General features: G+C 73.3%; 96 protein-coding genes and 1 pseudogene (1 of these 97 running past the window's edge). 33 read left to right on the top strand and 64 right to left on the bottom strand.

The window, feature by feature from the left end; all coding sequences use genetic code 11:
• On the bottom strand, positions 1-1,025 hold the 5' end (the start) of the coding sequence (locus ACIGZJ_RS07385; protein WP_396456364.1) for an ATP-dependent DNA helicase UvrD2. The gene continues 1,210 nt to the left of window position 1, outside the view; only the first 1,025 of its 2,235 coding nucleotides appear in the window; it begins with the start codon at positions 1,023-1,025; the stop codon falls past the left edge of the window.
• Between the two features lie 230 nt (positions 1,026-1,255).
• Between ACIGZJ_RS07385 and ACIGZJ_RS07380 the strand changes: the two genes are divergently transcribed.
• A complete protein-coding gene (locus ACIGZJ_RS07380) occupies positions 1,256-1,513 on the top strand; it encodes a mycoredoxin (RefSeq protein WP_392929061.1) in 258 nt (85 codons plus the stop codon).
• 26 nt (positions 1,514-1,539) lie between these two features.
• Here the strand turns inward: ACIGZJ_RS07380 and ACIGZJ_RS07375 are convergent, their stop codons facing one another.
• From ACIGZJ_RS07375 to ACIGZJ_RS07350, 6 genes are all read right to left on the bottom strand, one after another.
• Positions 1,540-2,379: a GntR family transcriptional regulator gene (locus tag ACIGZJ_RS07375; protein WP_396456363.1), complete on the bottom strand. Its 840-nt coding sequence runs from the start codon at positions 2,377-2,379 to the stop codon at positions 1,540-1,542.
• A gap of 188 nt (positions 2,380-2,567) precedes the next feature.
• Entirely contained in the window at positions 2,568-3,509 is a 942-nt protein-coding gene (gene nudC, locus ACIGZJ_RS07370; RefSeq protein WP_396456362.1) for an NAD(+) diphosphatase, read from the bottom strand.
• Positions 3,510-3,632: 123 nt separating this feature from the next.
• A complete protein-coding gene (locus ACIGZJ_RS07365) occupies positions 3,633-5,045 on the bottom strand; it encodes a dipeptidase (RefSeq protein ID WP_396456361.1) in 1,413 nt (470 codons plus the stop codon).
• Between the two features lie 210 nt (positions 5,046-5,255).
• Positions 5,256-8,144 (bottom strand): ABC transporter permease, encoded by a 2,889-nt coding sequence (locus ACIGZJ_RS07360; protein ID WP_396456360.1) that lies wholly within the window; start codon positions 8,142-8,144, stop codon positions 5,256-5,258.
• Positions 8,141-8,917 (bottom strand): ABC transporter ATP-binding protein, encoded by a 777-nt coding sequence (locus ACIGZJ_RS07355; RefSeq protein WP_396456359.1) that lies wholly within the window; start codon positions 8,915-8,917, stop codon positions 8,141-8,143. Before ACIGZJ_RS07355 ends, ACIGZJ_RS07360 begins: the two co-directional genes overlap by 4 nt.
• 73 nt (positions 8,918-8,990) lie before the next feature.
• Complete coding sequence (locus ACIGZJ_RS07350; protein ID WP_396456358.1) at positions 8,991-9,632, bottom strand: PadR family transcriptional regulator; 642 nt, start codon at positions 9,630-9,632, stop codon at positions 8,991-8,993.
• 78 nt (positions 9,633-9,710) lie between these two features.
• Between ACIGZJ_RS07350 and ACIGZJ_RS07345 the strand changes: the two genes are divergently transcribed.
• On the top strand, positions 9,711-10,682 hold the full coding sequence (locus ACIGZJ_RS07345; RefSeq protein ID WP_396456357.1) for an endonuclease/exonuclease/phosphatase family protein: 972 nt from the start codon (positions 9,711-9,713) through the stop codon (positions 10,680-10,682).
• A 93-nt stretch (positions 10,683-10,775) separates the two neighbouring features.
• On the opposite strand, the gene ACIGZJ_RS07340 is transcribed toward ACIGZJ_RS07345, so the two are convergent.
• From ACIGZJ_RS07340 to ACIGZJ_RS07325, 4 genes are all read right to left on the bottom strand, one after another.
• Positions 10,776-11,993, bottom strand: a complete 1,218-nt coding sequence (locus ACIGZJ_RS07340) for a PP2C family protein-serine/threonine phosphatase (RefSeq protein WP_396456356.1) — start codon at positions 11,991-11,993, stop codon at positions 10,776-10,778.
• 191 nt (positions 11,994-12,184) lie between these two features.
• Positions 12,185-15,448, bottom strand: a complete 3,264-nt coding sequence (locus tag ACIGZJ_RS07335) for a UvrD-helicase domain-containing protein (RefSeq protein ID WP_396456355.1) — start codon at positions 15,446-15,448, stop codon at positions 12,185-12,187.
• A 32-nt stretch (positions 15,449-15,480) separates the two neighbouring features.
• Entirely contained in the window at positions 15,481-18,834 is a 3,354-nt protein-coding gene (locus ACIGZJ_RS07330; protein WP_396456354.1) for an ATP-dependent helicase, read from the bottom strand.
• A 132-nt stretch (positions 18,835-18,966) separates the two neighbouring features.
• On the bottom strand, positions 18,967-19,302 hold the full coding sequence (locus ACIGZJ_RS07325; protein WP_396456353.1) for an MGMT family protein: 336 nt from the start codon (positions 19,300-19,302) through the stop codon (positions 18,967-18,969).
• Between the two features lie 134 nt (positions 19,303-19,436).
• Between ACIGZJ_RS07325 and ACIGZJ_RS07320 the strand changes: the two genes are divergently transcribed.
• Complete coding sequence (locus ACIGZJ_RS07320; RefSeq protein ID WP_396456352.1) at positions 19,437-22,184, top strand: flippase-like domain-containing protein; 2,748 nt, start codon at positions 19,437-19,439, stop codon at positions 22,182-22,184.
• A gap of 102 nt (positions 22,185-22,286) precedes the next feature.
• Here the strand turns inward: ACIGZJ_RS07320 and moeZ are convergent, their stop codons facing one another.
• The 5 genes from moeZ to ACIGZJ_RS07295 all read right to left on the bottom strand — a co-directional run bounded on the left by moeZ (position 22,287) and on the right by ACIGZJ_RS07295 (position 28,939).
• Positions 22,287-23,465: an adenylyltransferase/sulfurtransferase MoeZ gene (gene moeZ / locus ACIGZJ_RS07315; protein ID WP_396456351.1), complete on the bottom strand. Its 1,179-nt coding sequence runs from the start codon at positions 23,463-23,465 to the stop codon at positions 22,287-22,289.
• Between the two features lie 257 nt (positions 23,466-23,722).
• Positions 23,723-24,712 carry an NAD-dependent epimerase/dehydratase family protein gene (locus ACIGZJ_RS07310; protein ID WP_396456350.1) on the bottom strand — a complete coding sequence of 330 codons (990 nt, stop codon included), beginning with the start codon at positions 24,710-24,712 and terminating at the stop codon, positions 23,723-23,725.
• A 67-nt stretch (positions 24,713-24,779) separates the two neighbouring features.
• A complete protein-coding gene (locus ACIGZJ_RS07305; protein ID WP_396456349.1) occupies positions 24,780-25,955 on the bottom strand; it encodes a hypothetical protein in 1,176 nt (391 codons plus the stop codon).
• Positions 25,955-27,631, bottom strand: coding sequence for a DUF3492 domain-containing protein (locus ACIGZJ_RS07300; protein WP_396456348.1), 1,677 nt, complete (start codon positions 27,629-27,631; stop codon positions 25,955-25,957). Before ACIGZJ_RS07300 ends, ACIGZJ_RS07305 begins: the two co-directional genes overlap by 1 nt.
• A 360-nt stretch (positions 27,632-27,991) precedes the next feature.
• Complete coding sequence (locus tag ACIGZJ_RS07295) at positions 27,992-28,939, bottom strand: alpha/beta fold hydrolase (protein WP_396456347.1); 948 nt, start codon at positions 28,937-28,939, stop codon at positions 27,992-27,994.
• Between the two features lie 233 nt (positions 28,940-29,172).
• On the opposite strand from ACIGZJ_RS07295, the gene ACIGZJ_RS07290 reads away from it, so the two are divergent.
• The 3 genes from ACIGZJ_RS07290 to ACIGZJ_RS07280 all read left to right on the top strand — a co-directional run bounded on the left by ACIGZJ_RS07290 (position 29,173) and on the right by ACIGZJ_RS07280 (position 30,661).
• The gene (locus ACIGZJ_RS07290; protein WP_392929028.1) at positions 29,173-29,853 is read left to right on the top strand and encodes a TetR/AcrR family transcriptional regulator; all 681 of its coding nucleotides are present in this window, start codon (positions 29,173-29,175) and stop codon (positions 29,851-29,853) included.
• A 134-nt stretch (positions 29,854-29,987) separates the two neighbouring features.
• The gene (locus ACIGZJ_RS07285) at positions 29,988-30,215 is read left to right on the top strand and encodes a DUF3107 domain-containing protein (protein WP_396456346.1); all 228 of its coding nucleotides are present in this window, start codon (positions 29,988-29,990) and stop codon (positions 30,213-30,215) included.
• A gap of 128 nt (positions 30,216-30,343) precedes the next feature.
• Positions 30,344-30,661 carry a hypothetical protein gene (locus ACIGZJ_RS07280; protein ID WP_396456345.1) on the top strand — a complete coding sequence of 106 codons (318 nt, stop codon included), beginning with the start codon at positions 30,344-30,346 and terminating at the stop codon, positions 30,659-30,661.
• 22 nt (positions 30,662-30,683) lie between these two features.
• On the opposite strand, the gene ACIGZJ_RS07275 is transcribed toward ACIGZJ_RS07280, so the two are convergent.
• On the bottom strand, positions 30,684-31,409 hold the full coding sequence (locus ACIGZJ_RS07275) for a ferritin-like fold-containing protein (RefSeq protein ID WP_396456344.1): 726 nt from the start codon (positions 31,407-31,409) through the stop codon (positions 30,684-30,686).
• A gap of 757 nt (positions 31,410-32,166) precedes the next feature.
• Between ACIGZJ_RS07275 and ACIGZJ_RS07270 the strand changes: the two genes are divergently transcribed.
• The 5 genes from ACIGZJ_RS07270 (at position 32,167) to ACIGZJ_RS07250 (ending at position 37,363) form a co-directional block, all read left to right on the top strand.
• Positions 32,167-33,891: a DEAD/DEAH box helicase gene (locus ACIGZJ_RS07270; RefSeq protein ID WP_396456343.1), complete on the top strand. Its 1,725-nt coding sequence runs from the start codon at positions 32,167-32,169 to the stop codon at positions 33,889-33,891.
• A gap of 145 nt (positions 33,892-34,036) precedes the next feature.
• Positions 34,037-34,924 (top strand): alpha/beta fold hydrolase, encoded by an 888-nt coding sequence (locus tag ACIGZJ_RS07265; protein WP_396456342.1) that lies wholly within the window; start codon positions 34,037-34,039, stop codon positions 34,922-34,924.
• 336 nt (positions 34,925-35,260) lie between these two features.
• Positions 35,261-35,407: a hypothetical protein gene (locus tag ACIGZJ_RS07260; RefSeq protein WP_387944399.1), complete on the top strand. Its 147-nt coding sequence runs from the start codon at positions 35,261-35,263 to the stop codon at positions 35,405-35,407.
• Positions 35,408-35,725: 318 nt separating this feature from the next.
• Entirely contained in the window at positions 35,726-36,364 is a 639-nt protein-coding gene (locus tag ACIGZJ_RS07255) for a DUF6758 family protein (RefSeq protein WP_396456341.1), read from the top strand.
• Positions 36,365-36,502: 138 nt separating this feature from the next.
• Positions 36,503-37,363, top strand: a complete 861-nt coding sequence (locus tag ACIGZJ_RS07250; RefSeq protein WP_396456340.1) for a PHP domain-containing protein — start codon at positions 36,503-36,505, stop codon at positions 37,361-37,363.
• A 77-nt stretch (positions 37,364-37,440) separates the two neighbouring features.
• On the opposite strand, the gene ACIGZJ_RS07245 is transcribed toward ACIGZJ_RS07250, so the two are convergent.
• Complete coding sequence (locus ACIGZJ_RS07245) at positions 37,441-38,079, bottom strand: suppressor of fused domain protein (protein WP_396456339.1); 639 nt, start codon at positions 38,077-38,079, stop codon at positions 37,441-37,443.
• Between the two features lie 442 nt (positions 38,080-38,521).
• Between ACIGZJ_RS07245 and corA the strand changes: the two genes are divergently transcribed.
• Positions 38,522-39,646 (top strand): magnesium/cobalt transporter CorA, encoded by a 1,125-nt coding sequence (gene corA, locus ACIGZJ_RS07240; protein WP_392929008.1) that lies wholly within the window; start codon positions 38,522-38,524, stop codon positions 39,644-39,646.
• Between the two features lie 85 nt (positions 39,647-39,731).
• Here corA and ACIGZJ_RS07235 read toward each other — a convergent pair whose 3' ends face one another.
• Positions 39,732-40,682 carry a DMT family transporter gene (locus ACIGZJ_RS07235; RefSeq protein ID WP_396456338.1) on the bottom strand — a complete coding sequence of 317 codons (951 nt, stop codon included), beginning with the start codon at positions 40,680-40,682 and terminating at the stop codon, positions 39,732-39,734.
• Between the two features lie 191 nt (positions 40,683-40,873).
• Here ACIGZJ_RS07235 and ACIGZJ_RS07230 point away from each other — a divergent pair, with 191 nt between their 5' ends.
• The 4 genes from ACIGZJ_RS07230 to ACIGZJ_RS07215 all read left to right on the top strand — a co-directional run bounded on the left by ACIGZJ_RS07230 (position 40,874) and on the right by ACIGZJ_RS07215 (position 44,830).
• Positions 40,874-41,443, top strand: a complete 570-nt coding sequence (locus ACIGZJ_RS07230) for a hypothetical protein (protein ID WP_396456337.1) — start codon at positions 40,874-40,876, stop codon at positions 41,441-41,443.
• A 213-nt stretch (positions 41,444-41,656) separates the two neighbouring features.
• Complete coding sequence (locus tag ACIGZJ_RS07225) at positions 41,657-42,961, top strand: magnesium transporter MgtE N-terminal domain-containing protein (protein ID WP_396456336.1); 1,305 nt, start codon at positions 41,657-41,659, stop codon at positions 42,959-42,961.
• An 85-nt stretch (positions 42,962-43,046) separates the two neighbouring features.
• On the top strand, positions 43,047-43,613 hold the full coding sequence (locus tag ACIGZJ_RS07220; RefSeq protein ID WP_396456545.1) for a DUF1003 domain-containing protein: 567 nt from the start codon (positions 43,047-43,049) through the stop codon (positions 43,611-43,613).
• 56 nt (positions 43,614-43,669) lie between these two features.
• Positions 43,670-44,830: an Mrp/NBP35 family ATP-binding protein gene (locus ACIGZJ_RS07215; RefSeq protein WP_392929001.1), complete on the top strand. Its 1,161-nt coding sequence runs from the start codon at positions 43,670-43,672 to the stop codon at positions 44,828-44,830.
• Between the two features lie 95 nt (positions 44,831-44,925).
• On the opposite strand, the gene ACIGZJ_RS07210 is transcribed toward ACIGZJ_RS07215, so the two are convergent.
• The 4 genes from ACIGZJ_RS07210 to sigE all read right to left on the bottom strand — a co-directional run bounded on the left by ACIGZJ_RS07210 (position 44,926) and on the right by sigE (position 48,151).
• Complete coding sequence (locus ACIGZJ_RS07210) at positions 44,926-45,600, bottom strand: hypothetical protein (protein WP_396456335.1); 675 nt, start codon at positions 45,598-45,600, stop codon at positions 44,926-44,928.
• A gap of 211 nt (positions 45,601-45,811) precedes the next feature.
• Positions 45,812-46,255, bottom strand: a complete 444-nt coding sequence (locus ACIGZJ_RS07205; RefSeq protein ID WP_396456334.1) for a sec-independent translocase — start codon at positions 46,253-46,255, stop codon at positions 45,812-45,814.
• Between the two features lie 148 nt (positions 46,256-46,403).
• Positions 46,404-47,417: an anti-sigma factor family protein gene (locus tag ACIGZJ_RS07200; protein WP_396456333.1), complete on the bottom strand. Its 1,014-nt coding sequence runs from the start codon at positions 47,415-47,417 to the stop codon at positions 46,404-46,406.
• On the bottom strand, positions 47,414-48,151 hold the full coding sequence (gene sigE / locus ACIGZJ_RS07195; RefSeq protein WP_387944642.1) for an RNA polymerase sigma factor SigE: 738 nt from the start codon (positions 48,149-48,151) through the stop codon (positions 47,414-47,416). Before sigE ends, ACIGZJ_RS07200 begins: the two co-directional genes overlap by 4 nt.
• A gap of 326 nt (positions 48,152-48,477) precedes the next feature.
• On the opposite strand from sigE, the gene ACIGZJ_RS07190 reads away from it, so the two are divergent.
• Positions 48,478-49,086, top strand: a complete 609-nt coding sequence (locus ACIGZJ_RS07190) for an O-methyltransferase (protein ID WP_392928993.1) — start codon at positions 48,478-48,480, stop codon at positions 49,084-49,086.
• Between the two features lie 152 nt (positions 49,087-49,238).
• On the opposite strand, the gene ACIGZJ_RS07185 is transcribed toward ACIGZJ_RS07190, so the two are convergent.
• Positions 49,239-49,406: a DUF3117 domain-containing protein gene (locus ACIGZJ_RS07185; RefSeq protein WP_014137929.1), complete on the bottom strand. Its 168-nt coding sequence runs from the start codon at positions 49,404-49,406 to the stop codon at positions 49,239-49,241.
• Positions 49,407-49,703: 297 nt separating this feature from the next.
• Here ACIGZJ_RS07185 and ACIGZJ_RS07180 point away from each other — a divergent pair, with 297 nt between their 5' ends.
• Positions 49,704-50,504, top strand: a complete 801-nt coding sequence (locus ACIGZJ_RS07180; RefSeq protein ID WP_396456332.1) for an enoyl-CoA hydratase-related protein — start codon at positions 49,704-49,706, stop codon at positions 50,502-50,504.
• A gap of 50 nt (positions 50,505-50,554) precedes the next feature.
• Here the strand turns inward: ACIGZJ_RS07180 and ACIGZJ_RS07175 are convergent, their stop codons facing one another.
• Together ACIGZJ_RS07175 and ACIGZJ_RS07170 are read right to left on the bottom strand one after the other, a co-directional pair.
• On the bottom strand, positions 50,555-51,148 hold the full coding sequence (locus tag ACIGZJ_RS07175) for a DNA-3-methyladenine glycosylase I (protein WP_396456544.1): 594 nt from the start codon (positions 51,146-51,148) through the stop codon (positions 50,555-50,557).
• Positions 51,149-51,219: 71 nt separating this feature from the next.
• Positions 51,220-51,639 (bottom strand): DivIVA domain-containing protein, encoded by a 420-nt coding sequence (locus ACIGZJ_RS07170; protein ID WP_396456331.1) that lies wholly within the window; start codon positions 51,637-51,639, stop codon positions 51,220-51,222.
• A 157-nt stretch (positions 51,640-51,796) separates the two neighbouring features.
• Between ACIGZJ_RS07170 and folP the strand changes: the two genes are divergently transcribed.
• Entirely contained in the window at positions 51,797-52,609 is an 813-nt protein-coding gene (folP, locus tag ACIGZJ_RS07165; RefSeq protein WP_392929656.1) for a dihydropteroate synthase, read from the top strand.
• 56 nt (positions 52,610-52,665) lie between these two features.
• Here folP and ACIGZJ_RS07160 read toward each other — a convergent pair whose 3' ends face one another.
• Both ACIGZJ_RS07160 and dapE read right to left on the bottom strand, forming a co-directional pair.
• The gene (locus ACIGZJ_RS07160; protein ID WP_396456330.1) at positions 52,666-53,475 is read right to left on the bottom strand and encodes a TIGR00730 family Rossman fold protein; all 810 of its coding nucleotides are present in this window, start codon (positions 53,473-53,475) and stop codon (positions 52,666-52,668) included.
• A 98-nt stretch (positions 53,476-53,573) separates the two neighbouring features.
• Entirely contained in the window at positions 53,574-54,647 is a 1,074-nt protein-coding gene (gene dapE, locus ACIGZJ_RS07155) for a succinyl-diaminopimelate desuccinylase (RefSeq protein WP_396456329.1), read from the bottom strand.
• Positions 54,648-54,790: 143 nt separating this feature from the next.
• Here dapE and ACIGZJ_RS07150 point away from each other — a divergent pair, with 143 nt between their 5' ends.
• The gene (locus tag ACIGZJ_RS07150; protein WP_396456328.1) at positions 54,791-55,819 is read left to right on the top strand and encodes a hypothetical protein; all 1,029 of its coding nucleotides are present in this window, start codon (positions 54,791-54,793) and stop codon (positions 55,817-55,819) included.
• A 293-nt stretch (positions 55,820-56,112) separates the two neighbouring features.
• A complete protein-coding gene (locus ACIGZJ_RS07145) occupies positions 56,113-56,874 on the top strand; it encodes a hypothetical protein (protein ID WP_396456327.1) in 762 nt (253 codons plus the stop codon).
• 164 nt (positions 56,875-57,038) lie between these two features.
• On the opposite strand, the gene dapC is transcribed toward ACIGZJ_RS07145, so the two are convergent.
• Together dapC and fdxA are read right to left on the bottom strand one after the other, a co-directional pair.
• A complete protein-coding gene (dapC, locus tag ACIGZJ_RS07140) occupies positions 57,039-58,199 on the bottom strand; it encodes a succinyldiaminopimelate transaminase (RefSeq protein ID WP_396456326.1) in 1,161 nt (386 codons plus the stop codon).
• Between the two features lie 23 nt (positions 58,200-58,222).
• Entirely contained in the window at positions 58,223-58,552 is a 330-nt protein-coding gene (fdxA, locus tag ACIGZJ_RS07135; RefSeq protein WP_329489462.1) for a ferredoxin, read from the bottom strand.
• A 227-nt stretch (positions 58,553-58,779) separates the two neighbouring features.
• Here fdxA and ACIGZJ_RS07130 point away from each other — a divergent pair, with 227 nt between their 5' ends.
• Positions 58,780-59,697, top strand: a complete 918-nt coding sequence (locus ACIGZJ_RS07130) for a GNAT family N-acetyltransferase (RefSeq protein ID WP_396456325.1) — start codon at positions 58,780-58,782, stop codon at positions 59,695-59,697.
• Positions 59,698-59,755: 58 nt separating this feature from the next.
• Complete coding sequence (locus ACIGZJ_RS07125) at positions 59,756-60,622, top strand: transglutaminase family protein (protein ID WP_396456324.1); 867 nt, start codon at positions 59,756-59,758, stop codon at positions 60,620-60,622.
• Positions 60,623-60,658: 36 nt separating this feature from the next.
• Here ACIGZJ_RS07125 and ACIGZJ_RS07120 read toward each other — a convergent pair whose 3' ends face one another.
• Positions 60,659-61,294 (bottom strand): response regulator transcription factor, encoded by a 636-nt coding sequence (locus tag ACIGZJ_RS07120; RefSeq protein ID WP_392928974.1) that lies wholly within the window; start codon positions 61,292-61,294, stop codon positions 60,659-60,661.
• 170 nt (positions 61,295-61,464) lie between these two features.
• On the opposite strand from ACIGZJ_RS07120, the gene ACIGZJ_RS07115 reads away from it, so the two are divergent.
• Positions 61,465-61,956, top strand: coding sequence for a cupin domain-containing protein (locus ACIGZJ_RS07115; RefSeq protein WP_396456323.1), 492 nt, complete (start codon positions 61,465-61,467; stop codon positions 61,954-61,956).
• Positions 61,957-62,352: 396 nt separating this feature from the next.
• Complete coding sequence (gene fabV / locus ACIGZJ_RS07110; RefSeq protein ID WP_396456322.1) at positions 62,353-63,558, top strand: enoyl-[acyl-carrier-protein] reductase FabV; 1,206 nt, start codon at positions 62,353-62,355, stop codon at positions 63,556-63,558.
• Positions 63,559-63,621: 63 nt separating this feature from the next.
• On the opposite strand, the gene ACIGZJ_RS07105 is transcribed toward fabV, so the two are convergent.
• From ACIGZJ_RS07105 to ACIGZJ_RS07090, 4 genes are all read right to left on the bottom strand, one after another.
• The gene (locus ACIGZJ_RS07105; RefSeq protein ID WP_396456321.1) at positions 63,622-64,863 is read right to left on the bottom strand and encodes a sensor histidine kinase; all 1,242 of its coding nucleotides are present in this window, start codon (positions 64,861-64,863) and stop codon (positions 63,622-63,624) included.
• An 8-nt stretch (positions 64,864-64,871) separates the two neighbouring features.
• A complete protein-coding gene (locus ACIGZJ_RS07100; RefSeq protein ID WP_396456320.1) occupies positions 64,872-65,594 on the bottom strand; it encodes an ABC transporter permease in 723 nt (240 codons plus the stop codon).
• On the bottom strand, positions 65,591-66,547 hold the full coding sequence (locus tag ACIGZJ_RS07095) for an ABC transporter ATP-binding protein (RefSeq protein ID WP_396456319.1): 957 nt from the start codon (positions 66,545-66,547) through the stop codon (positions 65,591-65,593). The genes ACIGZJ_RS07100 and ACIGZJ_RS07095 overlap by 4 nt, the downstream gene beginning before the upstream one ends.
• Before the next feature lie 204 nt (positions 66,548-66,751).
• Positions 66,752-68,932: a prolyl oligopeptidase family serine peptidase gene (locus ACIGZJ_RS07090; RefSeq protein WP_396456318.1), complete on the bottom strand. Its 2,181-nt coding sequence runs from the start codon at positions 68,930-68,932 to the stop codon at positions 66,752-66,754.
• A gap of 314 nt (positions 68,933-69,246) precedes the next feature.
• Between ACIGZJ_RS07090 and ACIGZJ_RS07085 the strand changes: the two genes are divergently transcribed.
• From ACIGZJ_RS07085 to ACIGZJ_RS07065, 5 genes are all read left to right on the top strand, one after another.
• Positions 69,247-69,441, top strand: a complete 195-nt coding sequence (locus ACIGZJ_RS07085; RefSeq protein WP_030307746.1) for a DUF2304 family protein — start codon at positions 69,247-69,249, stop codon at positions 69,439-69,441.
• 30 nt (positions 69,442-69,471) lie between these two features.
• Complete coding sequence (mshB, locus tag ACIGZJ_RS07080; protein WP_396456317.1) at positions 69,472-70,416, top strand: N-acetyl-1-D-myo-inositol-2-amino-2-deoxy-alpha-D-glucopyranoside deacetylase; 945 nt, start codon at positions 69,472-69,474, stop codon at positions 70,414-70,416.
• Positions 70,413-70,874: a DUF6113 family protein gene (locus tag ACIGZJ_RS07075; RefSeq protein ID WP_396456316.1), complete on the top strand. Its 462-nt coding sequence runs from the start codon at positions 70,413-70,415 to the stop codon at positions 70,872-70,874. Before mshB ends, ACIGZJ_RS07075 begins: the two co-directional genes overlap by 4 nt.
• Positions 70,875-71,126: 252 nt before the next feature.
• Entirely contained in the window at positions 71,127-73,361 is a 2,235-nt protein-coding gene (locus tag ACIGZJ_RS07070) for a hypothetical protein (protein WP_396456315.1), read from the top strand.
• 129 nt (positions 73,362-73,490) lie between these two features.
• The gene (locus ACIGZJ_RS07065) at positions 73,491-75,257 is read left to right on the top strand and encodes an ABC transporter family substrate-binding protein (protein WP_396456314.1); all 1,767 of its coding nucleotides are present in this window, start codon (positions 73,491-73,493) and stop codon (positions 75,255-75,257) included.
• Positions 75,258-75,316: 59 nt separating this feature from the next.
• Here ACIGZJ_RS07065 and ACIGZJ_RS07060 read toward each other — a convergent pair whose 3' ends face one another.
• The 24 genes from ACIGZJ_RS07060 to ACIGZJ_RS06945 form a co-directional block, all read right to left on the bottom strand.
• Positions 75,317-76,336: an ABC transporter ATP-binding protein gene (locus tag ACIGZJ_RS07060; protein WP_396456313.1), complete on the bottom strand. Its 1,020-nt coding sequence runs from the start codon at positions 76,334-76,336 to the stop codon at positions 75,317-75,319.
• Positions 76,329-77,417, bottom strand: coding sequence for an ABC transporter ATP-binding protein (locus ACIGZJ_RS07055; RefSeq protein ID WP_396456312.1), 1,089 nt, complete (start codon positions 77,415-77,417; stop codon positions 76,329-76,331). Before ACIGZJ_RS07055 ends, ACIGZJ_RS07060 begins: the two co-directional genes overlap by 8 nt.
• A gap of 15 nt (positions 77,418-77,432) precedes the next feature.
• Positions 77,433-78,416: an ABC transporter permease gene (locus tag ACIGZJ_RS07050; RefSeq protein WP_396456311.1), complete on the bottom strand. Its 984-nt coding sequence runs from the start codon at positions 78,414-78,416 to the stop codon at positions 77,433-77,435.
• The gene (locus tag ACIGZJ_RS07045; protein ID WP_392928945.1) at positions 78,409-79,353 is read right to left on the bottom strand and encodes an ABC transporter permease; all 945 of its coding nucleotides are present in this window, start codon (positions 79,351-79,353) and stop codon (positions 78,409-78,411) included. The genes ACIGZJ_RS07050 and ACIGZJ_RS07045 overlap by 8 nt, the downstream gene beginning before the upstream one ends.
• 93 nt (positions 79,354-79,446) lie before the next feature.
• Positions 79,447-81,093, bottom strand: coding sequence for an ABC transporter substrate-binding protein (locus ACIGZJ_RS07040; RefSeq protein WP_396456310.1), 1,647 nt, complete (start codon positions 81,091-81,093; stop codon positions 79,447-79,449).
• Positions 81,094-81,512: 419 nt separating this feature from the next.
• Positions 81,513-82,664 carry an ABC transporter ATP-binding protein gene (locus ACIGZJ_RS07035; RefSeq protein WP_396456309.1) on the bottom strand — a complete coding sequence of 384 codons (1,152 nt, stop codon included), beginning with the start codon at positions 82,662-82,664 and terminating at the stop codon, positions 81,513-81,515.
• Positions 82,657-83,706 carry an ABC transporter ATP-binding protein gene (locus tag ACIGZJ_RS07030; RefSeq protein ID WP_396456308.1) on the bottom strand — a complete coding sequence of 350 codons (1,050 nt, stop codon included), beginning with the start codon at positions 83,704-83,706 and terminating at the stop codon, positions 82,657-82,659. Before ACIGZJ_RS07030 ends, ACIGZJ_RS07035 begins: the two co-directional genes overlap by 8 nt.
• A gap of 15 nt (positions 83,707-83,721) precedes the next feature.
• Positions 83,722-84,636 (bottom strand): ABC transporter permease, encoded by a 915-nt coding sequence (locus ACIGZJ_RS07025; RefSeq protein ID WP_392929654.1) that lies wholly within the window; start codon positions 84,634-84,636, stop codon positions 83,722-83,724.
• A 76-nt stretch (positions 84,637-84,712) separates the two neighbouring features.
• Positions 84,713-85,639, bottom strand: a complete 927-nt coding sequence (locus tag ACIGZJ_RS07020; protein ID WP_387944476.1) for an ABC transporter permease — start codon at positions 85,637-85,639, stop codon at positions 84,713-84,715.
• A 115-nt stretch (positions 85,640-85,754) separates the two neighbouring features.
• On the bottom strand, positions 85,755-87,374 hold the full coding sequence (locus ACIGZJ_RS07015; protein ID WP_396456307.1) for an ABC transporter substrate-binding protein: 1,620 nt from the start codon (positions 87,372-87,374) through the stop codon (positions 85,755-85,757).
• Between the two features lie 172 nt (positions 87,375-87,546).
• A complete protein-coding gene (locus ACIGZJ_RS07010; RefSeq protein ID WP_396456306.1) occupies positions 87,547-88,566 on the bottom strand; it encodes an ABC transporter ATP-binding protein in 1,020 nt (339 codons plus the stop codon).
• The gene (locus ACIGZJ_RS07005; RefSeq protein ID WP_396456305.1) at positions 88,559-89,608 is read right to left on the bottom strand and encodes an ABC transporter ATP-binding protein; all 1,050 of its coding nucleotides are present in this window, start codon (positions 89,606-89,608) and stop codon (positions 88,559-88,561) included. The genes ACIGZJ_RS07010 and ACIGZJ_RS07005 overlap by 8 nt, the downstream gene beginning before the upstream one ends.
• Before the next feature lie 19 nt (positions 89,609-89,627).
• Complete coding sequence (locus ACIGZJ_RS07000) at positions 89,628-90,566, bottom strand: ABC transporter permease (protein WP_396456304.1); 939 nt, start codon at positions 90,564-90,566, stop codon at positions 89,628-89,630.
• Positions 90,559-91,503 carry an ABC transporter permease gene (locus ACIGZJ_RS06995; RefSeq protein WP_387944486.1) on the bottom strand — a complete coding sequence of 315 codons (945 nt, stop codon included), beginning with the start codon at positions 91,501-91,503 and terminating at the stop codon, positions 90,559-90,561. The genes ACIGZJ_RS07000 and ACIGZJ_RS06995 overlap by 8 nt, the downstream gene beginning before the upstream one ends.
• A gap of 88 nt (positions 91,504-91,591) precedes the next feature.
• Positions 91,592-93,229, bottom strand: a complete 1,638-nt coding sequence (locus ACIGZJ_RS06990) for an ABC transporter substrate-binding protein (RefSeq protein WP_396456303.1) — start codon at positions 93,227-93,229, stop codon at positions 91,592-91,594.
• A 429-nt stretch (positions 93,230-93,658) separates the two neighbouring features.
• Complete coding sequence (typA, locus tag ACIGZJ_RS06985; protein ID WP_392928928.1) at positions 93,659-95,527, bottom strand: translational GTPase TypA; 1,869 nt, start codon at positions 95,525-95,527, stop codon at positions 93,659-93,661.
• Between the two features lie 228 nt (positions 95,528-95,755).
• A complete protein-coding gene (locus ACIGZJ_RS06980) occupies positions 95,756-97,519 on the bottom strand; it encodes an ABC transporter family substrate-binding protein (protein WP_396456302.1) in 1,764 nt (587 codons plus the stop codon).
• A gap of 119 nt (positions 97,520-97,638) precedes the next feature.
• Entirely contained in the window at positions 97,639-100,251 is a 2,613-nt protein-coding gene (locus ACIGZJ_RS06975; protein WP_396456301.1) for a SpoIIE family protein phosphatase, read from the bottom strand.
• Positions 100,252-100,472: 221 nt separating this feature from the next.
• Positions 100,473-103,202: a SpoIIE family protein phosphatase gene (locus ACIGZJ_RS06970; RefSeq protein ID WP_396456300.1), complete on the bottom strand. Its 2,730-nt coding sequence runs from the start codon at positions 103,200-103,202 to the stop codon at positions 100,473-100,475.
• Positions 103,203-103,418: 216 nt separating this feature from the next.
• The gene (locus tag ACIGZJ_RS06965; protein WP_396456299.1) at positions 103,419-103,826 is read right to left on the bottom strand and encodes an NUDIX domain-containing protein; all 408 of its coding nucleotides are present in this window, start codon (positions 103,824-103,826) and stop codon (positions 103,419-103,421) included.
• A gap of 55 nt (positions 103,827-103,881) precedes the next feature.
• A complete protein-coding gene (locus tag ACIGZJ_RS06960; protein ID WP_396456298.1) occupies positions 103,882-104,043 on the bottom strand; it encodes an SPOR domain-containing protein in 162 nt (53 codons plus the stop codon).
• A 230-nt stretch (positions 104,044-104,273) separates the two neighbouring features.
• A complete protein-coding gene (locus ACIGZJ_RS06955; protein WP_396456543.1) occupies positions 104,274-105,722 on the bottom strand; it encodes a DUF4190 domain-containing protein in 1,449 nt (482 codons plus the stop codon).
• Positions 105,723-105,874: 152 nt separating this feature from the next.
• The gene (locus ACIGZJ_RS06950) at positions 105,875-106,693 is read right to left on the bottom strand and encodes a methyltransferase domain-containing protein (protein WP_396456297.1); all 819 of its coding nucleotides are present in this window, start codon (positions 106,691-106,693) and stop codon (positions 105,875-105,877) included.
• A 153-nt stretch (positions 106,694-106,846) separates the two neighbouring features.
• Positions 106,847-108,223 (bottom strand): DUF3616 domain-containing protein, encoded by a 1,377-nt coding sequence (locus ACIGZJ_RS06945; RefSeq protein WP_396456296.1) that lies wholly within the window; start codon positions 108,221-108,223, stop codon positions 106,847-106,849.
• Positions 108,224-108,392: 169 nt separating this feature from the next.
• On the opposite strand from ACIGZJ_RS06945, the pseudogene ACIGZJ_RS06940 reads away from it, so the two are divergent.
• Both ACIGZJ_RS06940 and ACIGZJ_RS06935 read left to right on the top strand, forming a co-directional pair.
• A pseudogene (locus ACIGZJ_RS06940) lies at positions 108,393-109,519 on the top strand (dihydrofolate reductase family protein).
• Between the two features lie 65 nt (positions 109,520-109,584).
• Positions 109,585-110,253, top strand: a complete 669-nt coding sequence (locus ACIGZJ_RS06935) for an HAD-IA family hydrolase (RefSeq protein ID WP_396456295.1) — start codon at positions 109,585-109,587, stop codon at positions 110,251-110,253.
• 33 nt (positions 110,254-110,286) lie between these two features.
• Here the strand turns inward: ACIGZJ_RS06935 and ACIGZJ_RS06930 are convergent, their stop codons facing one another.
• From ACIGZJ_RS06930 to ACIGZJ_RS06910, 5 genes are all read right to left on the bottom strand, one after another.
• Positions 110,287-111,588: a M20 family metallopeptidase gene (locus ACIGZJ_RS06930; RefSeq protein WP_396456294.1), complete on the bottom strand. Its 1,302-nt coding sequence runs from the start codon at positions 111,586-111,588 to the stop codon at positions 110,287-110,289.
• Positions 111,589-111,926: 338 nt separating this feature from the next.
• On the bottom strand, positions 111,927-112,181 hold the full coding sequence (locus ACIGZJ_RS06925; protein WP_396456293.1) for a Txe/YoeB family addiction module toxin: 255 nt from the start codon (positions 112,179-112,181) through the stop codon (positions 111,927-111,929).
• Complete coding sequence (locus ACIGZJ_RS06920; protein ID WP_396456292.1) at positions 112,178-112,459, bottom strand: type II toxin-antitoxin system Phd/YefM family antitoxin; 282 nt, start codon at positions 112,457-112,459, stop codon at positions 112,178-112,180. The genes ACIGZJ_RS06925 and ACIGZJ_RS06920 overlap by 4 nt, the downstream gene beginning before the upstream one ends.
• A gap of 189 nt (positions 112,460-112,648) precedes the next feature.
• Complete coding sequence (gene ychF, locus ACIGZJ_RS06915) at positions 112,649-113,722, bottom strand: redox-regulated ATPase YchF (RefSeq protein ID WP_392928907.1); 1,074 nt, start codon at positions 113,720-113,722, stop codon at positions 112,649-112,651.
• Positions 113,723-113,797: 75 nt separating this feature from the next.
• Entirely contained in the window at positions 113,798-114,190 is a 393-nt protein-coding gene (locus ACIGZJ_RS06910; RefSeq protein ID WP_392928906.1) for a glyoxalase, read from the bottom strand.
• A 114-nt stretch (positions 114,191-114,304) separates the two neighbouring features.
• On the opposite strand from ACIGZJ_RS06910, the gene ACIGZJ_RS06905 reads away from it, so the two are divergent.
• A partial coding sequence (locus tag ACIGZJ_RS06905) for a DUF6542 domain-containing protein (protein ID WP_396456291.1) occupies positions 114,305-115,041 on the top strand: 737 nt, incomplete at its 3' end.

Genomic DNA, 115,041 nt, shown 5'->3' with positions numbered 1-115,041 from the left:
GGCTCGGGGCCGGCCTCGCGCTGCGAGACCAGCTCCAGCCGGTGCCGGGCGGCCTGGCCGCGGGCCTGGGAGAGCAGGCCGTTGGCGAGGTGGACGACCTGCGGGGTGGAGCGGTAGTCGCGGACCAGCTTGACCACCGTGGCCTCGGGGTGGCGGGTGCGGAAGTTGAGCAGGTAGTCGGGGGTGGCGCCGGTGAAGGAGTAGATCGTCTGGCTGGCGTCGCCGACCACGCAGAGGCTGCCCGCGGCGGTGCCGGTCCACTGGTCGAGCAGGCGCTGCTGGAGCGGGGAGACGTCCTGGTACTCGTCGACGGTGAAGTGCCGGTACTGGGAGCGGACCTGGTCGGCGATGTCCGGCCGGTCCTCCAGGATGGCGGCGGTGAGCAGCAGGACGTCCTCGAAGTCGATCACGCCTCGGCGGGTCTTGGCCTCTTCGTAGACGCGGTAGACCTGGGCGGTCTCGGCCGGGTCGCGGGGGGCCTCGCGGCCGGACTTCTGGACGGCGGCGGGGTAGTCGTCGGGCCCGATCTGGGTGACCTTGGCCCATTCGATCTCGGCGGTGAGGTCGCGCAGTTCGGTGCGCTGGACGCGCAGGCCGCAGCGGCCGGCGGACTCGGCGACGAGTTGGACCTTGCGCTCCAGCAGCTGGGGGACGGGCCCGCCGATGGCGCGCGGCCAGAAGTAGTGGAGCTGGCGCAGCGCGGCGGCGTGGAAGGTGCGGGCCTGGACGCCGTCGGCGCCGAGCTGGCGCAGTCGGCCGCGCATCTCGCCGGCGGCACGGGCGGTGAAGGTGACGGCGAGGACCTGGGCGGGCTGGTAGACGCCGCTGCGCACGCCGTAGGCGATCCGGTGGGTGATGGCGCGCGTCTTGCCGGTGCCGGCGCCGGCGAGGACGCACACGGGCCCGTGCAGGGCGGTGGCGACGGCCCGCTGTTCCGGGTCGAGTCCGGCGAGTACCGCGTCGGGGCCGGAGGCCGCCCGGTGGTCGTCGTCGAACGGGCTGCCGCTCAAGAGGTCTTCCTGCATGCGTTCCATCCTCTCAGCCCGGTGGGACAACTCGGGCGGGGTTGTCCACAGGAGCGGTGTGATCGCAGGATGATCGCTGTGCGTCCGGGCGTGCGGGCCTGCCCGTACGCCGGGCGGATGCGGCATGGCGGGCGCACGCGCAGTGCACCGGCCGTGCACGCGGAATGACCGATGCGCGGCCTGCGTTCTCCCCTGAGACCGCACGCCCTCTTCCCGAAGGAGCCCCCTCGATGTCCGGCAGCGTGACGATGTACAGCACGACCTGGTGCGGGTACTGCAACCGACTCAAGAGCCAGCTGGACCGTGAAGGCATCGGCTACACCGTGATCAACATCGAGGAGGACCCGGCGTCGGCGTCCTTCGTCGAGTCCGTGAACAACGGCAACCAGGTCGTGCCGACGGTGCTGGTGACGCCGGTGGGCGGCGGCGAGCAGGTCGTGATGACCAACCCGAGCCTGATCCAGGTCAAGAAGGCCCTGGCGGCCTGACGGGCGCGGCGGTCCGGGCCGGGGCGTTACGGCGCCTCGGCCCGGGCCGGGTCGACCGGTGCGGCGGGCGCCGGCAGTGAGGCCCGGGCGGCGAGGTCGCCTACGCCGTAGACGAGTCGGCTGCGGTCGGCGGAGTAGCGGGTCTCGATGACCCGGACGGGCCCGCGCCGGTCGTAGGTGACCCTGGTCTGGACGACCAGCGGCACCCCGGGGCCGCCCTGGAACCACTGGGCCTCCTCCGGTCCGGGCATCCGGGCGACCAGGTGGTCGACGGCCCCGATCTCGGTGCGGCCGAGTGCGGCGAGCACCGCCTCGTCGCCGCCGTCGATCTGGTCGGGCTCCATCAGCGGGGTGCCCGCGGCGAGTCCGGCGCGGTAGTGGCTCTCCTCGATGGAGTAGGGCTCGCGGTCGAGCAGGCGCAGTTGCCGGCGGACCACGATGGCCTCGCCGGGGCGCAGTCCGAGCCGTTCGGCGATGTCCACCCGGGCCCGGACGATCATCATCTCGAAGTCGACGCCGAGTTCCCGTCCGGCCTCGGCGGCCTCGCCGGCGTAGATGGCGGTGGGCAGGGCGAGGCAGTCGCGCGGCGCGCTCGGCAGGACCGGTCCGTAGGCGCGGTGGTCCAGGACGGGGTGCTCCCTGAGGTAGGTCCCCTTGCCCTGGAGCCGGACCAGCCGGCCCTCGTTGACCAGGACGTCGACGGCCAGTCGAACGGTGTTGCGGGCCACGCCGTACTGGCGTTCCAGTTCGCTCTCGACCGGCAGCGCGGACGCGGCGGTGAACTCGCCCTCGGCGATCCGGCGGCGCAGATCGGCGGCGAGGCGCTGGTATTTGGGGGATTGGGCGGTGCCCCGTGGGATTGTCACCCGAGTGAATGTAGCGAGCGCGGTGACGCGCTTTCAGCCGTTTGCGGCAATGTCGACCGGGATCGGTGACGGCGCCTTTCCCTGGTACCGCAGCCGCCCTGCACAGGGCCCCTCCGATCACGAACATCGGGCCGGGAAAGGAAATTGGGGGCGCGCGACATGATGTCGCGCGCCCCCAATTCGCCGTATTACCAGCGCGCCGCGGAGGGCAGCGGCTCGCCGTACCAGAGTTCGACCAGATGACGTGCGATCGAGATCCCGGACGGCGGCAGGATCTCGCCGGCCGCCATCCCGGCCTTCAGCTCCTCCCGGGAGAACCAGCGCGCCTCGGCCAGCTCCTCGCCGTCCACGGTGATCGCCGTTCCGTCCGGGTGGGCCTTGCCCATGAAGCCCAGCATCAGGCTGGACGGGAACGGCCACGGCTGGCTGGCCACGTACCCGACCTCGGCGACCCGGACCCCGGCCTCCTCGAAGACCTCGCGGACCACCGCCTGCTCGATCGACTCCCCCGGCTCGACGAAGCCCGCCAGGGTCGACCAGCGGCCCTCCGGCCAGAGCGCCTGCCGCCCGAGCAGGCAGCGGTCCTGGTCGTCGGTGATCATCATGATCACCGCCGGGTCGGTCCGCGGGTAGTGCTCGGCCGCGCAGGAGGTGCAGCGCCGCACGTGCCCGGCGCCGGCCTTCTCGGTCGGGTGGCCGCAGCGCGAGCAGAAGCTGTGCAGCCGGTGCCAGTGCTCCAGCGCGACGGCGTGCACCAGCAGCCCGGCGTCCCGGTCGGACAGCATCGCGCCGACCTCGCGCAGCCCGGCCGGACGGGCGTCGCCGTCCAGCCGGCCGGGCAGGCTCTCGCCGGCCATCGCGAAGTAGGAGACGCCCTCCTCGTCGGTGCCCAGGAAGTAGCGGTCACCGGTCTGCGGCGCCTCGAAGGAGGGCAGCAGCACCAGTTCGGTGCCGTGCCCGGTGTCCACCACGAAGGCCTCGCCGCCCGCGATCGGCAGCACCTTGGTGGTCGGGTGGCTCCAGGCGGCCGCCAGCCAGGGCTCGTCGAACCGGTGCTGGGCCGCCCGGTCCACCCCGGCCCGGGCCAGGGCCAGCTGCTGCGGGCGTTCGGTCTCAGGCACGGTGCTCACTTCGTTCCATCCCCATGTGATGAGTCATCCGGATGAGTGGTCGGGCGGCGGCGCCCCACCGCCGGGAGGCTGCGGCGCCCCGGCAGGCCGGGCAGGCAGGGCAGGCCGGGGCCAGCGGCGCCCTCACGCGTCCTCGCCGCCCGGCCGCCAGTTCTCGGCCAGGTCGCCCCACAGGTAGGCGGCCGTCTCGACGCCCTTGGCCAGCAGGTCCAGCTCGACCTTCTCGTTCACCGAGTGCCAGCCGTCCGAGGGCACCGAGATGCCGAGGAAGAGCACCGGCGCGCCGAGCACGTCCTGGAGGTCGGCGGCCGGGCCGGAACCGCCCTCGCGGGTGAAGAGGATCCGCTGCTCGAAGGCGCGCCCCATCGCCCGGACGGTGGACTGCAGCGCCGGGTGGTCCAGCGGCGTCAGACAGGGCCTGGTCGCCCCCGGGAAGACCAGCTCGTACCGGATGCCCTCGGGCACCTGCTCGGCCACCCAGGCGCGGACCGCCTCCCGGACCTTCTCCACCTCCTGCCCGGCGACCAGCCGGAAGGAGAGCTTCAGGTGCGCCGAGGCCGGCACGATGGTCTTGCCGCCGGGGCCCGTGTAGCCGCCCCAGATGCCGTTGACCTCGGCCGTCGGCCGGGCCCAGATCCGCTCCAGGGTGGAGTAGCCGGCCTCGCCCAGGGTGGCGGAGGACTTGGCGACCTCCAGCCACCGCGCCTCGTCGAAGGGCAGCTCGGCGAAGAGCTCCCGCTCGCGCTCGGTCAGCTCGACCACGCCGTCGTAGAAGCCCGGGACGGCCACCCGGCGGTCGGCGTCGTGCAGCCCGGCGGCGAGCGAGGCCGCGACCGCGGCCGGGTTGGGGACGGCCCCGCCGAAGGAGCCGGAGTGGATGTCGGTCTGCGGCCCGTACAGGTCGATCTGGGCGTCGGCAAGGCCGCGCATGCCGGTGCAGACGGTCGGCGTGGTCTCCGACCACATGCCGGTGTCCGAGATGATCACCACGTCGGCGGCGAGCCGCCCGGCCTCGCGGCGGACGAGGTCCGCGAAGTGCGGCGAGCCGGACTCCTCCTCGCCCTCGATCAGCAGCTTGAGGTTGACGGCCGGCGCGGTGCGGCCGGTGGCGGCCAGGTGCGCCCGGACCCCCAGGGTGTGGAAGAAGACCTGGCCCTTGTCGTCGGCGGCGCCGCGGGCGAACAGCTGCCTGCCGACCACGGTCGGCTCGAACGGCTCGGTCGCCCAGCCGTCCTCCTTGGCGGCGGGCTGCACGTCGTGGTGCCCGTACACCAGCACGGTCGGCGCGGACGGCTCCCCGGACGGCCACTCGGCGAACACCGCCGGCAGGCCGTCCGTCTCCCACACCTCGGCCACCGGGAAGCCGGTGTCGCGCAGCTTCGCGGCCAGCCACTCGGCGGAGCGGCGGACGTCGCCGGCCCGCGCCGGGTCCGCGGAGACCGAGGGGATGCCGAGCCATTCGGAGAGGTCGGCGAGGAAGGCGGCCTGGTGCCGGTCGATGAAGGAGCGGACGACGCTGTCCGGAGTTCTCGTCATACGGACGACTTTAGTTCGCCCGTGCGGGTGTCCGCCCCGGGCGTTCGGCCTGTGGTCGCCCCGGGGGCTGTAACCTCCGTCACCCCGGAACCTCCGTCACCCCGACCACCCGGGCCGACGACGCCGCCCCGGGACGCCCGGACCGGACGACGCCACCCCCGGCCGCACGGGACGGCGGCCGGGGGTGGCGAAGGGGCGGGGCGGGGACGGTCAGACCGTCCGGCGCAGCAGCGAGATCCGCGAGCGGGTCAGCAGGGCGGCCAGCGCCACCGCGAGCACCGGCAGGACGATCACGGTGAGCGCCATGATGGGCCAGGGGAAGACCACCACCGTCTGGTCCGCGCTCTCCTCCGCGGGCATTCCCGGGTAGGACTGCGCGATGCCCTCGACCTTGCGCAGTGCGACGGCCGGCACCACGCCGCAGACGGCGCCGAGCAGGGTGCCCATGGCGGCGATGACCCCGCACTGGAACCCGGAGAGGGTCCGCCGGATCCGGGGCGCCGCACCGACCGCCGCGAGGGTGGTCAGGTCGCGCTGGGAGTCGGCGGCGGCGAGGCCGGTGGCGATCCCGGCCGCGCCGAGGGCGACCAGGGCGGCGAAGGCGGTCAGGCCGAGCGAGATCAGGTCGCGTTCGGGCCGGAAGCCGCGCTCGACCTCGAACATGGTGCCGTCGGACAGCTTGTCGAGCCCGCCCATGGCCTTCTGCTCGGCGCTGTCCGGCGGCGCCGTCCGGGGCAGCCAGACCGAGCCGGCGTCGCTGCTGGTCAGGCCGAGCCGGCGGACGGTGTCCGGGCTGACCACGGCCTGGGCGCCGACCGGGATGACCGCGGTGGCCAGGACGGCGTCGACGGTCACCTCGCTGCTGGCGGCGGCGGAGCGCTGGCCGGGCTTCTCGTCGGCCGGGTTGGTGGGCTCGGTCAGCTTCAGCACCGCCTTGCCGTCCTTCAGGTAGGCGGCGTTGAAGACCACCGCCTTGCCTGCGGCCAGCGCCTGGCCGGCGGCCGGGTCGTCCGCGCCGTACAGGTTGTGCAGGAGGGTGGCGTCACCGGCCATCAGGCTGCCGAAGGAGTTGCCGCGGAACCCGTGGCCGCCCTTGCAGCGCTCGTCCTCCTTGAGGGTCCGCTGGGTCTCCGGGTTGGAGAAGTCGAGGACGTCCTGCTCGTAGACCGGGCAGCGCCGCTCCTTGGGCATGACGACGTTGACGTAGCCGCAGGTGAGGCCGTCGGTGCTGCAGTCGCTCTTGTAGTTGACCCGTTGCACGTCGGCCCGGGGGCCGAGGCCCGGGACGGTGGACTCGACCACGGCGCGCTGCTGGGGCAGCATCCGGCCGTCGGCGGTGGCGCCCCACCCGCTGTTGAGGGTGACCGCGTTGGCGGGGGCCGAGGCGGTGTAGTCGCGGCGCTGCTGCTCGTCGCTGCTGGCGGTGTAGATGCCGACGGCGACCGAGCCGGCCACGGCGGCCATCACCGCGGCGACGGCGGGCGCGGTGCGTCCGCGGTGGCGCACCGAGTCGCGCAGGGCGAGTCGGGGGCCGAGCGGGAGCCAGCGGCCGATCCGTCCGAACAGGCCGACCAGGTAGGGCGTCAGGGCGACCATGCCGAGCTCGGCGATGATCGAGCCGCCGAGGACGGCGGTGCTGCGGTTGCCGAAGCCCGCGGTGGCGCCGAACAGCGCGAGGGCGGAGCCTCCGAGGAGTGCCAGCAGGCCGAGCAGGGCCAGCTTGCGGTTCGGCGGCTTGAGCGAGTCACGGCCGGTGAGCGCGGCGACGACGTCCTGCCGGGACGCCTGGACCGCCGGGACGACGGCCGCGAGCAGTCCGGTGACCAGGCCGATGACGAGCACGCCGGAGAGGTCCAGCGGCTGCAGGTCGAAGTGGCCGAACCGCTTGCCGGCGAACTGCTCGGCCTGGGTGCGCAGGACGGCGACCAGGCCGACGGCGAGGCCGAGGCCGACGACGGCGCCGCTGACGCCGAGCACGATGCCGCCGCCGAGGACGACGGCGCGGACGTTGGCGCGGTCACCGCCGCCGGCGGCGAGCAGGCCGAGCTGCCGCCGGGAGCGCCTGGCCCCGACGGCGAAGGCGGGGCCCGCGAGGAGCACGATCTCCAGCAGGGCCATGCCGGCCACGGTGGCGAGGATGACGACGGAGGTCTTGTCGAAGTACCTGGTCCCGCCGGACTGTTCGGCGTCGTGCTTGACGTAGAGCGGCACGTCGGAGCGGGCGGGCGGGTCGAGGACGACGCTGCGGGAGGCCACCGTGAAGCCGTGCTTGTTGAACTCCGCCACCTTGGGCCAGTCCAGTGCGGCCCCGGCCGGGAGCTTGACCAGCCAGCGGGTGGGCTCGCTGTTCTCGGCGCCGCGGCCGCGGCCGCGGTCGGGGACGGCCAGCTTGGACAGCGGCTCGATCAGCTCGCCGGGGCGGGCGATCAGGGTGGTGGCGCCCAGGTCGTCGGGGTACTCGGCGACGGCGGTGATGGTGTACGGGGTGGCGTCCATGCCGCGCGGGGCGGTGTGGTCGCCGAGCTTGAGCCCGGCCCGGTCGAGGAACTCCTGGGTGGCGGCGATCTCGTGGGCGGCGCCGGGGGCGCGGCCCTTGACCAGGTTGATCCGGCCCTGCCAGAGCCGGTCGTTGAGGTCGGCCTCGACGGTCTGCACGTTGAGCAGGCCCTCGGCGGTGCTGGTGGCGATGTAGGGGCCCTGGCGGACCGGGACGAGCGCACTGCCGGGCGGGAGCAGCTGTTTGACGAGCTCCGGGGGCTCGGTGTCGAGGCTGCGGCGCTGCTCGGGGGTGTACTGGGGCTGCCCGTTCTCCTTCCTGGTCTCCTTGGCGTCGTCGACGGTGAAGTCCTCGTCCGGGTCCGGTGCCTGCAGCACGACCGCGCCGCGGTCGATGAGGCGGACCTCGGCGTCAGAGCGGCCCATGGTGCGCACGACCCGCTCGCCGGGGTCGAGTTCGGCGCTGCGGAAGACGACGTCCGCCCCGGTGACGCCGAGGACGGGCAGCGCGACCATGGCGACGACGAGGGCGCTGCGGCCCTTGGCGCGCAGGGCGTCGCGGCGGGCGATGCGCAGGGCGACCCGCCAGGCGCTGAGCCTCACTGTTCCACCGGGCCCTTCCCGCTGTTGGCGGCGGCGGTGACGAGCAGGCTGCCGGCGTCCTGGCTGACGCTCTCGTCGACCATGCGGCCGTCGCGCAGGAAGACCACGCGGTCGGCCCAGGCGGCGTGGCGGGCCTCGTGGGTGACCATCATGGCGGCGGCGCCGGCGTCGCAGCGGGCGCGCAGGACGGCGAGGACGGACTCGCCGGTGGTGGAGTCGAGGGCGCCGGTGGGCTCGTCCGCGAGGACGAGGCGGCGCTCGCCGATCAGGGCGCGGGCGATGGCGACGCGCTGCTGCTGGCCGCCGGACATGTCGTCGGGGAACCGGTCGGCGAGCTCGGGGATGCCGAGCTCCTCCAGGGCGGCCAGGGCCTCGCGGCGGGCGGACCGGCCGGAGGCGCCGTCGAGTTCGCGGGGCAGCGAGATGTTCTCGGCGGCGGTGAGGGCCGGTATCAGGTTGTAGTCCTGGAAGACGTAGCCGACCGAGCGGCGGCGCACCTCGGCGAGCCGCTTGCGGTTGAGGCCGCCCAGGGCGACGCCCTCGACGAGGACCTGGCCGCCGGTCGGGGTGTCCAGGCCGCCCGCGAGGGTCAGCAGGGTGGACTTGCCGGACCCGGAGGGGCCCATCACGGCGACGAACTCGCCCGGGTGGACCTTGAGATCGACCCCCCGCAGCGCCTGCACCTCGGATGCGCCCTGGCCGTGGACCCGGGTGACGTTGTCCAGGTGCAGCACGGGTTGGCCGGTGCTCCTGGTCGGATCGGTGTGGGACACACTTCCCCCTGCTGTTCTCTGGGCCCGCACCGCTGAGCGGTCGGGGCCGGTGGTTCGTCAGGTCCGTACGGGGTCAGGCCTTGGTGGTTCGGCGCCCGGTACGGGTCCTGGCCGCCTTGGCCGCCTTGGCCGTCTCGGCCGCCTGTGCCTCGGCGGCCCTGGCCTGTTCGATCTCGGCCTGCTTCGCGAGCCTGGTCTCGCAGTGGTCGAGCCAGCGGATCTCGGCCTCGGTCTGGAAGATCAGCTGTTCCAGGACGAGCAGCCAGGCGAGGTCGGCGCCCTGTGCGGTGCCGGGCCGGCGCTCGCCGGCCAGGGCGCGGCCCTTGAGCCGGGTGTAGTCCTGGAGCGCCTTGATGCTGTGGCGGCGCTGGCCCTGGACGACGGCGGGCACGTCCACCCCCGGGACGGTGACCGCCATGGCGAGCTTGATCGCCAGTTCGTCGCGCGGCGGGTTGGTGCGCGGCACCGGGGTGTCGAACCAGGACCGCAGCTCGGCCCGGCCGGCCTCGGTGGCCGCGTAGAACTGGTGCCCCTCCTCGTCCTCCCCGGCGGGCTCGACCAGTCCGTCCCGCTCCAGGCGGGACAGCGTGGTGTAGACCTGGCCGACGTTCAGCGGCCAGGTGGCGCCGGTGCGCGCCTCGAACTCGGTTCTCAGCTGGTAGCCGTAGCGGGGGCCCTGGTCGAGCAGGGCGAGCAGACCGTGACGGATGGACATACCGAGTATGTATACCCGGTATGCCCGGCGGGCTCAAGCCGCGCCCCCCGCCCCGCCGAGCGGGTACCGTCGTGCGGTGTGAGCCAGTTGCGCATCGCCACCTTCAATCTGCTGCACGGTCAGCCGCTCGCCCCGGACGGCGCCCCGGCGCCCTATCCCGCCGACGCCGGCGGGCCGTTGGCGCAGGCGGTGGCCGGGTTGGACGCCGACGTCCTGGCGCTTCAGGAGGTGGACCGGTACCAGTCGCGCTCCGGTGGCACCGACCAGGCGGCCGTCGCCGCCAAGGCGATGGGCGCGGCCGACTGGCGGTTCGCGGCCGCCCTGCACGGCCGGCCGGCGCCGGTGGCCGGCTGGGTGCCGGAGCCGTCGGCGCCCGCCGGGATCCAGGTGTACGGCCCGGGCGAGGTCGGCGACGGCGCCCCGCCCGCCTACGGCACCGCGCTGCTGACCCGGCTGCCGGTACGGCACTGGCGGGCCCGGCGGTTCGCCCCGGCACCGTTCGGGCTGCCGCTGCGGGTGGCCGGGCGGCGCGGGCTGACCCCCGTGCCGGACGAGCCGCGGGCCGCGCTGGCGGCCGTCCTGGAGGGCGAGCACGGCCCGTTCACTGTGGTGGCCGCACACCTGTCGTTCGTGCCGGGCTGGAACATGGCGCAGCTGGCCGGGATCCGCCGCTGGATCTCCGACCTGCCGCAGCCGTACCTGGTGCTGGGGGACTTCAACCTGATCGGTGCGGTGCCCCGGACGGTGCTGGGCGGGGCCACGGCGCTGGACCGCACCGCGCCGCGGGTGCGGGTGCGCGAGCTGCGCGCGGCCCGGCGGGCCCGGCCGCAGCTCGTGGCGGAGCGCCGGAGGCGGGTGCGCGAGCCCCGGGCCCGGCTGCAGGGCTGGTACGACCTGGCCCGCACGCCCACCTACCCGTCGCACCGGCCGGCCGTGCAGTTCGACCACGTGCTGGCGGTGGGCGTGCCGCGGACCGCGGTCGGTCCGGCGCGGGCCCCGCGGACGGCGGTCTCCGACCACCGCCCGCTGGTTGTCACGGTCGGCCTCTGAGCCCTGGGCTCTGGTCTCTGAGCTCTGAGCTCTGGTCTCTGAGCTCTGGTCTCTGAGCTCTGGTCTCTGGGCGCGGTCGGCCGCCGAGGACGGTCAGCCGCTGAGCTCCGCCTCCGGGCTCAGCCCCCTGGGGTGGGCCCGCTGCCCGTTCTGGTGGGGCAGCTGGGGGATCGGCCCCGGCGGGTCGTACTGGAGGAGCAGCATCGCGGCGTCGTCCCCGAGTTGGCGGCCGACGTGGCGGACCACGTCCTCGTGCAGGCGCTGCAGCACGTCCACCGGCCGGCCGTCCGCGCAGTGCGGCAGCCGTTCGGCGAGCGGGTAGAAGACGCCGGAGCGGTCGCGGGCCTCGATCACACCGTCGGTGAACAGCAGCACGCGGTCCCCCTGGTGGAGCGGGACGCGGTGGACGGGCGGGCGGACGTCGGCCGGGTCGAGCACGCCGAGCGGGGGCACCGTCTCGGCGAGCTCCAGCGGTCGGACGGGCTCGGCGCCGCGCAGCAGCAGCGGCGAGGGGTGGCCGCAGTTGACGATCTCGGCGGTGCCGTCGGGGCGGACCCCGATCAGCACCAGGGTGACGAACTCCTCCTCCACTCCGGGGTGGTCGTTCTCGTGCAGGGCGCGGTCGAGGCTGACGGCCAGCCAGCCGGCCACCCGGTCCAGCGCGGGCTCCTGGTGGGCGGCCTCGCGGAAGGCCCCGAGCACGGCGGCGGCGGTCTCCACCGCGCCGAGGCCCTTGCCGCGGACGTCGCCGACCACGGCCCGCACGCCGTGCCGGGTGTTGACCACCTCGTAGAGGTCCCCGCCGATCCTGGCGTGCGCGGCGGCGGCCTCGTAGTGGACGGCGGCCCGGACGGTGCCGACCCGCTCGGGGACGGGCCGCAGCAGCACCCGGCGGGCGATCGAGGCGACCAGCTGGGCGTCGGCGAGCGCCTTCTCCTGGCGCAGCCGCAGGGTGGCGCTGACCCAGCCGATCGCGGCGACCAGGACGATGGCGAAGACGGTGGCGCTGTGCACGGACTCGCCGAGCGCGTCGCTGTAGGCGGCCATCAGGAAGGCCACGGCCTCGGTGCACAGGCCGATGGCGAGCGGGTACCAGGTGCGGCGGCTGACCACGGCGGCCAGCGCGGGGACGGCGGTGAGGGCCGGTTCGACCGTCACCTCGGTGTTGCTGAAGTAGTCGAGGGCGACGACCAGCGCCATGCCGATGAACGGCAGCGCGAGCGCCGTCCTCGGCCAGGTGCCGGTCGTGCCCGGAGCGGTCCCCGGGGTCGGCCCGGCGAACCGCTCTCTGATCCATCCGGTCGCGCTCAACTTCGGTCTCTCCAGCAGAAGACGCCGGTGCCCGTGGGCACCTGCGGTGATGACTGAGGGTTAGGGAATGCGGGCCTCGCTGGCGGCCGGAGTACGGGGGTTGACCGGTTACCGACCCCACAATAGGCACGAAACGTGCACTACGCACAGGTTTCGCCCGATGCCGTGATGACTTGAATGCTCTCCGTGACTCATTCTTCACTGTTCCCGATCAGGAGCCGTTCCAACTCTTTTCGGTCGGGAAGTCCTGCGGGTTGTTCGATCCGACCACTGCGGACGTACAGGAAGGACGCCGTGACCTGCTCCAGCGGAACGCCCAACTGTTCGGCCCAGGCCACCCGGTAGACCGCGAGCTGGAGCGGGTCGGCGCTCTCCTCGCGGTGCGTCTTCCAGTCCACCACTTCGTAGCGTGACGCGCCTCCCGATTCTGACCGCCCGTCACCCTCCCGGTAGACCGCGTCGATCCGGCCGCGCACCACCCGGCCCGCCAGCACCAGCTGGAACGGCGCCTCCACCCGGTACGGCGTCCGGTCCGCGTACGGGGTGCGCAGGAACGCCTCCTTCAGCCGCTCCAGGTCCTGCTCGTCCTCGATGCCGTCGTCGTCCGCTCCGGGCAGCGCGCCCGGACCGAGCAGCAGCAGCGGCTCGATCCGGGACTGCACCCAGGCGTGGAAGCGGGTGCCCCGGCGGGCGGCGGGCTGCGGCGGACGCGGCATCGGACGGGCCAGGTCGTGCGCGAAGCCGTCCGGATCGGCGGCCAGCCGCAGCAGTTGGGTGGCGGAGAGCGCGGCGGGCAGCGGCACCTCCCGGACGCTGCGCCGCGAGCGCTCCAACTCGCCGATCAGGGCGGTCAGATCGCGGTCCCAGGACTCCACCTGGCGGCGGTCCTCGGCGGCCATCGGCTCCGGCTCGGGGGCGCTCTGCCCGGCCAGCCGGCGGTGCACCACCTCGGCGACCCGGCGGCGGGCCCGCTGGGCGCCCTGGTCCAGCGGCATCGGCCAGGGCCGCTCCACGGGCGCCGCCAGCGCCGGGTTCTCGGCGCCCTTGAGCGGCTGCTCGGCCCACTGCTCGACCTCGCCCGCACCGGGCTGCTCGCAGTGCGCCCGCAGCTCCTCCAGGAAGGCGGACGGCCCGCGCACGGTCTTCTGCGAGGGGCCCCACCAGTGCCCGGAGGCCAGCAGCAGCGAGCGCGGCCGGGTGAAGGCGACGTAGCCCAGCCGCAGCTCCTCGGTGGCGGAGTGCGCGGCGAGCTCCTGCTTGAAGGCGGCCATGGACTTGTTGTTCCACCCGCCGCGGACGTCGGGCAGGGTGGCCGCGTCGCCGCGCAGGGCGTGCGGGAGCACCCGCTTGGTGCTGGTCCACCGCTCGCGCGGGCTCCCGGACGGGAACGCGCCCTTGACCAGGCCAGGGACGGCGACGACGTCCCACTCCAGGCCCTTGGACTTGTGCACGGTGAGCACCTTCACGGTGTCCTCGCCGCCGGGCAGGCTGCTGTCCAGGCCGCGCTCGTACTCCTGGGCGGCCCGCAGGAAGCCGAGGAAGGCCGACAGCCCCGGGTCCCCGTCCAGGTCGGCGAAGCCCGCCGCGACGTCCAGGAAGGCGTGCAGGGTCTCCCGGCGGCGGGCGGCCAGCGCCTGCGGGGAGGCCGCGAGCTCGACCTCCAGGCCGGTGACCGCGAGCACCCGGTGCAGCACGTCCATCAGCGGCTCGGCGAGCGAGCGGCGCAGCTCGCGCAGCTCCCGGGCGAGCCGGGCGAAGCGGACCCTGGCCTCGGCGGAGAACGCCAGCTCGTCGGGCTGGTCCGGGTCGAGGAAGGTCTCCAGCGCGTCGGCCAGCGACACCACCTCGGTGGGGTCGGCCTCGGCGACGGCGGCGGCCAGCGCCTCCACCCCCTCGGGGCGGGCGGTGCGGACCAGCTCGGCGGCGCGCCGGCCGAGCAGGGCGAGGTCGCGCGGGCCGATCCGCCAGCGCGGGCCGATCAGCAGCCGGACCAGCGCCGCGTTGGCGGTCGGGTCCTGGAGCACCTCGCAGGCCGCGACCAGGTCGGCGACCTCGGGCAGCTGCAGCAGCCCGCCGAGCCCGACCACCTCGACCGGCACCTCGCGGGCCACCAGGGCCGCGTGGATGTCGGGGAAGGCCGCGCCGCCCCGGCACAGCACCGCGATCCGGCCCGGGGCGGTACCGGTGCGCACCAGGTGGGCGACCGAGTCGGCCAGCCAGTCGACCTCCTCGGCGTGGGTGGGCAGCAGCGCGGCCCGCACGAAGCCCTCCTGTTCGGCGCCGGGCGCCGGGCGCAGCGCCTCGACGCCCTCGTGCATGGCGCGCAGCGGTGCGGCCAGCCGGTTGGCGAAGGCGAGCAGCCGGCCGCCGCTGCGGCGGTTCTCGCTGAGCGCGTACCGGGCGGCGGGGGCGGCGTCGGCCTTCGGGAAGTGCCGGGGGAACTCGTCCAGGTTGGCGACGGAGGCGCCGCGCCAGCCGTAGATGGCCTGGCAGGGGTCGCCGACGGCGGTGACGGCGTGGCCGGTGCCGGTGCCGGTGCCGCTGCCGCCGTTGCCGTCCGGGCCGGCGCCGAACAGCCCGGCGAGCATCAGGCGCTGGGCCACCGAGGTGTCCTGGTACTCGTCGAGCAGGACGACCCGGAACTGGCCGCGGAGCAGTTCGCCGACCTCGGGCCGCTCCTGGGCGAGGCGGGCGGCGGCCGCTATCTGGTCGCCGAAGTCCATCAGTGCGCCGGCGGCCTTGCGGCGGCGGTACTCCTCGACCAGGCGCAGCAGTTCCAGTCGGGCCCGGGCGGTGCCGGGGACGGCCCGCAGGTCGTCGTTGCTGAGCCTGGCGGTGGCGAGGGCGTCCAGCAGGTCCTCGTCGTGGGCGCGCAGGGCGGCCGGCTCGACCAGGTGCTCGGCGAGTTCGCCGTCGAGGGCGATCAGGTCGGCGACCAGGTTGGTGAAGGTGCCGGTGAGGGCGGGGAACGGGCCGCGGGCGGAGCGCAGCACCTGGGCGGCGAGCTGGTAGCGGGTCGCGTCGGCGAGCAGCCGTACGTCGGGTTCGATGCCGATCCGCAGGCCGTGCTCCTTGAGCAGCCGGCCGGCGAAGGCGTGGTAGGTGGAGATCTCGGGCTCGCCGAGCGGCTCCTCGCCGTACCCGGCGGCGCTCCCCCACTCCTCGGCCGCGGGCACCCCGACCCCGCCGGCCCGCAGGGCGGTGCGGACGCGTTCGGCGAGCTCGCCGGCGGCCTTGTTGGTGAAGGTGAGGCCGAGCACCTCCTCGGGCCGCACGGCGCCGGAGCCGACCAGCCAGACCACCCGGGCGGCCATCACGGTGGTCTTGCCGGAGCCCGCGCCGGCCACGATGACGGCCGGTTCCAGGGGGGCGCCGATGGCCGCCATCTGCTCCGGGTTGAAGGGGATGCCCAGCAGGTCCTTGAGCTGGTCGGGGTGGCTGAGCACGGCGGTCACCCTTCGAGGCTAACCGCAGGCGCCGACATCCCTCACTCCACCAGCTGCGCACCGTCCCGCTGGGCGGAGCAGCTGCGGCGGAAGCCGCAGCGGTCGCAGCCGCCGCCGGTCTGCGGGACGAAGTGCTCGGCGAGGACGCGGCCGGCCGCGTCGGCGAGGAGTCCCTCGATCCACGGCTCGCCGTCCGGCGGGCCCTGCTGCTGCACCTTGGGCGCGTCCGGGGCGGCCTTGGCGGCGGGCTCGCGCAGATGCACCAGCTCGGCGCCGCCGGGGTGCGGCGGGCCGCCCTCGAAGCCGGGCAGCTCGTTGAGCGCGCCGGCCCGGACGGCCAGCTGGTAGACGGCGAGCTGTTTGTGCTCGGGCAGCGACTTGTCGGAGGGGATCTGCTTGCCGGTCTTGAAGTCGACCACGTAGGCGCGGCCGGCCTCGTCCTTCTCGACCCGGTCCATCGAGCCGCGGATCTGCACCGCGACGCCGCCGACCTCCAGGGTGACGTCGAAGCCGTGCTCGGTGGCGACCAGGTCCCGGCCGCGCTCCAGCACGTGCCAGTTGAGGAAGCGCTCCAGGGCGGCGCGGGCCGCGGTCTTCTCCTGGTGGGACTTCCAGGGCGCGTCGAAGGCGAGCGCGTCCCAGACGGTGTCCAGGCGCTCCATCAGCACGGCGAGGTCCGCCGGGGTCCGCCCGGAGCCGACCTCGTCGGCCAGGGCGTGCACGACGTTGCCGAAGCCCTGGGCGGCGGAGCCGGCGCCCCTGGCCTTGACCTCCTTGTCCAGGAACCACTGCAGCGAGCAGTTCTCCAGCTGTTCCAGGCCGCTGCCGGACAGCCGCACCGGCCGGTCGGCGTCGCGCAGCGGCTCGGGGGCGGCGGTGGCGTCGTCCAGGCCCCACCAGCGGTCGGGGTGGGCGGCGGGGACCAGCGGCAGGCCGTCCTCGTCGGCGGCCGCGGCCAGGGTGGCGAGCCGTTCGGCGGCGGCCCGGCGCAGTTCCGGCGAACGGGCCGGGTCGACGGTGACCGCGCGCAGCTCGGCGACCAGGGCGGGGACGGACAGCGGGCGGCGCGGGCGGTGGGTGACGTCCTCGACGGTGACCTGCGGGGTGCGCCGCAGCACCCGCCCGGTCCGGGGGTCGACGTCCTCGCGGTACAGCTCGCGCAGGAACCGGGAGGGTTCGTCGCCGTCCTCGGCGGGCGCCTTGACGGCGGTGACGATCAGCCGTTCGCGGGCCCGGGTGGCGGCGACGTAGAAGAGCCGGCGCTCCTCGCCGAGCAGGGCGGCCGGGGAGAGCGGTTCGGCGAGGCCGTCGCGGCCGATCCGGTCGGCCTCCAGCAGCGAGCCGCGGCGGCGCAGGTCGGGCCAGAGGCCGTCCTGGACGCCCGCGACCACGACCACCCGCCACTCCAGGCCCTTGGAGCGGTGCGCGGTCATCAGCCGGACGGCCTCGGGGCGGACGGCCCGCACGGTGAGGGTGTCGGCGGCGATGTCCTGGGCCTCCAGCTCGGCGAGCAGGTCGAGGGCGCTGCGGTGGCCGGTGACCTGTTCCTCGGCGCGGGCGGCGGTCTCGAACAGGGCGCAGAGCGCGTCCAGGTCGCGGTCGGCGTTGCGGCCGGCGGCGCCGCCGCGCAGGGCGGCCCGCTCCAGGCGCTCGCGCCAGCGCCGGCTGCCGTCCCACAGGTCCCAGAGCGCGTCCTCGGCGGTGCAGCCGCCGGCCAGCCGTTCGCGGACCTTGCGCAGCAGGGTGCCGAGGTCGCGGGCGCGGCGGGCGTACGAGGGGTCGAGGGCGACCAGCCGCTCGGGTTCGGCGAGGGCCTCGCGGATCAGCTCCTCGGCGGGGCGCAGCGCGGCGGCGGGCAGGCCGGCGGCGCGCAGGGCGGCGCGCTCCTCCTCGCGCAGGGCGCGGCCGAGGCGGCGCAGGTCGGAGCCGTCCATGCCGCCGAGGGGGCCGGTGAGCAGGCCGTGGGCGAGTTCGGTGGTCAGCGGGTCCGGGGCCTCGGGGCCGGGCCGCTCGGTCCCGGGGCGGCGGGCGGCCTGCTCGGCGCAGACCCGCAGGGCGAGCAGCAGCTGGGCGACGGCCGGCTCCTCGCGCAGCGGCAGGTCGTCGCCGTCGATCTCCAGGGGGACGCCGGCCGCGCCGAGCGCGCGCCGGACGCCGGGGATGGAGCGGGCGCCGGCCCGGACGAGGACGGCCATCTCGCCCCAGGGCACGCCGTCCTCCAGGTGGGCGCGGCGCAGCAGGTCGGCGATGGAGTCCAGCTCGGTGCCGGGGGTGGGGTAGGTGTACACCTCGACCCGGCCGCCCTCGCGGGCGGGCAGCAGGGCGCGGTGCTGGGCAAGCTTGTCGGCGGGCAGCCGGCCCATCGGCATCCGCCGGGCCAGCTCGCGGGAGGCGGCGAGCAGCACGGCGCCGGAGCGGCGGGAGACCCGCAGCACCTTGACCTCGGCGGGGCTGCCGTCGGCCTGGCGGAAGGTCTGCGGGAACTCCAGGATGCCGTTGATGTCGGCGCCGCGGAACGCGTAGATCGACTGGTCCGGGTCGCCGACGGCGATCAGTTCGCGTCCGCCGCCGGCCAGCTGGCGCAGCAGCCGGACCTGGGAGGGGTCGGTGTCCTGGTACTCGTCGACGAAGACGACCTCGTAGCGCTGCCGCAGCTCCTCGCCGACCTCGGGGCGCTCGGCGAGCAGCACGGCGCGGTGGACGAGCTCGGCGTAGTCGAGGACGCCGCGCAGGTCGAGGACGTCGAGGTAGTCGGCGAGGAAGTGGGCGGCGGCGGCCCAGTCGGGGCGCTGGACGCCCTCGGCGAAGCGTTCGAGCTCGGCCTCGCCGAGGCCCAGTTCGCGGCTGCGGGCGAGTACGGCGCGGACCTCGTCGGCGAAGCCGCGGGTGGTCAGGCAGGCCCGCAGGTCGAGCGGCCAGCCGATCCGGGAGGTGCCGAGGCGGGTGTCCTCGGCGCCGCCGGCCAGCAGTTCGCGGACCATGACGTCCTGCTCGGGGCCGGAGAGCAGGCGCAGCGGCTCGGCGTAGTCCTGCGGGTCCTGGTGGGCGCGGAGCAGGGCGTAGCAGAAGGAGTGGAAGGTGGTGGCCTGCGGGGGGCGCAGGGCGGTGGACCGGGGGCCGGCGGCCGCGGCGCCGAGCCGGGCGGACATCCGGTCGCGCAGCTCCGTCGCGGCCTTGCGGCTGAAGGTCAGGACCAGGATCTTCTCGGGGTCGGTGCCGTCCTCTATCCGCCGGGCGACGGCCTCCACCAGGGTGGTGGTCTTGCCGGTGCCGGGCCCGGCGAGCACCAGCAGCGGGCCTCCCGCGTGCTCGACCACGGCGCGCTGGTACTCGTCCAGCACGGGCGGGGCGGGCTGGGCGAGGGGGCTGCGCACCAGACGGTAGGGGGAGCTCACGGACGTCCTGGGGGTTGTGCTGCGGGCGACGGAAGGCGGGCCCCGCGAGGGGCCCGTCCGTATCGAGCCTACGATCCTGCCCCGTCATTCCCGTCCGCGCACCGGTTTCCGGTTTTCCGTGCGGGCGCCCGGCTACCGTCCGTCCCAGCGGGCCCGCCGCAGATCGACCCGGGGCGGGTCGGCGTGCTCGCGCAGCGGGGTACCCTCCTCGCGGTAGCGGGTGAGCGCCCGCCGCTCGTGGCCGGGCAGGAGGCGTCCGTCCGCGCGGATCACGCGCCACCAGGGCACGGCGGCGCCGTACAGGGCCATCACCCGGCCGACCTGCCGGGGGCCGCCGTGGCCGAGGTACTCGGCAACGTCCCCGTAGGTCATCACCCGGCCGGGTGGAATCCGCTCGGTCAGGTCGAGCACCAGTTCGGCGAAGGGCGGCAGCGCGCCGTCGTCGGTAGCGTCCGTCACCTGCGGCATTCTTCCCCACCCGGGGAAGCGGGCGGGACCGTACGAACGATCCGCCGCGCCCGATGCGCCCCCTGTCCAGCACGGGGCGCCGAGGCATGCCACCATCTTCGGGGCGGTGAGTGGTGATACGAGGACAAGACCAGATGACCGGGACGGCAGACGTGGGCGTGGACGAGGACTCCGACGAGTCCGCAAACGCCGTGCCCGCAGGTCCCGGCGGTGGGCCCGCCGCCGAGCCGACGCCGGAAGTCTCCCTGATCAAGGACCGGACGATCAAGACCCCGCAACCGCTCAGCCCGCGGGCCGAGGCACCCGAGGAACCCGAGGCACCCGAGGCCGCGACCGGCCCGGCGCCGGCCGCCGGCGTCCCCGCGCAGCAGCCCGCGCCCCCGCAGGAGCACGACGCCCACGAGGACACCCCGCACCTGGACGTCGACGAGCCGCTGCTCGCCGCCCGCGCGCACCGGCCGTCGGACCTGATCCGCTTCCTGGCCGGCGTCTTCGGCATAGTCGCGGTGTTCGTCCTGGCCGGCGTCGCGACCTCGACCACCACCGGCATCGAGCTGGACATCGCCTCCAACGCCCCCCGGTTCTCGCCGGTGCTGTCCACCATCGCCGGCCTCGTCTCCAGCGTCGCGGTGCTCGCCGTCCCGCTGGCCTTCGCGGTCGAGCGGCTGATCAAACGCGACGGCCTGCGGGTCGCCGACGGCGTCCTCGCCTCGGTGCTCGCCTACGGCGTCTCGCTGGGCATCGACTGGTGGGTGGCCGAGGGCGCCTCCGAGCAGATCCGGGACGCCCTCACCCGGTTCCCGCTGGAGAGCACCGGCACGCTCACCGACCCCGTGCACGGCTATCTGGCCCCGGTGATCGCTTACATGACCGCGGTCGGCATGTCGAGCCGGCCGCGCTGGCGCGTCGCCCTGTGGGTGGTGGTGGTCTTCAGCGGGATCACCGAGCTGTTCGGCGGCTACACCACCCCGCTGTCCCTGCTGCTCACCGTGCTGATCGGCTGGTCCGTCGCCTACGGCACGCTGTACGCGATCGGCTCGCCGAACATCCGGCCCACCGGCCAGCACCTGATGATCGGCCTGCGCAAGGTCGGCTTCACCCCGGCCAGCGCGCACCGGGCCGCCGACGCCCCCGGCGGCACCCGCCGCTACTTCGTCGCCCAGCAGAGCGGCCCGCCGCTGGACGTCCACATCATCGACCGCGAGCAGCAGGCCTCCGGCTTCTTCTACCGCGCCTGGCGGCGGCTGCGGCTGCGCTCGGTGGCCGTCCGGCGCAGCCCCCAGTCGCTGCGCCAGGCACTGGAGCAGGAGGCCCTGATCGCGTACGCGGCGGCCGCCTCCGGGGCCCGCGCGCCGCAGCTGGTCGCCACCTCCGAGCTGGGCCCGGACGCCGCGATCCTGGTCTACGAGAACGTCGAGGGCCGCACCCTGGACGACCTCGCCGACGAGGAGGTCACCGACCAGGTGATGGCCTCGCTGTGGGAGTCCGTCGCGGCCCTGCACGAGCGCCGGATCGCCCACCGCCGGCTCACCGGCGAGTCCCTGCTGGTGGTGGACGGCAAATCGGCCTGTCTGGTCAACCTCTCCGGCGGCGACATCGCCGCCACCGACCTGACCCTGCGGATCGACGTCGCCCAGCTGCTCACCACCTTCGCGCTGCGGATCGGCCCGGAGCGGGCGGTCGCCACCGCCAACGCCGTGCTCGGCGCGGACCGGGTGGCGCAGGCGCTGCCGCTGCTCCAGCCGGTCGGGATGAGCCGCTCCACCAGGGTCGACCTGAAGAAGCTCACCAAGGAGCGCAGGACCGCCGCCCGGGCCAGGGCGCTGGAGCAGGTCGCCGCCGGCGAGCGCACCCAGCAGCAGGCCGAGGAGGACATCGCGGTGGCCGGCGAGGACCTGCTCAGCCGGATCCGCGGTCAGATCCTCCAGATCGCCCCCGAGGCGCCGACCGAGACGGCGAAGCTGGAACGGCTCAAGCCGAAGACCCTGATCATGGTCATCGCGCTGACCTTCGCCGCCTACCTGGCGCTGACCACCATCAAGCCGGCCCAGCTCAAGCTCTCCCAGATGAACTGGGCCTGGGCGGCGGTGGCCCTGGCCGCGGCCGCGTTCAGCTACGTCGCCGCCTCGATGAGCCTGACCGGCTTCGTCCCGGAGAAGCTGCCGTTCCGGCGCACGGTGGCGGCCCAGATCGCCGGGTCCTTCGTCAAGCTGGTGGCGCCCGCCGCGATCGGCGGCATCGCGCTCAACACCCGCTACCTGCAGAAGGCCGGGATCCGCTCCGGCCAGGCGGTCGCCTCGGTCGGCGCCTCGCAGCTGGCCGGCCTCGCCGGGCACCTGCTGCTGCTGTTCAGCTTCGGCCTGATCACCGGCAGCCAGACCAACGGCGACCTCTCCGCCTCCCGCGCGGTGATCATCGGCGTGCTGTCCGCCGCCGTGCTCGCCCTGGTGGTCGCGGCCGTCGCCCCGCTGCGGCGGTTCGTCCTGAACCGGCTGCGCTCGCTGTTCTTCGGCGTGGTGCCCCGGATGCTCGACCTGATGCAGACGCCCAGCAAGCTGGTCACCGGCTTCGGCGGCATCCTGCTGCTCACGCTGTCCTTCACCGCCTGCCTGGACGCCTCGGTGCAGGCCTTCGGCGGCAGCATCAGCTTCTCCGCGGTCGCGGTGGTCTTCCTGACCGCCAACGCGGCCGGCTCCGCCATCCCCACCCCCGGCGGCATCGGCCCGGTCGAGGTCGCCCTGATCGGCGCCCTGACCGTCGCCGACGTGCCCCCGGCGGTGGCCACCCCGGCGGTGTTCCTCTACCGGGCGCTCACCTTCTGGCTGCCGGTGCTGCCGGGCTGGATCTCCTACAACGTGCTCCAGCGCAAGGGCGCGCTCTAGGCCCTGTCCGGACAGGGCCTAGAGGGTCCGGACAGACGGAGGAGGGCCCGCCGACCGTGACGGTCGGCGGGCCCTCCTCCGCGTTCGGAGCCTCTGGTGCCCTTAGTAGACCGGCTTGTGCGGCTCGATCTGGTTCACCCAGCCGAGCACGCCGCCGCCCAGGTGGACGGCGTTGGCGAAGCCGGCCGACTTCACCACGGCCAGCACCTCGGCCGAGCGCACGCCCGACTTGCAGTGCAGCACGATCTTCCGGTCCTGCGGCAGCGACTCCAGCGCGTTGCCCATCAGGAACTCGTTCTTCGGGATCAGCACCGCGCCGGGGATGCTGACGATCTCGTACTCGCCGGGCTCGCGGACGTCGACCAGGAAGATGTCCTCCTTGTCGTCCTGCCACTGCTTCAGCTGCTTCGAGGTGATCGTCGAACCGGCGGCGGCGGCCTGCGCCTCCTCCGACACGACGCCACAGAAGGCCTCGTAGTCGATCAGCTCGGTGACCGTCGGGTTCTCACCGCAGAGCGCGCAGTTCGGGTCCTTGCGGACCTTCACCTGGCGGTAGTTCATCTCCAGGGCGTCGTAGATCATCAGCCGGCCGACCAGCGGGTCGCCGACCCCGGCCAGCAGCTTGATCGCCTCGGTGACCTGGATCGAGCCGATGGACGCGCAGAGCACGCCCAGCACGCCGCCCTCGGCGCAGGACGGGACCATGCCGGCCGGCGGGGCCTCCGGGTAGAGGCAGCGGTAGCACGGGCCGTGCTCGGCCCAGAACACGCTGGCCTGGCCGTCGAAACGGTAGATCGAGCCCCACACGTACGGCTTGCCGAGCAGCACCGCCGCGTCGTTCACCAGGTAGCGGGTGGCGAAGTTGTCGGTGCCGTCGACGATCAGGTCGTAGCCGGAGAAGATCTCCATCACGTTGTCGTTGTCGAGGCGCTCCTCGTGGAGGATCACGTTGACGTAGGGGTTGATCTCCTTGACCGACTCCCGTGCCGACTCGCCCTTGGAGCGGCCGATGTCCGACTGGCCGTGGATGATCTGGCGCTGCAGGTTGGACTCGTCCACCACGTCGAACTCGACGATGCCGAGGGTGCCGACACCCGCGGCGGCCAGGTACATCAGCGCGGGCGAGCCCAGGCCGCCGGCGCCGACACACAGCACCTTGGCGTTCTTCAGCCGCTTCTGCCCGGCCATGCCCACGTCGGGGATGATCAGGTGGCGGGAGTACCTGCGGACCTCGTCAACGGTGAGCTCGGCGGCCGGCTCGACCAGGGGTGGCAGCGACACGGGGACTCCGATGGTCGTCGGTTCAGGTGGCCAGGGCCAACCTCTTGGGGCTTGTTGCTCCGCCACCGAGGTGGCTCTGCTAGGCCAACAGTGTCACGCGGCCCCGGTATTCCGAGACAGCCCGTCCGATGGGCGAGACGACCGGCGTCGGATCGTGGGACCGGGCTCCGGGGCCGGTCAGCGGCGCGGCGGCCCGCCGTGGACCGGCCCCTCGGGCCACCGCAGCCGCGCCGACCGGCCCGGGGTCGGACCCGGAGTCAGACCCGGCAGGCCGTCTCCAGCCAGACGTCCCCGAGCGACTCCTCCAGCGGCACCTGCGTCCGCCAGCCGAGACGGTCCCGGGCGGTCCGCACGTCCGCCTGCCGCCACGGCACCGGCTCGCCGACCGGCACCCGGCCCTCGGTGGGCCGCGGCTCCAGCACCCGGTGGCCCGGCAGGTGGTGCCCGGCCGACTGCTCGACCGGTCCGCCGACCTGCGCGGGCAGCAGCACCGGCCGGTTCTCCTCGACGATCGAGCCCTCGAAGCCCGACGCCCGGACCAGCAGCTGCGCCGCGTCCCGGGCCCGGACGGCGTGCCCGCTGCCGATGTTGATCACGCCGGTGGCGGCCGACACCGCCGCCGCCTGGATCGCCCGCGCGACGTCCCGGACGTCCACGAAATCCCGGTATCCGGACAGGTCCGGCATCCTCACCTGGGACTCCTCCCGCTCCAGCGCCCGGCGCAGCCCCTCGGCGAGACGGCCGAACAGCGAGGCGGTCGGCGACCCGGGGCCCACCACGTCGAACACCCGCAGCACCGCCGCGTCCAGCCCGGAGGCAAGCACCAGCTCCGTCCCGGCCAGCTTGGACACCCCGTAGGGGCCCACCGGGCGCGGCTCGGCGCTCTCCGCCACCGGGACCCCGCCCGGTACCGGTCCGTACTCGGCGGCCGAACCGACGTGCACCAGCCGGGCCGGCTCCCGGCTGCGCCGGATCGCCTCGCAGACGGTGGCGACGGCCAGCGTGTTCGCCCGGATCAGGGTCCGCGAGCTGCCGTAGGTGGCGCCCGCGCAGTTGATCACCACCTGGGGTGCGACCGCGTCCAGGAAGCGGGCCAGCGCACCCGGGCTCCCGGCGGTCAGGTCGAAGCGGATGTCGGCGGAGTCGCGCCGGCCGAGCACCGTCACCTGCAACTCCTGGTCCACGAGCAGACGATCGGTGACCCGGCGGCCGATGAAGCCGTCGGCGCCCAGCAGCAGCACCCTCATCGGGGGGTGTCCTTCCACGAAGCGAGGTCGGGTATCGACCTGGCGGACAGAGTGAACAGGGGGAGGTTCAGCGGTGTGCACCGGCCCGGCCGAGCACCACCGACGCATACCCGAAAAGCACCAGCGCGACCGCGCCGCCGCCGAGCAGTCCGGCGGACGGCAGGCTGCGGCCCGTCGCGAGCAGGGCCGCGGTGAGGACCGGCCCGGCGAGTGCGCCGAGCGCGGCGGTGGCGGTCCGGCCGCAGCGGGCCAGCAGCGCGGGCAGGACCAGCAGCAGTCCCAGCACGCCCTGCGCCGCCCACTGGGCGCCGTCGGCGCGCTCGACCGCCAGGTGCAGCAGCCCGCCGCCGTGGTCCGGGCCGGGGCGCGGGGCGACGGCCGTGAGCACGGCGAGGGCGGCGAAGGTGAGCACGGCCAGGACGGCCAGGTGCAGTGCGACGGCGACCGGCAGCACCGGCCGCATCCGGGAGCGGAACTCGGCGAGCGTGCCCGCCGTCCCGAGGTGGCCCCGGCCGACGTGCCGGAACCAGCGGGCGGCCCAGTCCGCGGACCCGGCCGACAGCGCGGCCGCGAGGACCAGGGCGGCCGTCACCCGGCCGTCGCCGGCCGCGCCACCGGGCGCCCCGGCCAGCGGCAGCAGCAACAGGCCCGCCACGCCGAGCCCGTGGGCCAGCAGCACCGGCCGCCGTGCGCGGACCGGCTGCTCCGGCTGCCCCGGCTGCTCCGGTTTGTCGGCCCCGGCGGCCCCGGCGGCTCCGGCGGCCCCGGCGGCTCCGGCGGCTCCGGCGGCCCCGGCGGCCAGCTCGGGCAGCAGGACCAGCGGGACGGCCACCGGCAGCAGGACCGGCCGGGCGCCTCCGAGAGCGGCCGCCGCGGCGCACGGCAGCGCCGCCAGCGCGGCCACCCGCAGGGCCGCGCCGAAGCGCCGCCGCCGGCCCTCCCGTCCGCCGGCCGCCTGCGCCGGACCGGGCGGGCGGCGCGGCACCCGGGCGTACAGCTCCTCGGCGAGCGAGAACAGATCGGCGTGCCGGCACCGGGCGGCCGCCGCCGCTCCCAGCCCGGCCTCCTCCAGGCCAGCGGCGATCTCCAGCGGGTCGACGGCCCGCTCGCACAGCACCCGGTGGGCGGCCATCACCTCCCGCACCGGATCGCCCGTCACCCGGCCCGCCGGACCCCCGGCCGCCTCGCCGGCGCCCCCGCCCGGCACCGCCGGGGCGCCGGCGGTCGGGCCGCTGCCGGTCATCAGACCGCCTCGGCCAGGGCGCCGGGGCGCTCGCGCGCCTCCTCGGCCCGCCCGGCCCGCGGCCCGTCCTGCCGTCCGTCCCGCGATCCGCTCCCGGAGGCGTCCGGGCCGTCGTCCGGACCGGCGGCCGCGGCGGCCTGCGGGGCGCCCGCGCCCCGGCCGTCCGCCAGCCAGTACTCGGCGGGCCGGGCGAACGGGCGCGGGTGCTCCCCGACCGCCCCGGCGCCCTCGGCCGCCGGGAAGGCGGGCCACTGCGAGACCAGCTCCAGGTAGACCTCCCGGAACGCGCCGATCACCGGTTCCACGGCGAAGCGTTCCTGCGCCCGCAGGCGGCCCGCCAGCCCCAGCCGGGCGCGGCGCTCCTCGTCGCGCAGCAGCGCCAGGCAGGCGGCCGCCAGCGCCCGCGGATCGCGCGGCGGCACCAGCAGCCCGGTCGGGCCGACCACCTCCCGGGCCACGCCCACGTCCGTCGAGACCACGGCCCGCCCGCTCAGCATCGCGTCCGCCAGCAGCCGGGGGCTGCGCTGGGAGAGCGCCGAGAAGACCACCACCGTGCCGCCCTCCCACGCCTCGGCGGTCGAGGCCGGCCGGCCGGCGAACTCCACCGCGTCGGCCACCCCCAGCCGCCCGGCGACCGCCCGGCAGTGCGCCAGGTAGCCGGGCGCCGCCTGCTCGCCGTGGACCACCAGCCGCGCCCCCGGCAGCTCGGCCCGGACGCCGGCGAAGGCGTGCAGCATCAGCTCGGTGTCCCGGCCCGGCTCCAGCGGACCGGCCCAGACCAGGGTCGGCGCGGCGGGCTCGGGACCGGCCGGCGCCCGGGACACCGCCGGGGTGCCCTCGTACACCACCCGGGTGCGCGACGGGTCGGCCCCGCAGCGCCGCTGCCACTGCTGGTCGTGGGCGCTGCCGGGGGTCAGTATCGCGGCCTGCCGGTACGTTTCCTCGGTGAGCGCCCGGAAGAAGGACAGCAGCAGCGCCCGGACCGGCCACCGGTATGGCGCCTCCCGGTAGCCGAGGTACTGCTCGCGCAGGTGCAGCCCGTGCTCGGTGACCACCAGCGGGACCCCGTGCAGCCGCTTGGCCACCAGCGCGGGCAGCGCCGCCGGCCCGCCGCCGACCACGTGGCAGAGGTCGGCCGCACCCAGGCCGCCTGGCCCGGTGCCGTACCAGGGGGCGGAGAGCGGGCGCAGGCACTGCTCCAGCAGGTCCGCCGCGACCAGCACGTCGCAGACCAGCGGCTGCCCGGCCGAGGTGTCGGCCCCGGGCGAGCGCCACACCCGCTCCAGCGCGCGGCGGGCGTGGGCGGAGCCGAGGAAGGCGGGCAGCGCGCCGTCCTCGCGGGCGAGCGCGGCCAGCCGGTACAGCCCGGCGCCGAAGGAGGCCCGCCCGCCCGGCATCACCAGGGCCCGGACCAGGTCCTCGTAGGCCCGGACGTACTGCCGTCTGCGCAGCGCCCCCGGTGTGCGGCCGGGCGGCCGCCGGCCCCACAGGGCCAGCTCGTGCACCCCGTGCCAGCGGCCCGAGGGGCTGTCGGCGACGCCCGAGCCGGCCGCCCCGGCCAGTACGTACAGCTCGAACTCGTGCTCGCCCAGGCCTTCGACCAGTCGGGCGCACCAGCCGCCCGCGCTACGCTGTGCGAATGGTCGGGCGCCCTCGGTGAGCAGTGCAACGCGCACGGGAGACCTCCAGAGCAGGGCGGATCGACGGACGGGTCAACGGATCGCCGGACGGCTCGAACGGGCCGGGCGGCCGGGGCGGGCACCCGCCCCTCCGGGCACACGCCCGCTCCGGCGGTCGCACCCGACCCGCCGGCACCCCTGTTCGCGGCCGCCGGCCTTGTCCGGCGCCCGCTCCTCCCCCACACCTGTTCGGTCCGACAGCAGAAAGGTAGGACCGGCCGGCGGCCCTCCATCGGTCACCTGGCTGGTTGCCACCTGAACGAGTGAACCGGCGTGACCTCGCCCCGAACCGGGGCGTTATCGCCGCCCGGTCCGGCCGGTCCGCCCGGTCCGTCCGCGCGCCCGGCCGGACCGGGCCTACCGCGCGTCCGCGCCCAGCAGCTCCCGCACCGCCCGGGCGACCTGGTCGGGGTACTCCATCATCGACACGTGCCCCGAGTCCGGCAGGACCAGCAGCCGGGCGTCCGCGAAGGCCGCGCAGGCCCGCCGCGCCGAGCGGTAGGAGACCAGCTTGTCGCGCAGTCCGTACACCAGCAGCACCGGCACCCGGACCCGCTCGGCCTGCCGCCACAGCGCCTGGTCGCCGCGCTCGGTGTAGGCGGAGACGATCCCGCGCGCCGAGCCGACCAGCGCCGGCATCGCGTACGGCAGCTCGGTCCGGCGCCGGTACTCGGCCACCGCCTCGGCTCGCACCGCCGGGGCCAGCGCCGCAGGGTCCCCGTAGACCAGCCGCAGCAGGCCGTCGGTGGCGTCCTCCACGCTGCGGCCGTTCGACGGCAGCCGGCGCAGCAGGGCTGGCAGGCCGGGCACCGCGAGCAGGGCGGTCGGCCAGGCGCTGCGCTGTGGCGGGAGCTCCGGCAGCGCGGGCGAGATCAGGGTGAGGCTGCGCACCAGGTCCGGGCGCAGGGCCGCGAGCCGCACGCAGACCGCGCCGCCGAGCGAGTTGCCGAACAGGTGCACCGGCCCCCGCCCGGTCGCCTCCAGGTAGCCGATCACCGCGCGGACGTGGCCGTTGACCGAGAGGTTGCCGTCGGCGGGCGGGGCGGAGCGGCCGAATCCGGGCAGGTCGACGGCCTCGCCGTCGACCACGTCGCGGAGCCGGTCCATCAGGGCCGTCCAGTTGCCCGCCGAGCCGCCGAGCCCGTGCACGAACAGCGCGGGCTCCCGCACCCCGGCGCCGTCCGCACCGTCCACCGGCCCGCCGTCGGGGCCGCTCACCGCCAGCACCGCACCGGGGATCTCGACCGTACGGAACTGCGCGGGCTCCCCCGCCGACGTGCGTACCTGCTGCTCAGCGCTGCTCATGGTGGACGATGGTAGTGAGAAGCACCCCCGCGGGCCCAGGCCCCGGCCTCTCCCGGCCCGGTCGTCTCATCCCTTGTCGTACCACTGCCGACTGCCGTGGTCAGCGCCGTATTGTGGGCACCTGACAAGGGGGCCCGGAGCTTTTCTCACGCTCGCCAAGCGCGAACGGGGTTACCGAAAAGTAGAATCAGTCACCTTGCCCGCCCCGAACAACCCGTGAAGTGAGGAGCGCCGTGACGGCCATCCAGGAGGCGCAGGAGCGCCCGCGCGGTGCCCGCCTGCCGCGAAGCGCCCGCCGTGAACAACTGCTCGGTGCCGCCCAGGAGGTGTTCGTCGCCCAGGGCTACCACTCGGCGGCCATGGACGACATCGCCGACCGCGCCGGGGTCAGCAAGCCGGTGCTCTACCAGCACTTCCCCGGGAAGCTGGAGCTCTACCTGGCGCTGCTGGACAAGCACTGCGACGCGCTGGTCGAGTCGACCCGCTCGGCGCTCGCCGCGACGACCGACAACAAGCAGCGGGTCGCCGCCACCATGGAGGCGTACTTCAACTACGTCTCCAGCGAGTCCGGTGCCTTCCGCCTGGTCTTCGAGTCCGACCTGACCAACGAGCCCGCCGTGCGCGAGCGCGTCGAGCGGGCCTCGGACGCCAGCGCGACGCTGGTCAGCAAGGTCATCCAGGAGGACACCGACCTGCCGGAGGCCGAGTCCAAGCTGCTCGCGGCCGGCGTCTGCGGCCTGGCCCAGATCACCGCGCGCTACTGGCTCTCGCAGGGGCTGCAGATCCCGCGCGACGAGGCGGTGCGGCTGGTCGCCAGCCTGGCCTGGCGCGGGCTGAAGGGCTTCCCGATGCACCCGGGCGAGCCGGGCTCCGGCGACGAGGACGACGACCGGCCCCAGGCCGCTTCCGAGTAGCGATCTGCCGGGCTTCGCCGCGCCGATGATCGGGTGCTCTATGGTGAAGCCGTACGGCGCGGTCGCCGCGAACGCTTGTCCCAGGCGGTCGGTGTCCGCGCGTGGATGGCTGCAACCCCGGAGGGACGGAAGCCGTGGAGGTCAAGATCGGCGTTCAGAACGCGCCGCGCGAGATCGTGATCGAGAGCCCGCAGACTGCCGATGAGGTCCAGGACGCGGTCGCCAAGGCGCTGGAGGGCACCGAGAAGCTCTTCTCGCTGACCGACGAGCACGGTCGCCGTGTGATCGTCCCGGCCGAGCGCCTGGCGTACGTGGAGATCGGCGAGCCGGCCGTCCGCAAGGTCGGGTTCGGCACGCTCTGAGCCGCTTCACGGTGCCCCGCCCCCTCACCGAGGGTGCGGGGCACCGCTGCGTGTACGGCCCCGCGACCGGGGGTACGGCGACAGTGCGGCCGCCCCTGCGCCGCACCCGCGCCATCGGGGAGGCACCCTTGCTGGTCGAGTCGCTCGCCTTCGTCCTCATCGGTCTGGTCACCGGACTGACCGCGCTGCTGGCGCTGCCGGCGTACTTCCCGGCCGGCCGGGCGCTGACGATGGGGACGGCGCTGGTGGCGGCCCTGCTCGGCGGGGTGATCGCGCGCTTCGCCCTGGACGGGCGGTACCCGGCGGCCACGCTGGCCGTCTCGGCGCTCTGCTCGGCGCTGCTCACCTCGGTGCTGGCCCGGCCGGACCTCGCGGCCGGCCGCGCACTGGCGCACCGGCACCGCCCGCACCGCCCGGGCGCCCACCGGCGGCACCGGCCCGCCTGACGGCCGGTGCCCGCGGACGGGGCTAGGAGGCCAGTCCCAGGGCGGCCATCCGCCGGGTGTGGGCCTCGGTGATCCGGTTGAACATCTTGCCGACCTCGACCAGGTCGAAGCCCTGCACGCTGCCGCCGACCAGCAGGTTGGACAGCGCGTCGCGCTCGGCGACCACCCGCTGGGCCTGGCTGAGCGCCTCGCCCATCAGCCGTCGGCCCCAGAGCGCCAGCCGGCCGCCGGACCGCGGGTCGGCCTCGATGGCCTGCCGCACCTTGTCGACGGCGAACTGCGCGTGCCCGGTGTCCGACATCACGCCGAGCACCAGGTCGCGGGTGTCGTCGTCCAGCCGGACGGCCACCTCGCGGTAGAAGTCGGTGGCGATCGCGTCACCGACGTAGGCCTTGACCAGGCCCTCCAGCCAATCGGAGGGGGCGGTCATCCGGTGGAACAGCTCCAGCGGCTCGACGAACGGCCGCATCGCCTCCTGCGGGTCCGCGCCCACCTCGGCGAGCCGGTCGTGCAGCCGCTGGTAGTGCTGGAACTCGGCGCAGGCCATCCGGGCCAGCGCCGCCTTGTCGGCGAGGCCCGGCGCGAGCTTGGCGTCCTCGGCGAGCCGCTCGAAGGCGCTCAGCTCGCCGTACGCGAGGGCGCCGAGCAGGTCCAGCACGGCCGCCCGGTACCCCGGGTCGGCCGAGCAGGTCGCCCAGTCCCCGATCGAGCCGGTCGCACTGTCCTGCGTCTCCCCATGGGTCTCCATGACCTGCCACCTTAGTCCCGCCCGGCGCGAACCCCCACCACCCGCCGCCACCGCCCGGCGCGGCCCTCCCCACCGGCCCCGGAAGGCGCCCGCAGGCCCTGCCGACCCCGCCGGAGGGGCCCCCGCCACCCGCTCGTTGCCCCTTGATCACCGCGATGTCAGACGCGTCACGTGTTCGAGTCGTCGCGTGACTGTATGGTGGTAGGGAGGCCCGTAGTGCTCGCACGGTGTCACCGCCGTCTCGGTGTGCCGGGCAAGCCCGCTCCGCAGCGGGACCGTCCACCAGGACGTGTCCGTACCGGAAGCCGGGTCCTCATGTACGCGGATGCCCGGTCGGAGAGCCGATCGGCTCCGACCATGGCTTGGACCTCAAGCCCTGGCACCGCATCAGTGGCCGAGCGAGGGCCGCCGCGGACCGCGCCGCCCCCGGCGAAGGTCCCGCGCAGGTCCCTCACGGGAATCCTCCCCGACGCCGCCGGCGACGACGCGCCCCGTACCGGGCCGCGCGAACCACCGGCCGGCCGCAGGGACCGGCGCGGTTGTGCGTCCGCGCAGCTGTATTCAGGGCCCTGGCCCGTACGCAGCCGCGCGGCTGCCCGCCGCTCTCTCGCTCTCGGCCCCACCACACGGAAGAGGCAGCACCCTGTCCACCACCGCTGAACCCGCCAAGACCACTTTCCGGGATCTGGGGATCCTCGCGGAGACCGCCGAGGCCCTTGAGGCCGTCGGCATCCTCCACCCCTTCCCCATCCAGGAGATGACCCTCCCGGTCGCGCTGACCGGCCACGACGTCATCGGCCAGGCCAAGACCGGCACCGGCAAGACCCTTGGTTTCGGCCTCCCGCTGATCGAGCGCGTCGTCGTCCGGGCCGACATCGACGCCGGCCGGGCCACCGAGGACCAGCTCTCCGACGGCCCGCAGGCGCTGATCGTCGTCCCGACCCGCGAGCTGTGCACCCAGGTCACCAACGACCTGCAGACGGCCGGCAAGGTCCGCGACGTCCGGGTGCTCGCGATCTACGGCGGCCGCGCGTACGAGCCGCAGGTCGAGGCGCTCAAGAAGGGCGTCGACATCATCGTCGGCACCCCGGGCCGCCTGCTCGACCTCGCGGGGCAGCGCAAGCTGGACCTGTCGAAGGTCCGCGCGCTGGTCCTCGACGAGGCCGACGAGATGCTCGACCTGGGCTTCCTGCCCGACGTCGAGAAGATCATCACGATGCTGCCGGCCAAGCGGCAGACCCTGCTGTTCTCGGCGACCATGCCGGGCCAGGTCATCAGCCTCGCCCGCCGGTACATGAGCCAGCCGACCCACATCCGGGCCGCCGCGCCGGACGACACCGGCCACACGGTGGCCAACACCACCCAGCACATCTTCCGGGCGCACTCGCTCGACAAGGTGGAGATGGTCTCGCGCATCCTGCAGGCCGAGGGCCGCGGTCTGGCGATGATCTTCTGCCGCACCAAGCGCACCGCGGCCGACGTCTCCGACCAGCTCACCCAGCGCGGCTTCGCGGCCGGCGCGGTGCACGGCGACCTCGGCCAGGGCGCCCGCGAGCAGGCGCTGCGGGCCTTCCGCAGCGGCAAGGTCGACGTGCTGGTCTGCACCGACGTCGCGGCCCGCGGCATCGACGTCGAGGGCGTGACGCACGTCATCAACTACCAGTGCCCCGAGGACGAGAAGACCTACCTGCACCGGATCGGCCGCACCGGCCGGGCCGGCGCGTCCGGCACCGCCGTGACGCTGGTGGACTGGGACGATATCCCGCGCTGGCAGCTGATCAACAAGGCGCTTGACCTCAAGTTCAACGAGCCGGAGGAGACCTACTCCACCTCGGCGCACCTGTACGAGCTGCTGAAGATCGCTCCGGGCACCACCGGTGTGCTGCCGCGCTCGGAGCGCACCCGCGCCGGGCTCGGCGCGGAGGCGGTCGAGGACCTCGGCGAGACCGGCGGGCGCGGTTCGCGCTCGGCCGGCGGCGCCCGGGGCGGCCGCGGCGCGGCGCGGGGCGGCTCCGGCCGGCCGGCCGACGCCCCGGTCGAGGCCGCCGAGGAGAAGCCGGCCCGCCGCTCCCGCGAGCGCCGTCGCACCCGCGCCGGTGAGACGGTCGCGGACGCGGCCGTGGTCGAGTCGCCCGCCGAGGCGGCCGTGGCCGTCGAGGCCGTCGAGGCCGGCGCACCCGCCGTCGAGGGCGAGGCCGCTCCGCGCCGCCGTCGCCGTCGTCCGCGCGGCGCCGCCGGCGAGGGCGCGGCCACCGCGGTGGCCGAGGCCCCCGTGGAGGCTCCCGCCGCCGACGCGGTGGAGGCCGCGGAGAAGCCGGCGAGCAGGCCGCGCACCCGCAGCCGGGCCAAGGCGAAGGCCGAGCCGGCCGCCGAGGCCGCACCGCAGAGCACCGGGGACGCCCCGGCCGAGGCCGCCGCCCCGCGCCGCCGCACCCGCAGCCGCCGTCCGGCCGCGGCCGGCGAGGCCACCCCGGAGAGCTGAGCGAACGCCCGAGGGGGCGGCGGGTCCGGTCCGGACCCGCCGCCCCCTCGGCTTTTCCCGCACCGGCCGCGGGCGCCGCACTACGCTCGGGGTTACCGGCCGGTCACCCCGGGGCCGGCCGCCGAACCTCCGCAGGAGACCGCCCATGAGCACCCCGCCGTTCCTCACCCTCCCCAGTTGTGCGCACGCACTGCGGCTGCCGACCGCCCGGGGCGGGTTCGCCGCACTGCGGGCCGAGCCCGCCGGGGCGGTGCGCGGGAGCGTGCTGCTGGTGCCCGGGTTCACCGGCAGCAAGGAGGACTTCATCGCCCTGCTGGAGCCGCTCGCGGAGGCCGGCTACCGGGTGACGGCGGTCGACCAGCGCGGCCAGCACGAGACCGGCGGACCGGACGACCCCGGGGCGTACGCCGTCGGGGAGCTGGGCGCGGACGTCCGGGCGCTGTCCGAGGCGCTCGCCGACGGCGACACCCCGCTGCACCTGCTCGGGCACTCCTTCGGCGGCCAGGTGGTCCGCGAGGCCGTCCTGGCGGCCGCCGCGGACGGCCCGCTGCCGTGGCGCTCGCTGACCCTGATGTCCACCGGGCCTGGTGCGATCGAACCGTCCGAGGCCGCCCGGACCAAGCTGCTGATCGACGTGCTGCCGACGATGAGCCTGGAGGAGATCTGGCAGGTGCTCCAGCAGATGGAGGAGGGCTCCGGCGACCCGGCGAAGCGTCCGTCCGCCGAGGTCGCACGGTTCCTGCACCAGCGCTGGGTGGCCAACGTCCCGCAGTCGCTCGCCACCACCGGCGGCCATCTGATCGCCGCACCCGACCGGGTCGAGGAGCTGGCCGCCGCCACGGCCGCCGCGGCGCTGCCCGTGCTGGTGCTCTCCGGGGTGCGGGACTACGCCTGGCCGGTGCCCGAGCAGACCGCCATGGCGCTGCGGCTGGGCGCCGAGCGCGTGGTGGTCGAGGACGCCGGGCACTCCCCCAACGCCGAGCAGCCGACCGCCACGGCCGCCGCCCTGGCCGGTTTCTGGGCTCGCTCGTAGCGCGTCCCGCCGGGCCCACCGGCGTCCACACGGGACAAAAGTCGTTAGTTGCGGTAATATTTGATTCTGTCTGGGAATCATCGTCGCCATCGACGTCATCGCCTATCGGCCGAAACCAGGACTTTACGGACGGGCAACGGCCCGGTAGCAGCACCACGACACCGTGGTCCATGCCGCACCAGCGACACCAGCAGCATCTGGCAAGCAGGGGGGAGCCCTTTGCCGCAGCAGACCTTCGAGCCGGCCGTTCTCCGCTCGACCCGACAGACCCCACCAGGGCTGATACCGACTCAGCCGCGACCGCCCCGCCCGACGGGGCCAGGAAAGGACAGGCCCATGCGCTTTGAAATCCTTCGACTCGACGACACCAACGGAAACGCCACCGACCGACTGATCGCCGACGCCGAAACCGTCCGCGAGCTCGTCCAGGCCGCCGCCCGCACCGGCGAACGCCTGCTGATCCGTCCGTGCCCGACCGTCTGACCCGGTGCGGCGCCTCCGCCCAGGAGGGCTCAGCCGCCGACGAGCCGGGAACGTCCGACCCCGACGTTCCGATACCGGACTGACGCCCCGCCACCGCATTCGCCGATGACGGGGCGTCAGTCCGTGCGCCCGCTTCCGTCGGCCCCCGCGGCCGCCGACGTTTGCCACCGCCCCCGACGGGACATTTCCTAGCGGGAACCGCCCGCAACGCGCCCACACCGCGCGGGCCGGGCGCCCGCCACCGACAGGTCCCGCCGAGCCCTCCGTACGGGTGATCGTCCTTGACGCGGCGGTCCGGAGGGAGGAGCGTTGTCGGCTATGAGGGGCGAGCCAAGCTGTCCGAGGTGCGCCGGCCGGGTCCGCGCCCCCGGTCTGTTCTCCGACACCTGGCAGTGCGACCAGCACGGAGCCGTGCACCCGATGCAGCCCGTGCTGCCCCCGAGCGTCGAGGCGCTCGGCGTGGCCGTCGCCCGCTCACAGGTCCCCGTCTGGCTGCCGTGGCCGCTGCCGGTGGGCTGGCTCTACACCGGGATCGCGCACGTCGGTGACGATGTCTCCGGCGCCCGCGCCACCGCCGTGGCCTGCGCGGGCCCGGCGCCGCTCGGCGGGTTCGGCGAGCTGGTGCTGGTCGCCGAGGAGCTGGGGGTCGGGCTCGGGGCCCGCTACGCGGGGCTCAGCGGGCCGGATCCCGGCGAGTCCGTCTCGCTCTACAAGCCCGCCGACGCCAAGCTGATGGCGGCCGGTCGGCCCACCCCGATGTTCCACGTCCCGGACGCCCCGGCCGACCGCGCGGTGTTCGTCGGCGAGGCCCGGGGGCTCTGGCTCTGGGCGGTGGCCTGGCCGGAGCAGTCCGCGCTGGTGATGTACGACGAGCTGGTGCTCACCGACCTGCGCGAGGCCGGCGCCGAGCTCGACCTGCTGCCCTGCGGGGCGGTCTCCCCCCGCCTGTTCGGCTAGCCCGGCCCTGTCCGGGAGCTGCCCTGGGCGCCGTCCGGCCGGGGTGTCTGACGGGCCTTGAGGCGCGGCCCCCGGGCGGACGGGGCGGCGGACTATTCTGGGCGGCATCCCGAGCGCCCACCTCCAGGAGCCCGCCCCGTGCGCATCGACCTGCACGCCCACAGCAACGCCTCCGACGGCACCGACAGCCCGGCCGAGCTGGTCGCGGCCGCCGTCGCCGCGGGCCTGGACGTGGTGGCGCTCACCGACCACGACACCGTGTCCGGCCACGCCGAGGCCGCCGAGGCGGTGCACGCGCTGCCCGCCGGCACCCGGCTGACCCTCGTCCCGGGCGCCGAGCTGTCCTGCGTGGTGGAGGGCGTCAGCATGCACCTGCTGGCGTACCTGTTCGACCCGGCCGAGCCCGGCTTCGCGCGCGAGCGCGAGCTGGTGCGCACCGACCGGTTCCGGCGCGGCCGGGCGGTCGTCGAGCGCTGCCGCGAGCTCGGCGCCGACATCAGCTGGGAGCAGGTCGAGCGGATCGCCGGCACCGGCTCGGTGGGTCGGCCGCACATCGCCAGCGCCCTGGTCGAGGCGGGCGTGGTGGCCACCGTCTCGGACGCCTTCACCGCCGACTGGCTGGCCAACGGCGGCCGGGCGGACGTCCGCAAGCACGAGACCGACCCCGTCGAGGCGGTCCGGCTGGTCCGGGCGGCCGGCGGGGTGCCCGTCTTCGCCCACCCGGGCGCCGTCAAGCGCGGCCGGACCGTCTCCGAGCAGGTGATCGCCGAGCTGGCGGCGGCCGGGCTGGCGGCGCTGGAGGTCGACCACATCGACCACGACGAGCCCACCAGGGAGCGGCTGCGCGGGCTGGCCGCCGAGTTGGGGCTGCTGACCACCGGCTCCAGCGACTACCACGGCGGCCGCAAGACCGTCCGGCTCGGCGAGCACACCACCGACCCGGCGGTGTACGAGGCGCTGCTGGCCCAGGCGACCGGCGCGCAGCCGATCGGGGGCTGAGCCCGGCCCGGCCCGCGCGCGGGCGTACCGGTGCGGGCGGCCGTGCGGCGGCCGCACCGCGCGCCCCTGAGCGGGCGTCAGTCCAGCGGTACCCCGCGGCGGTCCGGGTCGCGCAGGTCCGTGCCGTGCTTCAGCCAGCGCTCCTCCAGCGCGGCCGCGCCGTGCACCCGCTTCCAGCCCGCCTCGTTGGGTGTCATCGGCAGCAGCGGCAGGAAGCGCACCGGGTCGGCGGGCTCGTCCAGCTCCAGGTCGGCCACCAGACCGCCGGGTTCGGCGGCCAGCACGGAGGTGAACGGCGCGCCGTCCCAGAGCGGGGAGCCGAGGTCGAGGGAGCCGCCGGGGGCCAGTACCAGGCCTTCCACCTGCGGGGTCGCGGCGAAGGTGGCCAGCGTCCGGAGGACGCTGTCGCGGCCCCCACGGACCGTCAGCAGCAGTTCCGCGCGCGGCCCGCGCACCTGGTCGGCGACCGGCGCGGTCGGGTCGGCCATCGGCGCGGCGGACATTCCGAGCGTGGCGTAGCGGACCAGGCCGTCGGCGTCCGGGCCGAAGCGCAGCACCTCGATCCGGTCCGCGCCGAGGAAGGTCACCGAGGCGCGGCCGCCCGGCTCGCCGAAGGTGGTCAGCAGCCGGGCCTCGACGGCGGCCAGGACCGCCGTCCTGGAGAGGTCGGGGGAGCCGCCGGAGGGATCGCCGAAGAGCGGGAAGTCGTGCGCCATGCCGGTGAGCGTAACCCGCCGCGGGGGACCGGCCCGCGAACACCCCAGCGGCGAGGGCCGGTCAGATGTTAGTGTGAGCGACTGGCCACCGGGGATGCTTCTACCCCCGGGGCAGCGGCGCGAAGGAGGTGGTTGCGGTGGATACCAGCCGACCATGCAGTACCGGCAGCTCTACCCGGCCCGGACGCCTTCCCCGTACCCCTCGCCACGCAGGCTGAAACAACAGCAGTAGCAGCTGAATCAGCCGCGTCCGCCGAGACGACCGAGGCAGTGTCGAGTCGGCCGGGAGAGCACCCTCACCGGCGTCCGGTCGTTCCAGCGCGTGCCCCAGCAAGGCCGAGGACCGACCGCAGGCGCCATTCCACCGGTGTTCCATGCCGTCGCACCACGGCCACCCGCCACCGTGCCGCCGTGCGGCGGCTCCTGCCCCAGGGAGCCTGCCATGTCGATGATCAACAGCCTGCGCGCAGCCGTCCGCACCAACCGCCGCCGTTCGGCGGCGGGCCTGTTCGACTCGATCCACCCGGGCCAGTCCGTCTCGGCGGTGGTGGACTGCGCCGTCTACCGGCACGGCAAGCGGCACGGCGAGACCTGCAGCCCGCGTGAGGCGGCCCGCCAGGTCCGGGCCTCGCAGCAACTGCCGGACGGTGCGGGATCGTTCAGCTGGATCGGGCTGCACGAGCCCACCGAGGCCGAGTTCGAGGGCATCGCACAGCGCTTCGGGCTGCACCCGCTGGCGGTCGAGGACGCGGTGCACGCGCACCAGCGGCCCAAGGTCGAGCGCTACGACGACGTGCTGTTCGCCGTCTTCAAGACGATCCGCTACGTCGAGCACGACCAGCTCACCCCGACCAGCGAGGTGGTCGAGACCGGCGAGCTGATGGTCTTCGCCGGGCGGGACTTCGTCATCACCGTCCGGCATGGCGGGCACAGTTCGCTGCAGGAGCTGCGCCACCGGCTGGAGGCCGACGCGGACGGCTCCGGGCTGCTCGCCAAGGGCCCGTCCGCGGTGCTGCACGCCATCGCCGACCAGGTGGTGGACAACTACCTGCTGGTGGCCGACCGGCTGCAGACCGACGTGGACGAGATCGAGTTCGACGTCTTCTCCAACAAGGGCGGCCGCGGCACCGACGTCGGCCGGGTGTACCAGCTCAAGCGCGAGGTGCTGGAGTTCAAGCGCGCGGTGGCGCCGCTGCTGCGGCCGATGCAGCAGCTCTCCGAGCCGCTCCAGCGGCTGGTCGACCCGGACATCCAGAAGTACTTCCGGGACGTCGCCGACCACCTGGCCCGGGTCACCGAGCAGGTGCACGGCTTCGACGAGCTGCTGAACTCGCTGCTCCAGGCCAATCTGGCGCAGGTGTCGGTGGCGCAGAACGAGGACATGCGCAAGATCACCGCCTGGGCGGCGATCTTCGCGGTGCCCACCATGATCACCGGCGTCTACGGCATGAACTTCGACTACATGCCGGAGCTGCACCACAGGTACGGCTATCCGATGGTGCTCGGCAGCGTGGTGCTGATCTGCATCGGGATGTACCGGGGCTTCCGGCGCAACGGCTGGCTGTGAACGCCGGGGCGGGCCGGTCGCGGTGGGCCGGTCCTGGTGGGCCGTCGCGGTGGGCCGGTCGCCGCCCCGGGTACCGGCCCCGGCCTCAGGCGGCGTCCGGGCGGCGGCCGCCGCGGGCCACCAGGACCAGTCCGAGCAGGATCAGCACCACGGCCGGGTAGGCCGCCGCGGGCGGCCACTGGCCCAGCCAGAGCGCTGCGATCAGCGCGGCGCCCGGCGTCTCCAGCAGGATCGCGGTGGAGGTGACGGACGCGCCCAGGGTCCGTACCACCCGGTTGCTCAGCGAGTGCCCGAGCAGCTGCGCGGTGACCATCAGCAGCACGATCTGCCACCACACCGGGGCCGGCCAGCCGGACATCGGGGTGCCGGCCACCAGGCAGACCGCCAGCAGCACCACCGCCGTGGTGGCGTAGCAGACCAGGGTGTACGCGGTGGTGCTGACGGTCTTGCGGACCTCCGCGCCCAGCAGCATGTAGCCGGCCGCGGCGAGGCCCGCGCCGAGCGCCAGCGCGTCGCCGAGCAGGGCGCGCGGCGAGAGCGAGAGGTCCACCCCGGTGAGCACCAGCACGCCGGCGAAGGCCACGCCCGTGCCCAGCCAGACCAGGCGCGGCGCCCGGACCCCGAGCAGCCGCATCAGCAGGATGGTCCACAGCGGGGTGGTGGTGACCAGCGCGGTCGCCGATGCCACCGAGGTCATCCGCAGGCTCGGCATCCAGAGCGCGAAGTGGGCGGCGAGCAGCACCCCGGCCGCGATCGCCAGCAGCAGCGCCCGCCGGCCGATCCCGCGCAGCTCGCCGCGATGGCGCAGCAGCGCGTACGGGCCGAGCACGCCGACCGACATCACGTTGCGCCAGAACGCGATCGCCAGGGCGGGCGCGGCGGTGGCGCTGATCAGCGGTGCGGAGAGCGAGATGCCGGAGACGGAGACCGCGAGCAGCAGCAGGTCGACCCTGGGGAGCGGGTGCGGGGCGGCCGCGGCGGTCCGGCCCGGGGCGGGACGGTCGGGGGCGGCGGTCTCGGACCTGGCGGCGGGCACGGCGCTCCTCATGGCTCGGGGTGGGTCTGGCTCGGGGTGGGTCTGGCTCGGTGTCAGGCCGGCTCGGGGCGGGTCCGACTGGCTCGGGGTGGATCCGGCCGCTCCTAAGGTAAGGCCCGTGCTGCCGTCATGGAACTGTCGGCCGACGGGTGAGACACCCGGTGGACGCCGCAGGCCGTACGCTGTCGGCCATGGACCGTACGCCTGCCGCAGCCGCGACCGCCGACGACTTCCTCGACCGGGCCCTGTTGGAGGAGGCCGCGAAGAAGTCCGGCCTGCTCTGGGTGCGCGCGGACGGTCAGGAGCAGAGCCGGGCGCTCTGGCACGCCTGGCACGACGGCGCGGTGGTGGTGGTCGGCGACGGCGCCGAGCAGCCGCTGCACGGGCTCACCGCCGGGGCGGGCGCCGTGGTGACCGTCCGCAGCAAGGACAAGGGCGGCCGGCTGACCGGCTGGTCGGCCCGGGTCTGCGAGCCGGCCCCGCAGAGCGAGGCCTGGCTCGGCGCGGTCGAGGAGCTCAAGGGCAAGCGGCTGAACGCGCCCGACACCGACACCATCGCCGACCGCTGGGCCCGCGAGTGCCGGGTGCTGCGGCTGGAGCCGGTCGGCACGCTCACCGAGCACCCGGGCGCCATGCCGGACGGCTCGCACGCCGCCGCCCCGATGCCCACCGCCGCCACCACGCGCCTGCCGATCCCGGCCGGGCTGCCCAGGCTGCTCTTCAAGCGCCGCAAGGGCCAGAGCGCCTCCTCGGCCAAGTAGCCCGTCACCTCCCTTCTCCCGGGCGCCCACGCATCTGGCCGCCGGCCTCCCGTGCAGGTCGGCGGCCGTGTCAGGGGCTCCCCGGGCGGTGCTCCGCGCCCCGCCGCACGGCCGCCGCTCGCCGGGCCGGGCCAGGGGTGCGCGGGTAGCCTTGGCCGCGGGGCGCGCCCGCTCGCGCCCGTCCGTCGGGCATCGAGCGAGTCGAGGGAGTCCATGGCAGGGCCAGGCACCCGGGTCTTCATCTCGCACCTCTCCGGCGTCGCCGTCTTCGACCCGAACGGCGACCAGGTCGGCCGGGTCCGCGACGTGGTCGTCTCGCTGCGCCTCGGCGGCCGCCCGCCCCGGGTGCTCGGACTGGTGGCCGAGGTGGTCGGCCGGCGCCGGATCTTCCTGCCGATGACCAGGGTCACCAGCCTGGAGTCCGGCCAGGTGCTCACCACCGGGGTGATCAACATGCGGCGCTTCGAGCAGCGCCCGTCCGAGACCCTCGTCCTCGGCGAACTGCTCGACCGCACCGTCACCCGGGTGAAGACCGACGAGGACGTCACCGTCCTGGACATCGCGATGGTGCAGACCCGGCTGCGCGAGTGGGAGATCAGCAAGGTCTTCGTGCAGGTCGGCCGCCCCGGCCGGCTGCGCAAGTCCCGGGGCGAGACGCTCACCCTGGACTGGAAGGCCGTCACCGGCTTCGCCCTGCGCGAGGAGGACCAGGGCGCCGCCAACCTGCTCGCCACCTTCGACCAGCTCCGCCCGGCCGACCTCGCCAACGTCATGCACCACCTCTCGTCCAAGCGCCGCGCCGAGGTGGCCGCCGCGCTCGACGACGAACGGCTCGCCGACGTCCTGGAGGAGCTGCCCGAGGACGACCAGGTCGAGATCATCGGCAAGCTGAAGGACGAGCGCGCCGCCGACGTCCTGGAGGCGATGGACCCGGACGACGCCGCCGACCTGCTCTCCGAGCTGCCGGGCGAGGAGGCCGAGCGGCTGCTCCAGCTGATGGAGCCGGAGGAGGCCGAGCCGGTCCGCCGCCTGCTGACCTACGAGGAGGACACCGCCGGCGGCCTGATGACCACCGAGCCGATCGTGCTGGAGCCGGACGCCACCGTGGCCGAGGCGCTCGCCCGGGTCCGGGTCTCCGACCACAAGCCGGCGCTGGCCGCGCAGGTCTTCGTCTGCCGCCCGCCGAACGAGACCCCGACCGGCAAGTACCTGGGCACCGTGCACTTCCAGCGGCTGCTGCGCGAGCCCCCGTACACCCTGGTCGGCTCGCTGGTGGACGACGACCTGGACCCGCTGCCGCCGAACACCCCGCTGCCGCTGATCACCAGCTACCTGGCCACGTACAACATGGTCGCCGCCCCGGTCGTCGACGAGGCCGACCACCTGCTCGGCGCGGTCACCGTCGACGACGTGCTCGACCACCTGCTGCCCGACGACTGGCGCGAGGCCGCCCTGCACGGGCTGGACGACGAGCGACACGGACTGGACGACGAGAGAGAGGTGGCCGGTGGACGCTGACCGCAAGGGCCGACGGGACGACTCCCCCCGCCAGCGCCTGCAGGGCGAGCTGCGCCAGCTCCGCCAGCTGCGCGAACTGCGCGAACTGCGGGCCCGCGAGGGCGGTCGCGTCCAGCGCGCCGAGGCCGTCGCCGCCGGCCCCGCCCGCGCCCGGCTCGACCAGCCGCGCACCGCCCGCCCCGGCCTGATCACCCTGCCCGCCTACGACCCGGAGGCGTTCGGCAAGCTCTCCGAACGGATCGCGCGCTTCCTCGGCACCGGGCGGTTCATCGTCTGGATGACGATCGTGGTGGTCGCCTGGGTCGGCTGGAACACCGTGCTGCCGGACCAGGTGCACTTCGACGACTACCCGTTCATCTTCCTCACCCTGATGCTCTCGCTGCAGGCCTCGTACGCGGCCCCGCTGATCCTGCTCGCGCAGAACCGCCAGGACGACCGGGACCGCGTCAACATGGAGCAGGACCGCGCCCGCAGCGACCGCAACATCGCCGACACCGAGTACCTGACCCGCGAGGTGGCCGCGCTGCGGCAGGGTCTCGGCGAGGTCGCGACCCGCGCCTTCATCGCCTCCGAGCTGAGCGGCGTCCGCTCCGAACTCCAGGCTCTGCTCAGGGAGATCGACGAGCGCCGGGAGACCTCCGAGGCGCTGTGACCCTCGGCACGCTACCGACGGGTTAAGGGGCACCGCCAGCGCCGTACCATCAAGGCATGGCCAACGAGACAGAGGTCGCGGCCGGCGTCACGGAGGACTCCGTACGCCAGGCGCTGGCGACCGTGAACGACCCGGAGATCAACCGCCCGATCACCGAGATCGGCATGGTGAAATCGGTCGAGATCGCCGAGGGCGGCGCGGTGCGCGTCGCGGTCTACCTGACCGTCTCGGGCTGTCCGATGCGCGACACCATCGTCACCCGGGTGACCGAGGCGGTCGGCAGGATCCCCGGGGTGACCGGCGTCGAGGTCGAGCTCGACGTGATGAGCGACGAGCAGCGCAAGGAGCTCTCCCAGCTGCTGCGCGGCGGCGCCCCCGAGCGGGAGATCCCGTTCGCCAAGCCCGGCACGCTGACCCGCGTCTACGCCGTCGCCTCCGGCAAGGGCGGCGTCGGCAAGTCCTCGGTGACGGTCAACCTCGCGGCGGCGATGGCCGCGGACGGCCTGAAGGTCGCCGTGGTCGACGCCGACATCTACGGCCACAGCGTGCCGCGCATGCTGGGCGTCGAGGGCCGGCCGACCCAGGTCCAGGACATGATCATGCCGCCGCAGGCGAACGGCGTGAAGGTCATCTCGATCGGCATGTTCACCCCCGGCAACGCCCCGGTGGTCTGGCGCGGCCCGATGCTGCACCGCGCGCTGCAGCAGTTCCTGGCCGACGTCTACTGGGGCGACCTGGACGTCCTGCTGCTGGACCTGCCGCCCGGCACCGGCGACATCGCGATCTCGGTGGCCCAGCTGGTCCCCAACGCGGAGATCCTGATCGTCACCACCCCGCAGATGGCCGCCGCCGAGGTGGCCGAGCGGGCCGGCACCATCGCGGTGCAGACCCACCAGAAGATCGTCGGCGTGATCGAGAACATGGCCGGCATGCCCTGTCCGCACTGCGACGAGGTCATCGACGTGTTCGGCACCGGCGGCGGCCAGACCGTCGCCGAGGCCCTCACCCGCACCGTCGGCGCCACCGTGCCGGTGCTCGGCTCGATCCCGATCGACGTCCGCCTGCGCGAGGGCGGCGACGACGGCCGCCCGGTCGTCCTGGCCGCCCCCGACTCCCCCGCCGGCGCCGCCCTGCGCGCCGTCGCCGGCAAGCTCGGCGGCCGCCAGCGCGGCCTCTCCGGCCTCTCCCTCGGCCTCACCCCGAAGAACAAGTTCTGACCCTGCGGTCGTCGGACGGGCCGGGCGGCTTCGCCCGGCCCGTCCGCGTTTGCGCACGGGCGCCGCGGGGCCGGGCCGGAGTCCGTACGTGCGGGCTAGGGGCGGGTGTAGGCCGAGAGGTCGGGGACGGTGGAGAAGCCGGCTCCGTAGGCGCTGACCCCGCGGCCGAAGGCGCCGAGGAGGACGCCGGGGGCCTCGCCGGCCAGGACCCAGCCGTACTCGGACTCGCGGTAGCGGAAGGGCTGCGGCAGGCCGTTCACCGGGAGGCTCAGGGTGGACCAGCCGGGGCCGGCCAGGTCGTCGGCGAGGTCCCAGGCGAGCGAGCTCTGCTGGTCCAGCCAGTCCTGGCGCAGCGCCCGGTCCAGCTGGCCCGGCCAGGTGGCGGCGAGCAGGCCGGAGCCGGCCAGCCAGGCGGCGGAGGACGCCGAGGTGGCCTCCAGCGTGCCGGTGTTGTCGGCGCTGCGCCGGCTGTCCCGGCGGGCCACCGTGACGACCACGGCGAACCTGCGCATGTCGCGCGGCTCGTAGTGCCTGGCCGGCTCCTCGCCGTGGCCGAGGGTGCCGTAGTCGACGCTGCCGGCCGCCCCGGCGCGCGGACCGCCCGCGCCGGCCTGCATCAGGTAGCGGCGGCCGGTCCAGCCGTCGTCCAGGCCGTACCAGGGGAAGTCCGCCGACAGGTACGGCACCAGCGGGTCGGCCGGGCCGGCCTGCCCGCCGACCATCGGGCCACCGGCCGTCGCCGTCCCCACCGCATGACTCGTCGCGTCCATCCCCGGACCTCCTCAACGCACGTTTGCCTGCCGTGGCGCGCTCCCATCGTGGCGCACCCCGGCGTCCCCGCCGGGCGTCTTCGGTCCGGAACGGACCGGAAAGTGACAGACGGCACAGCGGGAACAATCAGCACAATAGCGGCGGACACGCCACCGCCCCGGCCAGCCGTGCGGCCGGGCGGGGCGGTGGCGTCGTCGCGACGACGTGGGATCAGGTGGCGTCCGGGTCGAACGGGGGGCGCTCGCCGGGCTGCAGCGGGGCGCCGGCCCCGGCGGCCGCCGGGGCCGGGACACCGGACTTGTCCATGCTCACCGTGCCGGCCCGGCCGTTCACGGGGGCGGCCGGCTTGTCGTCCAGCACCGACCGGATGTCCAGGCTGTCCCGCATCTCCTTGAGGCCCAGCGGGTCCTCCTGGCCGCCCATGAGCTGCTTGCGGACGAACGTCTTGGGGTGGAGGTCCTCGAACTCGAAGTCCTTGAACTCGGGACCGAGCTCGCTGCGGATGTCCGCCTTCGCGTCGTCGGCGAAGGCCCTGACCTTCCGGATGAAGCCCATCGTGTCCTGGATCATCTTCGGGAGCTTGTCCGGGCCGAAGATGACGATGGCCATGATGACCAGGGTCAGGATCTCCAGGGCGCCTACGTCGCTGAACACCCAAACTCCCTAGCTCGGCGGACGACGGTTCCTACAGGGTAATGGCCACCAGCGGTTTCGTACCCCACGGTGTGATGAAGCCGTGGTGAAGAGCCGCCGATGATCAAGGCCGTCCCGACCGGTGGGCGAGGAGCCCGCTGGAGGTTCTCTAGCGGTTCTCGTGGTGCAGCCCGGCGATGCCGGTGCTCGGGGTGCGGTCCGACCCGTCGTAGGGCGGGAACGCGCTGCGGGTGGCCGCCACCGGGCGCACCGGGAAGTCCACCGGGACCTGTGCGTTCATCGGGACGTGCCCGCCGCCGCGGCCGGTGTCGCCGACCGGGCTGACCGAGGTGCCCTGCTGCTCGCCGTTCTGGGCCGCGAAGGAGCCGACCCCGCCGAGCGTCACCGCGGCGACCGAGAAGGCCCCGGCGGCGGCGAAGACGAAGCGGCGCCCGCGCGGCGCGATCTGCCGGACCATGGCGGGCCCGGTCGACGCGGCGGCGGGCTGGGGCTGCGGCTGGGCGGAGCCGGCGGGCCGACCGGTACGGCGGCCCATCAGCGGGCGCAGCACAGAGCCGCCGCGCCCGAACGCCCTGGGGTCGACCCCCGGCAGCGGTGCGTCGGCCCCGAGCGCGCCCGCGCCGAAGGAGGCGCCCGCGCCCCGGCCGAAGGAGCCGCCGTTGAGCCGGCTGCCGCCGAGCGTGCCGCTCGCGGCCACCCCGCCGCCGGGCAGGTCGTCGTCGTCCCGGCGGGACCGCTCGGGGGGCAGCTGGTCGTCCTGGAGGGTGCCGACGGCCATCAGCCGGGCCATCAGCGCCGAGGACGGGCCGGGGGTGCCGGTGTGGGTCAGCAGGTGCTTGACGGCGCGGCCCTCGTCGGCCTCGGCGAGGCACTGCGGACAGGTGGCCAGGTGTGCCTGGACGCGGTCGCGCGAGTCGTGGCCGAGTTCGCCGTCGACGAAGGAGGAGAGCCGCTCCCCGAGGTGGTGCTCCTCGACGGGCTCGGCGGGCCGTACGGCCACGGCCCGCAGCGTCGGCTCACCCGGCGGCGGCTCGGCGGGCAGCAGGGGTGTGTCCGGGCCGTCGTGGCCCCGGCGTCCGGGCAGCGCCCAGCCGCCCCGCCGGGCCGCGGCCCGGCCGGAGGCGTCCGGCTGGCCCGGTCCCGACCGGCCGGTTCCGCTCACGACCGCCTCCGTCCACGCCCGCCCGGCGCGCCCGCCTCACCGGCGGCGGCGCCGACCGGCACCGGCTCCTCGGAGCCGCCCCGGCGCTCACGGCCGGGGGCCGCGCCGGGGGCGCGGTGCTTGAGCGCGGCGCGCAGGTGGGAGCGGCCGCGGTGGATGCGGCTGCGGACGGTGCCGAGCTTGACGCCCAGGGTCGCGGCGATCTCCTCGTAGGAGAGGCCCTCGATGTCGCACAGCACCACGGCGGCGCGGAACTCCGGGGCGAGGGTGTCCAGCGCCTGCTGGACGTCGGCGTCGAAGTGGGTGTCGCTGAAGTGCTGGGCCGGGCTCGGCTCGCGGCTGGCCAGGCGCTCGGCGGCGTCGTCGCCCAGGGCGTCGAAGCGGATGCGCTGGCGGCGGCGGACCATGTCCAGGAAGAGGTTGGTGGTGATCCGGTGCAGCCAGCCCTCGAACGTGCCGGGGGTGTACGTGGACAGCGAGCGGAAGACCCGGACGAAGACCTCCTGGGTGAGGTCCTCGGCGTCGTGCTGGTTACCCGTCAGGCGGTAGGCGAGGCGGTAGACGCGGGCGCTGTGCGCCTCGACGATCTCCTCCCACGAGGGCGGAGTCCAGCTCTGCGCGTCGGGGCCCTCGGTGAAGGTCGCGAGGGCGGCGGGGGCCTCGGCGGTACCGGCGGCCGGCGTCACGGTCGCGGCGGCCGGCTGGTCCAGGGTGGAGTGCGCGGGCTGGTTCATCACGGGCTTCGGCGTACGGGCCGACGTGGTGCCGCGGATGTGCCGCCGCACAGGGACGTCGCCCTCGGCCACACCTCCTCGGTCGGCTCTTCTGCCCAGCAGGGCCACCACCATATCCACCTCACCCGTCAAGCCCGGATAAAAGTGCCCGGGGGTATCCGAAAGGCGTCCGTTCACCCGGTCCCAGTTCCACCAACGGCCCGCCGCCGTACGCGGTTCCCGGTCGGCCAGTAATCTGTGGCAGGAAATATCGACATCCCCTCGGCACCGGGCCGCCACCCGGGGCTCCGAAAGAGGCAGCCATCAGCGAGTTCGGGCCCGCGCGCGTGGCCCTCTCCGACACCTTCGTCGGCGAGGACGCGGTGTTGACCTACGCCCGGGCGCAGGCGGCGCGTACCGGGATCAAGGCGATCGGGCCGGGCGGCGGGGCCTGTCTGCGGCTGCTGGCGGCCGCGCTGGACGCCAAGGCGGTCGCCGAGATCGGCACCGGGACGGGCGTCTCGGGGGTCTACCTGCTGCGCGGGATGCGGCCGGACGGCGTGCTCACCACGGTGGACTCCGAGCCGGTGCGCCAGCAGCTGGCCCGGGAGGCGTACCAGGCGGCCGGGTTCGCGGCGAACCGGTCCCGGTTCATACCGGGCCGGGCACTGGACGTGCTGCCCCGGCTGGCGGACGGCCAGTACGACCTGGTGTTCTGCGACGGGGATCCGGCGGAGTCGCGGGAGTACCTCGCGGAGTCGCTGCGGCTGCTGCGGCCGGGCGGGATGGTCTGTTTCGAGGGCGTCTTCCAGGAGGGCCGGCTGACCGAGCCTGACGTGCAGGACCCGCCGACGCACGCCGTCCGGGACCTGCTCCGGGACGTACGGGAGAGCGAGTCGCTGCTGCCGGCGCTGCTGCCGGTCTCCGACGGGCTGCTCTGCGCGGTCAAGCGCTGACAAGCCCGGGGCCCGTCGCGTCACCGGGCCGTCAGGCTGCCGCGCCGCCGGGTACGAGGCCCCGTGCGGGAACCCGAAGGGCCCGGGTCGACGTGGTGTCGTACCCGGGCCCCGGTGGCACATCTCCAGGAGATGGGGAGCACCCGCTGCGGTCAGCCGCAGGCCTTCTTCAGGGCCTCGCCGAGGGCGTCGGCCTCGTCAGGCGTGAGCTCCACCACAAGGCGTCCGCCGCCTTCGAGCGGAACGCGCATGATGATGCCCCGCCCCTCTTTGGTGACTTCGAGCGGGCCGTCACCCGTCCGCGGCTTCATGGCCGCCATGCTCGTTCCCCTTCCTGCAACCGCTCAGCTACGCACCGGCAGTCCGTCCACCGCCGGTATCGAACGCATTGATCGGAAGCCATTATCCCGCATGCCACGGCCTGATGACCAACATCACTCTCGGTGCAACCACGGCCGGACCGCCCCCAAGCGCCACATTTCCCGCCATAAGCCCCGGCGCGGCGGCGCTCCGTACGCCACCGGAAGGTGCGATACCTCACACTCCCCACCCGGCCGTACGCTCCGGCATCCTGACACACGACCGACCCCACGACGATCACTAGGGAGCCCTCGCCCATGTCCGATTCCGTGCTCTACGAGCTCGACGGCGGCCTGGCCGTCATCACCATCAACCGCCCGGAGGCGATGAACGCGCTGGACGTCGCGACCAAGGTGGCGCTGCGGGACACCGTGGCGGCCGCCGCCGAGGACCCGGCGGTCCGGGCCGTGCTGCTCACCGGCGCGGGCGAGCGGGCGTTCTGCGTCGGGCAGGACCTCAAGGAGCACCTGGGCCAGCTCAAGCGGGCCGAGGAGACCGGCGAGGGCGCGCTGAAGACCGTCGCCGAGCACTACAACCCGCTGGTGCGGGCGCTGGCGGGCATGCGCAAGCCGACCGTCGCGGCGGTCGGCGGGGTCGCGGCGGGGGCGGGCGCCTCGCTGGCCTTCGCCTGCGACTTCCGGATCGTCGCGGACACCGCTGGCTTCAACACGGCCTTCGCCGGGATCGCGCTGACCGCCGACTCGGGCGCCTCCTGGACGCTGCCGCGGCTGGTCGGGCACGCCAAGGCGACCGAGCTGCTGATGCTGCCGCGCACCGTGAAGGCCACCGAGGCGATGGAGCTGGGCCTGGCCACCAAGGTGGTGCCGGCCGCCGAGCTGGCCGCCACCGCCCGGGTGTTCGCCAAGGAGCTGGCCGAGGGCCCGACGGTGGCCTACGGCGCCATCAAGGAGTCGCTGGCCTACGGCGCGGCGCACACGCTGAGTGAGCTGCTCGACAAGGAGGACGAGTTGCAGACCCTGGCGGGCGACAGCGAGGACCACCGGATCGCGGTCCGCGCCTTCATCGCCAAGGAGAAGCCGAAGTACCTGGGGCGCTAAGCCCTGTCCGGCCCTGGAACCCCAGGGCCCGTCAGGGCCCCGGACAGGACCTAACGCGGGTCGAGGGCGGTGCGGACGTGGCAGTCCGCCAGGTGGTCGTCCACCAGGCCGCAGGCCTGCATCAGCGCGTAGGCGGTGGTCGGGCCGACGAAGCGGAAGCCCTCCTTCTTCAGCGCCTTCGCCAGTGCCGTCGACTCGGGCGTGACGGTCGGCACCTCGCTCAGTGCGCGGGGGGCCGGCCGGTCCGGGTCGCCGGCGAACCGCCAGATCAGGGCGTCCAGGCCACCGTCGAGGTCACGCGCGACCTTGGCGTTGGCGATGGACGCCTCGATCTTGGCGCGGTTGCGGATGATGCCGGTGTCGGTGAGCAGCCGCTCGACGTCGGCCGGGCCGTACTCGGCCACCTTGGCGATCTCGAAGCCCGCGAACGCGGCCCGGAAGCCCTCCCGGCGGCGCAGGATGGTGATCCAGGACAGCCCGGACTGGAAGGCCTCCAGGCAGACCCGCTCGAACAGGGCGTCGTCGCCGTGTACCGGGCGGCCCCACTCGGTGTCGTGGTAGACCCGGTAGTCCTCGGCCGAATCCCCCCAGGCGCAGCGGCGCAGGCCGTCCGGGCCGAGCACGGCGCCGTTCGACGGCTCCACGGACGGCTCCGCGGACCCCTGCCCGGGCTCCTGCACGGGCGACTTTGCGGCCGGCTCGGCGAGCGGTTCGCTCACTGGTCCTGCACCGGCTTCGCGTCCTCGGGCTCCTTGGTGAGGGTCGCCACCGGCTCGACCACCCTGGCGAACTCCTCCAGGCCAGGCAGCGGTTCGGCGCCCGCGTCCGGGCCGCCGGCCTCGACCGCGCCGCGCAGCGTGGCGGCCGCCTCCAGCTCGGCGATCCGCGAGTCCCGGTAGGCGAGTTCGGCGCCGAGGCGGTCGAGGACGTCGTCCACCTCGTCCATCCGGTAGCCGCGCACGGCCATCGGCAGCCGGATCCCGTCCACGTCGTCCCGGCTGAGCGGACGGTCCTGCGGAAGCCGCGCCGCGATCCGGTCGTGCACCGCCTCCGGCAGTGAGCCGCCCCCGCCCAGCGCCACCAGCGCGGCGCCGCCGACCACCACGGCCATGGCCACCACGATCACCCAGAACACGAGCTGTCCTCCCGACTTCCCGGCCGGCCTCGGTACAAGTGGGATCATGGTTCCCGGTAGGCCGGGGGCCATCATCGCACCCGCAGCAGCTGTGGAGGAGACATCGGTGGCACTGCGTCTGGGAGCTCGGGAATTCGCCGACGACGAGCTGGTGATCATGGCGATCGTCAACCGCACCCCGGACTCCTTCTTCGACAAGGGGGCCACCTTCGCCGACGAGGCGGCGTTCGCCGCCGCGGACCGGGCGATGGCCGAGGGCGCGGCGATCCTGGACATCGGCGGGGTGAAGGCGGGGCCGGGCGACGAGGTCACCGTCGAGGAGGAGCTGCGGCGCACGGTGCCGTTCGTGGCGGAGCTGCGCAAGCGCCACCCGGAGGCCGTGATCAGCGTGGACACCTGGCGGCACGAGGTCGGCGAGGCGGTCTGCGAGGTGGGCGCGGACCTGCTGAACGACGCCTGGGGCGGGGTGGACCCGCGGCTGGCCGAGGTGGCCGCACGCCATGACGTCGGGCTGGTCTGCACCCACGCGGGCGGCGCCGAGCCGCGCACCCGGCCGCACCGGGTGGGCTACCAGGACGTGATGGCGGACATCCTGCGGGTCACCGTCGGGCTGGCCGAGCGGGCGGTGGGCCTCGGGGTGCGCCGGGACGCGCTGATCATCGATCCGGGGCACGACTTCGGCAAGAACACCCGGCACTCGCTGGAGGCCACCCGGCGGCTGCCGGAGATGACCGCGACCGGGTTCCCGGTGCTGGTCTCGCTCTCCAACAAGGACTTCGTCGGGGAGACCCTGGACAGGCCGGTGAACGAGCGGCTGCTCGGCACCCTGGCGACCACGGCCGTCTCGGCCTGGCTGGGCGCCCAGGTGTACCGGGTGCACCAGGTCGCGGAGACCCGCCAGGTGCTGGACATGGTCGCCTCGATCCGGGGCACCCGCCCCCCGGCGGTCGCCCGCCGGGGGCTGGCCTGATCCTTCGCGGCCGACTCGAACGGGCCCGGACCCGACCGGACCCCGGGGCCTGGACCCTAGATCTCGTGGGCCGGCCGACGGGCGTCGGCGAGGATCTTCATGACCTCGTCGATGTCGTCGGTGATCTGGAACAGCTCCAGGTCGTGCGGGGCCGCCTTGCCCTGCGCGACCAGGGTGTTCTTCAGCCAGTCGAAGAGCCCGCCCCAGTACTCGCTGCCGAACAGGATCACCGGGAAGCGGGTGACCTTCTTCGTCTGCACCAGGGTGAGCGCCTCGAACAGCTCGTCCAGCGTGCCGAGGCCGCCGGGCAGCACCACGAAGCCCTGGGCGTACTTCACGAACATCGTCTTGCGGACGAAGAAGTAACGGAAGTTCAACCCCAGGTCGACGAACTCGTTGAGCCCCTGCTCGAAGGGCAGCTCGATGCCGAGGCCCACGCTCAGGCCGCCGGCCTCCGAGGCGCCGCGGTTGGCCGCCTCCATCGCACCCGGACCGCCACCGGTGATCACCGCGTAGCCGGCCTCGGCCAGCGCGCGGCCGATCGCCACGCCCGCCGCGTACTCGGGCGAGTCGATCGACGTCCGGGCGGAGCCGAAGACGCTGATCGCGGGCGGGAGTTCGGCCAGCGCGCCGAAGCCCTCGACGAACTCGGAGGTGATCCGCAGCACCCGCCACGGGTCGGTGTGCAGCCAGTCCGTCGGGCCGGTGGTGTCCAGCAGGCGCTGGTCCGTCGTGCTGGTGCCGACCTGGTCCCGGCGCACCAGCACCGGGCCCTGCTGCTTCTCGGGCCACGACCTCTTCGGGCGCGGCTCCCCCACCTGCTCAGGGCCGTGTCCGTAGTGCTTTTCGTCTCCTGTGCCTGTCATGACGAAACCCTACGCCCGCCGATCCCGGTTTTCAGGCAACGGCGGAAGGTCGGTTGGGCAACCGGAAGATGGCGTTCGGCCGTTGACCGGTGTCCCGGTCAGGCGGTCAGCCAGGCGCGCAGCCGCTCCTCGGTCTCGGCGATGGCGGCGAGCGAGCAGTGCTCGTCCCGCTTGTGCGCCATGTTCGGGTCGCCGGGGCCGTAGTTGACCGCGGGGACGCCGAGCGCGCTGAACCGGGCGACGTCGGTCCAGCCGAACTTGGCCCGGGCGACGCCGCCGGCGGCCGCCAGGAAGGCCTGCGCGGCGGGCTGGGAGAGGCCGGGCAGGGCGCCCGGGGCGGAGTCGGTGACGGTCACCTCGAAGCCGCTGAAGACCTCCCGTACGTGCTTCTCGGCGTCCGCCTCGCTGCGGTCCGGCGCATAGCGGAAGTTGACCGTCACCACGCACTCGTCGGGGATGACGTTGCCGGCCACGCCGCCGTCGATCCGGACCGCGTTGAGGCCCTCGCGGTACTCCAGGCCGTCGATCTCCACCCGGCGCGGCTCGTACCGGGCGAGTCGGCCGAGCACCTCGGCGGCGTGGTGGATGGCGTTGTCGCCGAGCCAGCTGCGGGCGGAGTGGGCGCGCATGCCGGTCAGCCGGACCTGCACCCGCAGGGTCCCCTGGCAGCCGCCCTCGACGGTGGCACCGCTGGGCTCCATCAGCACGGCGAGGTCGGCGGCCAGCCAGTCCGGGTGCTCGGCGACCAGGTGGCCGAGGCCGTTGCGGTGGGCCTCGACCTCCTCGCAGTCGTAGAACACGAAGGTGAGGTCGCGGTTGGGCTCGGGCAGGGTGGCGGCCAGCCGCAGCTGCACGGCCACGCCGGACTTCATGTCGGAGGTGCCGCAGCCGTACAGCAGGTCGCCCTCGACGTGGGACGGCACGTTGTCGGCGATCGGCACGGTGTCCAGGTGCCCGGCGAGCAGGACCCGCTCGGCGCGGCCGAGGTTCGTCCGGGCGACCACGTTGTTGCCGTACCGGTCGACGGTGAGGTGCGGGTGGGCGCGCAGGGCGGCCTCCACCGCGTCGGCGAGCGCCTGCTCGTCGCCGCTCTCCGACGGGAAGTCGACGAGCCGGGCGGTCAGCGTGCCGCCGTCGAGGGTGAGGTCCAGGGGTGCGTTCGGGCTGCTCATGGTCGTTCAGCCTAGACCCGGGGCCGGTCGCGGAGACGTGCCCCGGGGGAGGCCGCGGGGGCCCGTCGCAGAACCATCGGCGCCGTACACCCGTCCGAGTGGGTACGGTGTCGGATCAAGGAGCACGGTGGAGAGGGGCGGCGGTGGCCAGGAGGAAGAGCGGCGGGCAGGGCGACGAGTCGGCGCCCGCGCGTCGTCGCAGGCCGCTGCGGGCGGTGCTGATCGGCCTGTTGGTGCTGGCGGTGGTCGCGGTGGGCCTGTACTGGCTGCGCGACCAGAAGCTCACCCCCGAGGGCTGCTCGGTGAAGACCCCGGCGGGCGAGGGCACGCTGGAGATCCCGCAGGCTGCCAACGCGGCGACGATCGCCGCCGTGGCGCACGCGCGCGGGCTGCCCGACCGGGCGGTGACGATCTCGCTGGCGACGGCGATGCAGGAGTCCAAGATCCGCAACCTGTCGGGCGGCGACCGGGACTCGGTCGGCCTGTTCCAGCAGCGGCCCTCGCAGGGCTGGGGCACCGTGGAGCAGATCCAGGACCCGGTCTACGCGACCAACAAGTTCCTGGACGGCCTGGTCAAGGTGCCCGGCTACACCCGGCTGCCGCTGACCGACGCGGCCCAGCAGGTGCAGAAGAGCGGCTACCCGCAGGCGTACGCCAAGCACGAGACCAAGGCGACCCTGCTGGCCTCGGCGCTCACCGGCCGCGAGGGCGCCGCGCTGAACTGCGTGGTGCACGACTTCGCCGAGCCGGAGCCGGCCGAGGAGGCCGCCCCGCCGACCGCTTCGGGCGCCGCCTCCCCCGCGGGCACCGCCGCTCCGGCCGGCCGGCCGGACCGGACCCAGGCGCTGACCGACCGGGTGCGCCGTGAGTTCGGCCGGACGGTGACCCCGGCGGCCGGGTACAGCTCCACCGTCAAGGGTGCGGAGAACGCCGTCTCGCTCACCCCCGAGCCGAACACCAGCACCGACGCCGGCCCGGACGCCGAGCGGCAGAACGGCTGGGCGGTCGCGCACTGGGCGGTGGCGCAGGCCCAGCAGCTGGGTATCGAGACGGTCGCGTACGACGGCCGGATCTGGCGGAAGGCCAAGTCCGAGGACGGCTGGAAGCCGCAGCCGACCGGCACCTCGACCAAGCTGGTGCAGGTCTCGCTGACGACCTCGGGGAAGAGCTGACCGCCGGTTGACGCACTGGTGAGCGGATCACCGCCGAACGGGTGATTCGGGTCAACCTGGGTGGACGGCCGGGTACGCACCGACCGCCGGTGCGCAGAACCGTCACTTCCCTTGCCGCGCAGCCCGTTCCCGGCCCCGGCCGGACGGGCTGCGACGGCCGTTCAGCGGTCATACCGTCCGATCGTCGGTAAGACCCTTTCCTTGCACCGACCGAAACCTTCTGGCTTCTGAAGCGGTAGTGACGTTGTCCGCCCTAGCGGACGGGACGGACCCAGACCCTTTCGAGGAGCCCCATGTCTCACCCCCTCACGCGCCGGATCGCCCAGGCCGCGCTGCTCGTGGCGGCCGGCGCGACCCCGCTGGTCGCGGCCGGCTCCGCGTCCGCAGCCGACGCGCTGGTGCCCAGGTCCGACCTGGCCGCGCCGCTGGGCCAGCTGACCAACACCGACGCGGGTTCCACCCTGCAGCACACCACCCACGAGCTGGGCCAGGCCGCCGGGGACACCGGCGCCGCCACCGTCGCCGCGGGCGTGCCCGCCACCGCCGACGCCACCGGCAACATCGTCGCCCACCAGCTCCCCGAGGCGAACGAGAAGGCCGGTTCGCTGACCGCCCCGGTCGACAAGACCGCCGCCACCACCGGCCAGCTCTCCGCCATCACCCCGAAGGTCGCGGCCGCCCTGGCGGGCAAGGTCGGCGACGCGGTCACCGGCCACGGTGCCGAGGGCCGCAGCGCCGGCGCCGGCGCCAACCCGGTGGGCGGGCTCTCACAGGCCACCGAGAGCCTCCCCGGCGGCGGTGCGCTGGCCGGAGCCGTCCCCGGCACCAACGCCGTCACGGACGCCCTGCCGCTCGGCTCGGTGACCCGCGCGCTGCCGGCGGGCCTGCCCGCCGGCCTGCCCGGCGCCGACGTCCTGGGCCTGGCCGAGCACGGTTCGGCCAACCGCCTCGGCGGCGCCGACCTCGGCCCGAACTCCCCGCTGGCCGGCCTCAGCCCGATCACCGGCCTGCTCGGCGGCATCGGCGGCGGCGGTCTCGGCGGCCTCCCGCTCTAGGCCCGACCCGCGGCCGGGGCGACCCGGGCGGCGTGCGGACGGCTGACGGGCCGTGCGGTGCGGGCCCGCGCGGGGGCCCGCACCCAGGACCCGCAACGAGGCGGACCCACAACGAAGGGGGCCGGTGTCCAGTACTGGACACCGGCCCCCTTCGCGGGTGCGGCTCAGCCGCGCAGCCGCTCCACGGCCGCCGCGACCCGCTCGTCCGTCGCGGTGAACGCGACCCGGACGAAGCGCTCGCCGGCCGGCCCGTAGAAGTCGCCGGGCGCCACCAGGATGCCCAGGGCGGCCAGTTCGGCCACCGTCTCCCAGCACGGCCGGTCCTGGGTCACCCACAGGTACAGGCTCGCCTCCGAGTGCTCCACCCGGAAGCCGTACGCCTCCAGCGCGGCCCGCAGCGCCGAACGCCGGGCCGCGTAGCGCCCGCGCTGCTCGGCCACGTGCGCGTCGTCCGCGAGCGCCGCGATGGTCGCCGCCTGGACGGGGGCCGGCACGATCATGCCGCCGTGCTTGCGCACCTCCAGGAGCTCCCTGACCACCACCGGGTCGCCCGCCACGAAGGAGGCGCGGTAGCCGGCCAGGTTGGAGCGCTTGGAGAGCGAGTGGACCGCCAGCAGGCCCTCGTGCTGCCGGCCCTGCCCGTCGGCGCCGCAGACGTCCGGGTGCAGCACGGAGACCGGGTCGGCCTCCCAGCCCAGCTCCAGGTAGCACTCGTCGCTGACCAGCAGCACCCGGTGCTCGCGGGCCCAGGCGACCGTGCGGCGCAGTTCGTCCCTGCCGAGCACCCGGCCGGTCGGGTTGGACGGCGAGTTCACCCAGAGCAGGCGTACCCGCGAGCCGTCCAGCTCGTCCACCGAGTCGTACTCGACCGGCTCGGCGCCGCAGAGCCGCGCGCCCACCTCGTAGGTCGGGTAGGCCAGCCTCGGGTAGGCGACCTGGTCGCCGGGGCCGAGGCCGAGCTGGGTCGGCAGCCAGGCCACCAGCTCCTTGGAGCCGACGGTCGGCAGGACGGCCTGCGGGCCGATCTCGGCGCCGACCCGGCGGTTCAGCCACCCGGCGACCGCCTCGCGCAGCTCCACCGGGCCCCAGACCGTCGGATAGCCGGGCGTGTCCGTGGCGGCGGCCAGCGCCTTCTGGATCACCTCGGGGACCGGGTCCACCGGCGTGCCCACCGAGAAGTCGCAGAGCCCGCCGGGGTGGGCGAGCGCGGTCTGCTTGTACGGCTCCAGCTTGTCCCAGGGGAAGACCGGCAGGAGGTCGGAAACGCGGCGCGCCGCCCCCGGGTGGCCCGGGAACGGCGCGTGCGTGCTGTCGTTGGTGCTCACAGCTTCAGTTGCCACCGATCGATTCAGTGCTCGTCGGTGTTCTGCGGCGGCAGAGCGGCGATGAACGGGTGGTCCCGCTCGATCAGCCCGAGCTTCGAGGCACCACCGGGCGAACCGAGGTCGTCGAAGAACTCGACGTTCGCCTTGTAGTAGTCCTTCCACTCCTCCGGAGTGTCGTCCTCGTAGAAGATCGCCTCGACCGGGCAGACCGGCTCGCAAGCACCACAGTCGACACACTCATCCGGGTGGATGTAGAGCGATCGCTCGCCCTCGTAGATGCAGTCAACCGGGCACTCTTCGATGCAGGCCTTGTCCTTGACGTCGACACAAGGCTGCGCGATGACGTAGGTCACGCTGTCGTTCCTCCTCGGAAGGGCTCGGCGGCCCATTCTGTTTTGCTCGCGTGCGCGGGTGAGCGCGGCGTCGTCGATGCCCGCCCCTAGTATCGCGGGTCAGGGAGCGCAAATGCACAGGAGGTGCCCAGATGGCGGCTGACGGCCCGGTCCAGGACCGTCCGGAGGTCCGGATAGATCGCTCTGACGTGGGACGACGCGTCTCCGTTCGACGACTGACGGAGTTCGTGGACGACAGGCCGGTGTTCCGCGATGCGATCGGCGTGCTCACATCGTGGGACGATCATGGGCTGACGGTCGCCCCGCGGAGTGGCGATCCGGTCGCGTTCGAGGAGAAACTGCTGGTCGCGGGCAAGACGGTGCCGCTCTTCCCGGCCCGGCGGGCGGCGCTGCCCGAGGCCTCGCCGGCGGAGCTCCAGCGGATCGCGGCGCGCAGTTGGTCGGCCGTCGAGCAGGAGCCGCTGGGCGCGTGGACGCTGCGCGCCTCGGCCGGGTTCACCCGGCGGGCCAACTCCGTCCAGACCCTCGGCGACCCGGGGCTGCCGCTGGACGAGGCGCTCGCGGCGGTCCGGGAGTGGTACGCGGCGCGCGGGCTGCCCGCCTGGGTGGAGGTCTGCACGCCCGGCTCGCCGCAGGAGCTGCGGTCCGAGCCGGGCCGGCTGGGGGCCGCGCACTCGCCCACCCTGGTGCAGGTCGCGCCGCTGGCTCCGCTCGCCCGGTCCGGGGCGGGGCACGACCGGGTGCGGCTGTCCCGTACCGCCGGTCCGGAGTGGATGTCGCTGTACCGGCAGGTCTCGGACGACGCGGCGGTGGAGGAGGCCGCCCGGCGGCTGCTCCACGGCGGGCCCTCCGTCTGGTTCGCCACCGTGCCGGGCGCCGCGGGGCAGCCGCCGCTGGCGATCGGACGCTGTGTCATCGACGGCCCGTGGGCCTGCTTCGGCGCGGTCGAGGTCGCCCCGCACGCCCGCCGCGCGGGCCTGGCCACCACGCTGATGGCGGTGCTCGCCGCCCGGTCCGCCGAGGAGGGCGCCACCGGCGCCTACCTGCAGGTCGAGGCCGAGAACGATGGTGCGATCGCGCTCTATGACGGACTTGGCTTCACGACCAGTCACACTTACCACTACGCCCGCCTACCGCAGGAGTAGCGCACCCCCGCGCGAGCAGTCCCGACCCGCCGTTCCCACGAAAGCCGTCGCAGCCACCGTGACCGAGCAGAGCAGAGCACGCTTCCGGACCGAGGCCCGGGCCGAGCACCCCGATCCGGTGCTGCTCTGCCTGCTCGCGGCCGCGGAGCACAGCCCCGTCCTGGACGACGCCGAGGAGCCGCCGACCCTGGAGGCGCTGCTCGCCGCCTGCCACGCCGCGCTGGACCGGCACGCGGCCGCCGTCCGGCTGGCGGTCGCCGAGCGGACCCCGGCCGGGCCGGAGGAGACGGCCGCGCTGCTGGCCGCCGTCCTCGGCGGGCGCGAGCGCTTCCACGGGCGGCAGTCCGACTACCGGCGGCTGGAGTCCTCACTGCTGCCGGACGTGCTGCGGCGGCGGCGCGGGCTGCCGATCATGCTGTCGCTGGTGTGGACGGCGGTCGCCGCCCGCGCCGGCCTCACCGTCCACGGCCTCGCCCTGCCGGGTCACTTCATCGTCGCCGTCGGCGGTGCGGAGGGCGGCGACGACTACGTGCTGGCGGACCCGTTCCACGGCGGGCGGCTACTCGACCCGGAGGCCGCGGACGAGCTGGTCCGCGCCACCGGACACGAGTTCACACCCGAACTGCTCACGCCCGCCCAGCCGTTGGACATCGTGCTGCGGGTCCTCGGCAACATCCGCAGCTGGGCCGCGGACCGCCCGGAGCACGCCCGCACCCAGCTCTGGGCCACCGAGCTGGCGCTGCTGCTACCCCGACACCCGGCCCAACTGCGGCTGGAGCGCGCAGAGTTGCTGGTCCGCACCGGCGACTTCCTCGGCGGCTCGACCGAGATGGACTCCTACGCGGAGATCCTGGACGCCTTCGACCCGGACGCGGCGGCCCGGGTGCGGCTGGACGCCCGGGCGGCCCGGCACCGGCTGAACTGAGCCCGGGGGCCGGGCTGCGAGATGCCCGCGAAGGGGCTACAACCAGCCCTTCTCGCGGGCGATCCGGACCGCCTCGGTGCGGTTGCGGGCCTCGGTCTTCTGGATCGCCATCGAGAGGTAGTTGCGCACCGTCCCCTCGGAGAGGTGCAGCCGCTTGGCAATGTCCGCGTTCACCGCCCCGTCCGACGCGGCCGCCAGCACGTCCCGCTCACGGGCCGTCAGCGGGTTCGCCCCCTCGGCGAGCGCGGCGGCGGCCAGCGCCGGGTCGATCACCCGCTCCCCGCGCAGCACCCGGCGGATCGCCTCGGCCAGCTCGGAGGCCGGCGCGTCCTTCACCAGGAAGGCGTCCGCGCCCGCCTCCATCGCCCGCCGCAGGTAGCCGGGCCGCCCGAAGGTGGTCGCGATCACCACCCTGGTCTGCGGCCGGGCCTTGCGCAGCAGCGCCGCGGCCTCGAGCCCGGTCATCCCGGGCATCTCGATGTCCAGCACCGCGACCTGCACGTCGTGGGCGGTCGCGGCCGCCACCACCTCGTCGCCCCGGCCCACCTGGGCGACGACGTCGATGTCCCCCTCCAGTCCGAGCAGCGCCGCCAGCGCCTCCCGGACCATCCCCTGGTCCTCCGCGAGCAGCACGCGGACGGACGGGGCCCCACCGTTCTGAATCTCACTCATACCGTCGACCCTATGGCCCGCCTTCCGACGCCGACCGTCGAACGGTGCGGGCCGGAGCCGGAATTGACCCGTGTTTTCTGCTCGGAATTGCACTGCCAGCGCGGTCTTTGGCTTCGTAGAGTAGTGATCACAAGGACGGCGAACAGCCCCGGAAAGCAACGGAGAGCACCATGAACAAGCACACCGACTTCGCCCCGCTCCTCACCCGGGCCGCCGACGCCGAGACCACGAGCGACCCCAGCAGCGTGATGACCCTCCTCGCCGACTCGGACACCACCGGCGGCCTGCTGACCAGCTACCGCTCCACCTTCGCCGAAGGTGCGGTCGGCGCACCGGCGCACTTCCACACCCGCGCCGCCGAGCTCTTCTTCGTCATCGACGGCTCGCTGCGGGTCCTGGTCAACGAGGAGGTCACGGTGCTGAACAGCGGAGACTTCCTGCTGGTGCCGCCGAACACCCCGCACGCCTTCGCCGCCGCCACCGGCTCGACGGCCGACGTGCTGTTCGTCTTCACCCCGGGCATGGCGCGCTTCGACTACCTGCGGCTGCTGGGCCGGGTCATGCGCGGCGAGGCGAGCCCGCAGGAGATCAAGGACTCCTCCGAGCAGTACGACAACCACTACGTGGACAGCCCGGCCTGGCGCGCCGAGCTGGCCTCCTGACCGACCGTCCGGTCCGCGGGAGCCCCACCCCCCTGGTCCGCCGAGGCCCCGCGGACGGCGGCGCAGGGTCTCGGAGTGCACCGACGACCGGTCAGACCCCTGATGGGACCGGCGGCGTGGCGTGACCGGTTGGAACACCGACAAGAATCCGCGGCCACTTCTTGTGAAGATCACCATCGCCGGTCGGGCCGCGTCCGCTGAGGATGATGGACAGGGCCCGTCCGCGGCGCGACCCGGGGCATGGACCGCCTCGCCTGGTCACCGCCCCGGAGGGTGCCTTCGACACCGTCGTACCCCAGGAGGCCACCGGCCGGCTGGACCCGTCGACGAGGTCCGTCGCCGCGTGGAAGCCGCGCTGCCGCGGCGGCCTCGTCCCCGCACCCGAAGGACCCATGAGTGAGCCTCCGCGAGATCAAGCCCGGCAACCACGGCTACCTCTACGTCAACAGCCACCCGACCGGCTGCCGCGCGGTGGTCGACCGCATGTGGCAGCAGGCCCCGGAGCCGGCCGGCGACCAGCCGGGCCCGGTCGCCCTCGTCATCGGCTCCAGCGCCGGCTACGGGCTGGCCGCGACCCTGGTCGGCCTGCGCGCCCACCGGATGCGCGGACTCGGCATCGCCTTCGAGTCCGCCCCGACCGAGCGCCGCACCGCCGGGGCGGGCTGGTACCGCACCGCTCGGACCGCCGAACTCGCCGCCGAGGCCGGCTCCGACTTCACCTTCCTCAACGGCGACGCCTTCTCCGACAGCGTCAAGGAGGAGGCCCTCGACCGGCTCGCCGCCGGCTTCGGCAAGGTCGACCTGCTCGTCTACAGCATCGCGGCCCCGCGTCGCAAGGACCCGCTGACCGGCGAGATCCACCGCTCCGCCATCAGGCCGCTCGGCACCGACTACCGGGCCAAGACCCTCGTGTTCAAGGAGGGCGTCCCGCAGATCGGCGAGTTGCACCTGCCGGTCGCGGACGAGGCCGAGCGGGAGGCGACCGTACAGGTCCTGGGCGGCGCCGACTGGCAGCTGTGGATCGACGCCCTGGAGTCCAGGGGCATGCTCGCGGACGGGTTCCGGACCGTCGCCCTCTCGTACGTCGGCTCCGACATCACCTCCCCGATCTACCGGGCCGGCACCATCGGCGCCGCCAAGCAGGACCTGGAGGACACCGCCCGCGCCATCAACACCCGGCTCAAGGGCACCGGTGACGCCTACACCGTCGTCGCGGGCGCGGCCGTCACCCAGGCGTCCACCGCCATTCCGAGCATCGCGCTCTACGTCAGCATGCTCCACCGCATCGCCGGCGACGCCTGGCAGGGCACCTCCGACCAGGCGGTGGCCCTGTGGGACCAGCTCGTCGGCAACGCCGAACTCGCGCTGGACGACGAGGGCCGGATCCGGCTGGACGGCTGGGAGATGGACGCCGACCTGCAGGCCGCCGTCCGCACCGCCTGGGACCGGATCGACACCGACACCCTGGCCGCCAGTGCGGACACCGAGTGGTTCCGCGAGCAGGTCGGCCGGATCTACGGCTGGGACGTCCCGGGCGTCGACTACGAGGCCGCGGTCGAGACCACCGTCCCGTGGCCCGGCTCCCCGTCGGCCGACGCCTGACCAGGCGTCACCCGGGCTGGCCTGACCCCGCCTGACCCGGGGACGCCGGCGGACCGGACCCGGTCAGACCACCGGGCTGGAGACCGTCCGCAGCGGCACCAGCGCGCGCAGCCGGAAGCCCCGCCCGCGCGCGCCGGGCCCGGTCTCCAGCCGCCCGCCGACCAGGGCCAGCCGCTCCTCCAGGCCCGAGAGCCCGTTCCCCGGACCGGACTTGCCCGGCCCGGCACCGTTGTCGGTGATCTCCAGGACGGCGTACCGCTCGCCGTCGCCCTCCCAGGCCTCGTCCGCCGTGACGGTGCAGACCGTGGCGCCCTCGCCGTGCCGGACGATGTTGGTGACGGCCTCGCGCAGCGCCCAGGCCAGCGCGCCCGCCTCCTCGTTGGCCAGCGCCGGCCAGGCGTCCACCAGCGTCGGCGAGGCCTCCAGGGCGACCTGCGCGGCCGCCAGCGCCGTCCGGGCGGCGGCGAGCTCGACCGGCAGGGTGGGGCGCCGGAAGCCGGTCACCGCCTCCCGGACGTCGATCAGCGACTGCCGGGCCACGTTCTCGATGTCGGCCACCTGCGCGCGCGCCGCCTCGTCCTTGCCGGCGTCCATGAACCGCCCGGCCAGCTCGCTCTTCAGCGTGATCAGCGACAGCGAGTGCCCGAGCAGGTCGTGCAGGTCCCGTGCCATCCGCAACCGCTCCTCGGAGGCGGCGAGGTGGGCGACGGCGGCCCGGGCCTCGCGCAGCTCCTGCATGGTGGCGACCAGCCGCTGCAGACCGGTCATCGCGGCGCCGGACAGGAAGGCGGTCAGCGCGATGGTGGGGATGTCGTCCGGGTCGGCGTGGCTGAGCAGCCCGACCACGACGGCGAACCCGGCCATCCCGACCACTCCGGCGAGTGCGTACCGGACCGGTGTGATGATCGCGACGGACACCGAGGCGTAGGTGAAGAGGGTCAGCCAGGCGGAGCCCAGGCCGAAGGACGTGGCCACCGCGAGGGCGACCATCGTCGCGACGACCGCGCGGCTGGCCCAGGGCCGCCGCCCCGACATCGAGCGGAAGACCACCAGGCAGACGTAGCTGACCACGAAGGCGACCAGCGAGATCCAGCCCGCCACCGTGGCGGCCGCGCCGTGCTCGCCCCCGAGCAGGTCCTTCACCGGGTAGATCAGGTAGAACATCCACAGCAGCATCCAGCTGATCTTGACCAGCAGCTGCCGCCGGTTGTCCACCGGGGCGCCGGGGACGTTCATGAACGAGGTGCGCCCCGGGCCCGCCTCCGGCTGCTCGTCGGATCGGTGGGCCTGGAGCATCTCGGACATGGGGGCCATCATGCCTGGCGGGTGTCGCGGCGGTACAGCGCGGCGGCCGCGGCGACGAAGACCACCAGGAAGGCCGCCAGACCCGCCACCGCCGCGGTGTCCACCGAGTGCCCGGGCTGGGTGAAGGCGGCCAGCCTGTTGTACAGGTACACCGGGTTGAAGTGCGCGAACCGCTCCATCGTGCCGGTCACCGGGAACCACGTCCCGCCGAACAGCGCCATCACCATGTAGGTGATCATCACGATGGTCTGCACCGAGTCCGGCGCCGCCGCGTACCCGAGCGCCACCCCGAGCGCCGCGAACACGAAGCTGCCCAGCCAGAGCGCGGCCGCCAGGCCGACCCACTGCGCGGCGCCCAGCTGCACGCCCTGGCTCGCGCCGACCGCGAAGACCACCAGGATCGAGGGCAGGGTGGTCACCGAGCTGGCGGCGATCTTGGCCACGGTGTACGCCCGGCCGGGCAGGGCGGTCAGCCGCAGCTGGCGCACCCAGCCGCTCTTGCGCTCCAGCGAGATGCGCTGCGCGCTGCCGGTGAGCACCGCGCCGACCGCGCCGAAGGTGGCCATCGAGACCATGAAGTAGGTCTTCACCGGCAGGCCGCCGGCCACCTCGCCGGAGCCGTAGGCGTTGATGAAGAAGAAGTACATCAGCGCCGGGTAGAGCACCGAGAAGAGCAGGTACCTGCGGTTGCGCAGGGTGCGCAGGATCTCCAGTCGGATCAGCGTGGTCATCGCGCGGCCTCCGTCGCGAACTCGTCGGTGTCGGCGGCGTCCTGCTCGCCGGTGATGGTCAGGAAGGCCTGCTCAAGGCCCAGGCCGGTGACCTCCAGCCCGCGCGGGTACAGGCCCGCCCGGTAGAGCCCGGCGACGCCCGCGTCGGCGTCCGCGGTCCGGATCCGGACCGTCCGCACCCCCGGCACCCGGGCGGCGACGTCCAGCGACAGCACCCCGGGCAGCGCGCGCAGCTTCGACACGTCGAACCCGCCGTCCGCGTCGTGCAGTTCGAAGGTGATCCGGCGGGCGCCGGCCTTCGCCTTGATCTCGGCCGACGTGCCGTCGGCGATCAGCCGGCCGCGGTGCAGGACCAGGACCCGGTCGGCGATCGAGTCCGCCTCCTCCAGGTAGTGGGTGGCGAACAGCACCGTGCGCCCGGAGTCGGCCTGCGCCCGCATGCTCGCCCAGAACGCCTGGCGGACGGAGACGTCCATCCCGGTGGTGGGCTCGTCCAGGACGATCAGGTCGTTGGCGCCGGCGATGGCCAGCGCGAAGCGGACCCGCTGCTCCTGGCCGCCGGAGAGCCGGTCGACCCGGCGCTCGGCCAGCTCGGCGATCCCGGCGTCGGCCAGCACCTCGCCCACGGCCCGGCCGCGGGGGTGCACGTCGCAGGCCAGCCCGACCAGCTCGCGGACCTTGACGTCGGCCATCAGGCCGCCGCTCTGCAGCATCGCGCCGACCCGGCCGGCCGCGATGGCCGCGCGCGGGCTGCCGCCGAACAGCTCGACGCTGCCGGTGTCGGGCTCGCGCAGCCCGAGCAGCAGGTCCAGGCTGCTGGACTTGCCGGCCCCGTTGGGCCCGAGCAGGGCGACGGTCTCGCCCGGCCGCAGGACCAGGTCCAGGCCGTCCACGGCCCGCACCCGCCCGTAGCTCTTGCCGACGCCCCGGAAGGCCGCCACCTCTGTCGTCATCGCCCTGGTCCTCTCCCCTGGTGCCGTCGTTCGCACCACCTCAGAGTCCCGCGCGGGCCGCCCGCGGCGGCAGTGCCCGCCGTCGTGCCTTCGGCATGACGGATGTCACGGCCGCGGCCGGTACCCGGGTCACCGGGCACCGGCCGCAGATGGCTGGTCAGGAGGGCTGGTCAGGGCGCCCACCGGGGCCCCGCGGACCGCCGCTCAGATCCCCAGCGAGCGCTTCACGAAGTCGACCTGGAGCAGCAGCAGGTTCTCCGCGACCTCCTCCTGCGGGGTCATGTGCGTGACGCCCGAGAGCGGCAGCACGGTGTGCGGGCGGCCGGCCGCGAGCAGGGCGGAGGAGAGCCTCAGGGTGTGCGCGGCCACCACGTTGTCGTCCGCCAGACCGTGGATGATCATCAGCGGGCGCTCGAGGCCCGGCGCGTAGCCGGAGAGCGAGTTGGCCGTGTAGACCTCCGGGCGCTCGGCGGGGTGGCCGAGGTAGCGCTCGGTGTAGTGGGTGTCGTACAGCTCCCAGTCGGTCACCGGGGCGCCGGCCACCGCCGCGTGGAAGACGTCCGGGCGGCGCAGCACGGCGAGCGCGGAGAGGTACCCGCCGTAGGACCAGCCGCGGATGGCCACCCGGCCGAGGTCCAGCGGGAACTCCCCGGCGAGCGCCTGGAGCGCGTCCACCTGGTCGTCCAGGGTGGCGCCGGCGAAGTCGAAGGCGATCGACTTCTCCCAGGCCGGCCCGCGCCCGGGGGTGCCGCGCCCGTCGGCGACGATCACCGCGAAGCCCTGGTCGGCGAACCACTGCGAGTTGAGGTGCGGGTTGTGCGCCTGGACGACCCGCTGACCGTGCGGGCCGCCGTACGGGTCCATCAGGACCGGCAGCAGGCCGTCCCGCTCGCGGTCGTAGCCGGTGGGCAGGAAGACGGCGGAGGGGATGCGCCGCTCCCCCGCGAACCGGAAGACCGGGCGGGCGGTGATCACCGGGAGCTCGGCGTAGGACTCGATGACGGCGATGTCGTCCACCACCACGCCCTCCGGGAGGTCCCGGGAGACCTTGACCAGGGTGCCCGGCAGGTCCGGCTCGGCGGTGACCCGGACGGTGATCCCGGCCGCGTGCACGGCGGTGCCGACCGAGGTGAACGGCCGGTCGTTGGCGGCCTCCCAGGAGAGCCGCTTGCCGTCGTGGCCGATCCGGCCGACGGCCACCCAGCCGGGCTCGGGGTCCTTCTCCCCGGCGCCGCCGGAGGCGGTGAAGAACACCTCGTCGTCGGTGACCGCGAGGACGGAGCGCAGGTGCAGGTCGGCCCCGGTGACGGCGTGGTCGCCGACCACCAGCGCCCGCACGCCGCCCTCGTCGGAGATCCGCACCAGCCGGCCGTCCGGCGTCCAGGCCGGAACGCCGTGGAACACCTCCAGCCAGACCTCGTCGTGCTCCTCGAACAGCACCTCGGTGGCGCCGGTCGCCACGTCGACGCCGAGGATCCGCTGGCTGCGCTGGTCGCGGGCCTGGACGAGCAGCAGCGGCACGCCGCCCTTCGACCAGTGCACCCGGGCCAGGTACGGGAAGGCCTCGCGGTCCCAGTCGACCTCGGTGCGGGTGCCGTCCAGGCCGAACACCCAGAGCCCGACCTCGGCGTTGGCGGTGCCGGCCGCGGGGTAGGCGATCTCGGCGGGCTCGCTGCCCGGGTTGGCCGGGTCGGCGATCCACCAGCGGCGCACCGGGGTGTCGTCGGCCCGCTCGACCAGCAGCCGGTCGCTCTCCGGGGACCACCAGTAGCCGCGGTCGCGGCTCATCTCCTCCTGCGCGATGAACTCGGCCTGACCCCACGTCACCCCGGGGCCGTCGGGCTCGGCGAAGGCCCAGTCGGCGGTGCCGTCGGTGCGGGTGAGGCGCAGCTCGCCGGCGGTGTTGGCGTACGCGACGTAGGCGCCGTCCGGGGAGGGGCGCGGGTCGAGCAGCGGGCCCTCGGCGGGCAGCTCGACGGCCGTGCCGGCGACCAGGTCGGCGGTGAACAGCCGGCCGGAGAGGGCGAAGGCGGCCAGTCGGCCGGCGCCGTCCAGGGCGTAGCCGACGATGCCGGCCGAGCCTTCGCGGCTGCGCTCGCGGCGGGCCTTCTCGGCCGGGGAGAGGTCCTCCTCGTCGCCGCCGAGCAGGGCGACCGGGTCGGCGGCGATCCGCTCCTCGCCGGTCGCGGTGTCGAGGGTCCAGAGCCGGTTGGCCCGGTCGCCGGCGACGGGGGCCTCCCCGGCCGGCGTGCGGGGGAGGGAGCGCAGGAAGACGACCCGGGAGCCGTCGGATGCGACGGAGAAGGACCGGGGCGCGCCGACGGTGTAGCGCAGGGTGCGCGCGTACTGCCTCGGGAAGGTGTCCGCAGGGGTGTGGGAGGTCATGGCACCAGACCCTACGACGTGGGGCTGCCGCCGCCCGGCGGATTGTGATCACTCGTTCGGAGCATCGCCCGGAAGTGTGCACCGAAGGGGTCCACACCCCCTCCGACCGGCCCATGCGCCCCACGGATGCCGCCATGCCCCGGCGCGTGCGGCCTCACTGAACGTAATACGCCCCTCACCCATCGGGTATGACTGGTTCGACGAGTGATCGCCAGGCCCCGTCCCGGGCCGCCGACCACCCGGCCGCCTGTCCCGCACGGTCCCGACCGCCGCCCTCCCGAGGGCGGCGCACCCGAGAAGGGGTGTGAGCCGCCATGGCTTTGTCCATCTCCGCAGCCATGCTGATGCTGGTCATCGTGGTGGTGCTGATCCGCCGCTCCGGTCTGAAGCTCGCGCACGCGATCGTCTGCGCGCTGCTGGGCTTCTACCTGGCGTCCAGCTCCATCGCCCCCTCGATCAGCCAGGTCACCAGCAACCTCGCCGGGATGATCAACGGCCTGAAGCTCTGACCCCCGATCCGCGGTCGTTAGGCTGCTCCCATGACCGCGACTACCGGCCGCCGCCTGCTCCTGGTGCACGCGCACCCCGACGACGAGTCGATCGGCAACGGCGCCACGATGGCCCGGTACGCCGCCGAGGGCGCCCGGGTCACCCTGGTGACCTGCACCCTCGGCGAGGGCGGCGAGGTGATCCCGCCCGAGCTGGCGCACCTGACGGCGGATCGGGACGACACCCTCGGCCCGTACCGGATCGGCGAGCTGACCGCGGCCATGGACGCGGTCGGCGTCGCCGACTTCCGCTTCCTGGGCGGCCCGGGCCGCTACCGCGACTCCGGGATGATGGGCGTCCCCGACAACGACGTGCCGGGCTGCTTCTGGCAGGCCGACGTCGACGAGGCGGCCGGCCACCTGGTCGCCGTGGTCCGCGAGGTGCGGCCGCAGGTGCTGGTCGGCTACGACCCGGACGGCGGCTACGGGCACCCCGACCACATCCAGGCGCACCGGGTCGCGATGCGCGCGTTCGAGCTGGCCGCCGACCCCGCCTGGAGGCCCGAGCTGGGCCCGGCCTGGCGGATCGCCAAGGTGTACTGGAACCGGATGCCCCGCTCGGTGATCGAGCAGGGCCTGCGCGAGACCGCCGCCAAGGCGCCGTTCCCCGGCGTCGCGGTGCCCGCCGACGTCCCGGGCGTGGTGGACGACGGCGAGATCACCACGGTGCTGGACGGCGCGGCGTACGCCGACCGGAAAGCGGCGGCGATGGCCGCGCACGCCACCCAGATCACCGTGGACGGCGCCTTCTTCGCGCTCTCCAACGACCTCGGCCAGCCGCTGATCGCCACCGAGTACTACCAGCTGGTCCGCGGCCAGGCCGGGCCCCGGCTCCCGGAGGACGACCTCTTCGCGGGCCTGGACGCCACGGACGGCCTGGACGGCGCGAACGACCCGGCCGGTACGGACCACACCCCCGAGGAGAGCGCCCGATGACCGAGCCCGCCGACCGCCGGCCGCCGCGCCGCTCGATCCCGGCCACCGTCCTCGGCACCCGCGCCGAGCGGCTGGCCGAGCCTCAGCCCCCGCGGGCGGGGCGGATCGTGGCTTATGTCCTGTTCTTCCTGCTGGGTGCGGCGGTGTCGGTCTGCGGAGCCTTTGTGCAGGCCTTGTGGCCGCCCGTGGGAGTCCTGCTGGCACTCGCCGCCACCGGCGCCACCTTCTACGCGGGCCTGCGGGTGACCGGCACCCGGCTCGGCGCGGGGCTGCCCGCGGCCGGCTGGTTCCTGGCGCTGCTGCTGGTGATGGTCCCGCGGCCGGAGGGCGACAACGTCCTGTGGACCAACGCGACCTCGTACGCCTGGCTGTTCGCGGGCTCGATCCTCGGCGTGATCTGCGCCACCCTGCCCACCCGGACCAGCTGGTTCCCCGGAGTACCCGGCCCGCCGCGCTGACCAGCGGGCCCACAGGCGTACGGTACCGCCCAGCACCCCTGGCACGACGAGCAGTCAGGACCACACGACCGTACTCTCATAACGGAGGAACCGGACGTATCAGGTTCTATTCGAACCAGTTCACCGGTCAGTTCTTCCCAGTATGGTGGTGCCGCAGAACGCCCTAACCCGACCGCCGCCCGCCAGGCCCGGCGCCCATGAACCACGGTCGCGCCCCAACGGCCACGCCCGCGAACCCGGAGCAGAGCAGCATTGAGCAGCCGCGAATCTGACAACGCCCACCCGACGCCTCGGCGGACGGGGCCGGACGCCTACCCGTCGGGCACCCCGCCCTACGGCACACCGGGCTTCCCCGGCGGCGACCGGACGGGTGCCGGCTCCGCCCAGGGCCCGGCGGCGGGCGGCGAGGACGAGACCCCGAAGACCGAGACCACGCTGACCACCAGGGTCCGGATCAACATCCCCGGCTCGCGCCCGATCCCCCCGGTGGTGGTCCGCAGCACCGTCAAGAACGAGGACGGCCCGGCCGAGGAGGCCCCGTCGGCCGCGCCCGAGCCGGCCGGCCCCCGGCACCGCTCGGCCGCCCCCGCGTCCCCCGTGCTCGGGGTGATGGACGGCGGCGCCCGCACCGCCACGCCGCCGAACCTGCCGCCCGAGTGGCAGATCCCGCCGGCCACCTCGGAGTCCGAGTCCACCGGCGCCTGGTTCCGGCCGCGGCAGAAGAAGGGCTCGTCCGACGGGCCCGCCACCGCGCCCGTCCCGGCCGGTGCCCCCGGCGCGGCCGCCGGTTCGGCGGCCCCCGCCGGCGGCGCCGAGGCCCGCCCGAAGGCCGCCCGGTCGAACGGTGCCCGGCCCGCCCCGGCGGCCGGCCCCGGCGCGGCCCGCCCGAACGACCGCGCGGTGCCCGCCCCGCGTCCGACCGGCGCGCCCGCCTCGCCGTTCGGCACCGGCCCGGACACCCCGGCGGACGAGGCCGGCGTGTACGAGGACGGCCTCCCGGCGGACCCGTTCGCCACCGCGGCCCCCGCCGCCGACCCCTTCGGCCCGGGCGCCGGCCGACCGGCCCCCCAGCAGCCCGGCGGCCACCGGTCCGGCCCGCCGCAGGGCTCCGGCCTGCCGACGGGCGCCCGGCCCGGCGCCGCCGACCCCGAGGACACCTCGGTGGACGGCTTCGAGCCGATCCGCGAGAACACGCCGCCGCCCGCCGCCATACCCGGCCTGCCGCAGCACGGCATGCCCCAGCACGGCCTCCCGCAGAACGGCGCCGCGCCGGACGGCCGGTCGCAGCCGGGCCTGTTCGCCGCCGCCCCGGCCGGTGGCGACCCGTTCGCCCCCTCGGCTCCCGGCCTGTTCCCCGGCACCCCCGGTCGACCGGGCGAGCCCTTCGCCCCGGCGGGCGACCCCTTCGACATCGCGTTCGACTCCGAGCCCGCCCCGGACGCCGGAGGCCCGGACGCCGGAGCCCCGGCCGCAGCGGCCCCCGCGCCCGCGCCGAAGAAGCCCGCCGCCGCCAAGCCCGCGCCCAAGCGCGGCGGCGCCGGCAAGAAGATCGTCAAGCTCGGCGTCTACGGCATCGGCGGTGTGCTGTTCCTCGGCGCCGCCGCGTACGGCACCGGGCTGATGCTGAACCAGTCCGACGTCCCCAAGGGCACCGTGGTGCTCGGCACGGACATCGGCGGCAGCAACCGCGACCAGGCGATCCACCAGCTCGACGAGACGGTCGGCAAGGCCGGCCGGCAGCCGGTCAAGCTGAAGGTCGGCGACCAGGCGCTGGACCTCGACCCGGTCGCCGCCGGGCTGAGCTTCGACACCACGGCCACCGTGGACAACCTCACCCGGCACAGCTACAGCCCGGTCGACGTGATCACCTCGCTGAAGGGCGGCGAGAAGGCCGTCCCGCCGCAGGTCAAGGTGGACCGCGCCAAGCTGAAGGCCGCACTGGACGCCCTGGCCGGCGGGTCCGGACAGGGCCTCCAGGAGGGCTACGTCAAGTTCAACGAGGCCGGCGAGCCCGTCGTGGTGCCCGGCAAGGCCGGCCAGGCCGTGGACTCCGCCTCCGCCGTCGACCAGGTGGAGCAGGCCTACCGCGACCGCGCCGCGGGCAAGACCGAGCAGCCCGTCGCGCTCACCGTCACGGCCGCCCAGCCCAAGGTCTCCCCGCAGGCCCTGCAGGCCGCCGCGGACAGCCTGGGCAAGGCCGCGGTCAACGGCAACGTGCGCATCACGGCCGGCGTCAAGCGGTGGGACTTCGGCAAGCTCACCGCACCCAAGGTGCTCACCCTCGTCCCCGACGCCTCCGGCAAGATCGCGCCGAAGTGGGACCTGGAGGCGCTCAACGGCCAGCTCGCCGGCGTCTTCGACAAGGTGAAGGTCAAGAAGAACGGCCAGACCGCCGCGATCACCCCGCAGGACGTCGCCGACGCCATCACCTCGGTGATGGACAAGTCCGGCGAGAAGGACCGCACCTTCAAGTTCACCGTCGTCTGAGCCGACCCGACGTAGGCGCAGCACCGAGGGGCGGGCCCGGATCCGGGCCCGCCCCTCGACAACTCCTCCCCCAGGTCAGCAAGATGTGACGCCATACCCTCCGCCACATCCGTACCAGGGAGAACCAGCATGGGCCGCCCCGCGCCGCACCGAACGGCCCTGTCCCACCGAACGGTCCTGTCCCACCGGTCCGCACCGTCCCGCCGGACGGCCCTGGCGGCCGGCCTCGGCGCCGTCGCACTGTCCCTGACGCTCTGCGCCTGTGGCACGGCGGGCGGCGGCAGCGGCCAGGCGCTCCCCGGCGTGGCCGAGACGCCCAAGCTCACCGCCGTCGACATCAACCCGCACGACCGCGCCGAGCTGCGCCAGGGCGGCACGCTGAACGTCGCGATCGCCCAGTTCTCCGCCCAGTGGTCGCCGATCCAGGCCGACGGCAGCGAGTCCTCCACCATCAGCGTCACCAAGCCGCTGCTGCCGACCTTCTTCCGCTCCGACGCGGCCGGCACCCAGAGCGTCAACCCGGCCTACCTCCAGGACGCCCGGTCCGAGCTGAGGGACGGCCGCCAGGTGGTCACCTGGACGCTCAACCCGAAGGCCCACTGGTCCGACGGCACCTCGATCACCTGGCGGGACATCGAGGCCAACTGGAAGGCCCTGAACGGCCGGGACGCCGCCTACCGGGCCTCCAGCAACACCGGGTTCGAGCTGGTCTCCTCGGTCGAGCGGGGCAAGGACGACTTCCAGGCCGTGATGACCTTCGATCGCCCGTTCTCCGAGTGGCAGTCGATGTTCAACGGCGCCGCCAACGCCCCGCTGCTGCCCGCCTCCAAGGTCGCCACCCCGGAGCTGTTCAACACCTCCTACCTGGACGCCATCCCGCTCACCGCCGGCCCGTTCAAGGTCGAGAAGCTGGACCGGGCGAGCCAGACCGTCACGCTGGCCGCCGACCCGGGCTGGTGGGGCGACAAGCCGCTGCTGGACCGGATCGTCTTCCACGCCATGGTCCCCAACACCATGGCCGCGGCCTTCGCCAAGGGCGAGGTCGACTTCTTCAACAACGGCCCGGACGTGGCCGGTTACCAGGTCATCAAGAGCACCAAGGGCGCCGCCGTCCGGCGGGCCGGCGGCCCGGACTTCCGCCAGTTCACGCTGAACGCCAAGAGCCCGGTGCTGACCGACCCGGCCGTCCGCCAGGCCCTGTTCCAGGCGATCAACCGGGACGCCATCACCCGCTCCGACCTCAGCGGTCTGGACTGGCCGACCGTCACCCTCAACAACCACCTGCTGGTGGCCAACCAGAACGCCTACCGGGACAACTCCCTCGGCCTCAGCCGCTTCGACCCGGACGACGCCGTCCACAAGCTGGAGGCGGCCGGCTGGAAGCTCGACGGCGACGTCCGCAAGAAGGACGGCCGGGAGCTGAACCTGCGGATGGTCATCCCCGCCGGCGTCACCCAGGCCCAGAACGAGGCCTCGGTCACCACCCGGATGCTCAAGGACGTCGGCGTCAAGGTCACCACCGTCACCGCCAACGCCAACGAGTTCTTCGACAAGTACGTCAACCGGCGGGACTTCGACATCGCCGCGTACTCGCTGCTCGGTACGCCCTTCCCCGCCTCCGGCAGCCGCGCCAACTTCGTCCTGGGCGGCGGCACCAACCAGGCCCAGGCCGGCAGCACCGTCGTCGACGCCGCCCTCGACCGGGCCTCCGCCGCGACCGACGCGGCCACCGCCTTCGAGGCGATCAACCAGGCCGACGGCGAGCTGTGGAAGGTGGCCGGGGTGCTGCCGCTGTACCAGCGCCCGCAGCTGTACGGCGCCCGCGCGAACCTGGCCAACATCGGCGCCCAGGGCCTGTCCGACATCGTCTGGGAGAACGTCGGCTTCCAGAAGTGAACGGGCCGGGCCCCGGAGCGGGAGGCCTCCCGCTCCGGGGCCCGGCCGCCGCCGTGCGCTCAGCCGGCGCCGATCACGTCCCGCACCTCGGCGAAGTGGCAGGCCGACTCGTGCGCGGCCGGCCCGCTCAGCACGGACGGCACCGCCAGCAGCGGGACTTCGGTGGCACAGCGCTCCTGCGCCTTCCAGCAGCGGGTGCGGAACCGGCAGCCGGACGGCGGGTTGGCCGGCGAGGGCAGGTCGCCGCTGAGCAGGATGCGCTCGCGCCGCTCCCGCCCGGTCGGGTCCGGCACCGGCACCGCGGACAGCAGCGCCTGGGTGTACGGGTGGGTCGGGTGGACGTAGATCTCGTCCTCCGTGCCGATCTCGACCATCTTGCCGAGGTACATCACGCCGACGCGGTCGGAGATGTGCCGGACGATCGAGAGGTCGTGCGCGATGAACATGTACGACAGCTCGAACTCGCTCTGCAGCTGGTCGAGCAGGTTGATCACCTGCGCCTGGACGGAGACGTCCAGCGCGGAGACCGGCTCGTCGCAGATGATCACCTCCGGCTTGAGCGCCAACCCCCGGGCGATGCCGATGCGCTGGCGCTGGCCGCCGGAGAACTGGTGCGGGTACCGGTTGATGTACTCCGGGTTGAGGCCGACCACGTCCAGCAGGTCCTGGACGGCCTTGCGGCGGTCGCCCTTCGGCGCCACCTCGGGGTGGATCTCGAAGGGCTCGCCGATGATGTCGCCGACCGTCATCCGCGGGTTCAGCGAGGTGTACGGGTCCTGGAACACCATCTGGATGTTCCGCCGCACCGCCCGCAGGCCGGCGCCGGAGAGCCGGGTGATCTCCTCGCCCTTGAACAGCACCTGGCCGGAGGTGGCCCGTTCCAGGTTCATCAGCACCTTGGCCAGCGTGGACTTCCCGCAGCCGGACTCGCCCACGATGCCGAGGGTCTCGCCCTTCCGCAGGTCGAAGGAGATGCCGTCGACCGCCTTCACCGCGCCGACCTGCTTCTTGAAGACGATGCCCTGGGTCAGCGGATAGTGCTTGACCAGGTCCTTCACCTCCAGGATGGGCTCAGCCATGGAGGGTCTCCTTCCAGAAGTGGCAGGCGCTGCGGCGGCCCGGCAGGTCGGCCCCCTCGGTGTCCAGTAGCGGTACCAGTCGCGGGAGTTCGCTCCGGCAGCGGTCCGCCGCCCGGTCGCAGCGCGGGTTGAACGCGCAGCCCTGCGGGATCCGCAGCAGGCTTGGCGGCAGACCCTGGATCGCGTAGAGGTTCTGGCCCTTCTGGTCCAGCCGGGGGATCGAGTTGAGCAGGCCCTTGGTGTACGGGTGGGCCGGGCGCGCGTACAGCTCGTGCACGGGCGCCGTCTCGACGATCCGGCCCGCGTACATCACCGCGATCTTGTCCGCGACGTCGGCGACCACGCCGAGGTCGTGGGTGATCAGGATCAGGCCCATGTTGAACTCGGACTGCAGCTCGGCCAGCAGGTCCATCACCTGGGCCTGGACCGTGACGTCCAGGGCGGTGGTGGGCTCGTCCGCGATGATCAGGTCGGGCTCCAGCGCCAGCGCCATCGCGATCATGATGCGCTGGCGCATACCGCCGGAGAACTGGTGCGGGTAGTCCCCCACCCGCTGGCGGGCGGCGGGGATGCGCACCCGCTCCATCAGCTCGACGGCCTTCTCCTTCGCCTCCTTGCGCGAGGCGCCCTGGTGCACGCGGAACATCTCGCCGAGCTGGTAGCCCACGCTGAGCACCGGGTTGAGCGAGGACAGCGCGTCCTGGAAGATCATCGCGATCTTCCGGCCGCGCACCGCCCGCCGGGCCTTGGGGCTCATGGTCAGCAGGTCCTCGCCGCGGAACCGGATCGATCCGGCGGTGATCTTCCCCGGGGGCATGTCCAGGATGCCCATGATCGCCTGCGCGGTCACCGACTTGCCCGAACCGGACTCCCCCAGCACCGCCAGGGTCTCGCCGGCGGACACCGAGTAGCTCACCCCGTTGACGGCCTTGGCCACGCCGTCCCGGGTGTGGAACTCGATGTGCAGGTCGTCGACCTCCAGCAGCGGCGTGCCGGGCACCAGGCTCTCCCGGCCGCCGACCACCTCCACCGCGGGCCTCCCCGGCACGCCGTCCTTCGACAGCCTTGTCGCGTCACTCATCGTCCGCGGCCTCCCTCAGCGCAGCTTGGGGTCGAGGGCGTCGCGGACCGCGTCGCCGAGCATGATGAACGCCAGCACGGTGATGCTCAGCACGACGGCCGGGAACAGCAGCACATGGGGGGCGTTCAGGAAGCGGGACTGGGCGTCGCTGATCATCAGGCCCCAGGAGATCGCCGGGGACTGGATGCCGATGCCCAGGTAGGAGAGCGCGGCCTCGGCGCCGATGTAGACGCCCAGGTTGATGGTCGACACCACGATCACCGGCGCCACCGCGTTCGGCAGGATGTGCCGGCTGACGATCCGCCGGGTGCCGGCCCCCAGCGCCTTGGCCGCGACCACGTAGTCGTTGTGCTTGTTGGAGAGCACCGCCGAGCGCATCAGCCGGTAGATCTGCGGCCAGCCGAGCACGGCCATCACCGCGGAGACCGTCCAGGCGTTGCCGGTCTTCCAGGTGGACATGATCAGCATGCCGCCGAGCAGCAGCGGGATGGCGAAGAAGATCTCGGTGATCCGGGAGAGCACGCTGTCCCAGATCCCGCCGATCCAGCCCGCCCACAGGCCCAGCACGCCGCCGACCGCGACGACCAGCGTGGTGGTCAGGATGCCGACGATGATGGAGTTGCGGGCGCCCCAGACGGTCCGGGTGTAGATGTCGCAGCCCTGGACGTCGAAGCCGAACCAGTGGTCGGCGCTGGGCCGCTTCAGCGAGTCGGACAGGTTGCAGAAACCGCCCGAGTTCGGGTCCTGGTCGGTGAACAGCTGCGGGGCGACGGCGAGCGCCACCATGAACAGCACCAGCACCCCGCCGATCAGGAACAGCGGGTTGCGCCGCAGGTCGTACCAGGCGTCGGTCCAGAGGCTGGCGACCCGTTCGCCGCCGTCCACCTTCGTGGCGGCCTGCGCCTCGGCGGCCGGTCCGCTCCCGGCGGAGCCGGAGCCGGGCTGCCCGGGGATCGAGACGGTCAGGTTCTCGCGCTCGCTCTTCGTCGGCTCACTCATAGCGGATCCTCGGGTCCAGGACGGCGTACAGCAGGTCGACCACCAGGTTGGCCAGCAGGTAGACCAGCACCAGGGCGCTCACGATGCCGACCACGATGGTGCGTTCGCGCAGGTAGACGGACTGGAAGAGCTGGTGTCCGACCCCGGGGATGTTGAAGATGCCCTCGGTGATGACCGCACCGCCCATCAGCCCGCCGAGGTCCATGCCCAGGAAGGTGACGATCGGGATCAGCGCGTTGCGCAGGCCGTGCCGGACCACCACCCGGAACGGGCTCAGGCCCTTGGCGACCGCCGTCCGGACGTAGTCCGCCCGCATGACCTCGATCAGGCTGGTCCGGGTGAGCCGGGCGACGTACGCCAGCGAGGTGGAGGCCAGGACGTACGCGGGCAGCAGATAGGACCGGAAGCCCGCCTCCTCGTTGAAGGAGACCGGGAAGAAGTCGATGCCGTAGTCGGTGTTGAGTTTCACCCCGAGGATCAGCTGGAGCACGAAGCCGATCACGAAGACCGGGATCGAGATGACCATCAGGGTCGAGATCAGCACCACGTTGTCGATGAACCGGCCGCGCCGCAGGGCGGCGACCATGCCCGCCGTGACACCCACCGCCATCTCGATGACCAGGGCGGTCAGCGCCAGGTTGATGGTGTACGGGAACGCCGTCTTCATCACGTCCACCACCGCGTTGCCGCGGTAGTCCTCGCCGAAGTCGCCCTTGAACAGGCCGACCAGGTAATCCCAGTACTGGATGAAGAAGGGGTCGTCCAGGTGGTACCGGTCCCGCAGGACGGCCACCACGGCCGGGTCCTGCCGCTTCTCACCGGCCAGTGCCGTAATGGGATCGCCAGGCAGCAGGAAGACCAGTGCGTAGATAAGGAACGTCGCGCCGAGGATCACAGGTATGGCCTGGATGATCCGGCGGACCACATAGCGGCCCATGCGGCCTCCTCGTGGTTCGGGGCACGCCGGTGACGGGCGGCGCGGGGGTTTCCCGCACCGCCCATCAGCGCGTACCGGTCAGGTGGACTCCGGTCAGGCCAGCTCGACGTCGGCCAGGTCCATCTGCCCCTGGGCGTTGACGTTCACGTTCTTCACGGTCTTGCTGTACGCCGCGGAGGACATGTAGGTGTAGACCGGGATGTACGGGAGGTCCTTGATCAGGATGTCGTCGGCCTGCTGGTAGAGCTTGATGCCCTCGGCGTCGGTCTTGGCGGCGTCCGCCCTCGCCAGCAGGGACTCGAACTCCTCGTTGACGTAGCCGCCGTAGTTGGAGCCGTTCTCGATGGCGACCTTGGAGAAGATCGGCCGCAGGTAGTTCTCGATCGACGGGTAGTCCATCGACCAGGCCATGCGGAAGGCCCCGGAGTACTTCTTGTCGCCCAGCGCGGTGAGGATGGCGCCGAACTTCTCGAAGGGCTTGAAGGTGACCTCGATGCCGAGGTTGGCCTTCAGCTGGTTGCCGACGGCCTCGATCCACTCCTTGTGGCCGCCGTCGGCGTTGTAGCCGATCTCCATCGTGTTGCCGGGCAGGCCGCCGGCCGTGGTGAAGAGCGCCTTCGCCTTCGCCGGGTTGTACTTGGAGATGTCGCCGAGCGCGCCCTGGCGGTACCCGGGAATGATCGGGTTGATGAAGTCGTCGGCGGGCTTCCGGGTGCCCGAGAAGATCGTCTTGGTGATCGACTCGCGGTCGATCGCCATGGAGATCGCCTTCCGGATGTCCGGATTCGCGAACGCCGGGTTCGTCGCGATCGGGAATCCGATGTAGCCGACCCCGGAATCCGGCTTGTAGATGTAGCGGTCACCGAACTCCTGCGCGACCGTCCCCATCGCCGAGATCGGAAGCTTGTCGGTGATCTGGATGTTGTCGGCGCGGAGATCGTTGTACGCGGTTTCCAGCTTGTCGTAAATCTTGAAGGTGACGGAATCCAGCTTGGCCTTTCCGTCCGACGCCGGGAAGTTCTCGTACCGCTTCACCTTGATCTGCTTGTTGTGCTCCCACTTCCCGTCCAGCTGGAAGGCGCCGTTGCCGATCGGCGCGTCCTCGAAGGCCTTCGGGTCGGTGAAGAACGCCTTCGGCAGCGGGAAGAAGGCGTTGTAGCCCAGCATGGTCTTGAACTGGGAGAACGGCGCCTTGAGGGTGACGGTGAAGGTCTTGTCGTCGACGACCTTCAGGCCCTTGAGCTCCTTGGCGGTGGGCTTCTTGTCCTTGCCGGGCGCCAGCTCGTCGGAGCCGAGGATCTTGTCGAAGAACGGCAGCGCCTCCTGCGCGTTGTCCTGGTTCGCCCCGTAGTTCCAGGCGTCGACGAAGGACTGGGCGTTGACCTTCTCCCCGTTGTGGAAGGTGTAGCCGTCCTTGAGCTTGATCGTCCAGGTGGTCGCGTCCGGGGACTCGATCGACTCGGCGACCCGGAGCTTCGGCGAGTTGTCCTTGATGTCGTAGTCGACCAGGCCGGCGAAGATCGCGTTGAGCACCTCGGCGCCCTCGGACTCCGCGGTGTTCTGCGGCACCAGGCCGTGCTGCGGCTCACCCAGCTCGACACTGATCGAGCCGCCCTTCTTGCCCGACCCGCCGCTCGCCTGCTCGGAGGACTTCTTCCCGCTGCCGGTGCTGCAGGCGGAGATCGCGAGGGCGGTGCACGCCGCGAGTGCGGTCCAACGCATCGTCTTGGTGAGCCTCATTCAACTGCCTCTCGATTTAGGGGCTTACGAACGAACGGCGCCCCGCCACTCGGTGTGCCGGGCATGGCGAGGATCGACATCTCAGGGCCGTCCACACAGTTGGCGAGGTGACCACTGATACGCGCAGAGCAACTATCGATCACCCGACCCCTTCCACGGAATCGCCATCACATCTCTTTTCAATTACATGCTCAGACCAAGTCGTGACAATGCTCGCCAATTCCTGCATATCGCGCCCGGAGTATGGGATTCCGGTTTCCGGATAACGAACAATAATCTCCGGTATCCGATGCTTTACGTAGCGTAATGAGCGGAAATGAACATGCCGGTCGACCGGCATTCGGAGTTTCCGCAGGACAACGCAAGAGCGCGCCCTCCGAGGGGAGGGCGCGCTCTTGTTACGGATCGCTACGGGCGTGTCAACCGGTTTCCGGCGGGGACGGCGGCGAGGGCGACGGCGGTGGCGACGACGAGGACGGCTCCACCGCCTCCGCCCCGGGCCCGCGCTCCGCGGCGAAGTGGCAGGCCGACTCGTGCGCGGCCAGGCCGCTCAGCCAGGCCGGCGCGGCCAGCAGCGGGACTTCGGTGGCACAGCGCTCCTGCGCCTTCCAGCAGCGGGTGCGGAACCGGCAGCCGGACGGCGGGTTGGCCGGCGAGGGGACGTCCCCGGTGAGCACGATCCGGTCGCGGGACTCGCGCGCCGTCGGGTCCGGCACCGGCACCGCGGACAGCAGCGCCTGGGTGTACGGGTGGGTCGCGTGGTCGTAGATCTCCAGGTCGGAGCCGATCTCGACCATCTTGCCGAGGTACATCACGCCGACCCGGTCGGAGATGTGCCGGACGATCGAGAGGTCATGGGCGATGAACATGTAGGAGAGGTTGAACTCGCCCTGGAGCTGCTCCAGCAGGTTGATCACCTGCGCCTGGACGGAGACGTCCAGCGCGGAGACCGGCTCGTCGCAGATGATCACCTCCGGTTTGAGCGCCAACCCCCGGGCGATGCCGATGCGCTGGCGCTGGCCGCCGGAGAACTGGTGCGGGTACCGGTTGATGTACTCCGGGTTGAGGCCGACCACGTCCAGCAGGTCCTGGACGGCCTTGCGGCGGTCGCCCTTCGGCGCCACCTCCGGGTGGATCTCGAAGGGCTCGCCGATGATGTCGCCGACCGTCATCCGCGGGTTCAGCGAGGTGTACGGGTCCTGGAACACCATCTGGATGTTCCGCCGCACCGCCTTGAGCCCCGCGCCGGAGAGCCGGGAGATCTCCTCGCCCTTGTAGCGCACCGAGCCGCCGGTGGCCGGCTCCAGATTCATCAGCACCTTGGCCAGCGTCGACTTGCCGCAGCCGGACTCGCCCACGATGCCCAGCGTCTCGCCCTGGACCAGGTCGAAGCTGACCCCGTCGACCGCCTTCACGGCGCCGACCTGCTTCTTGAAGACGACGCCCCTGGTCAGCGGGAAGTGCTTGACCAGGTCCCGGACTTCGAGGATCGGCTCACCGCGCGGCACCTCCTGGGCGAACGCGATCTCCTCCGGCACCGCGGGTCCGAGCGGGCTGGCCCCGTTAGCCATGGAGGGTCTCCTTCCAGAAGAAGCAGGCGCTGCCCCGCCCCGCCGACTCGGTGCCGTCGTCCTCGGTGACCTGGAAGAGTCGGGGCACCTCGGCCCGACAGATCTCCTGGGCCCGCGGGCAGCGCGGGTTGAACGCGCAACCCGGCGGGATCCGCAGCAGGTTGGGCGGCAGCCCCTTGATCGCGTACAGCTCCTGGCCCTTCTGGTCCAGCCGCGGGATCGAGTCCAGCAGGCCCCGGGTGTACGGGTGCGCCGGGCTCGCGTACAGCTCGTGCACGGGCGCCGTCTCGACGATCCGGCCCGCGTACATCACCGCGATCTTGTCCGCGACGTCGGCGACCACGCCGAGGTCGTGGGTGATCAGGATCAGCCCCATGTGGAACTCGGCCTGCAGCTCGGCCAGCAGGTCCATCACCTGGGCCTGGACGGTGACGTCCAGGGCGGTGGTGGGCTCGTCCGCGATGATCAGGTCGGGCTCCAGCGCCAGCGCCATCGCGATCATGATGCGCTGGCGCATGCCGCCGGAGAACTGGTGCGGATAGTCGTTGACCCGGTCCTTCGCCGCCGGGATGCGCACCCGATCCATCAGCTCGACGGCCTTCGCCTTGGCGTCCTTGCGCGAGGTCCCGTGGTGGGCCCGGAACATCTCGCCGAGCTGGAAGCCCACCGAGAGCACCGGGTTGAGCGAGGACAGCGCGTCCTGGAAGATCATCGCGATCTTCTGCCCGCGGATCCTGCGCCGCTCCTCCTTGCCCATCTTCAGCATGTCCTCGCCCCGGAAGCGGATCTCCCCCTGGGGGATCCGGGCCGGGGGCATGTCCAGGATGCCCATGATCGCCTGCGCGGTCACCGACTTGCCCGAACCGGACTCCCCCAGCACCGCCAGGGTCTCCCCCGCGCGGACGCTGTAGTTGACCCCGTTGACCGCCTTCGCCACGCCGTCCCGGGTGACGAACTCCACGTGCAGGTCCCGGACGTCCAGCAGCGGCCCCTCGTAGGGCGCCTCCCGCTTCGGCTTGCCGGTGTCGACAGCTGTGGTCACGATGGCTCCCCTCGCTCAGCGAAGCTTCGGGTCGAGGGCGTCGCGCACCGCGTCGCCCAGCATGATGAAGGCCAGCACGGTGACGGAGAGCGCCGCGGCCGGGAAGAAGAGCACGTACGGGGCCGTCCGGATCACCTTCTGGGCGGAGGCGATGTCGATGCCCCAGGAGATGGTCGGGTCCTGCAGCCCGATGCCGAGGAAGCTCAGGGTGGCCTCGGTCGCGATGTAGCCGCCCAGCGCGATGGTGGCCACGACGATCACCGGGGCGAGTGCGTTCGGCAGGATGTGCCGGAACATCAGCCGCCCGGTGCCCGCGCCGAGTGCGCGGCCGGCCACCACGTAGTCGGACTGTTTGACGGTCAGGACGGCGCCGCGCATGACGCGCGCGATCTGCGTCCAGCCGAGGACCGCGAGGGCGACGACCACGCTCCACACCGTGCGGGCCGAGAAGGCCCCCAGCAGGACCAGCGCGCCGAGCAGCAGCGGGATGCCGAAGAAGATGTCGACGATCCGGGAGATCACGGCGTCCACCGCGCCGCCGAAGTAGCCGGCGACCATGCCGGTCAGTCCGCCGAGCAGGGTGACCCCCAGGGTCACGAAGATGCCGACGGTGATCGAGGCCCTGGCCCCGTAGACCACCCGGGCGTAGATGGACCGGCCCTGGCCGTCGTAGCCGAACCAGCCGGCGCCGAAGAAGTCCGTCCAGTCCGGGCGCTTGAGGTAGTCGTTGATCAGGTCGGCCTGGCGCGGGTTGGCATCGGTGAACGCCCACGGGAAGATCGACATCACGACCAGCAGCAGGATCAGCAGCGCCGAGATCAGGAAGATCGGCCGCCGCCGCAGATCCCGCCAGGCGTCGCCCCAGAGGCTGCGGGCCTCTTCGCGCTTGGCCGGGTCGCCCTCGACCAGCGTCTCCTGCTCAACCGCCATGCCCTGCTCGCCGGCGTAGTCGAGATGGTCGACTCCGGGCGCCGGGTGTGGCTTGAACTCGCTGTCGTCATGCAGGTCAGGCATAGCGGATCCTCGGGTCCAGGACCGCGTAGAGCAGGTCGACGATCAGGGAGGCGACCAGGTAGACGATCACCAGGACGGTCACGATGCCGACCACGGTGGGGCCCTCCTTCTGGTTGATCGCCCGGTACAGCACGTTGCCGATGCCCTGGACGTTGAAGATCCCCTCGGTGACGATCGCACCGCCCATCAGCGCTCCGAGGTCGGTGCCGAGGAAGGTGACCACCGGGATCAGCGAGTTGCGCAGCAGGTGGCGGGTGATGACGGTGCGCCGGGGCAGGCCCTTGGCGACCGCGGTACGCATGTAGTCGGCCCGCAGGTTCTCCCCGATCGACGTCCGGGTGAGCCGGGCGACGTAGGCGAGGGAGAGCGAACCCAGCACGATCGCGGGCAGGATCAGCTGGGAGAGGTCCGTCGAGTCCTGCACGGTCGGGGTGACCCAGCCCAGGTTGGTCGCGAAGATCGTCTGGGCGATGTAGGCGAGCACGAACACCGGGATCGAGATCACCACCAGGGTGAGGATCAGCACCAGGGTGTCCTGGACGCTGCCGCGCTTGAGGCCGGAGACCAGGCCGAGCGTCAGCCCGACGATCAGCTCGAAGGCGAAGGCCATCAGCGCCAGCCGGATGGTCACCGGGAAGGCGTCCGCCATGATGTCGGTGACCGAGCGGCCGGTGAAGCTCGTCCCGAAGTCGCCCTGGAAGAGGTTCCCCATGTAGTGCAGGTACTGCTTCCAGAGCGGCTGGTCGAGGTAGTACTTGTGCTTGAGGTTGGCCACCACCGCGGGGTCCGCGGCCTTGTCCCCGAACAGCGCCGCGACCGGGTCCCCCGGCAGCGTGTAGACCATCAGGAAGATCAGGAATGTGGAGCCGAAGAACACCGGGATCATCTGCAGCACCCGCCGCAGCACGTAACTTCCCATCCGAGCCTCCTTCCTAAGTGACTGGTCGGCCCGTGACCGGGTGCGGAGGGCCGTTGGACCGAGTGCCCGGGCCCCGCCCTCCGTGCGGGGAGGACGGGGCCGGCACGGGGTGGGATCAGCCCTTGACCTCGACCTGGGTCCAGGCCGGGTTGCCGAAGGAGTCGAACGCGACGTTCTGGACGTTCGCCGAGTAGCCCGAGTTGGTGCGGTAGTACCAGAGCGGGATGGCGGGCATGTCCTGCGCCAGCACCGCCTCGGCCTGCTGGTAGCCGGACACCGTGTCGTCGATGCTGGCGGCCCGGTCGGCCTGGGTGGCCAGCTGGTCGAACTGCGGGCTGCTGTACCCGAAGTCGTTGGACGCGGCGCCGGTGCGGTAGACGTCGGCGAGGAAGTTGGCGTTCAGCGGGTAGTCCTGCACCCAGCCGGTGCGGAAGGCACCGTTGATGGTGTGTCCGGTGATCGCCGCGCGGGCGGTCTTGAAGTCCGGCTTCGGATCGCCGACGCAGTCCACCCCGGTGTTCTGCCGGATCGAGTTGCAGACCGCGTCGACCCACTCCTTGTGGCCGCCGTCCGCGTTGTAGGTGATCGTCAGCTTGTTTCCGGGGACGCCGCCGCCCTCGGTGATCAGCTGCTTGGCCTTGGCCGGGTCGAAGTTGCAGTTGTCACCGCACTGGCCGGCCTTGTAGCCCTGGACGCCGTCGGCGACCCAGGCGCTGGCCGGTGCGCGCGAGCCCTGCAGCACCGTCTTGGTGATGGTGTTCCGGTCGATCGCCATCGACAGGCCCTGGCGGACCTTGGCCTTCTCCGGCGGGGCCCACTCCGGCTGGTACAGCGTGAAGCCGATGTTCTGGATGGCACCCTGCGGGGAGTCGATCGCCCGGTCGCCGAGGTCGGCCTTGTACGTCGCCAGCGCGGACGGCGGCACCTGGTCCATCACGTCCAGGTTGTTGGACTGCAGGTCGGCGTAGGCGGCCTCGGCGGTGCTGTACATCTTGAAGACGACGCCGCCGTTCTTCGGCTTGTCGACGCCCTGGTAGTTCGGGTAGGTCTTGGTGACCACCTGCTGGTTGTGGTCCCAGCTGACGAACTGGTAGGGCCCGTTGCCCACCGGCTTCTGGCCGAACCCGGCCGGGTCGTTGAAGAAGGCGTCCGGCAGCGGCGAGAAGGCGATGTAGCCGAGCTTGTACTCGAAGTACGAGACCTTGCTGCTCAGCTTCACGGTGAAGTGCGTGTCGTCCACGACGGTCAGCCCGGACATCTTGTTCGTCGTCGGCTGGCCGGAGGCCGGGTGGACGTCCTGGTAGCCCTCGATGTCGGAGAACCAGGAGCTGTTGATCTGGTTGTTGCTGGTGGTCGCGGCCCAGTTCCAGGCGTCCACGAAGTTGTTCGACTTGACCGGCGTGCCGTCGTGGAACGTCCAGCCGCTCTTCAGCGTGACGTTGAAGGTCTGCGAGTCACTGGTGTCGATCGACTGCGCGACCTGCATCCGCAGCTCGGCGTTGCTGGGGTTGTAGTCCACCAGCCCCTTGAACAGGTTCTGCAGGATGCGACCGCCACCCGTCTCGTTCGCGTTCGCGGGCTGCAGCGGGTTCTGCGGCTCGCTGCTCTGGTAGCTGAAGGTCTTGCCGGCGTCCGACGAACTGCTTCCGCCTCCGCTGCTGCTGCACCCGCCGGCCACCAGGGCCACGGATGTCGCACCGGCAAGAACCCAACGAGCGCGGGGAGCTGCGGGCATGGAGGTCCCTCCTCAAGGTGTGTGTCGCATCACACCCCATGAGAAGCGCGGCCGCCCGGCGGCGCGAGTCGGGTACCCCCGGATGGGTCACGGGGCCCGGTGGAGAGTTGACGGAACGCCGGAAGGGCCCGCGACGCGATGGTCACGGGCCCTTCCGGGAAACGCCTCGGGATCAGACGGCGGCGGCCGCCTCGCGGACCTCGGCGAAGTGGCAGGCCGACTCGTGCGCGGCCGGGCCGCTCAGCACGGACGGGACCGCCAGCAGCGGGACCTCGGTGGAGCAGCGCTCCTCCGCCTTCCAGCAGCGGGTGCGGAACCGGCAGCCGGACGGCGGGTTGGCCGGCGAGGGGATGTCGCCGGTCAGGATGATCCGGTCGCGGGACTCGCGCGCCGTCGGGTCCGGCACCGGCACCGCGGACAGCAGCGCCTGGGTGTACGGGTGCGTGGCGTTCTCGTAGATCTGCTCGTCGGTGCCGATCTCGACCATCTTGCCGAGGTACATCACGCCGACGCGGTCGGAGATGTGCCGGACGATGGAGAGGTCGTGCGCGATGAACATGTACGACAGCTCGAACTCGCTCTGCAGCTGGTCGAGCAGGTTGATCACCTGCGCCTGGACGGAGACGTCCAGGGCGGAGACCGGCTCGTCGCAGATGATGATCTCGGGCTTGAGCGCGAGGCCGCGGGCGATGCCGATGCGCTGGCGCTGGCCGCCGGAGAACTGGTGCGGGTACCGGTTGATGTACTCCGGGTTCAGGCCGACGACGTCCAGGAGGTCCTGGACGGCCTTGCGGCGGTCGCCCTTGGGAGCCACCTCGGGGTGGATCTCGAAGGGCTCGCCGATGATGTCGCCGACCGTCATGCGCGGGTTCAGCGAGGTGTACGGGTCCTGGAACACCATCTGGATGTTCCGGCGGACGGCCTTGAGGCCGGCACCGGACAGCTTCGAGATGTCCTCGCCCTTGAACAGCACCTGGCCGGAGGTGGCCCGCTCCAGGTTCATCAGCACCTTGGCCAGCGTGGACTTGCCACAGCCGGACTCGCCGACGATGCCGAGGGTCTCACCCTTGGCCAGCTCGAAGGAGACGCCGTCGACCGCCTTGACGGCGCCGACCTGCTTCTTGAAGAGGATGCCCTGGGTCAGCGGGTAGTGCTTGACCAGGTCCTTGACCTCCAGGATGGGCTCAGCCATGGAGGGTCTCCTTCCAAAGGTGGCACGCGCTGCGGCGGCCGGTGAGCTCCTTGCCGTCCTTGTCCGACACCTGGTGCAGCTTCGGGGTCTCCGTGCGGCACTGGTCGGTGGCGAAGTCACAGCGAGGGTTGAACGCGCAGCCCGCCGGCACCTTCAGCAGGTTCGGGGGCAGACCCTTGATCGCGTAGAGCTCCTGGCCCTTCTGGTCCAGGCGCGGGATGGAGCGGAGCAGACCCTTGGTGTACGGGTGCGCCGGGTTGGCGTACAGCTCGTGCACCGGGGCCGTCTCGACGATCCGGCCCGCGTACATCACGGCGATCTTGTCCGCGACGTCGGCGACCACGCCGAGGTCGTGGGTGATCAGGATCAGGCCCATGTTGTACTCGGCCTGCAGCTCGGCCAGCAGGTCCATCACCTGGGCCTGGACGGTGACGTCCAGGGCGGTGGTGGGCTCGTCGGCGATGATCAGGTCCGGCTCCATGGAGAGCGCCATCGCGATCATGATGCGCTGGCGCATACCGCCGGAGAACTGGTGCGGGTAGTCGCCCACGCGCTGGCGGGCGGCGGGGATGCGCACCCGCTCCATCAGCTCGACGGCCTTCTCCCGGGCCTCCTTCTTGGAGGCGCCGCGGTGCACCCGGAACATCTCGCCGAGCTGGTCGCCGACGGTCATCACGGGGTTCAGCGAGGACAGCGCGTCCTGGAAGATCATCGCGATCTTCTGGCCGCGGATCAGCCGGCGCTCCTCCTCCTTCATGGCGAGCATGTCCTCGCCGCGGAAGAGGATCTGGCCCTGGCTGATCTTGCCGGGCGGCATGTCGAGGATGCCCATGATGGTCTGGGCGGTCACCGACTTGCCGGAGCCGGACTCGCCGAGCACCGCCAGGGTCTCACCGGCGGCCACGGAGTAGTTGACGCCGTTCACGGCCTTGGCGACGCCGTCCCGGGTGTGGAACTCCACGTGGAGGTCACGGACCTCCAGCAGCGGGGTGCCAACCTCAAGGCGTCCGCTCTTCTGGTTCTTCTCGATCACGGTGGTCATCGGGTCGTCACCTCTTCTCTCAGCGGAGCTTCGGGTCGAGGGCGTCGCGGACCGCGTCGCCGAGCATGATGAAGGCCAGCACCGTGACGCTCAGCACCGCGGACGGGAAGAGCAGGACGTGCGGGGCGTTCAGGAAGCGGGGCTGGGCGTCGCTGATCATCAGACCCCAGGAGATCTCCGGGGACTGCACACCGATGCCCAGGTAGGACAGGGCGGCCTCGGCGCCGATGTAGACGCCCAGGCTGATCGCGGAGACGACGATGACCGGCGCGATGGCGTTCGGCAGGATGTGCCGGAAGGTGATCCGGTAGGCGCCGGCGCCGAGCGCACGGGCCGCCATCACGTAGTCGTTGTGCTTGTTGGAGATCACCGAGGCGCGCATGATGCGGAAGATCTGCGGCCAGCCGAGGACCGCCATCACGACGGAGACGGTGTAGGCGTTGCCCTTGCCGAGCATCGACATGATCAGCATGCCGCCGAGCAGCAGCGGGATCGAGAAGAAGATCTCGGTGAAGCGCGACAGGATGCTGTCGGTGATGCCGCCGACCCAGCCGGCCAGCAGGCCGAGCAGGGTGCCGATCAGGGTCACCACGGTGGTGGTGAGCACGCCGACGATGATCGAGTTGCGGGCGCCCCACACCGTGCGGGTGTAGACGTCGCAGCCCTGCACGTCGAAGCCGAACCAGTGCTCGGCGCTCGGGCGCTTCAGGGAGTTGGCGAGGTCGCAGGCACCGCCCGCGAGCGGGCTGCCGTCGGTGAACAGCTGGGGCACGACGGCGATCACCAGCAGTGCGGAGACCAGCACGGCTCCGATGATGAAGATCGGGTTGCGACGCAGGTCGCGCAGCGCGTCGGTCCAGAGGCTGGCCACCCGCTCCGGCTTCTGCTTCTTGTCCGGCGCGGCCTTGGGGGTCTTGTCCTCCGGGGCCTCGCTGCCCACGGTGATGGTGTCACTCATAGCGGATCCTCGGGTCGAGCACGGCGTACAGCAGGTCCACGAGCAGGGTGGTGATCAGGTAGATCAGCACCAGCAGGGTGACCACACCCACGATCACCGTGCCCTGCTTCTGGTACACGGACTGGGCGAGCAGACCGCCGATGCCGTGCATGTTGAAGATCTTCTCGGTGATGACCGCGCCACCCATGAGACCGCCGAGGTCGGCACCGAGGAAGGTGACGATCGGGATCAGCGCGTTGCGCAGGGCGTGGCGCCCGATCACCCGACGGCGCTTCAGGCCCTTGGCGACCGCGGTGCGGACGTAGTCCGCGCGCATGGTCTCCATCAGGCTGGTGCGGGTCAGTCGGGCGACGTAGGCCAGCGAGGTGGACGCCAGCACGAGGGCCGGCAGCAGGTAGGCCCGCAGTCCGTCCTCCTCGTTGAAGGAGACCGGGAAGAAGTCGATGCCGTAGTCGTTCTTCAGCTTCACACCCAGGATCAGCTGGAGGATGAAGCCGGTGACGAAGACCGGGATCGAGATCACGAACAGCGTGCTGATGAGGACCAGCTGGTCGATGAACTTGCCCTTGCGCAGGGCTGCCATGACACCCGCCAGCACGCCCATGACCGCCTCGATGATGAAGGCGACGAAGGCGAGGTTGACGGTGTACGGGAACGCCTCACTGATCATGTCGCTCACCTGGCGACCGGTCAGGCTCTCCCCGAGGTCCCCCTGGAAGACGCCCGTGATGTAGTTCCAGTACTGGAGCAGGAACGGGTCGTTCAGGTGGTACTTCTGGCGGATCATCTCCGCCACGATCGGGTCGGCGCGCTTCTCGCCGGCGAGCGCCTGTACCGGGTCACCGGGGAGTGCGAACACCACGGCGTAGATCAGGAACGTCGCACCGATCAGAACAGGGATCGCCTGTATCAGTCGGCGGATGACATAGCGGCCCATCAGACCTCCATACTTTCGGACAAGGAAGGGAGGCGGGAGGACTCGGACTGTAGTCCGGTCCGCCCGCCCCCGATCGTCTGACTACCGGTCAGCCGGCGAGCTCGACCTCGGCCAGGTTCATACGACCCTGAGCGTCGGTGTCGAAGTTCTTGATCTTCTTGCTGTACGCGGCGGAGGACATGTAGGTGTACACCGGGATGTACGGCAGGTCCTGGACCAGGACGTCGTCGGCCTGCTGGTACAGCTTGATGGCCTCGTCGTCCGTCTTCGCCTGGTCGGCCTGGTCGAGCAGGGTCTCGAACTTGTCGTTGACGTAACCGCCGTAGTTCGAGCCGTTCTCGATCGCGATCTTCGAGAAGATCGGGCGCAGGTAGTCCTCGATCGACGGGTAGTCCATCGACCACGCCATGCGGAAGGCGCCCTGGTACTCCTTGGCACCCAGCGAGTCCAGGATCTTGCCGAACTTCTCGAACGGCTTGAAGGTGACCTCGACGCCGAGGTTCTTCTTCAGCTGGTTGCCGACCGCCTCGATCCACTCCTTGTGGCCGCCGTCGGCGTTGTAGCCCAGCTCGATGGTGTTGTTCGGGACACCGCCGGCCGTGGTCCACAGCTCCTTGGCCTTGGTCGGGTCGTACTTCGCCGCGTCGCCCATGGCGCCCTTGCGGTAACCCGGGATGAGCGGGTTGACGAAGTCGTCGGCCGGGACGCGGGTGCCCGAGAAGATCGTCTTGGTGATCGCCTCGCGGTCGATCGCCATCGAGATCGCCTTGCGGATCTCCGGCTTGCCGTAGGCGGCCGGGTTCGTCGCGATCGGGAAGCCGATGTAGCCGACGCCGGACTCCGGCTTGTAGATGTAGCGGTCGCCGAACTCGCTCTTCACGGTCGACAGCGCCGAGATCGGCAGCTTGTCGGTGGCCTGGATGTTGTCGGCGCGCAGGTCGTTGTACGCGGTGTCCAGGTTGTCGTAGATCTTGAAGGTGACGCCCTGGAGCTTCGCCTTGCCGTCGGAGGCCGGGAAGTTCTCGTAGCGCTTGACCTTGATCTGCTTGTTGTGCTCCCAGGCGCCGTCCATCTCGAACGGGCCGTTGCCGATCGGCTTGTCGCCGAACGCCTTCGGGTCGTTGAAGAACGCCTTCGGCAGCGGGTAGAACGGGTTGTACCCGAGCATCGTCTTGAACTGCGAGAACGGCGCCGACAGGGTGACGGTGAAGGTCTTGTCGTCGACGACCTTCAGGCCCTTGAGCTCCTTGGCGGAGGGCTTCTTGTCCTTGCCCGGAGCCAGCTCCTCGGAGCCCTCGATCTTCGCGTAGAAGGGCAGGCCCTCGGCGGCGTTGTCCTGGTTGGCGCCCCAGTTCCAGGCGTCCACGAAGGACTGGGCGGTGACCTTCTCACCGTTGTGGAAGGTGTAGCCGTCCTTCAGCTTGATCGTCCAGACCTTGCTGTCGGCGGTCTCGATCGACTCGGCCACGCGCAGCTTCGGGGCGTTGGTCTTGCGGTCGTAGTCGACCAGGCCGGCGAAGATCGCGTTCTCGACCTCGGTGCCCTCGGACTCGGCGGTGTTCTGCGGCACCAGACCGTGCTGCGGCTCGCCCAGCTCGACGGCGATGCTGCCGCCACCCGACGAGGCCTTGCTGTCACTGCTCTTCGAGCTGGTGCTGCAAGCGGTCGCCGCGAGAGCGATCGCGGTCGCCGCGACGATCCACTTGGTCTGGGTTGCACCGCGCATGGGGGATGCCTCCTGAAATCGACTTTCCAACGAGGAGAGCACCACGGGCGACTGACGCCGCTTCCGTTGTGCCGTCCGCGCTCGTGGTTTCGGCGCGCACCCCTGCGCGTTAACCCTTGACCCGAGCCTGACTGCACCCACTATGTGTCACGGACGGACACGAAAGTGACCAATGCCGATCTCAATTAGGTCACATGAACGGTCGGTAAGTTCCGAAAATCGGACATATAAGGCATACCCAGACAGGCATTAAACGGACAGTCGTCATGAATGACGGACTGTCACGTTCGCTCAGCGGACACCTGACCGTGGTAAGCGCTATTCGGTTTATACGCGCGTCGACAACTTGGAGTAGTTGAAAACGATCGCCCCCCTCTCCATTGGAGAGGGGGGCGATCGATTCGGCCAAAGGCCCTTTAAAACCGGACGTCAGGCCTTCTTGGCGCGCGAAGCCGAACGGCCGCGCTCCTTCTGGTCCAGGACGACCTTGCGGATGCGCACGGTCTCCGGAGTGACCTCGATGCACTCGTCCTCGCGGCAGAACTCCAGCGACTGCTCCAGCGAGAGCTTGCGCGGCGGCACAAGGTTCTCGGTGGTGTCGGAGGAGGCGGCACGCATGTTGGTGAGCTTCTTCTCCTTGGTGATGTTGATGTCCATGTCGTCCTGGCGCGAGTTCTCGCCGACGATCATGCCCTCGTACACCTCGGTGGTGGGCTCGACGAAGAGCGTGCCGCGCTCCTGGATGCCCATCATCGCGAACGGCGTCACGACGCCCGCGCGGTCCGCGACCAGCGAGCCGTTGTTGCGCATCCGCAGCTCGCCGAACCACGGCTCGTGGCCCTCGAAGATGCTGTGCGCGATGCCGGTGCCGCGGGTGTCGGTCAGGAACTGGGTCCGGAAGCCGATCAGGCCGCGCGACGGGACGATGAACTCCATGCGGACCCAGCCGGAGCCGTGGTTCGTCATGGTCTCCATACGGCCCTTGCGGGTCGCCATGAGCTGGGTGATCGCGCCGAGGTACTCCTCGGGGCTGTCGATGGTCATCCGCTCGACCGGCTCGTGGGTCTTGCCGTTGACGAGCTTGGTGACAACCTGCGGCTTGCCGACGGTCAGCTCGAACAGCTCCCGGCGCATGGTCTCGACCAGGATGGCCAGCGCCAGCTCGCCACGGCCCTGGACCTCCCAGGCGTCCGGACGCTCGGTCGGCAGCACGCGGAGCGAGACGTTACCGATCAGCTCGCGGTCCAGGCGGTCCTTCACCATGCGGGCGGTGACCTTGTGGCCCTTGCCGCCCTTGCCGACCAGCGGCGAGGTGTTGGTGCCGATGACCATCGAGATGGCCGGCTCGTCCACCGTGATGAGCGGCAGCGCGACCGGGTTCTCCAGGTCGGCCAGGGTCTCGCCGATCATGATCTCCGGGATGCCCGCGACGGCGCAGATGTCGCCGGGGCCGGCCACCTCGGCCGGCTTGCGGGTGAGCGCCTCGGTCATCAGCAGCTCGGTGATCTTGACCTGCTGGACCGAGCCGTCGCGCTTCATCCACGCGACCTGCTGGCCCTTGCGCAGCTCGCCCTGCTCGACGCGGCAGAGCGCGATACGGCCGAGGAAGTTGTCGGCGTCCAGGTTGGTGACGTGGGCCTGGAGCGGCGCGTCCTCGTCGTAGGTCGGGGCCGGGACGTGCTGCAGGATGGTGGAGAAGAACGGCTCCAGGTTCTCGCTGTCCGCGGGAACGGTGCCGTTCTCCGGCTTGGTCATCGAGGCGACGCCGTCACGCGCACAGGCGTAGACGATCGGGAACTCGATCTGCTCCTCGGTGGCGTCCAGGTCCAGGAACAGGTCGTAGGTCTCGTTGATGACCTCGTCGATCCGGGAGTCCGGACGGTCGGTCTTGTTGATGCAGAGGATGACCGGCAGCTTGGCCGTCAGCGCCTTGCGGAGCACGAAGCGGGTCTGCGGCAGCGGACCCTCGGACGCGTCGACCAGCAGCACGACCGCGTCGACCATCGACAGACCGCGCTCGACCTCGCCACCGAAGTCGGCGTGGCCGGGGGTGTCGATGATGTTGATCGTGATCGGCGCGCCACCCTCCTTGGGGTGGTACTTGACGGCGGTGTTCTTCGCGAGAATGGTGATGCCCTTCTCGCGCTCCAGGTCGTTGGAGTCCATCATGCGGTCGTCGAGGTGCTGGTGGGCGGCGAAGGCGCCGGCCTGCTTCAGCATGGCGTCGACCAGCGTGGTCTTGCCGTGGTCGACGTGGGCGACGATGGCAACGTTGCGGATGTCATTGCGCGTGGGCATGCGGAGCGGATTCTCCCGGAATCGTGGGTTACGGCGCCCGGCTGCGTGACGCCGACCGGCGATCCCTGTCGATCGCCGCCGCCCGTACCGCCTGCTACTACCGGTCCACCCGCCGGGCAGGACATGCCACGGCTTCCTCCTATCGTACGGGGAACCGTCCAGGTCGGCCGAAACGGGCAGGTCGGGCGGGATCAAGATCACAGGTGGATCACTCCCGACGGCCCGGTGCTACCCCCCGGTGAAGCCCACGTCCTGGAAGCGCGGAGGGCCGAAGCCCCAGGCTCCGGCGCCTGCCACGCCCTCCCGGACCGCCACCAGGTCGGGGCGCTGGAAGAGCGGTACCGAGTGGCCGAGCTGCCAGATCCGGACATCGGCCTCCTGGAGCAGGGCCAGCCGGGTGGCGGGGTCCAGCTCGGCGGCCGCGCGGTCGAAGAGCCGGTCGATCTCCTCGGTGCCGGAGCGGCCGTAGTTGGTGCCGGCCGCCAGGGCGCCGTCCGGACCGGGCCGTGGCTTGGCGTAGACCGGGCGCTGCTCCGTGGCCGGGTCCGGGCCGGTCGGCCAGGAGAACAGGGCGAGGTCGTAGTCGCCGGTGGCCAGGTGGTCGCGCAGGAAGGCCTCGGCGGGCACCGCGACCGGCCGCAGGGCGACCCCGTGGCCGGCCAGGCCGGCCGTCAGCGCCTCTGCGGTCCGCCGGGCCAGTGCGGAGCCCGCGGGGACCAGCAGGGTGAGCGCGAGCTCCTTGCCGTCCCTGGTCCGGGTGCCGCCGTTCTTCGGCCGCCGCCAGCCCGCCGCGTCCAGCAGCCGGTCGGCGTCCGCGCCGCCGAGGGCGTCGCCGTTGTCCCGGTAGCCGTCCTGGTCGCCGGCCAGCAGGTGGCTGCCGAGCGGCGCGGCGGCCAGGCCGAGCGGGCCGAGCGCGGCCTCGGCGGTGCGGCGGCGGTCCACGGCCCGGGCGAGCGCCCGCCGCAGGGCCGGGTCGGTGAGCGGGGCCCGGGCCGCGTTCAGGGTGAGCTGGGTGAGCGAGGCGGCGGACGCCCGGTGCACGGTGATGCCGGGCAGCGCCTCGGCCCGGCTCAGCGCCCGGGCAAAGGCCTGGGCGAGGTCGGCCGAGCTGCCGGGGGCGGCCTCGGCCCGGTCGACCGCCGCGGTGAGCGGGGCGATGTCGAGGCGGTCCTGGTCGAGCGCGTCCAGCCGCTGGTCGGGCGGGACGGCCAGGAAGTCGATCCGGTCGGCCTTCGGCCTGTCCCCCCACCAGAGCGGGTTGCGCGCCAGGGTGATCCGCCCGCCGGCCGCGTCGTGTCCGGAGAGCGCGAACGGGCCGGCCGTGACCAGCGCGCCGTCCGTCGACGGCCGGTTGAAGGCGGCGGCGGAGGAGGTCTCGGCGGCGGGGTAGAGCGGCCCGAACAGGGCCCGCCACCCGGCGCACGGCTGCCGGAAGGTGACGGTGACCTCGTGGGCGTCCGCGCCCGTCCCGATCGCGTCGATGGCGTCGTACCCGGCCGGGCGGGTGCTGGTGTAGGCGGGGTCGAGGCCGGAGAGCGCGGCCCGCTGGGCGGCGAAGTCGGCCGCCGACAGCGGGGTGCCGTCGCTCCAGACGGCGTTCGGGTTGAGCCGGTAGGTGACCACCTGCGGCAGCCGGCCCGGCGGGGTGGACTCGGCCGCCACCAGGTAGTCCGGGTCGGCGAGCAGCCGGCCGTGCTCGTCCGGGCGGAACAGCGAGGGGTAGAGGGCGCGGGCGAGCAGCGCGGAGTCGGCGGCCGCGGCCGGCTGGTAGACGTTCAGCGTGGCCGGCAGCTCGTCCACCGCCCAGCGCAGGGTGCCGCCGTCCAGGACGGCGCCGCGGTCGGCGGGGCGCACGTCCCCGGTGGTGGCGGCGGGCGGGGCCGGCGCCGGGACGGGCGCGGGACCGGGGGCCGGGCCGCCGGAGCAGGCGGCCAGGGCGGCGGTGGCGAGCAGCAGCGCGGCGGCTGCGGCGACGGGCTGGCGGACGCGCATGGCGGCCATCGAACGCCGCCCGGGCGGGGCCCGGCCCGGCGACACGGCGGCCGCCGGGCTACTGCACCCGGACAGCCGAAACGCCCGGCCGGGCGGTGGGACGACAGACGGTCAGGCCCTCAGACGGACAGCTCGAACCAGACGATCTTGCCCTTGGGCGTCCGGCGGCTGCCCCAGCGCTCGGCCAGCAGGCTGACCAGCTGGAGCCCTCGCCCGCCCTCGTCGGTCTCCTGGGCGCGGCGCTGGCGCGGCTGGGCGTAGCCGTCGTCCCAGACCTCGCAGACCAGGTTGCGGTCGCGCAGCAGCCGCAGCCGGATCTCGCCCCGGCCGTGCCGCAGCGCATTGGTGACCAGCTCGCTGACCAGCAGCTCGGTGGTGTCCACCAGCTCGTCCAGGCCGCGGGCCAGCAGCCAGCTGCAGGCCAGCTCGCGGGCCTTGGCCACCGAGGTGGGCTCGGGCGGCAGGAACCAGTTGCCGACGGCGTCCTCGGCGAAGGCGTGCACCCTGGCCATCAGCAGCGCGATGTCGTCCTCGCCGTGGTGCGGGTTGAGCTCGCCGAGGACGTGGTCGCAGAGGTCCTCCAGGCCCTTGCCCTCGGCCGACAGCGCCGTGCGGAAGGCCCGCAGGCCCTCGTCCAGCTGGTGCTTGCGGCTCTCGACCAGGCCGTCGGTGTAGAGGCCGAGCACGGCGCCGTCCGGGAGGGTCAGCTCGACCTCCTCGAAGGGCTCGCCGCCGACGCCGAGCGGCAGGCCGGGCGGCACGTCCAGGATCCGGGCGCTCTCGCCGGGGCTGAGCAGGACCGGTGGCAGGTGGCCGGCGTTGGCGAAGGTGCAGCGCCGGGTGACGGCGTCGTACACCGCGTAGACGCAGGTGGCCAGGTAGACCTCGCGGGCCTCCTCGTCGGCGGTCGAGGTGAGCCGTCCGTACGGGGTGGGCGGGCTGGTCGGCGCGGAGTCGTCGCCGAGACCGCGGGCGATCTCGTCCAGCGCGGTGAGCACCTCGGCGGGTTCGAGGTCGAGCATCGCGAGGGTGCGGACGGCGGTGCGCAGCTGGCCCATCGCGACGGCGGCGCGCAGGCCGCGGCCCATCACGTCGCCGATCACCAGGGCGGTGCGGTTGCCGGGCAGCGGGATGACGTCGAACCAGTCGCCGCCGACCTCGGTGTTGTTGTTGCTGGGCAGGTAGCGGCAGGCGATCTCCAGGCCGCTGGCTGCCGGGTTGCCCGGGGGCAGCAGGCTGCGCTGGAGGATCAGGGCCCGCTCGTGCTCGCGGCGGTAGAGCCGGGCGTTGTCGATGCAGACGGCGGCGCGGGCGACGAGCTCCTCGGCGATCGCGACGTCGCGGGCGTCGAAGGGCTCGCTGCCGATCGCGCGGGAGAGCTGGACGAGGCCGAGCACCTGGTCGCGGGCGACCAGCGGGACGATCAGGGTGGAGCGCAGCAGCGGGTCCGGGCCGGGCTCGGGGACGACGCTGCGGCCGGTGCGCAGCGCCCGGGCGTGCGGGGAGCGGCGGGGGTAGCAGAGGGTGCCGCCGGCCTCGGCGATCGGCAGGCCGGTGACCGAGCCGAGGACGGAGGAGGCGCCGCCGACCACGCTGGAGACGGCGACCCGGCGCAGTTCGCCGCTGCCGTCGGTGAGCACGGTGTCGCCGAGCCGCCCGGCGCTGGGGACGGACTCGCCGGAGAGCAGCGCGGTGTAGAGGTCGACGGTGGCGAGGTCGCAGAACGGCGGGACGACGACGTCCAGCAGCTCCTTTGCGGTGGTCTCCAGGTCGAGGGTGGAGCCGATGTGGGCGCTCGCCTCGTTCAGCAGGGCGAGGTTGCGGCGGACGCCGTCGGCCTCGCGCTCGGCGACGTGCCGGCTGGTGACGTCGGAGACCTGCCCGGCGACGCCCATCGGCTGGCCGGCCGAGCCGTTGAGGCGGTAGAGCGAGACGGCCCAGAGCCGGTTGCCCTCGCGGGTGGGAACGGCGGAGTGGAAGCGCAGGTCGAAGACCGGCTCCCCGGTGGCGAGGACCTTGCGCAGGGCCGCGGTGAGCCGGTCGGCCTCGGACTGCGGGAAGAGGTCGTGCGGGGTGAGGCCCTCGAGGTCGGTGGGGACGAGGCCCATCCCGGAGGCGAAGGCGTCGTTGACCCGCTGCAGCCGCAGCCGGTCGTCGAAGAGGATGAAGCCGGTCGGGGTCTGCCCGAAGACGGCTTCGGAGGCGGCGAGGTCGGTCTCGATCCGGCGCAGCCGGCCGAGGTCGACGGCCAGGCAGGTGGCCCCGGCGGTGGGCAGCGCGCTGTCGGGCATCAGGTAGAGCTCGGCGAGGCCCTCGCCGCCGGAGGCGTCCCGGTACGGGGTGGTGCCGACCCACTCCTCGCCGGCCAGCGTGCGTTCCAGCCGGGCGCGGCCGCGCTGCCAGAGCTCGCGCGGGACGAAGGTGGTGATCGGGTCGGCGCCGACGGCCTCGGCGGCGGGCAGGCCGAAGAACTCGGCGGCCCGCTCGCTCCACTGGCTGATCCGCCCGTCGGGGCCGATCGCGAAGGTGGCGACCCGGATGTAGTCGTAGATCGACCCCGGGTCCCCGGCTCCCCACCGGTGGGCGCCGACCTCCGGGCGGGCGGCTCGGACCTGGCCTGGAGCCGCGGCCGACGGGGCCGCGGGCGCGGGCAGGTGCGCGGAGCCGGCCTGCCCGGGCACGGCGGCATGACCGCTGCTGCTCGGCGCGTTACGCGCCGGGGTGCTGTTCAACGGACCGACCCCTCCAAACCCGTGACCGTCCGGATGCCGAGAAGACCGAGTATTCATCATCGAGGGGTACGTTCACACGCCCTCAACATCACAACATCAGATCGGGCGAAGGTTTTTGTCCTACCGCCCGCGCAACCACAATGCCACGCTCGCGCCCCCTGCCGGAGCGCGCGCTCCCCCCGGCCTCCCGCTGGCATATGCGGCCCCGTTCTACTCGCGTCCTACTCCGCTCCCGGCTCGTCGGGCTCATTACCCGGCAGGGCCTGCTCGAACCAGACGACCTTGCCCATGCCCTCGGCGCGGGCCCCCCAGCGCAGGGCGAGCCTGCGGACCAGCTCCAGGCCCCGCCCGCCCTCGTCGGCCTCGGCCGCGTGGCGCTCGCGGGGCGGGTCGGGCAGCGGGTCGGAGATCTCCACCAGCAGCGTCTCGCCCAGCGTCAACCGGACGCCGATGGGTGCGCTGGCATACCGGACGGAGTTCGTGACCAGCTCGCTGACCAGCAGTTCCGCGACGTCGGTGAGCGCCTCGACGCCCCACTCGGCGAGTGTGCCGCGGACCAGCCGGCGGGCCCGGGAGACGGCGGTGGGCTCGGCCGGCAAGGTCCAGCCGGCCGTCGGGGTGCCGGCCTGGCCGTGGCCGAGCCGGGCCAGCAGGAGGGCCACGTCGTCGGGCTCGCGGCCCTGCTCCATGGTGTCCAGCACGGCCTCGCAGGCGGCCTGGATGGAGGCGTGCGGCTGTTCGAGCACCAGGCGCAGCCGGCCGAGTCCGACGTCCAGGTCCTTGTCCCTGGACTCCACCAGGCCGTCCGTGCACAGCGCCAGCAGGCTGCCCTCGGGGATCTTCAGCTCGACGGACTCGAAGGGGACGCCGCCGACGCCGAGCGGAGCGCCGGAGGGCAGGTCGAGGATCCGGCCGGCGCCGCCGGGCAGCGGTCCGCCGTTGCGGGTCGGCTCCTCCCCCTCCCCCGGGACGATCAGCACCGGCGGGATGTGGCCCGCCTTGGCGACCGTGAGCCGGGCGGTGGCCGGGTCGAACACGGCGTAGATGCAGGTGGCCAGCAGCGCCTCGTCCGGGCCCTGGGCGAGGTCGTCGGCGAGCTCGTGGACGTGCCGCAGCAGGACGTCCGGCGGGAGGTCCAGGGCGGCCAGCACGCGGACGGCGGTGCGCAGCCGGCCCATCGTGGCGGCGGCCCGCAGGCCGTGGCCCATCACGTCGCCGACCACCAGGGCGGTGCGGTCCCCGGGCAGCGGGATGACGTCGAACCAGTCGCCGCCGACCTCGGTGCCGCTGCTGCCGGGCACGTACCGGTAGGCGACCTCGACCCCGGTCGGCTGCGGGACCTGCTGCGGGAGCAGGGTGCGCTGCAGGGTGAGCGCGGCGGTGCGCTCCCGGGCGTAGAGCCGGGCGTTGTCGAGGGAGCTGCCGGCCCGGTCGGCGAGCTCCACGGTGAAGGCCAGGTCGTCGCGGTCGAAGCCCTCCCGGTAGCCGGCCCGGCTGACCAGCAGCAGCCCGATCACGATGCCGCGGGCGCGCAGCGGCACCACCAGCATCGAGTGCACGCCGATGTCGTGCGCCGCCTGCATCTTCGGGTCGCCCGGGTAGGTGACGTCGCCCAGCTGGTCGGCGCCGGAGAGCAGCTCGGGGACGCCGGTGCGCAGCACCCGGCCGCAGGCCGAGTCCTCGGCGAAGGTGATCCGGGCGCCGCGGCGCAGCATCACCTCCACCTCGGGGCCGTCCTGGACGGAGGCGGTGCCCAGCTGGAGCAGCGAGGTGCGGCGGTCGTGGCCGTGCCGGGGCAGGTCGTCACCGTGGGCGACGGCCTGCAGCAGGATCACCGCGGAGTGGTCGGTCAGCCGGGGGACGACGGCGCTGGCCAGCTCCTGGGCGATCCGGGAGGCGTCCAGCAGGTCGCCGACCCGGGAGCCGAACTCGTTGAGCAGCGAGAGCCGGCGGCGGGCGTGCTCGACCTTGGCGACCGCCCGGTAGCGCTCGGTGACGTCCATCACGGTGCCGGAGATGCCGAGCACCCGGCCGGCCCGGTCGGTCATCCGGCTGTAGGAGATCGAGCGGTAGCCGGAGCGGGCGGTGACCGGCGAGGCGAGGGTGACGTCGATGACCGGCTCGCCGGTGGCCAGCACCTGGCGCTGGATGGCGGTGATCTCGTCGGCGGCGCGCTCGGGCAGGGTCTCACCGGTGGTGCGGCCGACGTGGTCCTCGGTGGCGACGCCGTTCATCTCGGCGAGGGTCTGGTTGACGGCGGTGTACCGCAGGTCGGTGTCGAGGATGGCGATGCCCAGCGGGGACTGCTCGAACAGCGCGTCGCGGACGGCGAGGTCCCGCTCGACGGCCTGGACGGCGTCCGCCTCGGCCAGGTTGGCCTGGAGGAACGGGGTGCCGTCGCCGTCCACCAGCAGGGAGATCCGGGCCTCGACCCGCACGTCGGCGCCGTTGCGGTCGCGCAGCTCGGCGAGGCCCGCCCAGCGGCCGTGTCGCAGGGTGGCCTGGATCGCCGTCCGGATCCGGGCGACCTGGTCCTCGTCCGGGATCAGCTCGTCGATCCGACGGCCGACCAGCAGCTCGTTGGGCCAGCCCAGCAGCTCCTCGGCGGCCGGGCTCCACAGGACCACCCGGCCGGAGGTGTCCAGGATCGCGATGGCGACCCTGACCACGTCGAACAGGCTGCCCCCGGTGTGCTCGGCCGGGGCCGCCTGGGCGCCGCCGGAGCCGGCGGGGAAGGGCCGGCCCGGCAGACTGCGCAGGCCCGCCCGGGGCGTCGTGTCGGGCACCACGAGGGAGGGGGCCGGCTCGGGGGCGCCCTCGCCCCGGCGGCGGACGGGCTCCGTCGGCGGCGGCGCCTGGCGCACGCCGCGGCGCAGCCGCGCGCGGGCGGCTGCACCGCCCGCGGCGCCCGTACGCCGCGCTCCCCCGCCGCCGTTACCGGTACTCGACACCGACGGGGCCTCCGGCTCTGGTCGGGATCGGCGTCGCCGGCTGGGGACGGCTCACCGATGGTGACGAATAGTGCCGAAAAGTGACATACCCAGCAGAACCAAGGCTATCCCGGCTGGTGCTTCGTCTTTTCCGATTGGCCTACCCGGCGTATCGCGCGTCGCGGGGGCCGGCCGCCGGGGCCGGGTGTTCGCCCGGGAGTTCGCCCGGCCGTGGGTTCAGTCCGCGGTGAGGAGGCGGGCGACGTGCGGGAGGACCTCGCGGTCGTGGTCGAGCCAGTCCACGTCGCCGAATTCGGCGGGGGTGAGCCAGCGGAGTTCGGAGTGGTCCTCCAGCGGGCGGGGGTCGCCGGAGAGCAGTTCGGCGGCCCAGAAGCGCAGCTCCAGCCCCGGCCTGACGGTCCAGGAGCCGGGCAGCTGCGCCAGGGCGCGCGCCCGGACGCCCAGCTCCTCCAGCAGTTCGCGCTCCAGCGCGGCGGCCTCGGTCTCGCCGGGCTCGGCCTTGCCGCCCGGGAACTCCCAGCGGCCCGCCACCTCGGGCGGCGCGCTGCGGCGGGCGGCCAGCACCCGCCCGTGGTGGACGAGTGCGCCGCCGACGACGATCCGGTGTTCCGTGGCCTTCTCCATGGCCCTGAGCCTAGGGCCCTGGGCCCTGCCCGCCGGGGTGCGGGCCGCTTGCCGGTCAGGGCGCCTCGGCGGCCTCGGCCTCCACCCGGTAGAGCTGCTTGTGGCCGCGCGCCTCGAACTCCGCCGCCAGCCGCTCCGCCTCGACCCGCTCCAGGCCGTCGGCGACCAGGAAGCGGTTGCCGTTGTCGTCCTGCCTCATCACGCGATGGGTCCCCATGGCGCCGAGCGTAGTGCGGGTGTCCGAGCGTAGTGGGAGTGTCCGAGCGTCGTTCGGGTGTCCGAGCGCCCTGCGGGGTGCCGCAGGCGTCCGGGGCGGTGCGCGGCCCGGCCCGCGTGGGGGTCGGGCCGGGGCCGCGCACCGAAGGACGCTACGCCCCGCCTGCTACCGGCGGGTACGGGCCGGGTTAACGCCCGGTAAGACGTGCCGCGGTCCGGATCAGGCCCGGATCAGGCCCGCGCCTCGCCGGCCTGCTCGCCGGTCGACAGGCCGAGCTCGCGGCGGATCTCCACGACCTGCTTGCCGGCCTTCGCCTCCAGGGCCTTCGCCCGCCGCAGCTCGCGTTCGAGCGCGGTCGCGTCGACGGTCTTCACCACGACGTCCCAGGCGGCGGCGGCCTCCCGCTTGCCGGCCACCATCTCGGCCAGCTTCGGCTTGGCGCCCTCCGGCCAGACCGTCGACCCCTTGGACAGGTCCTCGGCCTCCTTGCGGGACGCCGCGGCCATCTGGCCGGCCCACGACCAGTACTCGGGCCGCGCGTCGGCGATCTCGGCGTCGGGCTCGTTCGCGGAGGCCGTGTTGAAGGCGCGGGCGGCCTCCAGGTAGGTGAGCTGGGCCGCGGTCAGACTGCCCCGGTCGGTGTGGACGCTGCCCCGGTGCTGGCCCTCGCGGTCCTCGTAGGCGCAGGTGACGTACCGCTCCCCGGCCTTCCAGTTGCCGCGGCCGGGGTAGAGGTAGACCTCGTCCATGCCGTCCGGGACGGCCCAGCTGTCGAGGGCGTACTCCTCGAGCACCGGTCCGCAGAGGCGGGCGGCGTCCTCGCGGACCTTGCTCTCGCCCGGGTAGGCCGGGCTGTCGCCCGTGGGGGTCCGGGTGGTGCCGGCCACCTCGCCCTGGTGCGGGAGCAGGCACGGCACCTTGAGCACCCAGTAGACGGTCTGGTCCCCGCCCTCCGCGTCGTCCTCGGCCGAGCCCCCGGGCTGGTTGTAGCAGTCACCGGACTTGAGCGAGCCCCAGTGGACGGCCCCGGGCGGTGCCTTGGGCACCCGGCCGGGCCGGTCGCCGTCGGCCGTGTCGACGGTGTTCCCGAGGACCAGCACGGTTGTCGCGGCGACCACCACCACACCGGCGGAGAGCACCAGGGCCGCGACCGCCATGCCCCGGCCGCGCTCGTTGCGCTTCGGGATCTGAACCAGCGCGGTGATCGCGAAGGCCACCGCCAGCGGCCACATGCAGAGCAGACTGGTGATCAGCGCGGCGACGGCGAAGCCGTTGGTGACGGTGGGCGCCTGCGGATAGGCGTAGCCGGGCTGGAAGCCGGACACCGCGCCGGGAGCGACCGCCGCCCAGCCGGTGGCCTGCGGCCCGGGCGGGACGGGCGCGCCGGGCGGCGGCAGGGCACCGGGCGGCGGCAGGGCCGCGCCGGAGGCCGCCGGGGCGGCCCACGGGTCGACGGGCGGCGCGGGCGCCCCGGCAGGGGGCGTGGCCGCTTCGGTGCCCGGCTCGGCGTCGGGCCCGGTGTCGGACCCGGCGTCGGCCCGGACCGGCTTGGTGAACTCCACACGCTCGACGGGCTGCTCGGCGGAGCCTCCCGCAGCAGGCCCCACGGGAGGCTCGGCAGGGCGCTCGGCGGGTGCCGGGGTGTCCGACGCGGTGCGGGGCGCGTCGGGCTCGGGCATGGACACGTGGGACTCCCCCGGCCCGCCGGAAACGGGCATCAGCTCGGCAGTTCGACTCGACCGTTCCGCAGACGGAGCAATGGAACGGACGCGCGACTTTACCCGATCTTGGGGATCACTCCGCCACCGGTTTCCGGCCGCCGCCGACACCGCTACCCGCGCGCCAGCACCTCGCCGTGCAGCATCGCGAACCACCCGTCCTCGGCGGCCGCCCACTCCCGCCACCCGGCCGCGATCCGCTCCAGCTCCGCCCGGTCCGCGAACCCCTCGGCGACCGCCGCCTTGGCGATCGCGGAGTCCAGGATCCGGTCCGCCCACAGCCCGCCCCACCACGTGCGCTGCTCGGGCGTCGCGTACGTCCAGGTGGACGAGGTGGCGGCGACCTCGGTGAAGCCCGCCGCGCGGGCCCAGGACAGCAGCCGCCGCCCGGCGTCCGGCTCGCCGCCGTTGGAGCGGGCGATCCGCTGGTACAGCGCCAGCCAGCGGTCCAGCTCCGGCGCCTGCGGGTACCAGGTCATCGACGCGTAGTCGACGTCCCGGGCGGCGACCACGCCGCCCTCGGCGGTGACCCGGCGCATCTCGCGCAGCGCCTGCACCGGGTCGCCCACGTGCTGCAGCACCTGGTGGGCGTGCACCACGTCGAACTCCCCGTCCGCGTAGCGCAGTCCGTGGACGTCGGCGACCTCGAAGGCGACGTTGTCCAGCCCGCGCCCCGCGACGTACGCGGCGGCCTGCTCCAGCACCTCGGCCGAGGCGTCCACGGCCACCACCCGCCCGGTGGGGCCGACCAGTTCGGCCAGGTCGGCGGTGATCGTGCCCGGTCCGCAGCCGACGTCCAGCAGGGCCTGGCCGGGCCGCAGTTCGGGCACCAGGTAGCCGGCCGAGTTGGCGGCGGTGCGGGAGCGGTGCGAGCGCAGCACGGGCTCCTGGTGGCCGTGGGTGTAGACGGTGTCGGGCTGCTGTCCGGTCATGGCGTCCCCCTGGGATGCGGTCGGTTTCGCGACGCCTCCGACGCTACTCCTTGTCCCGTATGACGAGAAGATTCGTCTCACATTCTGACCCGACGGCAACGGAAAACGCCCCCGCCCGGATCGGGCGGGGGCGCTTCCGCCTTGCGGATCGGACTAGTTGACGGCGAACCAGGTGGTGCGGGACTTCTTCCACTCCGGGTGGGTGAGGTCCTTGGCCTCGGTGCCGTCGCCGTACAGGTCGGCGGAGCCGTCGTCGGTGATCACCTGCACCCGCGCGCCGGGCGCGGTGAGGTCCGGGACGTCCACCACGGCCTCCCAGCCGCCGGCGTCGCTGGTCGGCAGGTCCAGCACCTTGACCGGCGCCGAGCCCGGCTGCCCGTTCCAGCGGTAGAGCGCGTACGGGTCGGAGTTGTCGTCGGCGGCCCAGGAGCCGGCCACGATCAGGTACTGGTCGGCCGCGTTGCGCCGCAGGTCGCGGATGGCGAGCCCGCCGAGGTCCAGCTCGATCGGGGCGCCGAACGTGGCGTGCGCCGAACCGCCCGGCAGGGACGAGAAGTTGGTGACCGGCACGATCAGCGCCCGGCCGCCGGTGACGGCCGGGGTGAGCGGCGCGCGGAAGCCCACGTAGGCCGTGGTGGTGCTGCCCGGCGCGAACTCCAGGCCCTCGACGTTGAATCCGTCGATCTGCTTGGGCGCCTGCCCGCCGGCCGCGCCCGCCGCGAAGCCGTAGCGGTTGCCGTTGGCCTGGTCCCAGGCGATCAGGTCGGCGCGCAGCCCGTGGTACGAACCCGCGAGCGCCAGCTGGGTACCGGCCCCCGAACCCGTGATCGTGGTGGCGAACACGGTGTGCCGGTCGGGCTTGACCTCGCCGTCCTTGTTGTTGCCGAGCGAGCCCGTCCAGTAGATCGTGTTGCCGACCCGGGCGGCGCCCTCGATGTCGATCTCCTTGGAGACGCCGAGCGCCGAACCGAAGTCCCAACTGCGCACGGGCGCACCGGAGGCGTTGCGGTCGTACAGCCGCAGCACGTTGGACTCGTCGTCCGCCACCACCAGGTAGCCGCCGCCCGCGTCCACGGCCGCCGAGGCGTCGCTGGAGCCGGTCAGGTACCGGCTGTCGGCGGAGTGCTGGACGGCGGGCGAGGCCGCGTAGTGCAGCGTCCTGGTGGCCGTCTTGCCGCCGAGCCCGGTGACCTTGATCGTGAGGTCGGTGTAGCCGACGCCCTGCGCGGCCACCGCGAGGGTCCGGGTGCCGGTGGTGCCGGCCACCGTCACGTCCGTGGTCCGGGCGACGCTGCTGCGCGTGCTGGCCGAGGCGGCCACGGTCAGCGCGGAGACGCTCGCGCCGCTCTGCGCCACGGTGACGGCGACCGTCGGGTCGCCGGTGGCGCCGACCGCACCGGAGAGGTAGCCGGCCGAGAGGGTGATGGTGGGCGTGCCGTAGGAGGCCGCGGTGGCGGAGCCGACCGGCAGCGCGACGGCCGGCAGCACGGCGACGGCGAGCGGGAGGATGCCGCGGGAGAAGCGGGACACGGGGCTGGCCCTTCGACGAGGGGGCGGTGCGAGGTCCGGACCAGGGTGGGGGCGGCGGGCGAACGGCGCCCCTACGGGAACCGGCCGCCGGACGAACAGCAACCCTCCGGGCCCTGCGCCGTCACGGCGGGCCGTAGTGTGGACGGATCCCTACAGAAGACGGTCCTCCATGCCCCGGCCCTTTGTCCTGCTGAGCGCCGCGATGTCGCTCGACGGGCACCTCGACGACGCCTCGCCCGAACGGCTGCTGCTCTCCAACCCGGCCGACTTCGACCGGGTCGACGAGGAGCGCGCGGCCGCCGACGCGATCCTGGTGGGCGGCAACACCCTGCGGGCGGACAACCCCCGGCTGCTGGTCAACGACGCGGACCGGCGGGCCGCCAGGGCGGCGGCGGGCCGGCCCGCGGACCCGCTGAAGGTGACGCTCAGCGCGAGCGGCCGGCTCGACCGGGCGCTCAGGTTCTGGCACACCGGCGGCGAGAAGGTCGCCTACACCACCGACCAGGGGGCCGCGGCGCTGCGCCCGGCGCTGGACGGGCTGGCCGATGTGGTGGCCCTGGGCGCGGCGGTGGAGCTGGGCGCGGTCCTGGACGACCTGGCGGCGCGCGGGGTGCGCCGGCTGATGGTCGAGGGCGGCGGCAGCGTGCACACCCAGTTCCTGGCCCAGGGGCTCGCGGACGAGCTGCAGTTGGCCGTCGCCCCACTGCTGGTCGGGCAGGCGCAGGCACCGCGCTTCGTCCACCCGGCGGCCTTCCCGGGCGGCCCGGCACGCCGGATGCGCCTGCTGGAGGCACGTACGGTGGGCGATGTCGTCCTGCTCAGGTACGCCCCGAAGGAGCCCGCGCCGTGACCGCCACCGACCTCGACCACCTCCGCCGGGCCGTCGAACTCTCCCGGCTCTGCCCGCCGTCCGCGACCGCGTTCTCGGTCGGCGCGGTGATCGTCGGCGCGGACGGCGAGGTGCTGGCCGAGGGCTTCAGCCGCGAGGCGGACGCCCACGACCACGCCGAGGAGGCGGCCCTGGCGAAGCTCCCGGCCGGGGACGCCCGACTGCGCGGCGCGACCGTCTACAGCTCGCTGGAGCCGTGCGGACAGCGGGCCTCCCGGCCGTTGCCGTGCGCCCGGCTGCTCATCGCGGCGGGCGTCCCGCGGGTGGTGGTGGCCTGGCGCGAGCCGGACCTGTTCGTCACCGACTGCCAGGGGACGGCCCTGCTGGAGGCGGCCGGGGTCGAGGTGGTGGAGCTGCCGGAGCTGGCCGAGGCGGCCCGTGCGGTCAACGCCCACCTGCTGGGGTAGGGTTTTGTATCGTTACTGAACAATAGACTCGCAGGTCTTCCGAACCCGTAGCGAGGAGCCTCGCCATGCCCGTCAACGCCACCCTGCCGCCCGTCCGCGCCCTGCTGCTGGACATGGACGGCACCCTGGTCGACTCCGACGCCGTGGTCGAGCGCTGCTGGCACCGCTTCGCCGACACCCACGGCCTCGACCGCGCCGAGGTGCTGCGCGTCGCGCACGGCCGCCAGGGCCACCTCACCATGGCCCTGCTGCTCCCCGACCGCCCGGCCGAGCTCAACCTCGCCGACAACGCGCGGATGCTCGCCGACGAGAAGGCCGACGTCGAGGGCGTCGTCGCCGTCCCCGGCGCCGCCGCCTTCCTCGCCTCGCTGGCCGGCCTCCCGCACGCCCTGGTCACCTCCGCCGACGAGCCGCTGGCCCGGGTCCGGATGGCCGCCGCCGGGCTGCCGCTGCCGTCCGTCCTGGTCACCGCCGAGTCGGTCGGCGCGAGCAAGCCCGACCCGGAGGGCTTCCTGAAGGGCGCCGCCGCACTCGGCTTCGCCCCCGCCGACTGCCTCGCCTTCGAGGACTCCGAGGCCGGTATCGCCGCGGCGCTGGCCGCCGGCATGCCCGTGGTCGGCATCGGCCCGCGGGCCGCCGCCCACCACCCCACCGCGCACGCCCTCACCCTGGAGGCGGTCACGGTCACCGCCGCCCCGGACGGCACCCTCACCGTCGGCATCGCCGGACGGTGAGGGCGCCCGCGCCCGGGCGGCGGCCTCAGCCGCTCACCCGCGGGCGCGGGCGGCGAGCCAGCCCGCCATCGCCCTGACGCCGACGCCGATCGCCCGCTCGTCCGGCGCGAAGGCGTCGTAGTGCGGGAAGGCCGACATCACGCCGGCGCCGGGCGAGCGCACACCGAGGAAGGTGTAGGTGCCCGGGATCCGACGCAGGAACAGCGCGTAGTCCTCCCCGTTGAAGGGGAACGCGCCGCGGTTCACCGTCACCCCGCGGGCGCCGAGCGCCCGGCGCAGGTGCCGGGCCAGCGCGTTGGCGTCGTCCGCGGGGCAGACCATCGCCGGGAACGGGTCCCGGGGGAAGGCCACCGCCGCGCCGGGGTACGACCGCGCCAGCCGGCGGACCTCCTCGCGCAGCTCGGCGGTGCGCTCCTCGGGCCAGCAGCGGTAGGTGGCGGCCACCTGGACCCTGCCCTCGGCGTCGGTCAGCACCCGGCTGCGGGCGACCACGAACCGCGTCAGCGGTCCGTCCGGCGTCTGCACGTCCGCGACGAGCCGCGCCAGGTCCGCCTCCGTCTGCGGCAGGGCCACCGTGGCCAGGCCGTTGATCTCGGCCGCCAGCCGGCCCGCCGCCGCGGCCGCGTCCGGCCCGGTCAGCGTCACGGTGGCCCAGTCCTGGCCCGGCAGCCCGCTGCCCGGCGTCACGGACAGCTGCCCCACCGGGAACGGTCCGCAGTGCAGGGCGTGGATCTCCTCGGCGCCGGTCTGCTCCAGCACCCCCGCCTTGATCATCGCCGCGGCGCCCTCCAGCCGCTCCTCGCCGGGCTGGAAGAGGAAGGCCACCGTGCCGCTCAACCGGTGCCGCAACTGCGCCAGCACCTGGGCGACGCCGACCCCCACCGCGGTGTGGATGTCGTGCCCGCAGGCGTGCGCCGCCGGGCGGCCGTCCACCGGGGGCATGATCCCGTCCCCCGGCACCGCGTCCATGTCGGCCCGGTAGGCCACCGTCCGCCCGGGGCGCGCGCCCTTCAGCACGGCCACCACCCCGTTGCCGCCCACGCCGGTGGTCACGGTGAGCCCGGCGGCGGTCAGCCGCTCGGCCACCGTCGCGGCGGCGAACACCTCGGCCCCCGCCACCTGCGGGTGCCGGTGGAGGTCGCGCCGCAGCGCGATCAGGTCACGGTCGAGCCGGGCGGCGACGGCCTCGACGGCACCCTGGTCCACCGGGTCCCGGCGGCGGCCGGAGTCCGCCGCGGCCGGGGTGCCGGACGCCAGCACCGCGCCGACTCCGGCCGCCGCGGTGCCCCCGATCAGACCACGACGGCTCAGGACAGGCTTGCTCGGACTGGTCATACTTCCCCCTGTGATCATGCGGAGCGCCTCCCCGCCCACCGGCACGACCGGCGGCGGGGCATGGACGGCCTACACCCAGGGCGACGACAAGGGCGACGACCGCCACCGCTCCCACCCCCCTGGAGAACTGATCGACAGTCAATCAAACATTCATCCGATCACGTCAACCGCCTGCGGATGAACACCAACCGGGAGATCGCGTTCCGCATGCCGCCGGCCGCCCCATCCGCAAGGGCACCGACGACTCGGTGCTGATCGCCCGGTGCCGCTACCACTACGAGGGTTGACCTTCGCGACCCGACCAGGTCGGCACGGTTCGACAAGCGACCGAACCGCGATCAGTAGCGGTAACGCGCCGCCAGCACAATGACCTCCCGGTCCGTGACGAGGTAGACGAGCCGATGCTCGTCGTCGATGCGTCGAGACCAGGCGCCAGGCAGGTGGTACTTCAGCGGCTCCGGCTTGCCGATCCCTGTGAACGGATCGCGCAGGACGTCCTCGATGAGCTTGTTGATCCTCGCGAGCATCTTGCGATCGCTCTTGAGCCAGGACGTGTAGTCCTCCCAGCCCTGCTCTTCGAAGACGAGCCTCACTCGACACCCCGCCCGGCATCAGCCGAGTCGGGGTCGATGAGCGTTCGCTCGGAGAGTCCTATGCCGTTCAGCGCGTTGTCGTACGCCTTCAGCAGGCGACGCGCATTCGCCGGCGAACGCAGGAGGTAGGAGCCCTCACGCAGGGAGGCGTAATCCTCGGCGGAGATGAGCACGGCATTTCCATGCCTGGACACGATCTCGATGGCGTCGTGATCCTCGTTGACCTTCTTGATCAACGGGAAGAGATCCCTGCGGGCCTCGCTCGCGGTGATGGACATCGCGCGCACCCCCTTCGGCAAGTGGTACCGAATAACGTACCACTCAGCCCGGGCTTCCGGATGGACCGGCGGCCGGCGGGAAGCCCGGGGAGTCAGCACCAGGTCAGCACGGAAATGTGGGAGGGCTCGGACTCCATGGAGTCCGAGCCCTCCGGCCTGCACACATCAGGACATGCGGCCATGACCTGATCACACGTTGAAGCGGAACTCCACCACGTCGCCGTCCTGCATGACGTAGTCCTTGCCCTCGATGCGGGCCTTGCCCTTGGAGCGGGCCTCGGCGATGGAGCCGGTCTCGACCAGATCGGTGAAGGAGATGACCTCGGCCTTGATGAAGCCCTTCTGGAAGTCGGTGTGGATCACACCGGCGGCCTCGGGGGCGGTCGCGCCCTTCTTGATGGTCCAGGCCCTGGTCTCCTTGGGGCCCGCGGTGAGGTAGCTCTGCAGGCCGAGGGTCTCGTAGCCGACCCGGCCGAGGGTGGCCATACCGGTCTCCTCCTGGCCCATGGACTGGAGGAGCTCCAGCGCCTCGTCCTCGTCCATGCCGATCAGCTCGGACTCGATCTTGGCGTTCAGGAAGATCGCCTCGGCGGGGGCGACCAGCGCGCGCTGGGCCTCCTTGAACTCCTCGTCGACCAGCTCGTCCTCGTCGACGTTGAAGACGTAGAGGAAGGGCTTGGTGGTGAGCAGGTGCAGCTCGCGCACCGAGGAGGCGTCGAAGCCCGCCTCGAAGAGGGTCTTGCCGGTCTCCAGGATCGCCTGGGCGGCCTCGGCGGCGGCCAGCGTGGCGGCCGACTCCTTCTTCAGGCGGGCCTCCTTCTGGAGCCGCGGCAGCACCTTCTCGATCGACTGGAGGTCGGCGAGGATCAGCTCGGTGTTGATGGTCTCGATGTCGTCCTTCGGCGAGACCTTGCCGTCGACGTGCACCACGTCCGGGTCGACGAAGGCCCGGATGACCTGGCAGATCGCGTCCGACTCCCGGATGTTGGCGAGGAACTTGTTGCCCAGGCCCTCGCCGACCGAGGCGCCGCGCACGATGCCCGCGATGTCGACGAAGTCGACGGTGGCCGGGAGGATGCGCTGCGAGCCGAAGATCTCCGCGAGCTTGCCCAGCCGCGCGTCCGGTACGCCGACGACGCCCACGTTCGGCTCGATGGTGGCGAACGGGTAGTTGGCCGCCAGCACGTCGTTCTTGGTCAGGGCGTTGAACAGGGTCGACTTGCCGACGTTCGGCAGGCCGACGATTCCGATCGTGAGCGACATGAAGCGCAGTCCCGTGGGCTTGGAGGAGTTGGGTCGGCACCGTGCGGGCCGATCCCCCAGTCTACGGGCAGCGGCTCAGGCGCCCGCCGCCGCCGGTAGCGGCTCCAGGAACTCCAGCCGGTTACCGAGCCGGTCGCTGGAGTGGAACCGACGGTGACCGGGCAGGTTGTCATCCCAGACGACCTCATGACCGTGGGCGGCCAGCCGTTCGGCCAGTGCGTCCAGCGAGCCCACCTGGATCCCCGGGTGCCCCTTGCGGGCAGGCCGGAACTCCGGGACCACGCCGAGGTGCACCTCGACCCCGCCGCCGCGGAACCAGCAGCCGCCGCGTGCTGCCAGCACCGGCGGCTTGACCAGCTCGGTCATCCCGAGCACGCCCGCCCAGAACGCGCGGCAGTCCTCCTCCGCACCGGCCGGAATGTCCAGCTGCACGTGGTGCAGGCGCTCGAAGGTGAAGCCGCCGGCCATGAATCCCCCTGGGTGAGTTGATCGAAGATCACATCAGTACTCCGTCCGGAGACACGGAGCAAGTCCGGACCGCCATTACACAGTGTGGCGATGATCGGACCGTACGTTGGACGGGTGGAGCAGAGCATCCGAACCCAGCCGCCAGGGCCCAGACGCCGACCGCCGAACGGCGCGGCCGGGGCCGCCGTCCCCGGGCCCGGGCGGGCCCCCGAGACCGACGGGGCCGCCGCAGGGCCCTCCTCCCGGCTACGCCCCGTGGCCGGCGCGCCCGAGCGGGCCCGCTCGGGCGGCGCCCGGCTGCGGCTGCCGTTCGGCCCGCGCGCCGAGGGGCGTGCGGACGCCCGCGGCGAGGGCCGCCCCGAGGTGCGCGTCTACGGTCGTCGGCGCAACGGCCGGCCGGCCCGGCTGACGGCGATCGGGGCCGGTGTGGTCGCGCTGGCGGCGACCGTCGCGGTGGCCGCCGTGGACCGGATGGTGTTCGGCGGCCTCGGGGTGCTGTTCGGCGTCGGCTACCTGGTGATCTGCTTCCAACTGGCCGTCCGGGTGCGCTTCGTCGACCTGCTGGCCGCCCCGATCAGCGGGCCGATCGCGTTCGCCGCCGCCCTGCTGCTGCTCGGCCCGGTGACCTCCACCGGCGTGACCGCCCAGGTGGTGGCCCTCGCGACGGGGCTGGCGCTGCGGGCCGGCTGGCTGTTCGCCGGCACCGGTCTGGCGGCGGCGATCGTCATCGCCCGGTTCGTGGCCCAGAAGCGGATCCACCGGGCGCGGGGGGGGGGGGGGTGGGGGGGGGGGGGGGGGGGCCAGAACCCCAACCCCCCCCCCCCGCCCCGCCCCCCCCAAACCAACCCCCG

It is taken from the genome of Kitasatospora sp. NPDC052868 (assembly GCF_044547105.1).
GTDB lineage: Bacteria > Actinomycetota > Actinomycetes > Streptomycetales > Streptomycetaceae > Kitasatospora.
Note: the sequence above shows the minus strand (reverse complement) of the source record. Positions and strands in the feature narration are given on the sequence as shown.

Coding starts and splice junctions, on each gene's coding strand:
- ACIGZJ_RS07380 (WP_392929061.1), top strand. CDS start 1,256: ATGTCCGGCAGCGTGACGATGTACAGCACGACCTGGTGCGGGTACTGC.
- ACIGZJ_RS07365 (WP_396456361.1), bottom strand. CDS start 5,045: ATGACGAGAACTCCGGACAGCGTCGTCCGCTCCTTCATCGACCGGCAC.
- ACIGZJ_RS07350 (WP_396456358.1), bottom strand. CDS start 9,632: ATGTCCATCCGTCACGGTCTGCTCGCCCTGCTCGACCAGGGCCCCCGC.
- ACIGZJ_RS07325 (WP_396456353.1), bottom strand. CDS start 19,302: ATGCCGCAGGTGACGGACGCTACCGACGACGGCGCGCTGCCGCCCTTC.
- ACIGZJ_RS07320 (WP_396456352.1), top strand. CDS start 19,437: ATGACCGGGACGGCAGACGTGGGCGTGGACGAGGACTCCGACGAGTCC.
- ACIGZJ_RS07310 (WP_396456350.1), bottom strand. CDS start 24,712: ATGAGGGTGCTGCTGCTGGGCGCCGACGGCTTCATCGGCCGCCGGGTC.
- ACIGZJ_RS07305 (WP_396456349.1), bottom strand. CDS start 25,955: ATGACCGGCAGCGGCCCGACCGCCGGCGCCCCGGCGGTGCCGGGCGGG.
- ACIGZJ_RS07295 (WP_396456347.1), bottom strand. CDS start 28,939: ATGAGCAGCGCTGAGCAGCAGGTACGCACGTCGGCGGGGGAGCCCGCG.
- ACIGZJ_RS07275 (WP_396456344.1), bottom strand. CDS start 31,409: ATGGAGACCCATGGGGAGACGCAGGACAGTGCGACCGGCTCGATCGGG.
- ACIGZJ_RS07270 (WP_396456343.1), top strand. CDS start 32,167: ATGACCCTCCCGGTCGCGCTGACCGGCCACGACGTCATCGGCCAGGCC.
- ACIGZJ_RS07265 (WP_396456342.1), top strand. CDS start 34,037: ATGAGCACCCCGCCGTTCCTCACCCTCCCCAGTTGTGCGCACGCACTG.
- ACIGZJ_RS07260 (WP_387944399.1), top strand. CDS start 35,261: ATGCGCTTTGAAATCCTTCGACTCGACGACACCAACGGAAACGCCACC.
- ACIGZJ_RS07255 (WP_396456341.1), top strand. CDS start 35,726: ATGAGGGGCGAGCCAAGCTGTCCGAGGTGCGCCGGCCGGGTCCGCGCC.
- ACIGZJ_RS07245 (WP_396456339.1), bottom strand. CDS start 38,079: ATGGCGCACGACTTCCCGCTCTTCGGCGATCCCTCCGGCGGCTCCCCC.
- corA (WP_392929008.1), top strand. CDS start 38,522: ATGTCGATGATCAACAGCCTGCGCGCAGCCGTCCGCACCAACCGCCGC.
- ACIGZJ_RS07230 (WP_396456337.1), top strand. CDS start 40,874: ATGGACCGTACGCCTGCCGCAGCCGCGACCGCCGACGACTTCCTCGAC.
- ACIGZJ_RS07225 (WP_396456336.1), top strand. CDS start 41,657: ATGGCAGGGCCAGGCACCCGGGTCTTCATCTCGCACCTCTCCGGCGTC.
- ACIGZJ_RS07215 (WP_392929001.1), top strand. CDS start 43,670: ATGGCCAACGAGACAGAGGTCGCGGCCGGCGTCACGGAGGACTCCGTA.
- ACIGZJ_RS07210 (WP_396456335.1), bottom strand. CDS start 45,600: ATGGACGCGACGAGTCATGCGGTGGGGACGGCGACGGCCGGTGGCCCG.
- sigE (WP_387944642.1), bottom strand. CDS start 48,151: ATGAACCAGCCCGCGCACTCCACCCTGGACCAGCCGGCCGCCGCGACC.
- ACIGZJ_RS07185 (WP_014137929.1), bottom strand. CDS start 49,406: ATGGCGGCCATGAAGCCGCGGACGGGTGACGGCCCGCTCGAAGTCACC.
- ACIGZJ_RS07180 (WP_396456332.1), top strand. CDS start 49,704: ATGTCCGATTCCGTGCTCTACGAGCTCGACGGCGGCCTGGCCGTCATC.
- folP (WP_392929656.1), top strand. CDS start 51,797: ATGGCGATCGTCAACCGCACCCCGGACTCCTTCTTCGACAAGGGGGCC.
- ACIGZJ_RS07160 (WP_396456330.1), bottom strand. CDS start 53,475: ATGACAGGCACAGGAGACGAAAAGCACTACGGACACGGCCCTGAGCAG.
- dapE (WP_396456329.1), bottom strand. CDS start 54,647: ATGAGCAGCCCGAACGCACCCCTGGACCTCACCCTCGACGGCGGCACG.
- ACIGZJ_RS07145 (WP_396456327.1), top strand. CDS start 56,113: ATGTCTCACCCCCTCACGCGCCGGATCGCCCAGGCCGCGCTGCTCGTG.
- ACIGZJ_RS07120 (WP_392928974.1), bottom strand. CDS start 61,294: ATGAGTGAGATTCAGAACGGTGGGGCCCCGTCCGTCCGCGTGCTGCTC.
- ACIGZJ_RS07115 (WP_396456323.1), top strand. CDS start 61,465: ATGAACAAGCACACCGACTTCGCCCCGCTCCTCACCCGGGCCGCCGAC.
- ACIGZJ_RS07105 (WP_396456321.1), bottom strand. CDS start 64,863: ATGTCCGAGATGCTCCAGGCCCACCGATCCGACGAGCAGCCGGAGGCG.
- ACIGZJ_RS07100 (WP_396456320.1), bottom strand. CDS start 65,594: ATGACCACGCTGATCCGACTGGAGATCCTGCGCACCCTGCGCAACCGC.
- ACIGZJ_RS07095 (WP_396456319.1), bottom strand. CDS start 66,547: ATGACGACAGAGGTGGCGGCCTTCCGGGGCGTCGGCAAGAGCTACGGG.
- ACIGZJ_RS07090 (WP_396456318.1), bottom strand. CDS start 68,932: ATGACCTCCCACACCCCTGCGGACACCTTCCCGAGGCAGTACGCGCGC.
- ACIGZJ_RS07085 (WP_030307746.1), top strand. CDS start 69,247: ATGGCTTTGTCCATCTCCGCAGCCATGCTGATGCTGGTCATCGTGGTG.
- mshB (WP_396456317.1), top strand. CDS start 69,472: ATGACCGCGACTACCGGCCGCCGCCTGCTCCTGGTGCACGCGCACCCC.
- ACIGZJ_RS07075 (WP_396456316.1), top strand. CDS start 70,413: ATGACCGAGCCCGCCGACCGCCGGCCGCCGCGCCGCTCGATCCCGGCC.
- ACIGZJ_RS07065 (WP_396456314.1), top strand. CDS start 73,491: ATGGGCCGCCCCGCGCCGCACCGAACGGCCCTGTCCCACCGAACGGTC.
- ACIGZJ_RS07060 (WP_396456313.1), bottom strand. CDS start 76,336: ATGGCTGAGCCCATCCTGGAGGTGAAGGACCTGGTCAAGCACTATCCG.
- ACIGZJ_RS07055 (WP_396456312.1), bottom strand. CDS start 77,417: ATGAGTGACGCGACAAGGCTGTCGAAGGACGGCGTGCCGGGGAGGCCC.
- ACIGZJ_RS07050 (WP_396456311.1), bottom strand. CDS start 78,416: ATGAGTGAGCCGACGAAGAGCGAGCGCGAGAACCTGACCGTCTCGATC.
- ACIGZJ_RS07045 (WP_392928945.1), bottom strand. CDS start 79,353: ATGGGCCGCTATGTGGTCCGCCGGATCATCCAGGCCATACCTGTGATC.
- ACIGZJ_RS07040 (WP_396456310.1), bottom strand. CDS start 81,093: ATGAGGCTCACCAAGACGATGCGTTGGACCGCACTCGCGGCGTGCACC.
- ACIGZJ_RS07035 (WP_396456309.1), bottom strand. CDS start 82,664: ATGGCTAACGGGGCCAGCCCGCTCGGACCCGCGGTGCCGGAGGAGATC.
- ACIGZJ_RS07025 (WP_392929654.1), bottom strand. CDS start 84,636: ATGGCGGTTGAGCAGGAGACGCTGGTCGAGGGCGACCCGGCCAAGCGC.
- ACIGZJ_RS07020 (WP_387944476.1), bottom strand. CDS start 85,639: ATGGGAAGTTACGTGCTGCGGCGGGTGCTGCAGATGATCCCGGTGTTC.
- ACIGZJ_RS07015 (WP_396456307.1), bottom strand. CDS start 87,374: ATGCCCGCAGCTCCCCGCGCTCGTTGGGTTCTTGCCGGTGCGACATCC.
- ACIGZJ_RS07010 (WP_396456306.1), bottom strand. CDS start 88,566: ATGGCTGAGCCCATCCTGGAGGTCAAGGACCTGGTCAAGCACTACCCG.
- ACIGZJ_RS07005 (WP_396456305.1), bottom strand. CDS start 89,608: ATGACCACCGTGATCGAGAAGAACCAGAAGAGCGGACGCCTTGAGGTT.
- ACIGZJ_RS07000 (WP_396456304.1), bottom strand. CDS start 90,566: ATGAGTGACACCATCACCGTGGGCAGCGAGGCCCCGGAGGACAAGACC.
- ACIGZJ_RS06995 (WP_387944486.1), bottom strand. CDS start 91,503: ATGGGCCGCTATGTCATCCGCCGACTGATACAGGCGATCCCTGTTCTG.
- ACIGZJ_RS06990 (WP_396456303.1), bottom strand. CDS start 93,229: ATGCGCGGTGCAACCCAGACCAAGTGGATCGTCGCGGCGACCGCGATC.
- typA (WP_392928928.1), bottom strand. CDS start 95,527: ATGCCCACGCGCAATGACATCCGCAACGTTGCCATCGTCGCCCACGTC.
- ACIGZJ_RS06980 (WP_396456302.1), bottom strand. CDS start 97,519: ATGCGCGTCCGCCAGCCCGTCGCCGCAGCCGCCGCGCTGCTGCTCGCC.
- ACIGZJ_RS06965 (WP_396456299.1), bottom strand. CDS start 103,826: ATGGAGAAGGCCACGGAACACCGGATCGTCGTCGGCGGCGCACTCGTC.
- ACIGZJ_RS06960 (WP_396456298.1), bottom strand. CDS start 104,043: ATGGGGACCCATCGCGTGATGAGGCAGGACGACAACGGCAACCGCTTC.
- ACIGZJ_RS06955 (WP_396456543.1), bottom strand. CDS start 105,722: ATGCCCGAGCCCGACGCGCCCCGCACCGCGTCGGACACCCCGGCACCC.
- ACIGZJ_RS06950 (WP_396456297.1), bottom strand. CDS start 106,693: ATGACCGGACAGCAGCCCGACACCGTCTACACCCACGGCCACCAGGAG.
- ACIGZJ_RS06935 (WP_396456295.1), top strand. CDS start 109,585: ATGCCCGTCAACGCCACCCTGCCGCCCGTCCGCGCCCTGCTGCTGGAC.
- ACIGZJ_RS06930 (WP_396456294.1), bottom strand. CDS start 111,588: ATGACCAGTCCGAGCAAGCCTGTCCTGAGCCGTCGTGGTCTGATCGGG.
- ACIGZJ_RS06920 (WP_396456292.1), bottom strand. CDS start 112,459: ATGTCCATCACCGCGAGCGAGGCCCGCAGGGATCTCTTCCCGTTGATC.
- ychF (WP_392928907.1), bottom strand. CDS start 113,722: ATGTCGCTCACGATCGGAATCGTCGGCCTGCCGAACGTCGGCAAGTCG.
- ACIGZJ_RS06910 (WP_392928906.1), bottom strand. CDS start 114,190: ATGGCCGGCGGCTTCACCTTCGAGCGCCTGCACCACGTGCAGCTGGAC.